Below are 113,535 nucleotides of genomic sequence, written 5' to 3'. Positions count from 1 at the left end.
ACGTTACGGTGCTGGGGGCGCGCGGGCGTGTCGGTCCGCTTACCGACCCTGCCATCAAGGCGTACACCAAGGAAACCTTCAGCAAGTCGTTTCGTTATGAAGCAGACGCCAGTATCGAAGCCGTCGTGCGTCAAGGCGACGCCGCACACATTCTGTTCCGGACCGGGACGGGTGAACTCGTGCAGGACACCTTCGACTATGTCCTCGTGACCGCTGGCCGCAAGCCGAACTTCGAGCGGCTTGGCCTCGAAAACACGTCGCTCGCGCTGGATAGCCACGGCTATCCGATCTACGACCCGCTGACTTTGCAGGCAGGCTCTCACCCTGTGTTCATTGCTGGCGATGCTAACGATGTGCTGCCGCTGCTGCACGAGGCCGCGGACGAAGGCCGCTCTGCCGGCGCCAACGCGGCACGCTTTCCCGACGTCCAACCCCTCGTACGCCGCGCGGCGATTTCGGTCCTGTTCTCGGACCCCGGCATCGCCATGGTGGGCGCGCGGCATGTCGATCTTGCGCCAGATACGTTCGTCGTCGGCGAAGTGAGTTTCGAGGACCAGGGCCGCAGCCGTGTCATGTTGAAGAACCGCGGTCTGATGCATGTCTATGTCGATAGGACCAGCCGGCAGTTTCTCGGCGCCGAATGGATCGGGCCGGATGCCGAGCATATCGCCCACCTGCTCGCATGGGCGTTGCAGATGAAGCTGACTGTCGACACCATGCTGGAAATGCCTTTCTATCATCCGGTGGTCGAGGAAGGGCTGCGCACCGCGTTGCGCAACGCAGCGGCAGCATTGCAAAGCGCCTAGTGGAGGTCGGCCGACATTCCCGTCGGCCGAACCACTGGATTCGATCGGGCGGTGCCCTCGCGCAATGCCGGCACCGCCGTCACAACACGTCACGGTTTAGCTCTTCAACAACGCCCATTTGGATGCCGACACTCACTGAGGGTAGTGAGCAGAACGTCACGGCAAATTTTGGCGGAAATCAAAACGCAACAGGGAGGCTCCGGGAGCCTCCCTGCATTTAAGCCGCCATCTTTCGATGGCGGCAGACCCACTCCACGAATTTACGCGACTGCTGGAAAATCCAGCGTCGTATCGTTCACGCGGTTCACGAGGTTCGTGAACGTGATGGACGCGACAGCCAGACACACTTCAATGACTTGCTGTTCCGTGTAGCCGGCTTCGCGCACAGCGGCAAGCTCTGAAGCGGCAACCGTGCCGCGCGTGTCCACCAGCACACGTACGAAACGCACCAGCGCATCGCGCTTCGCGTCACCGGTCGCGCTACCTGCGCGAACCCGCTTCATCACTTCCGGCGAAAGACCCGCGAACTTACCCATGAGGGTATGGGCGGCGACACAATAATCACAACCAGCGACTTCGCTGACAGCGAGCTTGATCACTTCAATATCGGCCTTCGCGAGGCTGCTGCTACCGACTACGCCATCAAGAGACAACAGCGCACCGAGCGCTGCAGGGCTGTGCGTTCCGACCGTAGCATACGCATTCGGCACCTTGCCGACTGCCTTTCTGATTTTCGCGTAGATGTCTGCGGCGGCGCCAGTGGCGACTTCCGGGCTGATCGTAGTGAGACGGGACATGATGGACTCCTTGACTCCGGGTTGAGTTGCTAGCCATGTCGTATGGCATGGAGGTCAGTTTAGAGAGCCCGGTCACTTTGCTTAATGCCCCAAACGTGCGGATTCATGCTCGAACGTATCAACAGGGGCTATCGAGCCGCGGTGTCGGCACAGACGCGGCTTGCACATCGTCAACTTACTTTTCGACCCGCCGCCAGTGCAGTTTGCTTTAGGTTGTCGAAGAACATTAGCAACGCCAGTGAGTGCGGCGCGCACACTCATCTAATTCTCCGCTCCTGGTTTAACTGATTTTCTGCCAGCCCTTTTCAGTTTTCCTGTATGTAAAGGTGACTTGGCGCGGAATTTTTGTACTAGCAGGAGTCCCCTGTCGGATATTGTAATCGCGCAATACATTGGTCGTTAAGTATGTCGCAGAAACCAGCAACTCGGAATCATCCTGAAAATCTTTATTCCCTCGAATGTAATCAACAATCGCCGGAAAGTTTTTATACGAGTCCAATTCTGCCTTGACATCAGGCGCATCCGACGACATGCCCGAAAGCATCGAAGTAAGACCAACCTGCACAACCAACGCAGAACGGTCCGCCTTTGGCATACCCTTGATTTCCACCACACTCTTTTTCAAAAGAGCGACGACCAGATTCGGGTAATCAACCGTTGTTACCAGATTATAGGTGAAGTGGATTTTGTACTCTCCGCCCTCATCCCATCCGTTTTCGCGCACCAGATCAGCAACGGAAAAAGCCGCCTCGCTTGGAATATCCGCCCTCGCAACCTCCTCGGCATCCTTTTTTGCATCACTGGAGCTTGGTTGATTTGAACATCCAACCAGCACGGCTAAAAAAGTGAGGAGGAAAAACACGGCCCTTATTCTTGAATTCATGTCTATTTGCTCGCCGAATTATTTATGAAATTCTGGAATTGATGAGATTTATATCAATTCGATATTTGCACCACGCACACTCCTCAAATCGCGCCCAGACCATCTCGAGCGGGATTTGAGGTTCTAATGCAGATTTTATTTCGACAGAACAGCCTCGCCAATTTTGCCCGGGTATTGGCCCTGCTTCTCGGCCTCAACAAATTCAGTCAAAAAGAATTTCATTTCGGTGTTGTCTTTTGCGAAGCTCAATGCAGTAGCGCCTTTGCTGTCCGGGGTCCCTGGATGGATGGCTGCAGCCGCCAGAAAAAGGCGAACCGTCAGGAAATCATTGCGGCGAGCGGCATCCACAAACTGGTCCTGGTCATAGAATTTGAAACCCATCGCTGTGAGTTCCTTGCGTGCACCCAGCAAAGAAAGGTCAACGCCGCCATCCATTTGCGCTTGTGCAGCCTGAGGTTGCGGCGCAGCAGCCACAGGAGCAGCACTACGTTGGGCTTGAGCCGCCAACTCCGCCTCGGTTAGAGGCGGAATCAATTTCGCCACGGCCTCCTTATCGGGTTCGTCGACCGGCAGACCGGGGGCGTCAATGCGCGCTACCAACGTGGTGGGAAGTTTCTTCTTGATTTCTCCAATATTTTCTTTGAGCTGACCAGCAATTCGTTCGCCGTCGCTACCACGAATTGCTTTCGTAATGCCATTAAACAAGCCACCAGTCAAAGACTCCGTCTTGCGTATGACGTCAAAAATCATTTCCACTTTCACGCCGCCCTGGAAGGCATACAAGCAGACGCGCAGCGTCTCGCGGTTGAAGTAAAAAGCGTTCTGCACCGGAGGGGGCGTTTTTGTGATTTCCGCGTAAGAGCCTTCGCACGAATAGTCGGTTGCAGGGGTTCCCTGAACAACAACCTGTTTCTCGACCGGGGAGCCCGGCCTGACTGGCAACGGCGACGGAATCGGGTGGTAATTCAAGCTCGTCGGAATGGCGAACTGGCTAATGGCGTCTTTTACCTGCTCCGCGGCCTGCTGCGGCGTCACGTCAGTGATGACCAGTTGCGCCTTGCCTGTCTGAATATTGAGTTCGTCTCGAATATCCTTTGCTTGTGCTTGAGAAAGCGACGCTGCCAAGCCAAGAAGAAGTACGAAGGTTTTTTTCATAATCACCATAAAGTCGACCAGGTTGAGATACGTGGCACTCTTCGAACAACGACCGCCGTCCGGTGCCGAAAACTCCGGCACACAGCGGCCCATGTTTTCAACGGGCCAACGTTTATATTACGGATCAAAGGAGAGAAACTTTAGGTGTGTACGACGAGACTGGCGACATACATCTTTCCCTGGGGCGGGGAGGCTTTGTGCGGTGTCGAAAAAAGTAAGCCGATCGCATTGCAGCCGTGACCTGCTTGCATTTGGTCACGGCTCTTTGCAACTCGCCACTGAAGTGCACCTCTGCTCGTTCGCCGCTTCGCATTGGTAGCCATGTGAGGCTTACGCAGATGCTTCCGACGACGGCTATTGACGCAGTGGCCTTAACCCCGCGCGAACCTCCTCGGCAAACAACTGCGGCTGCTCCCAAGCTGCGAAGTGGCCGCCTTTATCGAGTCTGTTGTAGTAAACGAGGTTGTGATACGCGCGCTCCGTCCAACTTCGCGGGGCTTGATAATTCTCGCGGGGAAAGACACTCACTGCTGCGGGAACGGACACATCGGCGGCAGCGAGGAAGTTGAAGTGAGACTCCCAATAGAAGCGCGCTGCGGAAATCCCCGTGTTCGTTAGCCAATACAAAGTGATGTCGTCGAGAACATCGTTTCGTGTCAATTCGCCCGCGGTTTCACCATTGACGGTGTGCCCGAACACAGCGGAGGTTAGCGCCGCCGCGGGCTGCACATATCCGTCACCGTGATCGAGGAGCCAGCCCGCCAGCGCAATGGGCGAGTCCGACAGTCCGTATAGCGTTTGCGGACGTGTGCCCATCTCGAGAGCATAGGCGCGTCGCTTCATCGCAGCGCTGGCTAGCTGCTCGTAAGCGTGCTTTTCGTCACTGGAAAGATCGGCGGGAGGCGGATCGCCGGCTTGAAGCGCCTTGCCGATATCCGGTGGAATGGTCGCAGGGAAGTTGACATGAATGCCCAATAGTTCCGGCGGCGCCTGCTTGGCCATTACGTTACAGACCACGCCGCCTAGATCGCCACCTTGAGCAGCAAATTTTTCGTACCCAAGCCGCTTCATCAGTATCACCCACGCGCGCGCCGTGCGTTCGGGGCCCCAACCGGTCGACGTCGGTTTGCCTGAAAATCCGTAGCCTGGCAAAGACGGAATGACCAGATGAAACGCGTCGGCCGCATTGCCGCCGTAGGCCGTGGGATTGGTCAACGGCTCGATGATTTTGAACTGTTCGATCACCGAGCCTGGCCAGCCGTGCGTAACGATGAGCGGCATGGCATTTCCGTGCTTCGAACGGACGTGAATGAAATGAATGTCAAGCCCGTCGATCTCCGTCAGATACTGCGGTAGCGAATTAAGCCTGGCTTCGCATTTGCGCCAGTCATAATCCGTCGACCAGTGGCGCGCCAATTCCTGGACCATGGCGAGCGGCACGCCTTGCGAATCGTCGGTGACCGTCTCGCGTTCAGGCCACCGCGTCGCCTTGATGCGCCGCCGTAATTCGACGAGTTTCGATTCCGGCACATGCACGCGAAGCGGACGAATAGCTGCGTTATCGCCGTCGGCCGATCGGGCGACTTGGGTAAGCGTCGAATTTGTTTCTGCGAACGCGAACTGGCTCAGTGAGCCCGAAGCAATGGCGGCAGCCGCTACACCGACGAAATGGCGGCGAGATGACGATTGGGGAGAGCGGTTGTCTGACATAAAACCTCCGATTGATTACAAATACAGCTTCATAGTCAAGGGCGACATGGCCTCACGAGTCGTCGAAGCATTGCGACAGGAGTTCAACGCCCGGTGACCGTATTGGAGCGCGCGGATATATCTCGCATGTGTCGAGAATGACGGCTTTTTGTGTGCATGTGTGTCAACTCCCGCTTCGGATAAATTGCGGTACAAAGGAGTGCTGTGTTCGCACGCAATGGTTTTGTCCTGGCGCTGCGCGCACATGCGCTCCGGTCAAAGACAGGGGTCAGGTCAACGTGCGGAAGGAATCGCGGACGTCCGCGATGATGGGCTATGGGTCTTCCCACGCCACATCCAGCACCACTACTTGCCTGCCTGGTTGACCAGCAGATAGAGCCCGCCACCATCAACGAGTTTGCGGGGTTTGTCGGAAGGTTTTGCTTTACGGATTTACAGTCCGGTCAGCGGCACGCGGGGGTATCTTGTGTTTGGGCAGGTGAGCGTACCGCCCAAAATATCCCTCGGCGTTCTGGATTGCAATGAACCACCTCGGACTCTATGGGCGAAAAAAAACCCGTTGAACCTTGAGTTCAACGGGCTTTTTTCTCCGAATCTTATCCAACTAGCTCGGAATATGTTCTGGCGGAGAGACGGGGATTCGAACCCCGGATAGGTTATTAACCTATACACGCTTTCCAGGCGTGCGACTTAAACCGCTCATCCATCTCTCCGGCGGGGAGCCGAATTATAGCAAACTTCGCGCCCTGCGCCACTCCCGTGCGTAAAGCCGCCTACGGATGCCGAATATAGTCCACCAGCGCCCGCGTATACGCGTCAGGTTTACGGTCGATCAGGCTCACGCCGATCGCCACCAGAAACCCCGCCGGCACGCCGAACACGCCTGAGCTGATGGGTTCGATGCCAAACCACCGCGCGCCCGCGAAGCCCGTCATCTGCGTAAAGAACGGATACGTCGATACGATGTAATAGATGCACACCACGAGCCCCGCCACCATGCCCGCCACGGCGCCAAGCCGCGTGGTGCGTTTCCAGAACACGCCGAGCACCAGCACCGGAAACAGGCTCGAGGCCGCCAGCGAAAACGCCGCGCCCACCAGAAACAGGATATTCCCGGTATTGAGCGACGCCACATACGAGGCGAACAACGCCACCCCCAACAGCAGAATCTTCGAGATCGTCACGCGTCGCTGGCTCGATGCCGACGGGTCGACCATGTGATAGTAGACGTCGTGCGACAACGCATTGGCGATCGTCAGCAGCAAGCCGTCCGCGGTGGAGAGCGCGGCCGCCAGTGCGCCCGCTGCGATCAGCCCGGACATCACGTACGGCAGGCCCGCGATCTCGGGTGCGGCGAGCACAACCATATCCGGCTGCATCTGGATCTCGCTCCAGCGCACGATGCCGTCGCCATTCGTATCAGCCAGGCTGATCAGACTCGGTTCGACCCGGCGCCATTGCGTGAGCCACTGCGGCAAATCGGCAAAGTGATGCCCCACCAGATTGCTCAGGATCTCGTACTTGATCAGCACCGCGAGCACCGGCACCGTCAGATAAAAGACTGCGACGAAGAATAGCGTCCAGCCGACCGAGCGCCGCGCGGACGCCACGGAGGTTGTCGTGTTGTAGCGCGTCAGGATATGCGGCAAGCTCGCCGTGCCAAGCGAAAGGCACAGCAGGAGCGACAGAAAATTGCGCTCATGAGTGCGTCGGTCTTCCTCGCCATTGGCAGGAAACGGTTCGTGCATCGGCACGGGCGGAGCGGCACGCATTAACATCTCGTCGCGGCGCTGGGTCCAGACGATCTGCGCGGCGGCAGCGTCGCGTGGAAACTGTTCGAGCGCCCGCTCGCGCTCCTTGATCTCGCGCAGCGGGCCGTTGTGGCGCCGCAAGTCCGCCACCTCCTGCGCCAAACGTTGCTTCTCATCGACGAACGATTGCGGCAACGTGTCGAGCCGTATCTGCATCAGCTCGGCGCGCCGCCGATAGTCGTCGCGCACGGTCTGCTCCGACGGCGCATCGCGCACCTGCTTCTCCAACGCTTCGACGCGCTCCATCAGACGGCCGTAGTTGAATTGCGGCACCCAGCCAAGACCGTCCTTATGCGCGATCATCGACACGGGAATCAGGATCGCCGCGATCAGGATGATGTATTGCGCCACCTGCGTCCACGTGACAGCACGCATGCCACCCAGAAACGAACAGACCAGAATGCCCGCGAGTCCACAGAAAATGCCGACTGCGAAGTCGACGCCGATAAAACGCGTCGCGATCAGTCCGACGCCCTGGATCTGCGCGACCAGATAGACGAACGAGCACAGAATCGCCGCCAGCGCCGCCAGCCCACGCACGGCGTTGCTCGAAAAGCGCGTGCCGAGGAAGTCGGGAATCGTGTAACGCGCGAGCTTGCGCACGTATGGCGCGAGCAGAAACGCCACAAGGCAATAGCCACCGGTCCAGCCCATCAGATACGCAAGGCCGTCATAGCCGGTTGCATAGATCGACCCGGCCAGACCGATGAACGACGCAGCGGAGAGCCAGTCCGCGGCGGTCGCCATGCCATTGAAGGCGGACGGCACGCGCCGCCCCGCCACGTAGTATTCGACCAGATCGGATGTGCGCGACAGCAGGCCGATCACCGCATACACCGCAATCGGCACGAACAGGAAGACATACCCGATCCATACGCCGGGGCCCGTGGTGCGCTCGATGCGCCACATCACATAGATGAAGAGCAGGAAGCCAAGCGTATAGAGGGCGTATGAACGGATCAGCCGATGCGTAAGCTTCATCGGCTCAGTATCCCCGCTCGCTGGACGCAGCGCTGGCGTCGGAATCGAAGGCGCGTTGCAGGCGACGATCCGCGAACTGCATCAGCACGATATAGACGACGATCAAGCCGACGTACAGCAGAATCGCGCCCTGCGCGCCGAGGTAGAACGGCAGCCGGAAGCCGCCGAAGCGCACCTGCGCCAGCGCGGGCGCGGCCAATGGCAAGACGAACGAGACCACGAAGCCCACGGTCATCAAGGTGGCGATCAACGCGAGGTTGAAACGCCAGTACTTCTGATGCGCACGCGCCATCGCTGCCGAGACCGCAGGCGGTTCGGGCACGGGATTCAGCGTAGCGTGAGAGGGTGGGTGCGGCGCGGCCATGCGCCTATGTATCAAAAAGCCACCGGACAGGCAATCGGGATTGACCGCCCGGTGGCTTCGAACCTCGGCGTCAGAGCGACTCGCCGAGCTGATCGAGAATGGCCGGGTTCTCCAGCGTGGAGACGTCCTGGGTAATTTCCTCACCCTTCGCGAGGGAGCGCAACAGACGCCGCATGATCTTGCCCGAACGCGTTTTCGGCAGGTTCTCGCCGAAGCGGATGTCCTTCGGCTTGGCGATCGGACCGATCTCCTTGCCCACCCATGTCCGCAACTCGTTGGCGATCTTCGCGGCTTCCTCGCCTTCCGGACGCGCACGCTTGAGCACGACGAAGGCGCATACGGCTTCACCGGTCGTATCGTCGGGACGGCCGACCACCGCGGCTTCCGCGACGAGCGGGTTCGACACCAGCGCCGATTCGATCTCCATCGTGCCGAGCCGGTGACCCGAGACGTTGAGCACGTCGTCGATACGGCCCATGATCGTGAAGTAGCCGGTTTCCTTGTCGCGCACCGCGCCGTCGCCGGCGAGGTACAGCTTGCCGCCGAGCTCGTCGGGGAAGTAGCTCTTCTTGTAACGGTCCGGATCGCCCCATACGTTACGCAGCATCGACGGCCACGGGCGCTTCATCACCAGAATGCCGCCCTGCCCGTTCGGCACGTCCTGACCGGTTTCATCGACCACCGCAGCCATGATGCCCGGCAACGGCAGCGTGCACGAACCCGGCACCAGCGGCGTGGCGCCCGGCAGCGGCGTGATCATGTGACCACCGGTTTCCGTTTGCCACCACGTATCGACGATCGGGCAGCGGCCGCCGCCGACGTTCTCGTGATACCAGACCCATGCTTCCGGATTGATCGGCTCGCCCACCGTGCCGATGATGCGCAGCGTGGATAGGTCGTAGCTTTTCGGATGCACCTTCTCGTCCGCTTCGGCGTATTTGATCAACGAGCGGATCGCGGTAGGCGCCGTATAGAACAGCGAGACCTTGTGCCTGGCGATCATGTCCCAGAAGCGGCCGGCGTCCGGGTACGTCGGCACGCCTTCGAACACGACCTGGGTGCCGCCCAGTGTCAACGGGCCGTACGTGATGTAGCTATGGCCGGTGATCCAGCCAATGTCGGCGGTACACCAGAAGACATCGGTGGGCTTCCAGTCGAAGGTCCACTTCATGGTCTGCGCGGCCCACAGCAGATAGCCGCCGGTGCTGTGCTGCACACCCTTTGGCTTGCCGGTGGAACCAGACGTATAGAGAATGAAGAGCGGATGCTCGGCGCCAACCCACTCGGGCGCGCACTGATCCGATTCGGCCTGCGTGAGTTCGTGCATCCACAGGTCGCGGCCTTCGTTCCATGCGACCTTGCCGCCGGTGCGCTGATAGACGATCACGCTCTTCACCGCGTCGCAGCCGCCCATGGCGATGGCTTCGTCGGCGATATTCTTTAGCGGCAGAGCCTTGCCGCCGCGCATCTGTTCGTCGGAGGTCACGAGCGCGACCGCGCCCACGTCGACCAGCCGCTCGTTGAGCGACTTCGACGAGAAGCCGCCGAACACCACCGAATGCGTGGCGCCGATCCGCGCGCAAGCCTGCATCGCGACGATGCCTTCAATCGACATCGGCATATAGATCACGACGCGATCGCCCTTCTTCACGCCGCGCGACTTCAGCGCGTTCGCAAAGCGCGACACCCGTTGCAGCAGATCCTGATAGGTGACGTTGGTCACGGTGCCGTCGTCAGCTTCGAAGATCACCGCGACACGCTCGCCGTTACCGGCTTCCACGTGACGATCGATGCTGTTGTACGAAGCGTTCAGTTGCCCGTCTTCGAACCACGTGTAGAACGGCGCGTTCGATTCGTCGAGTACCTTGGTGAAGGGCTTGTTCCAGCTGAGCGTTTCGCGGGCAAGGCGCCCCCAGAAACCTTCGTAATCGCGTTCCGCCTCAGCGGTCAGCGCACGGTATGCGTCCATGCCGGAGATCGTGGCACCGGCCGCAGCTTCAGCGGAGGGCGGGAAAACACGGCGTTCCTGAAGAACCGATTCAATCGCAGACATCGACAACCCCTTGGTGAAGATGAAACGTAAAACCTGTGCCGGCGCCCCGGGGGTGCGCCATGTGATGCCGCGCGCAATGATCTGGCGCGTGTCTCCTGAGCCACGGACAACGGGGGCGCGCGCACAGCGCCGCTTCGTCTGCGCAATCCGTTACTTGTTCGCACTCACGATACTGGCAGGAACTTACCCGGCACTTACACAGGCCGCCCAGTCCCGGCATCGCCTCGCGTCCGCGAAGTCTCCCATGTTAGCTGAAGCTCTCCCGCCCTGTCATGGACTTCACCCAGCCATGACATGCAAAGCGCACGGTCATACAGGATCGACACCCAGGGTTGCACCTGAGGTGTTTCCATATTCAGGCATCACAAGTGGCTTCATCCGCGAGTCCGGATCGAGCGGGCTCTCTACTGTGCATGGAAAAGGAGGATTCATATGACGACGACGTCCAGCAGCAGCGCAGCCGGCGCTACGTTGACAGCGCTGCATCGCGAACCGACCAGCGACACCGACCCACCGCGCGCGGCACCGGCACCAGCACCAGCGCGGCAGCAACCCGCTATCCGCGACACTTCGCCTGTTCCGCCGGATGCCCGCCAGGCGTCCGTTAGCAACCGGTACAAGCCGAGCGGCGACGAACGGTTGCCACTTGCGTCGCCGCAATCATACGTACGCGGCACAGACGTCGCAGTACATCGGTACGTGCGCGCGGCCGACAACCCTGCTGCGGCCTCGACACAGGCTTCACCGCAACCTGCCAATTCGCCGGAATTGGCGAAGCCTGCCACGGCGGCATCTTCCGCGCCGGGCTCCGGCGTCCCTTCGGGCGCCCGCTCGCAAGCGTCCTCCACGCCGCCTCTGCTGGCCGGCGCCACACGCGCCGAATTGGTACGCCTGCTTGACGCGCACGACCTGCAGACGCTTCCCAATGGGACCCGCCTGTCGCGCAACAACAATCAGGACCAGGAGAATATGGCGCGGCTCGGCACAGCCCTGGAGCGGAGCCTCACGGGCCAGCCGCCCGAAATCCAGCAGTTCGAGCAAAAAACCAACGACATGCAGGCACAGCTCTATGCGCTGCCGCGCGGCGAACAGGAGGCCTACGCGGGGGCTCTCGCGACCATCGATGTCGCGTTCCGCGACGGCAGGAACGCCGACGGACGTCAACGTGCCGATGAACAACTGTCGCTACTGGGCGAGGCGCTGCGCGCACGCTTCACCACGGCAGTCAACGATCCGGTCGAACAGGCGCTGGGCATGTTCAACCATCCGGTCGGCGCAGGCTACCTGACCCAGCCGGCCGACCAGCAGCAACTCGACCAGTTGACGCGGCTGCGCGACCAGTTCACCACTGCCGCGACGCCTGAAGCCCGCCAGCGCTACTTCGCCGAGGCCGCCGGGCTAAAGAACGATCTGCAGCACAAGGTCGCAACAGCGATCGAGCAGCATACCGCACAGGAAGCCGGCAAATGGCAGGAAGCAAATGCGGAAGTTGACCGGATCATCCACGAAGCCGAATCAGTCACTGGCAATCCTGGCAAGCGCTATGAGCTGATTGGCCGGCAGTTGTACAGCGCCAATCCGGGCTCCGGCCGCGACGACCTGGCAGACCGCCGGCTGCTGGCATTCACGCAGCGCATGCGGGACGATCCTGCGGTGCACGACAAGCTGGCCGCCTGGTCATTCGAGGCCGGTCGGAAGCTGAACGACTACGGTGTCGACGCTGCGAAAGACTATCTGGACATTCTGAATAATCTGCCGCCGGCCGGTCCTGACTATGTCCGCGATCTGGCGGACCAGTACAACGCCGTGCTGCATGACGCGTCCTACAAGGACTATACGATCACACCACGCGCCCGCGGGGAAAAGCTGGCTACGCAGATTCTCGAAGGCACCGCCCGTTTTCTGCTGGGCATGACACCGTTCGCGCCGCTCTCAGCGGTATTGGACGCACACTCGTCGCTGTCGGAAAACGCCCGGCTCGGCATCGACCTGGCTTCCGGCGCGCTCGGACTCGTGGTGGGTGAAGGCGCGACTGCGTTCGCCGAGCGACTGGCCGCAAAGGGTGCTTCCACCATCGCCAAAGTGGCTTCTGAAGGGCGCGCACCCAAGCCCCCGGTCCCCACGATCGACGACCCTATCGCCATCCCCTCAGCTTCATCCGCGCCGGCGGGCACGGCAGGCACGGACAGCGTGCAAACCATGCGGCCGCAGCGCCATGCGCATGGCCTGAATATGGACGCGGCCGTCGCCGAGACGTCGCAGCGCATCAACCGCGAAACACCGCACTTGCCCGAAGACTATGTCGTGAAGCTCGCGCCAGATACGCTGAAACCGGCCCCTGGCAAGAAAGGCATCCTGACGGACAACAAGGGACGGTTCTACATCACCAGCGAAGGGAAAACGTACTCCGCACGCTTTGACAATGAAAACGGCACCTGGCGCGTGTATCAACCTGATAACGCGTACCGGCCTCAATGTCCGGTCAGGCTGGATGCCCAGGGCAACTGGCAGGTCCACAACGATGTCGGGCTCAAGGGCGGCATGATGAATCCCGACGGTGCGCCGCCTCCCGGACCGGAACAGGCACCGCCGTTCGCGGAGGCTTTCCAGGTCTCCACGCCGGGCGGCGCACAAGCTTCCCCCGAAATGCAGCAAACGCTCAATCCGTCGTCGTGGCACTCCGAGGCGGATCGCTGGCCCCACGACCCCGGGTTCGTCAATCGATACAAAGCGGCATTCGACAACCTTTCCGGCGAGCAGCAACGAGCCATTAGAAACTGGACGTATCTTGACGTCAGCGAGACCTACTCGACGGACAGCTCCGGCTACGAGGACGTCAATTTTGACCTCAATCAGCAGTTGTACAGCCGCACCCATGAAAGTGACACGGCCAGACGCGCCCGAGCGTTGCAGACCGGTCTGAGCGGTCTGCCAAGGCCCGAGGGCGAGAGTCGCCTGATTCGCATCTCGGAGGTCCCGTCGGACTATACGGGCAGGTTTGCACCGGGCGACTACGTGACCAATTCGCCGGCTTTCATGTCCGCGGCCAGCAACAGCGAATACATAGAAGCAACGCTGGCGGACAGGGATTTTGTAGCGAGCCCTGGGCATGCGTTCGCCCTTTACGACATCCGGTCGCAGTCCGGGACTCCCTTTGTGCCACACATCAGCACGTTGGCCACGGGGGAACATGAATGGCTATTCCGGCCAAACACCGTATTCAGAGTCGATGAAATCGCCACGGCGGCTTCCCGGGACGGCTCGTCGACACCCCGCATCGGCATTCGTCTGACCGAGGTACCGATCAACACACCCACCTACGCGAAGAACATCCACACAGGCATGCAGGAACTGGTCTATCCGTCAGGAACAACACGGGCCTATACGGTGCTCCAACCGACCCGGACACCACCGGTCCGCCCGACCCCGCCCGACCCCCACCAGCCACCGCACCCGACGCACGGCGATCCCAACCAGCCAGGACCCTCGACGGCGTGACAGGCGCGCGGTCACGACGGGCGCCTCTCACGATAAGGCCGCCCGTCGCATCATGTGCAACACGTCAATCCGCGGGGCGGCGTGCAACCCCATATATAAGTAAGGCCCGCGGCCGCGGCACCGCCCCTACTATTCATGTGCGGAACCCACCTCATACCGTCGGCAACGCGGTTCCGACTGCACAGCCAGGCCGGCTCCATTACTTCAGGAATATCGACATGCAAGCAGCAACACAGATCAACTATCCACAAATCAACAGTCCTTATCTTTCGCTTCAGGGCAACATGAACGCCCTGTTTGGCGGCGGCGCACAGCCGCAGCTGTCGCGTGGCGCCGGATCCAATGGCAGCCGCAACCCGTCCGGGCAGATGTCGAATATGCTGAGCGGCTTCTCCACAGCCTCGTTCTCCGTCTTCAGCCAAAGCACGGGGAATGGCCAAAGCAGCACATTCTTCGCACAGGGAACCATCAGCAATCGCGGTCAATCCGCAAACCAGCAGCCGGCAAGCTGGGGGCGCAATGACAATCATGGCGACCGCAGCGGTTCAACCAGCGGCAACCGCTGCAACGACAACTCGCGCGGCGGCGACCGCACGCCGCCGCGCAACGACTGCGGCTGCAAGGGCTCGGGCGGGAGCGATCAGACGCAGTGGAGCAACACCACGGTTTCCAACAACAAGGCGAGTATCGATCTGGGCAACTACAAGCTCGACTTCAACAAGGCCGATTCGTCGATTGTCATGACCAACACGAAATCCGGCGATACAACGAAGATCTGGGGTGATCCACATCTCACCCAGCACGCCAACGGCGCCAACTCGTCGACTGCGATGTTCAACGGCCCGATGACGTTCATGCTGCCTGACAACACCAAGGTCACGGTCGGCACCCAGCCGGCCGCGAACAACAAGTCGGTCTCGTTCGCGGATCAGGTGACGATCACCCACGGCAATCAGGCCTACCAGGTCGCGGGTCTGAGCGAGCAGAACAAGGCGGGCCTCGACATACAGAAGAGCAGCAACGGCCGCGCGCTCGACGCCGCCACGCCGGACGGCTACACCGTCCAGGCCGCCCGCGATGGCAGCGGCTGGATCAATCCGGCCACCGGCAAGGAGTTGACGGCTGACGATATCAGGAAGGCCAACACGTAAGCGAACCGCGCGAGCGAACAAGCGCACTGCCCCATAGCGGGGGACAGCCACTGTAGCGAATGTCCCCGATAGATGCCGCACACACGATCGACAAACGTGTGCGGCATCAAGCCCGGAACAGGAGGGCAGAGGACTTCCTGTGCCCCGTCGTCGACGCTAGCCGTCGTCCCGGTCGCCGCTCGCCACGCGCGTGGCGGCCGCGCGCCAGCGGCGCTTTGCCTCGTCATGCCGGACCCGCTCGACGTTCCAGTCCCGCAACGCCTTTCCCGCTTCGTGGCGCGCCGCCGCATGGGCGTGCTGCGCGTCGCCCAGTTGTCGATGCAGTGCGGGTGTCTGTGCGTCGTGCGCGCGCAATGTCGCGTGCCACTGCCGGCCGGCGCCCTGGTCAGGTCTGCAGAACGCAAGCACGCGCTGCCGTTGCGCCGTGTGCCGTTCCAGCGCCGCAGCCTGTTCGGCCACCGCAGCCGCCGCCCGCCGCTCACCTCGGCGCGCATCAACCAGCCGACGAAGCCGGCGGCGCACCCGCAAACCGCGCACCCTCACGAGTAGCCGCCAGAAATCCACCTCCCGCAGCGCGCTGCGCATCACGCCAGGCGCCCGTCGGTGCACACGTCGTGCAACTGCGCACGGGTTTCGGCCCAGCGGCTGCTGCGGTCATACGGTTGCCGCAAAAAATGCTGGATCGCGGGGCGCTGGTCGATTGCCCGGTCCGTCTCGACGTCGTGACCCCGCTCGTATTCGCCGATCTGCAACAGCATCTCGACCTCCTCGTAACGCGCCAGCCAGTCGCGCACGCAGTTCGCGTCGGCGCGTTGCGCGGCATCCGTGACGCGGTTCATCAGGCGGCTGCGGCTCTTCAGAATGTCGATCGCCGGATAGTGCCCGGCCGCGCCCAGTTTCGACGAAAGCTGGATATGCCCGTCCAGCAGAGAGCGTGCCTCTTCCGCGACCGGATCGGACAGATCGGCCTCATCGGCGAGCACGGTATAGAAAGCGGTAATGCTGCCTTGCGCGGTCACGCCGGCCGCTTCGATCAGCCGCGGCAGCTGCGCGAACACGCTCGGCGGAAAACCGCCGCGCAACGGCGGCTCGCCGACCGCCAGCCCGAGTTCGCGCAAGGCGCGCGCATAGCGTGTCAGCGAGTCGAACAACAGCAGCACATTGCGTCCGGTCTCGCGCAACCCTACCGCAACCTGCGACGCAAGTTCCGCCGCCTTGATCCGTTCCGCTGCGGGACGATCGGACGTCGCGGCGATCACGATGGTCGATGCACGCCGGCGGTCGAGATGATCGTGAATGAACTCGGCCACCTCGCGGCCCCGCTCGCCGATCAGCCCAACGACGACCGCGTCGGCCGACGCGCCGTTCGCGATCATGCCCATGATCGTGCTCTTGCCGCCGCCGGCCGGCGCGAAGATCCCCGTGCGCTGACCGATGCCGCACGTCAGCAGGCCGTCGATCGCTCGCACGCCAGTGGCGAATGGCGTGCTGATGACCGGCCGTTCGAGCGGATTCAGCGTCGCCGCGAGGTTGCCCTGCGGGTCTTTCCCAGTCATCGCCGGCGACGGCATCGGGCCGCCGTCGAGCGGATGGCCGAGACCGTCCACCACGCGCCCGAGCAATCCCGCCGCGTCGACGCTGCCCCACGCCGACCCGCAACCCTGCACCTCGGTGATGTCCGACAGGCCGGCCAGACCGGCGAGCGGCATCACCAGCGCCCCGTCCTGCGCAAAGCCGACCACTTCGCCGTATTGCGCCTCGAACGTATCCGGGCGCACCAGCCGCACCTTCTCGCCAATGCGCAACGACACGCCCACCACCCGCGCAATCACACCGCGCGCTTCGACCACCCGGCCGCGCAGCGTTGGCGCGGAGGTCAACACCGGTACGCTGTTTCCGGACGATTCCATGATGTTCCCGCTCATGGCGCACCGAGCGTTGCGACAGTCTTGATGCGGTAGACATCGAGCGGAATCTCTTCGATCGCCAGCACCTCGATGCGCCAGCCGAAGTCGCGCAACAATCGCGCAAGGTGCGGACGCAGTACAGCATTCGTGACGAGCAGAGGGATCCCTGACAGGTCCGCGGCAAAGATCTGCTGCGCGTGGGTCAGTTGTTCGGCGGACAGTACACACTGCGGCTCGCCGTCGACACCGCTTCTGACCTGCGCTTCGAGACTGGCCTCCCATGCCGGGTCCAGCACGGCCGTCGCGATCGTCCACGTCTCGAGGTCGGCGTATCCGCGCACGAGTTGCCGCCCCAGCTGGATGCGCGCCTCCCGCACCATCCGGTCGAGCGTGCGCTCACCCGCCGGCACGCGCACGACAGCTTCGAGAATCGCGCGCAGGTTGCGAACCGGCACACGCTGTTGCAGCAGTTGGCGCAACACGCCGGCGAGTTGCACCGTGCTCGCGGCCTGCCCCGCCTGCGCGACCAGTTCGCGAAATTCGATCGCCAGTTGATCGAGCAGAAAGCGTGTTTCCTGCGTGCCGAGAAAGTCGGCTGCCGAACGTTCACAGATTTCGGTGAGGTGAGCGCACAGCGCTTCGTCGACAGTCGCCTTGTGGATCCCCGGATCGCTGATCGACGCCGCGGTCGCGGCCGGCACCCAGACCGATTTCGCCGCGCCCGGCCGGTAGCCCTCGACACCTTCGAACGCAACCAGGCTCTCAGCGCCGCTCACCAGCGTATGCGTGGCAACCAGCGTGCCACTCGCAAACGGTACGTCCTCGATATCGACGATATAGCGCTCAGGCGCGAGCCGTGCGTCGCGCAGCAACGCGAGGCCGGGAAACGGCACGCCCAGTTCGACCATCAGGGTCCGGCGCAACTGGCCGAGCTGCCGGTTCAGCGCCTCGGGCCGGAGCGCGTCGAAAGCCTGCAGGCCGAGCCGTAGCCGCAAAGCCGCACTCGTGCCGAGTTCGACGTCATCGAGGATGCGCGGCACATAGTTGCCGCCGTCGCGCGTCATTTCAGGCATCAGCGCACGCTGCGAATTCGTCGCGAGCGCGGCATTACGCATCAGCGTGATCGCCAGCGCGAGCAGCAGACCACCGGCTACCAGAAACTGGATGTGCGGAAAACCAGGAATCGCCGCCAGCGAGAGACAGGCGACGCCGGCCATGCCGATAGCCTTTGGATGCAGCGCCAGTTGCCGGTAGATGTCGCCGCCCAGATGCGCATCCTCGCTATCGCCCGAGGCCACGCGTGTGACAAGAATGCCCGCCGCCACCGACACGATCAGCGACGGAATCTGCGCTACCAGGCCGTCGCCGACCGTGAGAATCGTGTAGGCGTGCAGCGCGTCGCCAAATGACATGCCGCGCTGCGCGATGCCGACCGCGAGCCCGCCGACGATATTCACCAGCGCGACGACGAGGCCCGCGACCGCATCACCCTTGACGAACTTCATCGCGCCATCGAGCGAGCCATAGAAGTACGTCTCACGTTCGAGCGCCGCGCGCATACGGCTGGCCTGCGCGGCCGTGACGACCCCGTTGCGCATGTCGGCATCGATGCTCATCTGGCGGCCCGGAATGCTATCCAGCGTGAAGCGCGCGGCCACTTCGGCCACCCGGTCGGCGCCCTTCGCGACCACGATGAACTGGATCGCCGCGAGCACGATGAACACCACCAGTCCGACCGCGACGTTGCCGCCCACCACCATTTCGCCGAATGCGCCGATGATCTGCCCTGCATGCGCGTGCAGCAGGATCATCTTGGTCGACGCGATCGCCAGCGCAAGGCGCAGCAGCGTGGTGATCAGCAGCAGCGACGGAAAACTCGCGAGTTCAGCGGCCTTCGACACATACAGCGTGGTGCTCAACATCGTCAGGCTGGCGGCAAAACTGACGCAAATGAACAGATCGAGTACGAACGGCGGCACGGGCACGATCAGCAGCGCAAGCACCGCAAGAATGCCGATGCCGACGGCGAGGTCGGCGTGACGCGCGAAAAAGGCCGAGAGATCGTAACGGCTGAGAATGGAACGGTTCGACATGTTATTGACCAAGCTCCCGATGAAGCGCGCGGCGACGGCTCTTGACGTAGGGGTCGCCTTCGTCGTCGCGGAATTCCCGTTTGATTTCGCTCTTGTCCATGCGCAAACCGCGCAGCCACAGAAAGCGCTGGATGAAATAGTCAGCGGCGCCGGGCACGATCTGCGATGCCGCCATCCACGCCAGCAGATGCGAGTGCGACGTCGCCGTGTAGCCGAGATGAACCGGCAGCGAAAACGCCCAGATGGGCGCGAGCTGCCGCAACCATGCGGCGAGCGCCTGCCCGAACAGAAATAGCAGGACCGCGAACTGCAGCAGCGTGAGCAGCGTGTCCCACAGCAGGCGCAGACTGAACATCTGCTTGAGGCCGTTGACCGGGTTCAGACGCTTCATGTCGGGAGTGACGCGTTTCCACGCGAGCAGTCCGCGGGTCTGTGTCATTTCCGGCACCAGAACGGCAAGCGCACCGACGCCGAGCGCGCTCAGTATTGCCGGCATGAACGCGCTCAGCACGGCGAACGTCGACGCAAGCCGGTCGCCGAACGGCAGTGCCGCGTCGAGCGTCGTCACATGCAGGATCAGCCTCGTGCCCAACGCATACAGCCGCGGGGCCTCGATGAACAGATACAGCCACCAGCAGAGGCCGCTGAACGCTATCGTCAGATGCGTGCTCTTCGCAATCTCGCCGTCCTCGCGCGCGCGGCGGATCCGCCTGGGGGTTGGCGCTTCGGTCTTGTTGCTCATCGCAGATGGATCACGTGATCGAATGCGATGCGCAACTGGGCGAACAGCGCCGGCACGCTGAGCATCGCGGCAAACGACAGGATCAACGCCTTGACGGTGCGTGCGGTGGCAAACGGATTGAGCCGCTTCGCGTGCCGTGACATGAGCCCGAAGGCGACATCGACCAGCAGCGCGAGACCGAGCAACGGACTGGCGAGCCGCACGCCTTCGCCCAGCGAGCCGGCCAGGTCGCGCAACGCAACGTTCCGGAACACGTCGCTCAGATCGACGTGCCAACGGCCCGGTGGCCACAGCACCCATGCATCCATGAAAAAGCCGAACAGGAGCGGCAGGCCCGGTCCCGTGAAGAGCGTCAGCGCGGCAAACTGCGAAAACAGGGTTTCGAATAGCGCCGCTTCCTGCTGGAAGTGCGGATCATAGATCGCCGCACTGGTGTAGCCGCCCTGCTGGTCGAGTATCGCGCCCGCCGCCGCCGCGGCATGAAAGATCGTGCCGAGCAGCAGGCCGAGCGCAACACCGGTCGCCGCTTCGATGCAGATCGCCGGCAGCAGTGGCGCCGGCCAGCCGCTCTGTTGAGGCAGCATGGCGAGCGCGAGCAGCACCGGCAGCCGCAGCAGGATGCCGAGCGAGCCGCTCTGACCAAACGGCACCAGGAACAGCGCCACTGCGGGCCTGATCGCACAGAATGCGAAACCCTCGAGATAGCCGGTGTAGTTCATATTCAATGCAAACGCCCCGCAGCGACAAAGGTAAACACATGGGCAAGAAAGCGCCCGAGCTCGCGGCTCCCCCAAGGCGCGGTCACGATCAGCACTGCACCGACGCAGATGATCTTGGCCCCGTAAGGCAGGCTCTGATCCTGTATCTGCGTGACCGACTGCAACAGCCCAATCAGCAAACCGACGACGGTCGCCACGGCGAGAGCCGGCAGCGACAACCAGAACACCAGCATGAGCGCGTCGCTGGACAACGTGGCAAGAGACGGGACACTGTTCATTTGGCATACCCGACGATAAGGCCGTGCATCAGCTTCGAGATACCTGACACCGACACGAAGATGAAAAGCTTCAACGGGATCGATACCGTGCTGGGCGAGAGCATCATCATGCCCATGGCGGTCAGCACGTTGGCGACGACCAGATCCACCACCAGAAAAGCGATGTAGAGCAGAAAGCCCGCCTCGAACCCGCTCGATATCTCGCTGATCAGAAACGCGGGAATCAGCAGCTGGAGATCGGTCTCGCGGGCGTCGTGCTCTGGATCGATCCGTTTTGCGGCGCCGACGAGAAACTGCCGCTCGCTGGATCGGGAATGCTTCAGCATGAATTCGCCGAGCGGACCGCGCACCGCCTGCCACAGTTCGGTGGGACGCGGCAGCGCAACTTCGCCGCTGTCGCCGGCCGGCAGCGCGGCTTCAATCTTCGTGATGGTCGGCGACATCACGACCAGCGTCGCCGCTAGCGCGATCCCCGAGATCACCAGGTTGCTCGGCGCCTGCTGCACGCCGAGTGCCGAGCGAAGCAGCGTCAGCACGATGCTGAACTTCGTGAACGACGTCGTCATCACGACGGCGAGCGGTAGCAGACCGAGCATGAAGAACATGCTGACGATCTGCAGCTGATCGAGTTGCGCAGTCATGCCGGCAGATCCTCATGGGTGAGCCGGATCACGCGCACGCCCATCGAACCCTCGATGTCGATCAGCTCGCCGCGCGCAAACGGAATGCCCTGACACAGCAACGTAACTGTTCGCTCACGCGCGGGCAGCCGGAACGCGACGATCGATCCTTGCCGCAGATGGGCCAGTTCGGAAACCGACAACGACAGCGTGCCGAGCATGGCGTCGAACGCGAACGTCAGGGAGTCGATCGGTAACAATTCGCTGGTGACTTCAGCGGGCGGGGTTTCTTCATTCAGGACATGGTCTATCAAGGTGTGCTCCTCAGTAAATTTCAACAAAATCCGGCACGCGCCCAACCGCAACGGCACGCGCAGATAACACGAATGACGGTCGAACAGCAGCGCGTCGCCCACCGCGATCTTGCGCAAACGCGGCAGCGACATGGACGGCCCAGGCATGCAGATCGGCATGCGCACGTACAGACGGCGCAGCAGCGCCTCGCTGGACGGCGGCGTCGGCATACGTCGTTGCAGCCACGCATCGACAGCGGGGGTGCAAAACGAGAAGTGAGCAGTGCGGCCGCTCGCTGCGTGCGTGACGGCGATGCCGTACGCGCCCGGCTGCGGGACGGCGTCGAAAGCAACGACGCTGACGTCGATCGTGAAGCCGAACAGTCCTTCGAGCGCACACAGCCAGTCGCTCAGCGCGTCAACGACGTGCGTCACAGCTTCGTTACCGCGCTCGCCGATCACCGACGGCGTCAGTTCGGGCAACAGCGCGCCGGCATCACAGGCGGCGCTAAACGGCGCCTGCGCCGCCGTGCCGGACACCAGCAGCGGATAACGCGCGCGGCACGGCTCGAACTCCAGCGTGAAGCGGCGCGTGCCGACGCGCACTGCGTGCGGCCGCCCGAAGTGCCGGATCGCCAGGTTGTGACGCGCGGCGTCCGCCCGCGAGAGCGTTTCCATATCCGGCCAAAAGTTCATGCTGCCTCCCGCACGATCCGGCGTTGCACGACGCGAACCGGAATCGGCGACGTGGGCCGCGGCGGCGGGGGCGCTTGCGGTGCGGTCAGTGCGGCCAGTGTCTGCCGCACGCCACGCTCGATCGTGTCGAGCGCCGTACACCCCGAACCGTCAGCCAGATCGTAGGCGCGCAACATCCCCGCCACGCCGTCGCGGATGCCGCGCTCCAACGCCCGCAGTTGCACCTTCAGGCCGCCATCGATCACGCCGGCCTCGGTTTCGATGACGCACGAATGCGCAGGCAAGCCCGCATCGGCCAGAACGGTGCAAAGCGGCGTGCCGAGTTCCTGTTCGATCGTTGCGATCAGTTGCGTGGCTTCCCTGAACACCGCCGGGGCAACGCGCACGGACACGAGTCGTTGTGACTGCGACACGGCAACCGCGCGGCGCAACTGATTGGTCAACGCGGCCGACGGCGGCAGTCCGCCGACAATGTCGCTCACCGCGCTCAGCACGATCTGCGTCAACCGGTCCTGTAAGCGATGCGCGGCAAAGGCCGCGGCTGCCGCGCGCCCGACGTGTATTCGCAACGCGGCGGCCTTGCCGGCTGAGTGACCGTGGCGCCACGCGCGGCGTTTGAGTTCACGCACCTGCATGGCGAGGTGAGCACGTTGTCGTGCGGCTTCGGTTGCGTGCTCCGCTTCGACTACGCGAAGGCCTTCGAGCGACGCCAGTTCGAGCGCGCTCAAATGCCCGTCGGATTCGATTCGCCACGCGCCCATTCGACAGATCAGCATGAATGCGCCTCCATCAACCGCCGCGCGTCCGCAACCAGTTCCCGCGCCTCGGGTGCCGACAGTCCGGGCGTGCGATAGCGCGTCGCGGCCGCCGATATCTCGCGCGGCAGGCGCAGGCTCCACCAGAACGCGTAGCGCGAGTCCGCAGCGGCCTGAGTCGCCAGCGCCAGTCCGAGCGCCGTCATGTCGCGCCGGCTGGACAGCGTCGGCGGCGGCTCGATTTTCAGGTCTGCCGCGTCGGCACGCGGGTGCCGTTGAATCGCGCCCAGCAGGCGCGGCGCGACGCTTGCCGCCACGGCAGCACGGGCCTGGGCGGCGACTACGCGGCGCAACGAACGGGCGAACGCGAGCGCGGCCACGATCCGGCACAAACGCGCACACGCTGGCCGTGGCCAGAGCGGCAGTACTGGCGGCACGTCGGCAAGCGCCACCTGAAGGAGTTGCGGGTAACGGCCGAACAGAAATGCATGGGCCGCACGCGCAGCACGCTCGTCACGAATCGGATGCCCGGCTTCGAGCCAGCTGTGATGCGCCCAGTGGGCGGGTGCGCAGGTATAGGCGTGCTTCATGCGTCGCTTCCGGTGAGGGTCGTGGATTTCGACGCCCGGTTGCCCGCGCCTGCAGTATCGACGGTGTTCGCGTCAGACGCGTCGCGTTGTCCTTTCCGCACAGGCTGCCCGGAAGGACCGGACGGTAGTCCGGCACCGCGACCGCGCGACTTCCGGTTGAACCACGTATGCGTTTCCGAGTGCCACAACCACATGAAGCCGGCCACCAGCAGCACGAGCACGGCCAGCACGCACAGCATCGCCGTGGTGCGCGTCGGCGCTTTGCCGCCGTCATGCCCGCAGGCCGTCGCCTCGACCGCGCCCGCAGCGCTGGCGACGTCGGCGCCGTCCGCGCAGTTGCCCGGAAAGGTCAGGACCGGCGTCACCGCCAGCAACGTCAGCGAGACACGCGCGGGCGTCAGCCCTTCCACACTGCCGGCCACCAGTGCGCGTATCCTGTCGCGCATCAGTTCGAGGTTGTAGTCGCTGCGGTAGCGCATCATGACGGACGCCGACGGCAGCGTGTCCTGCGCGGGATCCATCGGATCTTTTTCGGGCAGCACGATGTGCACGCGGGCGAGCAGTACGCCGTCCATCTTTTCGAGCGTTTCGGACAGTTCCTGAGACAGCCCGTACACGTAGCGGACGCGATCCTCCTCGGGGCTCGAGATCAACCCCTGCCGGCTAAACAGGTCGCCGAGATTCGCGTGGCCGCCGCGCGGCAATGCATACGCGCTGGCCAACTCGGTGGCGACCACTGCGTCGGCGTCATCGACCGAGATGTTCCAGGTCCGGTCCGCGTTGGGTTCCTTGTAGCCGTTGATGCCGTGATGGCTCAGCGCGGCGATGATCCGGTTCGCCTGGTCCTCGTCCAGGCCTTCAAAAAGCGAGGTTCTGCAGCCGACGAGGAGAAGCAGGACCGGCAGCAGGATCAGAGCGCGGCGCATCAGCTTCGTTGCGTCAGCGTCTGGATTGCGCGGCCGGTCTCGTCGGCCACGCGCACCGTCATCTGCACCTGCACCGCGAAGGCGCCCATATCGGCCTGCAGACGCAGCATGTCGGACGTCGAGATGCGCCCGGAGTCGAGCTGGTCGAGATGCTGCGACAGTTGCCGCGTCGACGTATCCTGCGCGTCCTGCGCGTGCGCCAGCAGACGCTCGACCAGCGAAACGCCGTCGCCCGCACCGTCAGCGGACAGGACTGCGGCCGGAGCCGCAGGGGACCATGGGCCGGCTTGCGTCGGCATAGTGGTGACCGGGAGTTGCAACATATCAATGCCCGCCTAGATTAATCAGTCGTTCTATGGTTGAAAGGGGAGCCGCAGCATGCGCAACCTGCGCGGCGCGAGCGGCGCGGGTATAAGGCGCGCATTCGGGCAGGTTCAGAAACGCCGCCGCCATCGAACTCGCACCCGGTTCGTCGCTGTCCGCCACCGTCATCAGCGTGCGTGCGCCGAGCGCGTAATGGCCTTCGAACACCTGACACACGCCGAGCCAGGCGCGTGCCAGCGCGCTGTCCGGCGCGACCTTGAGCGCTCGGCCGAACAGTAGCGACGCGCCGCGGTAATTCGCACGATCGAGCTCGACGAGACCCTGTCCGAGGTGCGGAAAGGCCCGCTGCGGATACACCAATGCCAGCCGGTCGAACAGGTAGTGTGCTTCGTCGAAGCGTCGATGCACGCGCGCGTAGTGACCGATCGAAATCAGCAACTCGAGTGTGTCGTCCTGCATTTGCGATGGCTCCCGAAGACGCCGCGAGGGCGTCTTCGTCCTTGTAAAAAAAGACGTTAGTGGGCGGCGCGCGCGGTTTCCTTCTGCGCGTCGGTCAGGCCCTGCACACAAGCCGTCGCAGCGCTTTGGGTCGTATTGACCGAGCCCATCGCCTGCTGGACCTTCATCATTGCGACGTTCTGCTGCTTGTCGTCGGTGCCTTCGGCCTGCTGCAATTTATTGTCGAAGTCCTTGTTCTGCTTTTCGAGAATCTTCGCCAGCACTTCGACAACCTTCTGGGCCGACACACCGCCTGTATTGCCGACCACTGAGCCGCCACCACCGCCGGTGAGATCGTTGCTGCCCAGATTCGGAGACATCGTCGTATTAACTTGAGTCATTTCTGGATTTCCTAAATTTAATCCCGAGCGTTTATGAAGCTCGCGCTTCGTTCCACCACCTGTCGAGCCGCTCGCAAACACTCGACAAGCAGAATCAGTTCATTTTTCACAGCCGGCGCTGCTGCCGCCAGCGCAGCGTTAATGTTGTCGATCTCAGCAGTCAGCCGTGCCGCGACCATCTCGCGCCCGGCGCCGCTGGCTTCGGCGAGTTGAGCCTCCAGCGGTAAATCGGCGCATGCACCGAGCGTGCTTTTACCGGCATTTTTTGGGGGCATGGGCGGCATCCATAAAAAATTCGTAGATCGAACCATCGTCATCGCGCGTGACATCGGCTGAGCAAGCCGAGACTCGCGTGATCCGTCCGATGGGCAGTCGTGCGCCGGGGAAATAGCGCACGCCCTGCGCATCCGTGAGCCAGACGGCGTGACGGCTGGCAAGCAGATTCAGACCGAGCGCTTCGAGCGGCACGCGCACCCGCTCGCCTTGCGTATGGCCGGGAAAGGTGAGACCACGAAGCCCGCTGATCTCGGCACGCGCCAGGCGCGCGATGCGTGCGTAATCCCACGATTCGGGCGACAGAAACCCCTGAACGGCCGGCAGCGTCGCAGTGAACGCCCCCGGCTCGGCGGGGCGCACCTCGGCGCCGCGGTAGTAGCGCGCGAGAAACTCGCCGACCTGCTCCTGCAACTGCGCGAGCACGATCACGTGCATCACGAGCGCCCGTTTCTGCGACCACGCACGGGCAGTCAGCGTGGCCAGATCGGCGGGCGACTGCACGTAACCCTCATAGACGAGCGCACCGGACTTCGGGTCGACATGCGTTGTCACCAGACTGAACGCATCGCTGGGACGCGTCGCGCGCGGTATGTCGGACCACGGGTTCGACGCGACCCACGTCAGCAGCACAAAGGCGAACGGCGCCCCGAAGACCATTGCTTTCGTCACGGGCGACGCATCCGACCAGCGCCTGGCGAGATACGCAAGCGGCGCATGTCGCAGCAGATAGGCACGCTCGGCGTCACGCACCGTCGTCGCGGCCGGCGCATCGCGGCCACTGAACTCAAAGGTAACGGCACCCGCCGAAAACCACGCGCCGCGCTCCAGCCTCACGCGTCGCCCTGGCGGCACGGGCCGGCCGAACACCACGACCTCCGCATGGTGGGCGACCAGTGCGAGCGCCGCACCGTGCAACTCGACGGTGACGTGCAGCGGTTCGACGCCTTCGTCTATCACCATCAGGTCGGCATCGCTGCCGCTGCCGATCCGCAGCGGCCTGTCGGCCGGCAGCACCACGCTCGCGCCGGTGTGCACGCCGTCCGTCACGACGATCAGCGCATCAGCGGTCATGGCGGTTCTCCCACGGCAGCTTGCGCACCGGCGGCAAAACGGGCGATGACAAAGGCGATGAAGACGGTGACTGCGGCGCGCCTCCCGCAGCGGGCTGCGCCAGCGTCCGCAACGCAGCGTCGACGTTTGGCGCAACGGCGGCCGTCGGCTGGACCGGTTCCGCGGAACCTGCAGCGGCGCTGCCCGATGACGGCACTGGCGCGGGCAACGAAGTCGCTATAACAGCCCTCTGCGCGAGGATGGCATCCGGACTCGAACTCGCGGCGCCTGTCGTCGTTCCGGCGACGGCCAGCGCCTCGTTCGGCTCTGCGTCACCCGACAGGCGTTTGAGGCGCGGCGTGATCAGAATCAACCGTTCGAGGCGCTCGTGCGTGGTCTGGGTATCGCGGAACAGCGCGCCGAGGTACGGCATGTCGCCGAGCACGGGCACCTTCGAGGTGGTGCTCTCGCTGCGTTCGTATTGATAGCCGCCTATCAGCAGACTCTCGCCGTCGCGCACGATCGCCTGAGTGACGACCGAATGGTTGTCGACCTTCGGAATGCCGTCCACCGCCATCGATGAATTGAATGAGCCGTCTTCGATCTGGATGTTGAGCCGGATATTGCGGCGCGGCTCGCCGCTCGATTCGACGCTCGGCGTCACCTTCAACGTCATCCCGGTCTCGATGTTGAAGAGGTCGACGGCCTGGTTGCCCGCCACGCGCACATACACCGAACTGCGCGAAGTCAGGGCCGCTTCCGTGTTGTTCAGCGTGAGCACCTGTGGGCGCGACAGCACGCGCGCCTTACCGGCGTCTTCCAATGCATGGATCTGTGCAAACAGGTATTGCGCCGAGTTGCCGACCAGCGTCGCGAGGTTGAGTCCGGTCATTGCGCTAGCCGGCGCCGCTAACGCCGCAGCGCCGAACGCCAGCGGCGCGCTCGCGGTCCCGGAAGCGCCGTTGATGCGTCCGTTTGCACCACCCCAACGCACGCCGAGCGAGCGCGCGGCATTCGACGACACGTCGATCACTACCGCGTCAATCTCGACCAGTTCCTGCGGCTGGTCGAGCATCGCGATGGCGCGCTCGTAGTTCGGCATCATCGACACGAGGTCACTAATGACCACCGCGTTGGTCCGCTGGTCGGCGACGATGTTGCGCCGCGCGGGAGTCGCGGCTGGCTGCGCGGTGTCGGTGTCGGTGTCGGGCAATGGCGCCCGCTCGCCGCCTCCGGTCGATCCGCCGCCAGGACCGAGGCCGAGCAGGCTCGGCAGCGGCGGCGGCCCGCCCCGCGCGCTGCGCTCGTCGGCGCGAGCATCGGTACGCGCACGCGTTGCGCGCGGCTCAGTAGCCTGCCAGGTGTCCGTCATCAACCGGCGCAGCAACGAAGCGACGCCCGGCACGACCTGGTCCTGCGAACCGACGGCGTAACGGACGTCCTGCGCCTGCGCGTACCGCAGTGGGAAAACGCGGATAACGGTCTCATCGAAGGACGGCTCGACCGTAGTCTGCCGCTGTGCCTTGTCGATCGCCTCCGTCACCGCCTCGACGAACTTCGACGGACCCGCAACCTTGACCGTGGTCGCCGAGTATCGGATCGGCAGACGGGCGTCGTCGAGATCGAGGTTGCGAAGCAACGACGCGACCGCTTCGCGGGTCATCGGCGCAAACGGGATGACCCGGCTGCGCACGTCCGAAGCCGTCGTGACATGCATCGCCTTGCCGTCGAAATACCAGACGAGGCCGTAAGCCTCTACCAGTTGGGTGAATACGTTGCCCGGCGTGTCGTCGAAGCGACCGTTGACCGCACCTTTCACGTCGCGACCGATGTCGGCGCTCAGGCCCTCGACGGCGAGCACGTCGCGCAACACATCGGGCAGCGGCGCACCGTTCACCGCGTAGTGAATTGGCGCACCATGCCAAACGGGGGTCGCGGCGTCGGCCGCGTGCATCAGCAGCACCGGACACGTCACGCCGAGCAGCCTCGCAATGCGACGCACGGCGGCCCGGATCGCGCACGGCGGCAAGGACGGTTCTCTGCCGCCGCTCTTCCTGATGATCGAATTGCGCCACATCATTAGCATTAAAAGTCCCTGACTGCGTTTATTGACTACGTTAGCGACAAATTTAATGGTGTTTCAACACCCCCTGGTCGTACACATATACGACATCCGCGAACGGTCAAATCCACTGTCCCCGGCTCTTATCCAATAGAATTCCAATATGAAAAAGCCATCTGCGCTTCAAATTCATTCAGATGAATTCTCATATCCCGAAAATAGGACGAATACCCACATTGCCGGGATTATTTATCGGCAAGTCGTATATCTGTATGACCCGCCGCGTTAGCAGAGAGAGAGGATTGACGAACCGCAAATTTGATTAATCCGATCATGAAAGACGAACCATTCAGCCCACGCCGCAACTCCGCGGCTTTCCTGAACTTGCTCAGCGCGTTGGTAGGCTTCGCGGCTTTAATAGAGGTGTTGCATCTACCGATTCCTACAGACGCACTGACATGCGGATGACACAGTATTGCAACTTCACGCCGTTACTTGCAAAACCAAGACTACGCTCCGTCAGAATTAACGGATTTGCAACATGTCTGCGACTCGAGGAGATTTACTGGCGAATCATCGAAGAAATTGCGCGTCAGGAATCCCTGACAGTAGGGAAGCTGATTTCCAAATGGGCACTCGATATTGATATGACACAAGAGACCGTTTGCAATTTCACTGGACTCATCAGAATTATCTGCGTCACTCAAATAATCGAACAAAAGCACCTGATCGATATGAAGACGATCGACCCAGATGCACCAGTCAACGCGCTTCAATAATTTTCAAGGAGGTCCATCGAACCAACACCTTCATTTTTCCGATACGTAGCGGCGCGACGACCGCCGAGCACGACACGCAAAAACAACTGACCGGTTTAATTTTGATCCCAAGGATTTGATAATGACGAATGCGATCAGCAGCATGGGCAACAGCACGCCGTTCGACATGGGCAACATGCCCGCGCCGGCGCAAGGCGGCACGCAAACCGACGCCCAATTCGCCTCCGTGCGTATGTTCTCTCCCGACAACACCGGCGACGCCGGCAATGCGCAACCGGCTTTCACTGCCGCGGCACCGCATGCCCACGCCAGTCACGCCCACCATGCAGCCGCGGACGGCGACGGTAGCGGCGCGGCCGCACAGGATGCTGGAGCAGCGGCACAGGGGGGCGGCGGCAACGGCATGTCGGGAGCGATGAGCCAGATCATGGACATCATCAAAACTGTCATTTCCGCTGCGATGCAGCTGGCTCCGCCGCTTCTCGGCATGTTCACGTCGATGATGGGCAAAGCGGGGACGTCGGGAGCGGGCACCGCCTGACGGGAGCCCTGAACAGCCGGCCGTCGCGCGACCCCGGCCGGCCTCGGGGCGGCATCCGCTATGCCGCCCCGCTTTAAATCCAGCTCTTCCCCCTCAGAACGCAATGAATAATTCCCTCGGGCCCGGGTCCGTCGATCGCCGGCGAATCGACGAACTCGTACGACGCTCCAATGCAGCGCGGCACACGGCCATTACAAGTTTTGTCGACGGCGGCCATCGCCATATCGGCGAAACGCTGCGCAGCGCCGTGCCGCCAGACGCGCTCGTGCAGCGCTTCCTCGACGCACTGCAGTTAATGCAGGACTACGTAGGCACCTCGTACCGGGTGTCGCAGATTTCTCGCGTCGGAGTGGCCGCGCTACAACGCGGCAAAGGCCGGTATTTTGCCGACCCCGGCGTACAGTGCGCCTTTGTACTGCCATGCAATGCAGCCGCATGGGCGATCAATGCGGCTGAGGCTCAACCGCGCGACGGCGCGCACCGGCTGTTCTCGATCTTCGACGAATCAGTCCCACAAAAGAATCTGTCGACCGCCCTGCTCGCGGATCATGTCGTCGTGCTACCCGGCGTGCCGCTGCGCCTGACGGGCCTGCGCATCATTGGCGACCCCGATGCACTGGATCCCGGCCGCGCTCGCGTCGTCGCGCATTTCGCCCGGGCCGACCCCGCCTGCGGCACGCCCTATAACCTCTACAACGGCACCGGGGCTGCCTGACGCGAGTAGCTGGCGAGTGCGATGCACCGGCCGCTCCGGTAAACTGCCGCCCTGACGCGCGCTCTTACCCGGATCTACAGCTTGAATCGTTACGCCCTGCTTCTCATTACCTCGATGCTGCTGGTCGGCAGCAATGTCGGAATCGGTAAATCAATCGTCGAGTTCGTCCCCGTTCCGTTGTTCGCGCTGCTGCGTTTCGTGATCGCCATGGCCGTGCTGTGGCCGCTCCTGCGGTTGACCAGGCTGCGTCGCGTGAAGCGCGACGAATGGCTCAATCTCTTTCTGCAGGCGCTGTTCGGCACCTTCGGGTTTACGCTGCTGATGCTGGGCGGCGTGCAGCGCACCAGCGCGGTGGCGGCCGGCGTCATCACCAGCACGATCCCGGCGGTGGTGGCGCTGCTCTCGTGGCTGATCCTCAAAGAGCGTCCGAACGGTCGGGCACTCGCCTCGATCGCGCTGGCGATTGTCGGCGTGGTCGTCATCAATCTTGCGCATGCCGGTCAGGACGCGAGCGGCGAGACATCGTTCGCCGGCAATCTGATGGTGCTCGGCGCAGTGTGCTGCGAATCGCTTTACATCATCCTGTCGCGCCGTCTCACGCAAACGCTCGCGCCGATCGACATCTGCGCCTACACACATCTGTTCGGGCTGCTGCTGATGCTGCCGCTCGGCGCCGGCGCGCTGGTCGGCTTCGACTACCACGCGGTGCCGCTCAGCGTCTGGACACTCGTGCTGTGGTATGGGCTGTCGGCGAGCATCTTCTCGTTCTGGTTATGGATGAAAGGAATCCGCCACGTGCCCGGCAGTCTGGCCGGCGTGTTCAGCGCCGTGCTGCCGGTCGCGGCGGCGATCTACGGCATCGTTTTTCTCGGCGAGCGGCCCACGCTTGCGCACGGCATCGCACTTGCGTGCGTGGTGGCGGGGATCGGCCTTGCCAGCCTGAAGGTCAGACGGCCGCCGCCGGTGGCCTCCTGAGCGCGGTTGCTCGCGAAGGACTGGCCTGCCCGCGCCGCTGCGGCAAATTCGGGCGGCGCTGTACAATAGCGCGCCTGACGCGAGCTTTTCCTGCCTGCCTGGGCCATGCACCGCGCCGTCGGCGCTGGATTTGCGTGCGTGATTTGCGTGCCTGATTTGCATGACCCGCGCGGTTATTCTGCGCATTTCGCCCTTGTTCCGTCACCTGCGTTTCGTCTGACTCATCTAACTCTTGCCTATGTCCGCCCCGCGACTCGACATGACCCGTCAGCGCCGCCCGATGCGTCCGCTGCCCGCCATCATCTTCATGAGCCGCTGGCTGCAGGTGCCGCTCTACCTTGGCCTGATCGTCGCGCAAGGCGTGTACGTCGTCCTGTTCCTGAAGGAAGTCTGGCACCTGGTCACGGCGTCGATGACGCTCGACGAAACCAGCATCATGCTGGTCGTGCTCGGCCTGATCGACGTGGTGATGATCTCCAACCTGCTGATCATGGTGATCGTCGGCGGGTATGAAACCTTTGTGTCGCGTCTTGGCGTAGAAGGTCATCCAGACGAACCGGAATGGCTCGATCACGTGAACGCCGGCGTGCTCAAGGTGAAGCTCTCCATGGCGCTGATCAGCATTTCGTCGATCCATCTGCTGAAGACCTTCATCAGCCCCGACCAGAATTCGACTCACACGATCATGTGGCAGGTGATCATCCACGTGGCGTTCCTCGTCTCGGCGCTGGTAATGGCGCTCGTCGACCGCCTCACCACGCATACGCACCCGAAACACTCTCAGGAGCCCGCGGCGCTGCACGTCGTGAGTTCCAGCAGTTCGCACGATTCCACTCCCCTGAAGGCGCACGACTGACCGCACAGCCAATTGCGATCGGATAACAAGCGCCACTGTCCCCACTGAGCTAGCCATGACCGTCATCAAACAGGAAGATCTGATTCAGAGCATTGCTGATTCGCTTCAGTACATCAGCTACTACCACCCGCTCGATTACATTCAGGCCTTGGGCCGTGCTTACGAGCTCGAAGAGAGCCCGGCCGCGAAGGATGCAATCGCGCAGATCCTCACCAACAGCCGCATGTGCGCCGAAGGCAAGCGCCCGATCTGCCAGGACACCGGCATCGTCACGGTGTTCGTGAAGGTCGGCATGGACGTGCGTTGGGACGGTGCGACGATGGGCGTCACCGACATGATCAACGAAGGCGTGCGCCGCGGTTATCTGAACCCGGACAATGTGCTGCGCGCGTCGATCGTGAGCCCGCCCGAAGGCGGCCGCAAGAACACGAAAGACAACACGCCGGCCGTGATCCACTACGAGATCGTGCCGGGCGACAAGGTCGACGTGCAGGTCGCGGCCAAGGGCGGCGGCTCGGAAAACAAATCGAAGTTCGCGATGCTGAACCCGTCGGATTCGATCGTCGACTGGATCCTGAAGACCGTGCCCACCATGGGTGCCGGCTGGTGTCCGCCGGGCATGCTCGGCATCGGTATCGGCGGCACCGCTGAGAAAGCGATGGTGATGGCCAAGGAATCGCTGATGGACCCGATCGACATTCAGGACGTGATCGCCCGCGGCCCGCAGGACTGGATCGAAGAACTGCGCGTCGAACTCCATGAGAAGGTCAACGCGCTTGGCATCGGCGCGCAAGGCCTGGGCGGCCTCGCCACCGTGCTCGACGTGAAGATCATGGCAGCCCCGACACACGCTGCCAGCAAGCCGATCGCGATCATCCCGAACTGCGCGGCCACGCGTCACGCACACTTCACGCTCGACGGCTCGGGCGTGGCGAAGCTCGAAGCGCCGTCGCTTGACGCATGGCCGAAAGTGCAGTGGGAACCGAATACGGAAACCAGCAAGCGCGTCGATCTGAACACGCTGACGCCGGAAGAAGTCGCAGGCTGGAAGCCGGGCCAGACGCTGCTGCTGTCGGGCAAGATGTTGACGGGCCGCGACGCCGCGCACAAGCGTATCGCCGACATGCTGGCGAAGGGCGAAAAGCTGCCGGTGGACTTCACGAACCGCGTAATTTACTACGTCGGTCCGGTCGATCCGGTGCGCGACGAAGCAGTCGGACCCGCAGGCCCGACCACCGCCACGCGCATGGACAAATTCACCGAGACGATGTTGTCGCAAACGGGTCTCATTTCGATGATCGGCAAAGCCGAGCGTGGCCCGGTTGCCATTGAAGCAATCAAGAAGCACAAGGCCGCGTACCTGATGGCCGTGGGCGGCGCTGCTTATCTCGTGTCGAAGGCGATTCGCAGCGCGAAGGTGCTCGCGTTCGAAGACCTCGGCATGGAAGCGATCTACGAGTTCGACGTGCAGGATATGCCGGTGACCGTTGCTGTCGATTCGAACGGCACGTCCGTGCACCAGACCGGCCCGAAGGAATGGCAAGCCAGAATCGGCAAGATTCCGGTCGCGACGGTTTGATTCGCCGCTAACGCCTGTCACGCATGTCGAAAAGCCGGGACCCAGGTCCCGGCTTTTTCATTGCCGCGCGAGACGCGGCGCGTGATGCCAGGAACAATGTCAAAAGATGCTTCCGTTTCCTTGGCTTTTTCAGGTCTGGCGTTTATTGTTGTTGACAATTCAAAACCACTAAAAGGGATCCCCATGCAAGGCGACAAGAAAGTTATCGAGTATCTGAACGATCAGCTAAAGAACGAACTCACCGCCATCAACCAGTACTTCCTGCACGCGCGGATGTATAAACACTGGGGCCTCGAGAAACTCGGCAAGCATGAATACGATGAATCCATCGGTGAAATGAAGCACGCCGACTGGCTGATCGAACGCATTTTCATGCTTGACGGCCTGCCGAATCTGCAAGACCTGCACAAGCTGCTGATCGGCGAGGAAACCAAAGAAATCCTTGAATGCGATCTGAAGCTCGAACAGATTTCACAAAGCACGTGTAAAGAAGCGATTGCGTATTGCGAATCAGTCCGCGATTTTATCTCGCGTGAAATCTTCACGAAGATTCTCGACGACACCGAAGAACATATCGACTGGCTTGAAACCCAGATCGACCTGATCGGCAAACTCGGTATCCAGAACTACCACCAGTCCGCAATGGGTTCGGTCGAGTCCTGATCGACTCAGGCTGGAACAGCTCGCGCATCGGCTCATGGATCTGCTCTCAAGCAAGGCTCCGTGCCGCGCGGGCGATATACTTGCGCACCGCCCTGTTTCCGTGAGCTTCCCTTGACCGCTGTGCCACGCGAGTCCACTTCGCCTATGCCTGCAGAAATGCCGTCTTCGAGCGCCCCGATTGCTACGGCTGTCACCGCCTCCGCCAATTCGAGCGCGCCGGTCGGCATTTTCGACTCCGGCTTGGGCGGTTTGTCCGTGTTGCGCGCCGTGCGTGCCCAATTGCCTGACGAGGCCATCCTGTATGTCGCCGACTCGCTCTACGCGCCCTACGGCGAACGTGACGACGACTTCATCGCCGACCGCACTCTCGCGATCGGCGAATGGCTGGTCAGGCAAGGGGCGAAGGCGTTGGTGGTCGCATGCAATACGGCCACTGCGCAATCGATCGCGCTGGTCCGCGAAAAGCTGGCGATTCCATTGATCGGCGTCGAGCCAGGCGTCAAACCGGCTGCGTTGCAGTCGAAAACCCGCGTCGCCGGCGTCCTCGCCACGCAAGTCACCTTGCGCAGCGCCCGCTTTCAGGCGCTGCTCGAACGCTACGCCGCCGATTGCCGTTTTCTCTGCCAACCGGGCCATGGCCTCGTACAAGCGGTGGAACGGTGCGACGTAGACTCAGCCGAGCTGCGCGCGCTGCTGCGCGGCTATCTCGAACCCATGCTCGAGGCCGGCGCCGATACGCTCGTGCTCGGCTGCACCCACTACCCGTTTCTTGATGCAGCGATCCGCGATATTGTCGGCGACCGCCTGACACTGATCGATACGAGTGTGGCTATCGCGCGCCAACTGGAACGGGTGCTCGAGCAGAACGGACTGCGTGCCGCCCACGATGACGCAACCCGTGCTCTGCCCCGCTTTTATTCAACCGGCGACGGCACTCACCAGCAACAACTCGTCGCCACGCTGCTGGAGATCGACGCGGTCGTAGAACCTGTCGTCATCCGGTCGCGCCGCGCCGCGACGCCGGACTCCCAAGCCGCATAACTGCGGGTTCGAGCGCGTTTTAGGGCCGCCGCGCGGCCTTTCTGCGCGCTTTTTAGGCATATTCACGCCGATCCGGCCCCGCGCGCGCCGCTCCTCCCCATAGACGAAACCCTTCTAACAGTCTGGTTTTGTTACAAAAAACCACGCAGGACGCTTGCCAAACGGCCGAAACAAAATGATAATAATTCGCATTAACGTTAGCTATGACGCCCTACCATGATTGTCTGTGTCTGCAAGTCTGTTTCTGACCGAAAGATCCGTGCCTCGATCGCGGAAGGCGTCGATTCGTTTGACGAGCTTCAGTTCGAGCTGGGCGTCGCTTCCTGCTGTGGCAAGTGCGCGGACTCCGTGCGCGACGTCATGATGGAAAGCGGCGTGTGCGCGAGCCGCTGCGGCTTCGAGCATCAAACGCAAGCCGTGCCGCTGACGTTTTACGAACGCAAAGCTGCCTAAGACCTGGTTTTCCGGCGCGGCACACGCCGCGCCCTGAGCGTTCGCCGCCGTTTTCTGCTTCACGCTCTATCCCACTGCCGTCAGCAAGCCAGTATCCGTACCAGCCAGCTACCCGCCTCGCCTGTCAAAAGGAGTTTGAGATGGAATTGCTGATTGGTTTCGTGACTACTTTATGCATTTCGCTGCTGATCTTCCGAACATGACGATGTCCAGTCTGACGCGCTGTATCGACGGCGCGCCGCCACGCTAACATGCAGGCTTCGCATACCGTTTCCGCCGGCGCCCCGCCGGCCTCCTCCATCCGAACGAATTCCCGTACCCTGACCGCGACTGCCGCGGTGGCGGCAATTCACATCGCGTTGCTCGCCGTGATCATGACGCTGCGTCATGAGCCCGTGCAGCCGCAACTCGAATCGCGCGTCATGACCGCCCAATTGCTGGCGCCGGAACCCGTTGCCGCACCGGTCGCGATGCAATCGATCGCGCCGCCGCCGCCAAAACCGACGCCGCCGGTTCACACCAAGCCCGAGGTCCAGCCAAAGCCGACGCCAACGCCCAAGCCAACGCCGACTCCGTTGCCGCAGGCCGCCGCGCCGTCGCCTACGCCCGTTGCGGCGCCCGACCCGACGCCGCCCGCGGCCGCCGCACCGGCTGCACCCGCGGCTCAGGCCGCGCCGGCAATCGGCCGTCAGACGATGGAAATTACCGCGCCGAAGAACGTCTCGCATCTCGACTGCAACATCGCCAAACCGGACTACCCGACGCTCTCCAAACGGCGTGGTGAGACCGGAACCGCGTATGTGAAGTTTGTCGTGGGCCTGACCGGCAAGCTTGAGAACATCGAACTCAAGAAGAGCAGTGGCTTCAGCCGCCTCGACGACGCCGCGCTCGCCGCGGTGCATGCGAGCGCCTGCAAACCTTATCTCGAGAACGGCGAGCCGATTCGGGCCGCGTATACCCAGCCTTACGACTTCAATCTGAACGATTGAGGCAGATTTTAAAAAAAGGAATTGCAATGCAAAACTACGGACTAGCGCACGTGTGGGCGCAAGGGGATTTCGTGACGCGCGGTATCGCGCTCGCGCTGTTGATCATGTCGGTGATGTCGTGGACCGTGATCGTCATCAAAGGCTGGAACGTGATGCGACTGAACCGCCTCACCAAGAATGCCGAGCAGTCGTTCTGGCATTCGGACGACCTCGCCGACGGCGTGAAAAAACTCGGCGCCGGATCGTCGACGCCGCAGGACAACCCGTTCCTCGCCTTGGCGCTGTCGGGTCAGGAAGCCGCCGATCACCACCATCAGACGCAGCCGCATTTGCACGATCGCATGGATGTGTCGGACTGGGTCACGCGCTGTCTGAAAGACACGATGGATGACAGCGTGTCGCGTATGCAGAGCGGCCTTGCGATTCTCGCGTCGATCGGCAGCACGGCGCCGTTCGTCGGCCTGTTCGGCACGGTGTGGGGCATCTATCACGCGCTGCTGTCGATCGGTGCAAGCGGTCAATCGTCGATCGATCAGGTTGCCGGCCCGGTGGGCGAAGCGCTGATCATGACCGCATTCGGCCTGTTCGTCGCGATTCCGGCAGTGCTCGGCTACAACGCTCTGACGCGCGCCAACAAGGCCATCGTCGCCAAGCTGAGCCGCTTCGCGCATGGTCTGCACGCATTCTTCGTGACGGGCGCCCGTCTGTCGTCGTCCAAGCGCGGCGACGGTCTGCGCCTCGCCACGCGCGTCAACTGATCAGCGAGGCACTCCGATGGCAATGAGCCCCTTCGCCGGCGACGATGACGACGGCCTGATGAACGAAATCAACATGACGCCGCTCGTTGACGTGATGTTGGTTCTCCTGATCGTCTTCATGGTGACGATTCCGGTGATTCGTCATGCAGTCAAGATCGATCTGCCGCATGCAAGCAGTCAGAAGGAAGACACCAAGCCCGCGCAGGTGACGGTCTCCGTCGATGCCGACGGCAACGTGTTGTGGGACGACAAAAAGGTCGACGAAGCGGCGCTGCAGGCAAAGATCGCCGAGGCTGCGCAAGCAAACCCGCAACCGGAATTGCATCTGGATGCGGACCGTAAGGTGCCGTATGAGAAAGTGGCTGAAGTGATGTCGGCGGCCCAGGCCGGCGGCCTCACGAAGATCGGCTTCGTCACGCAGCCTAAAGGCAAGTGACCGGCAATTAAATCGGCAACTGCGCGGCAACTGCGCGGCGCCGTGCAACGCTCTTAAGCAGCGGCTGCCGAAATGCACAAAAGCCCCTGAAACAGGGGCTAAAAGTAAAAGGCCTTCATCGCCAGATGAAGGCCTTTTTTTGTGCGCACTCGGCGCCTTCGGGCGGCGGGATCATTTGCCATCGGTCGAAGACTGATAGCTCGCGTCACCGCATGCGACAGCCGTGATCGACACGGACAGCGCGGTCAGCCCTATCAGGCTCGCTATGATAGCGGCCATGAGTTTTCGCATAAGAGACTCCTTAGCGAAGGGATTTCACTATAGGCCCGTAAGCGCGCGCATTCAAGGAAACCGCCATTGAAAGTACTCATGACAGACGGCGCTTAAATGCTAAAAGCGATGTTGTCATGCGTGGAAAGTGCTATGACATGACCGCGAACGACTGCGGTACGCCAGCCTGTTCTTTGCGCGTGGGGCACTCGCCCATGATGTGTTTTCCTTCGTCGGGATCCAGCATCTCAACCAGATAATCGACGAACGCGCGCACCGCCGGCACCATTCCCTGGCGCGACACGAATACGGCGTACAACTGCGGCGTCGGAAGGGTCCAGCCAGGCATCACCGGCGACAATTGCCCCGCGCGCAAGGCCGAGCCGTACATCATTTCCGGCAGCGCCGCGATACCGACGCCGGCGAGCACCGCTTCACGAATCGTCATCAGATCGGCGGTCACCAGACGCGGCTCGTGTTCATGCGCGTGACGCGTGCCGTCCGGAGCGATCAGGTTGAATACGTGGCGGCCATCGCCGGTCGACACGTCGAGCGTTTCGAAGCGGCCCAGATCGGCAGGCAATAGAGGGGGCGCATTCTGCTGCAACAGGCTCGGTGCGCCGACCAGCATCTGCTGCGTGCGCCACAGCGGACGCACGACGATGTTGGCGTTTTCCGGTGGATCGGAACGCACGCGCAACGCGACGTCGATCGAGTCTTCAAATAGATCGACCACACGGTTGGTCACGCGCATCACCACGCGCACTTCCGGATAGCGATGCATGAACTCCGGCAGGATCTGCGACAGGATGGTCTGCGAAATCGTCACAGGAACACTTACACGCACCGTGCCGCGCGGCGACGAACGCAACTGCTGCACCACGTTGACCGCCGCCTGCGCCTCGTTGAGCATCGCCTGACAGTGCTGGTAAAACAGTTGCCCCGCTTCTGTCAGCGCCAGCTTGCGGGTGGAGCGTTGCAGCAAACGCACGCCCAGCGACGCCTCGAGTTCGGTCAGCCGGCGCGACAGGCGCGACTTCGAGATGCCCAGTACCCGCTCGGCCGCGGAAAAACCACCGTGTTCGACGACCTGCGAGAAATACATCAGGTCATTCAGATTGTGTGAATCGATCTTCATCTCATCGTTCCAGTAATAGAACAATCCATTGCGTGGCGGCGGCTGGCACCGCGAAAAACGGTCCTTATAATAGCTCCATGTTTCAAAAATAATGCTATTCCCCATTTTTCGAGGTGACATTTGATGAGCACGACCCGCACGATCGAACGCATCTATCCCGCCGTTCGCACGACCGAGGGCGGCGGCTTTATCGTCCACCGTCCGTTTCCGACCCGCATGCTGATGGATTTCGATCCGTTTCTGCTACTCGACGAAATGGGGCCAATCGACTACGCGCCCGGCGAGGCCATCGGTGCGCCGGACCATCCGCATCGCGGCTTCGAGACGGTCACCTACGCGCTCGAAGGCCAGTTCGGCCACAAGGATTCCGCGGGTCATTCGGGCACGCTGCATGCCGGCGACGTGCAATGGATGACCGCGGGTGCGGGCGTCGTGCACAGCGAGATGCCAGACCCCTCTTTCGTGCGCACCGGTGGGCGCGTGCACGGCTTGCAATTGTGGGTGAACCTGCCGCGCCGCGACAAGATGATCGAGCCGCGTTATCAGGAGATACCGTCGGCCAGTATTCCCGTCGCGACTTCCGCGGACGGCAAGGTGCGCGTCAAGGTGATCGCCGGCGAAGCGCTCGGCGTCAAAGCGGCCATCGAAACGCGTACGCCGATCCTGTATCAGCACTTCTCGCTGCAACCAGGCGCGGCGATTCAACAGCCGGTGCCGGCTGACTATCGTGTGTTTGCTTACAGTCTGTCGGGCAAAGGTTTTTATGGCGAAGGCGAAGCGCGCCAGGAAATCGACGCGCAGAAAATGGTGGTGTTTCAGAACGACGGCGACACAGTCACGCTCACAGCGGGCTCCGAGCCGCTGGAAGTCCTGCTGCTCGGCGGCGTGCCGCTGAAGGAACCGGTGGTGCGCTATGGCCCGTTCGTCATGAACACGGAAGAGGAAATCCGCCAGGCCGTCACCGATTATCAGGCTGGCCGCATGGGTGCGATCACGCACTGATTGGCGTCCACGCTGCACGCGCCGCCGACTCTCGGGTCGGTCGGCGTGGTAAGGAAAGCGCCGCCGTGCCGCAGCACGGGGCGAAGGCCGCTAAATTCGTTCACAATAGCAATTCATGCCGCGCGCCGCGCCGTTTAACCATAACGGATCGTGGCGCGCGGCGATTTCCGTTTCCGTACAGGAGTGCGCATGGCAGAGTCCACCGTCACCGCCCACATTGGTTCGACGAATTTCCAGGTCCTTTTCGACGACGGCAAGCACACGTGGCTCGCCGATGAACCCGAGTCGCTTGGCGGCGGTGATCGCGGACCCACGCCCGTCTCGCTGCTGCTGTCGAGCCTTGGCGCCTGTACCTCGATCACGCTGAAAATGTACGCTCAGCGCAAGGACTGGCCGCTTGCCGATGTGCGCGTGACGCTGTCGCTCGAAACCGGCGACGAAGGCACAACCATCGATCGCAAGATTGTGCTGGAAGGTGATCTGTCCGACGAGCAGCGGGAACGGCTCTTGCAAATTGCCAATGCGTGCCCGGTTCACAAGATCCTCACGCATTCGATCACGATCCGTTCGGGCCTCGCCGTCGCCTGATGCCAATGGCCGACATGGCATGCATCGGCTAACGAAGCCTCACGTATTGCAACGCTTTCATAGGAAGCTGTCGTCTTGAATTTCGAACACCTTATCCAGATCAACGACCCGTTGAATCCGCTTGTTGACTCGATGACCCGCGAACAGTTGTGGGAGGGCCTCGTGCTGCGCGCCGAACAGCCGCAACTGTTCGTAATCGGTCTCGACAGTTGCACCATCCTTTCGCGCAAAGGCAACACGCTCGAACGCGAGTTGCACTACGGTCAGGCCACCGTACGCGATCGCGTCACGCTGCAGGAAAGCCAGAGCGTGCGTTATGACATTCTGCCCACGGCAGACTACGTAGGCGGCTCGCTGACCATGACCATCGAGCAACCGGACGAGCTGCAACTGTTCCTGCGCTTCGAATACGCGACCACCCTGCCCGTCTCCGACGACCAGGACGCTGTGCAGACGCAGGAAATCGTCAAATCGGCGTACCGCGAAAACGACATCGATACGGTTCGGTTGATTCGCCAGTACGTGCAAGCCCGCCAGGAACCCGGTTCCCTGCATTGATTTCCGCGCGCGGGCGCTCTGCTCGCGCGTGCGCGTCCTGGCCGCCAGGTTGATCGGCGGCCCGTCTTCGGACCACTCGCAGCCTCCCTGATCATTCCAGCTATCGAAAATCGAATTCGATTAATTTCTCTTTCTTGTAAATGGGAATAGTTATCATTTAGAATTAATCCATCGAATCGACCAACAGCTAAAACGAATGACCGATCTCACGCGCCCTTCTACACTCAGCCTGCGCCGCCCGGCGGCCGCACTGACCAGCCGTCCGAAGCCATCGACGGCAACGGCAACCGCCACGAAGCCTGCTGCGGATCGCGCCAAGAGTTCTGGCGAGACGTCGGATCGGGTCGTACGCAGCGACGCACTGCTGCAAGGACATAGCCACGTCAGCATCGTGCATAACGGCGAGACCTACCAGTTGCGCGCAACGCGTCTGGGCAAGCTGATTCTGACGAAGTAACAGGCGGAACGAACAAAGGTAACGAATAGAGGTAGCGCAGAGTATTGTGGGGACCACCTCCTCGAGAGGTGTTGGGCATTAGCCAGCCACGACGGCTTGCACGTGAGAACTAGACCCCTTCGTGCAGACACCAAGCCAGCCGTCGCAGCAAGCCAGGCCGCTTTTTTGGTTCTCACCCAATGCGGACACGCGAAACGTCGTGTGTCGCAGCGAACAAGATGACAAAGCCGTGGGATGTTGCCATCTCCACGGCTTTTTCTTTGGATGGCGTCGACCTGAGCGTCGAAGCGTCCGGGCTTACTTCGAGGCCCAGCCCCAGAACATCAGCCACCATGCGCTATCGACCACCGCGAGCGCGGCGAAGAACCAGACCATCGCGAGGCCGCGCTGCACGATGCGCTCGCTGTACCGACGGGTCACGAGCCAGGCGAGCCATGCGCTCCACACGTTGGCGATCGCCAGAATGCCGATGCGCAGATCCGACGCCCACCACAGCGACACATGCTCCGCGCGCAGCAGCGATAACGTGGTTGCCGACAAGCCGAGGAACACGCCGGCACCGGCGAGCGGAATCAGCCCTTGCGTCAGATGATGCAGACGCACGGTGTTAAAACGCCCCAGCATGCGCGTTGCGCCCATCAGCAGCACCAGCAGCGTGGTGCCGTACACCAGCGCGGTGGCGAGGATGTAGCCGATCACCATCGTGCCGTCGAGCCAGGAAAACACGTCGTTCTGCTCGGGGTAGTGCGTGAACAGGAACCAGGGCGCGTTGGTGTCGAGCGGCCATGTGATGTCGTGATCGACCAGCCAGTTGGCGAAGAACATCTTCAGATCGACGAACCAGCGCGACGCGGTCCAGTGGAATGCGCCGATCGCAATGCCGAGCAGGCCGTACAGGATCAACGCGGTGTCCCATGCACTCGCCTGCTTGTCGCCGAGTTGCACCACTTCTGACGACGGCGCGCGCCACGTCAACGCGATCGCGTCGCGGTGGCCACTGCAGCGGCCGCACATGTGGCAGTCGGATGCGCCTTTCATATTGCGCAGCGGAACCAGCGGCGCGCAATTGATCGGAATCACGCGATGCCCGTGCTCGCCGTTCTTGTATGAACGGCGCCACGCGTCTTCATCGACTTTGTAGTGGAACGGCGCGAGGCGCGCCAGAAGCGAAAACACCCCGTTGACGGGGCACAGGTATTTGCACCAGACGCGCTTCTCTCGTCCGTACAGCAGGCCAATGATCATCGCCGCGAAGGTCGAGCCGCCAAGTACCAGCAGCACCGCCTTTGGGTACTGGTAGACGCTCACCATCTGCCCGTAGATCGTGGTGATACCGAACGCGACGAATGGCCAGCCGCCCCAGCGCATCCAGCGTGGGATCGCCCAGCCGCGGCCGTATTTGCTGGCGAATTCGGCGAGCGCGCCTTCCGGACACAGCACGCCACACCAGACCCGGCCGAGCATCACCATCGAGAGCAGCACGAAAGGCCACCAGATGCCCCAGAACACGAACTGCGCGGCAAGTGTCAGGTTGTTCCACAGATGCGCAGTGTCGTCCGGCAGCGGCATCACCGCCGGCACCAGGATCAGAAACGCGTACACCGCCACCACGACCCACTGAATGCCGCGGATCAGCGCGCCGTGCCGCTGCATCCACTGGCCGGCCGCTGCAAGGCGGCCCGGGCGGGTCATCACGGTACTCATGCCGCGCGCCCTACGGCCTGCTGCGCCGGCTTGCGATTCGCGCGACGCACCAGCAGATAGACCACCGCCCAGTACGCCGCATAGGCGATCAGATTCATCAGCGCCGGATGTGCGCGATAACCCGTGAGCGTGGACACCAGCGAACCGAAGGTGCTCGAGTCATCAAGGATCGCCGACGAGTTCCACATCTGATCGACGAGCGTCGGCAGGATTTCCTTGTCGATCAGCTTGTCGACGCCGGTCTGGAACAGGCCCGCGCCAAGGAACAGCAGCATGATTTCGGTGACGCGGAAAAAGAGCCGCCACGAGAAGAACTTGCCGCCCAGTTGCAACACATAGAAAGTCAGGAATGCGAGACCCAGCCCGATCAGCACCGCGAGCATCTGGCTGCCGTCCACGTGACCGGATTGGCCAAAGCCGAGGCCGTACAGGAAGATGACCGTTTCGCTGCCTTCGCGCGCGATTGCCAGCGCCACCAGCAGCGCGACGCCCCACCAGTTCGAATCGCGTGTGCTCTTTTGCAGCGACTGTTCCATGTCGCGCTTGAGCGTGCGGCCGTGCTGCTTCATCCAGAGCACCATCTGCACGATCAGCACACACGCGATCAGCACCATCGCGGTCTGGAAGTAGTCCTGCGCGTCACCGGAGAGCACTTCGGTGAAACCGACCAGCGCCGCGCCGAGCGCCACCGCAGCAATCACGCCGGCCGCCACGCCGCCCCATAGATACGGCAAACCGCGGCGCGCGTCGGCGTCGCCATTTTTCAACCACGCATACAGGATGCCGACAACCAGCAAGGCTTCGACGCTTTCCCGCCATACGATGAATAAGACCTGACCCATCTAGCTCTCCTTCTACTGCTCTGGCGGGCGCATACGCCCGCTTCCCAAGCCACTACTTGGCGACGATCACGCCCTGCGCCTGCTGGTGGAAATCGTCAAAAAACTTGTACTCGCCTGGCTCCAGCGGCGCGATCACGACAAACGAATCCGCGCCGGGCGCCAACACTTTTTCTTTGCGCAGCTGGACACTTTCGAACTCGGCCGCGCCCTTGCCGGTATTGCGTATTGCGATCTTGATGCGCTGCCCCGCCGGCACCTGAATGCGTGCCGGGTTGAGCTTGCCGTCGTTCATTTCCAGGTTGAATGTGGGCAGATCGGCGGCATGTACCACGCCGGCCAGCGACGCCAGCATGGCGAACATCGCGATCTTTCGGTTAATTCTCATTAGCCTTTCCGGAAAACGCGGCGCCGCGGCTTTGACACCGGGCGCCGCCTGCTGCATTCGTTTGCGCGGCCTCGCGCACGTCAATACGCTGCGAGCCTCGACGATCCGTCTCGATCAGTAACCGCCCTTCTTGCCGATACCCGCGTACGTGAAGTCGTATTCGAGCGTGATCGGCTTGAACCACGGACCCACGCCGGTTTCCTTGTCGACGTGACGGCCGAAAGCCATGTGACCCGTTTGCATCGGCGCTTCGACGACCAGCTTCAGGTGGTACTTGCCGGGGCCTTGCAGCTTGACGTTGTCGCCGTAGTGGGGACCGTCGTTGGCGACCATTGCCATCATGTCGCCCTTCTGCGTCTGATTCGAGCCGGCCTTGGTCAGCTCATAACGCACTTGCAGATAGGGCATCCAGTCGCCCTCGGCAAAACCGGTGGGGTTGTTCTTGACCGCGTGGATGTCGGCTTCGAGGTGAACGTCTGAATCCGACGCCTTGCGCATCATGCCTTCGGGTTCCATCGTGATCGGCTGCAGATAGACCGCGCCGATTTCCATGCCGCCCTGAATCTGGTGCTTGCCAATCGGGTATTCCGCCGCCGTTGCCGAAAGCGCCGCTACCGCGGCCACTGCTGCTGCGCCACCACGCACAAATGAAGAAATCCGCATTGAAACTCCTTGTTTTTATCAGACTGAAACCGGACCCATTGGAACAGTGCGTCGCGCGCGTGCGCTGTGAGCAATGTGAGCGGTCGCAAACATCTGGCCACAGCGTTGCAACCGCTTTACAGCGTACATACGAACGTTAATGCGAACCATTCTCAATATTGGTTGAGTTTATCATCGATCGACAAGGAGAACAAATTTGAAGACGGGCAAAGCCTTATCCCAGCAGGGTCTTAAGGCTGAGTTAAGGAGCGCGTGTGACGGCTTCGGGGGAGAGGCGAATTCAGGGCAGGCGGGAGCGCGGCGCGTTGCCGCGCTCCCGGGAACAAAAGAGACGACTTAGTTGACGCCGGGCACGTGATCGCCGACGTTGGCGCCGAACACACGCTGGCGCAGCAACGCGATCTGGTCGCGGGTTTGCGCGGCCTTTTCGAACTCGAGATTCTTCGCGTGCTCCATCATCTGCTTTTCGAGACGCTTGAGTTCCTTGGCGAGCTGTTTCTCGGACATGTCCTCGAATTTCGCGCGGGCTTGCTGCTCTTTCAACTCGGCGCGGGCGTCGTCGACGTTGTACACGCCGTCGATGATGTCGCGAATACGCTTGACCACCCCGCGCGGCGTAATGCCGTTTTCGAGGTTGAAGGCAACCTGCTTGGCGCGCCGCCGCTCGGTTTCGTCGATGGCGCGGCGCATCGAATCGGTTACCTTGTCCCCGTACAGAATCGCCTTGCCGTTCACGTTACGCGCCGCCCGCCCGATGGTCTGGATCAGCGAACGCTCAGCGCGCAGGAAGCCTTCCTTGTCGGCGTCGAGAATCGCGACCAGCGATACTTCCGGAATATCGAGCCCCTCGCGCAGCAGGTTGATCCCGACCAGCACGTCGAATGTGCCCAGACGCAGATCGCGGATAATTTCGACCCGCTCCACTGTATCGATGTCGCTGTGCAGATAGCGCACCTTGACGCCGTGATCGGCCAGAAATTCGGTGAGCTGTTCGGCCATCCGCTTGGTCAGCACCGTGACCAGCACGCGATCGCCCACTTTCACGCGCTCGTTGATCTCGCCGAGCACGTCGTCCACCTGGCTACGCGCCGGGCGCACCTCGATTTCCGGATCCACCAGCCCGGTAGGACGCACTAGTTGCTCGGCCACCTGCCCGGCCGTCTTCTTTTCGTAATCGGCCGGCGTGGCCGAGACGAAAATCACCTGGCGCATCTTGCGCTCGAACTCGTTGAATTTGAGCGGCCGGTTATCGAGCGCCGACGGCAAACGGAAACCGTAGTCCACCAGGTTCTCTTTACGCGCGCGGTCGCCGTTGTACATGCCGTTCAACTGGCCGATCAGGACGTGCGATTCGTCGAGCAGCATTAGCGCGTCCGGCGGCAGGTAATCGACCAGCGTGGGCGGCGGCTCGCCGGGCGCGGCGCCCGAGAAGTGCCGCGAGTAATTCTCGATGCCCTTGCAGAAACCGAGCTCCTGGAGCATTTCGAGGTCGAAACGGGTACGTTGTTCGAGCCGCTGCGCTTCGACCAGCTTGCCGCCACTATAGAAAAATTCGAGCCGATCGCGCAGTTCGGTCTTGATTGTTTCGACCGCGCGCACCACGGTATCGCGCGGCGTCACATAGTGCGACGACGGGTAAACCGTAAAGCGCGGAATCTTCTGACGCACCCGGCCGGTAAGCGGATCGAACAGTTGCAGCGTCTCGACTTCGTCGTCGAATAGCTCGATGCGCACCGCCATTTCGGCGTGTTCAGCCGGGAAAATATCGATGGTGTCGCCGCGCACGCGGAACGAGCCGCGCTGGAAGTCGGCCTCGTTGCGGTTGTACTGCATCGCGATCAGGCGCGCGATGATATCGCGCTGGCCGAGCTTGTCGCCGATGCGCAGCGTCAGAATCATCTTGTGATATTCGGACGGGTTGCCGATCCCGTAGATCGCCGACACCGTGCCGACGATCACCACGTCGCGCCGCTCCATCAGGCTCTTGGTGGCCGACAGCCGCATCTGCTCGATATGCTCGTTGATCGAGGAATCCTTCTCGATGAACAGGTCGCGCTGCGGCACGTACGCTTCCGGCTGGTAATAGTCGTAGTACGAGACGAAGTACTCGACCGCATTGCGCGGGAAGAACTCGCGGAACTCCGAATAGAGCTGCGCGGCGAGCGTCTTGTTCGGCGCGAACACGATAGCCGGGCGGCCGAGCCGCGCGATCGTGTTGGCCATCGTAAAGGTCTTGCCGGAGCCGGTCACGCCGAGCAACGTCTGGAACGACAGGCCGTCCTCGACGCCTTCGACGAGCGTGTCGATCGCCGTGGGTTGGTCGCCGGCAGGCGGATAAGGCTGGTACAGCTGGAACGGCGAGCCCTCGAACGTGACGAATTTAGATTCGTCGAGCGTGTCTTCGGCTTCAGTCAGATGGTGTTCGGACATGTGGGCGGCACCAGGCCTTGGGCAAAGGACTATTCTAACGGGTTCGGGAAACGCGGGCTGAGCGGCCCCGCGTAGGGTTTCCGGGCTTTATCCGCGTACCGCAGAGCGAGTTTACGGGCGCTCGGACGACAGGGGTGATAAGACGTCTGCGGTGCGGCCCGAGGGCGTGCCTTCGAGCCCGCTTTTGACTATCTGGCAGAGGTTTCAGGGCCAGTTCGGGGCCGATCGGCACCGGCCACGAGCAGATTCGTGATAGCCATATGACGCCCGAATGCCTGTTTTTCAAGCAAATAATTCGACCTCACAGCCGTCGCGGGCCGAAAAAATGCCGACGGATTCGCTACAATGGCAAGTTGCGCTCGCCTGCCGCCGTCCGCCGCGTGTCTGTACCTCCCGTCAGACGCCGCAGGCTGGGCCGCCCGCACCAAGCCGCCCTTCTTCTTCACTACTGCTGCCGACCCATCATGTCTCTGTTCTCCGCCGTCGAACTTGCTCCCCGCGACCCGATTCTGGGCCTGAACGAAGCCTTTAACGCCGATGCACGCACCACCAAAGTCAACCTTGGCGTGGGTGTGTACTTCAATGAAGAAGGCAAGATTCCGCTGTTGCGCGCCGTGCGCGACGCGGAAAAGGCTCGCGTCGAAGCGGCGCTGCCGCGCGGCTATCTGCCGATCGAAGGCATCGCCGCATACGACGCCGCAGTGCAGAAGCTTCTTCTCGGCAACGACTCGGCGCTGATCGCCGCAGGCCGCGTTGTCACGGCGCAGGCACTGGGCGGCACCGGCGCACTGAAAATCGGCGCCGACTTCCTCAAGCGCCTGAACCCGAACGCCAAGGTCGCAATCAGCGACCCGAGCTGGGAAAACCACCGCGCACTGTTCGAAGGCGCCGGCTTCGAGGTCGCGTCATACCCGTACTACGACGCGCACACGCATGGCGTGAACTTCGAAGGCATGCTGAGCGCGCTGAACAGCTACGCCGCGGGCACGGTTGTCGTGCTGCACGCGTGCTGCCACAACCCGACCGGCGTCGACCTGAGCGTCGAACAATGGAAGCAGGTGGTCGAAGTCGTCAAGGCGCGCAATCTGGTGCCGTTCCTCGACATCGCTTACCAGGGTTTCGGCGACAACATCGAATCGGACGCCGCAGCCGTGCGTCTGTTCGCTGCGTCGGAACTGAACGTGTTCGTGTCGTCGTCGTTCTCGAAGTCGTTCTCGCTGTACGGCGAACGCGTCGGCGCACTGTCGATCATTACGGCCAGCAAGGAAGAATCCGCCCGCGTGCTGTCGCAACTGAAGCGCGTGATCCGCACGAACTACTCGAACCCGCCGACGCACGGTGGTTCGGTGGTCGCAGCGGTGCTCGCTTCGACTGAACTGCGCGCCACGTGGGAAACGGAACTGGCCGAAATGCGCGACCGCATCCGCGCCATGCGCAACGGCCTGGTGGAACGGCTGAAGGCAAGCGGCGTGGATCGCGATTTCAGCTTCGTGAACGCGCAACGCGGCATGTTCTCGTACTCGGGTCTGACCTCGCCACAAGTGGACCGTCTGCGTGAAGAGTTCGGCATTTATGCCGTGGGCACCGGCCGGATCTGCGTGGCTGCGCTCAATACCCGCAACCTCGACGTGGTGGCGAACGCCATCGCTCACGTGCTGAAGTAAGAGCTTTCAAAGCGTGGGCGATTTTTGCACACGCCTTGCTGACCGCTCGTAGCAACGGCGCCCTTTCGGGCGCCGTTTTCATTGGTTGCTAACGGGTGTTGCTCGCGGCTATGTCAACGTGAATCCCGGTGGATATCGTGCGTGACAAAGCCCGCGTCGTTATCGGGCAGGTCGAGCCAATCAGGTTGCGCGAGTGAGCGGCGGATATCTTCCAGCCCGCTCTCCCAATGTTCACGCATCGTGGAAAGGCCGAACTGGAAGTCTTTGAAGTGCCCTTCGTACTCCTTCTGCCGGTAGATGAGATGGATGACGTTGTAGCGTTTCGAACACGATAATTCTTCCGCCAGCTTGCACCACGGATCCTCATGCTGATCCGCCGGCACCCGATCCAGCACCTCGCGCAGCACATGCCGGAAACGCTGCGACCGTTGCAGCATGTCGGTCACAAGCCGGGTCCGGCTCGAATACTGAATATCCTTCATGCGCCCCTGCACATCGGTGATGTTATCGGGCACCGGCCCGATCGCACTCCACAGATCGACCTGGAAGGCGAGCGTGTCGCGACGCGGAGTGGACTGAATCACCTCGTAAAGCGGTGTATTCGACATCAAGCCGCCATCCCAGTAAAACTGCCCGTCGATTTCAACCGCGGCGAAGCCAGGCGGCAACGCCCCCGATGCCATGAAATGCTCGGGTTTCAACGTGGTGTGCGTGTTATCGAAGTACGCAAAATTCCCCGTGCCGCAATTGACTGCGCCGACCGACACCCGCATTTCACGTGAATTGATCCGGTCGAAATCGCATAAGGCTTCCAGCGTCGCTTTCAGTGGCGCGGTATCGTAATAGCTCGCCATCTGCGGCGGTCCGGACACAGTGGGCAATGGCGGCGGGAAACGCGGCACAAAGAATCCCTTCTGCCCCTCCAGGATCGCACCCATAGCCTGCGTTGCAGTAAAGGCTTTACGCACGGCTTCACTGGAATTAAAAAACGCGTGCTCGATGAAGGCGGGCAGCGGCGGCCCGAAAGCCGGCTGGCAGATCGTCTCCCAGAATTGCAGCAGCCGTTCGACACGCTTCTCTGGGGGATTGCCAGCAATGATGGCTGTATTCAACGCCCCGATCGAAATGCCGGCGAGCCAGTTCGGTTCGATACCCGCTTCGTAAAGGCCCTGAAAGACGCCGGCCTGATACGCCCCGAGAGCGCCGCCGCCCTGCAGCATCAGCGCAACGGTTTCGTAGTTGGGCAGATGCTTCAGCCGGCCGGCATGGGCAGCGGGCACCGGACCGGCGCCTTCGCCCTCCCCATCGCCGGGCGCACCGGCGCGCGCCCGTTTAAGATTGCGTTGCGCCATGGGCGCCTCCTTATTGCATGTACCAGCCGTGGCTCACAATAAAGGACTGACCGGTCAGCGCCGCAGTCGGGAAGGTGGACAGGAACAATACCGTTTGCGCGACGTCTTCCACCGTGGTGAAGATGCCATCCACCGTGCCACCCAACATTACGCGCTTGACCACGTCGTCCTCGCTGATGCCGAGTTCTTTCGCCTGCTCGGGAATCTGCTTGTCGACCAGCGGCGTGCGCACAAATCCCGGACAAACCACATGCGAGCGCACGTTGTGCTTCGCGCCTTCCTTGGCGAGGACTCGCGAGAGCCCGAGCAGCGCGTGCTTGGCCGTCACATAGGCGGACTTGAGCGGCGACGCTTCGTGCGAATGGACCGAACCCATGTAGATCACGATGCCGCCGCGATCGTCTTTGTACATGTGCTTGAGCGCAGCCTTGGTGGTGAGGAATGCGCCGTCCACGTGGATGGCCTGCATCTTCTTCCAGTCGGAAAACGAATAATTTTCGATCGGGTTAACGATCTGGATGCCGGCATTGGAAATCAGGATATCGATCGAGCCAAACTCGGCAGCGACTTTGTCGATCCCCTGATTGACCGCGTCTTCGTTCGTGACGTCCATGGCGACGCCAATTGCCTTGCCGCCGCCCTTTTTGATTTCTTCAGCGACCGCGTTCGCCCCATCCTGGTTCAGGTCGGCGATCGCGACTGCAGCGCCCGCCGCGGAAAGTGTCAGTGCGATTTGTTTGCCAATACCGCTCGCCGCGCCGGTAACCACCGCGACCTTGCCATTCAGATTCGTGTTCAGTGACGACATCCAGAACCTCCATGCAGTTAATGAGCAATGAGACCACGGACCGCAGGCGGCGTGAAGTCAGCCACACGGCATAGGCCGTCTGGCCGAATGCTGCACTGCGGCCTACCTTGCTATTGTGCATGAACCGCGTGAACCGTAGCCGGAAAACGCACATCGGCCTTTATCTTTAAACTAGACGTTTCGGCGGGATTCCGGCTGCATCACTACCAAGGAGGAGTGCATGAATTATCGACGTCTGGGCCGTTCTGGCCTGCAGGTCAGCGAACTGTCCATCGGCTCGTGGGTCACCTACGGCAATCAGGTGGATCATCGTGCGGCGCGTGAATCGCTCGCGGCTGCCCGTGATGCGGGAGTCAACTTCTTTGACAACGCCGAGGTGTATGCCAGCGGGCAATCCGAAGACATCATGGGTCAGGCACTCAAGGAACTGGCATGGCCGCGCGTGAGCTATGTGGTGTCGACGAAATTCTTCTGGGGTCTCGAGGAAGCGCCGAACCAGTACCACACGCTGAATCGTAAATATTTGCTGAACGCGGTCGATGCATCGCTCAAACGCCTGCAACTCGATTATGTCGATCTGGTGTTCTGTCATCGTCCTGACCCGAACACGCCGGTCGAAGAAACCGTCTGGGCGATGAGCGACATGATCACGCGCGGTAAAGCACTTTACTGGGGCACGTCCGAATGGAGCGCCGACGAGATCCGCGCCGCTTACGACATTGCAGAGCGGCATCATCTGCACAAGCCTGTCATGGAACAGCCACAATACAACCTGTTTCATCGCAAGCGCGTCGAGCAGGAATACAAGCGGCTCTATGAGGATATCGGTCTCGGGCTGACGACCTGGAGCCCGCTGGCTTCCGGCCTGCTCACCGGCAAGTACCGCGACGGCGTACCCGCAGACAGCCGCGCGCAGTTGCAGGGCTACGAGTGGCTGCGCAAACAGGTGACCGACGCCGGCAAGAATAACGTGGTCGGCAGGCTCGGCGAAGTGGCCGATGGGCTGGGTTGCACCGTCGGTCAACTGGCCATCGCGTGGATTCTGAAGAACCCGCATGTGAGCACGGTGATCACGGGTGCGTCGCGGGTCGAACAGATCGGCGAGAACATGAAGTCGATCGATGTGGCCGAGCGCATTACCCCGGAGATCAAACAGCAGATCGAGGAGATCATCGGCGACGCCTACAACTGACCGGCCGCTCATCGGATCACGAGGCACGGCCCGTGCGTGCGGCATTGGGTCGTGCCGCCCGGAACGCACTGCGGGATGCAACGCGGTGTCGCGTACAATACGCGACCGCGCTGCACAGCAGTTGTGCTGCCGCATTGCATCCGCATCGCCGAATCCGAACTGGACCGGCGCGCCCTCTTTCAGCGTCACCTCATCATGCTCAGCTACCGCCACGCCTTTCACGCAGGCAATCACGCCGACGTTCTGAAACACGCCGTCGTGTTGCAGCTACTGCGCTACCTCGGCCAGAAGGACAAGTCCTACTGGTATATCGACACGCATGCGGGCGCCGGCGTCTATTCGCTGAAGGAGGGCTACGCGACCAAAACCGGCGAGTTCCAGAGCGGCATCGGCAAACTTTGGGGCCGCGATGACCTGCCGCCGATCTTCGCAGAGTACGTCGACGAAGTGGGCGCGCTGAACCCGGACGGCCAGTTGCGCTTCTATCCGGGCTCGCCGTATATCGCGTGGCGGCAGATGCGCGAACAGGACCGCATGCGTCTGTTCGAGCTGCATACCACCGAAATCGACGTGCTGCGCCACAATTTCCGCGACGCGGGCCGGCGCGCCATGCTCTACGCGGGCGACGGCTTTGACGGCGTCCTCGCGCTGCTGCCGCCGGCGCCGCGCCGCGCGCTGGTGCTGCTCGATCCTTCCTATGAGGACAAGCGCGACTACACCCGCACGCTACGCAGCATCGAGGAGAGCCTGAAACGCTTCCCGACGGGCATGTACGCGGTCTGGTATCCGCAGGTGAAGCGCCTTGAATCGCAGCGCTTTCCCGATCAGTTGAAGCGGCTGCAGGAGCGTAACTGGCTGCATGTGAGCCTGACCGTCAGCAATCCGCCGGCCGACGGTTTCGGTCTGTTCGGCAGCGGCATGTTCATTCTGAATCCGCCGTACACGCTGGCAAAAACGCTGAAAGAGCAAATGCCATGGCTGGTCAAGACGCTCGGCGAGGACAAGGCCGCGCAATTCAAGGTCGAATATCGCGGCGATTGAGTTGTCTTGCGGGTTGCACGCACGCGCCTCCGAAGAGGCAGACGTGCGCGCTACGGGACAATGCGCGGCCAGGCCGCTTACTTGAGTTGCGCCGCGGCCTTGCGGGCGAAGTCGTTGGTATAGGTCGCGTTCAGGTCGATCTTCTTCGGATCGAGCCGGCTGTCGAACGACGACAGCGCTCGCAATGAGGTCGCGGGACCGTCTGCGGGCATCAGGCCATCCGGCGAATATGCATCGCGTACGTTGTGGAAGGCTTCCACGTAGAGCGCCGAGTCGTTGAGCAGGTATGCCGGCGGCACCATCTTCAGCAAGTCGGCATCGCTCGCGGTTTGCAACCAGTGGTCCGCGCGCACGATGGCGTTGGCGAGAGCCTGCGTTGTCTTCGGATTCTTCTGGATGAAGGCCTCCGACGCATACAGCGTCGCCGCCGGCATCGTTCCGCCGAACACCTCCTGTGTGCCTTTCACCGTGCGGGTATCGACCAGCACCTTGATCGCGCCGCTACGCGCCAGTTTCGTCATCATCGGATCCACGTTCGACAGCGCGTCGATCTGACCACCGCTCACGGCGGCCAGTACCGTCGCCCCACTGCCCACGCCGATCGCCGAAATCTCATTGCGCTGCACGCCGGCCTTGCGCAAAGCGACGGTGAGCACCAGATCCGTCGACGACCCCGGCGCGCTCACGCCGACCTTCGCCCCCTTGAAGTCCGCCAGCGTCCTGATCGCGTCGACCTTCGACTTGGTGACCGCGACAACGATCTGCGGCGCCCGGCCCATCAGCGCAAACGCGCGATAGTGCTGTCCCTTCGCCTGCATGAACAGCGTGTGCTCGAACGCGCCGGCGCCTACATCCGCGCTGCCCCCTACTACCGCTTCCAGCGCTTTGGATCCGCCCGCGAAATCTTCGAGCGTGACGTCGAGCCCCTCGTCCTTGAAGTAGCCCAACTGTTGCGCGGCAAGTACCGGCAAATAATAGAGGCCCGGCAAACCGCCGACAGCCATCGTCAAGGTGGGCTTTTCCGGGGTGTCCCTGGCGAGTGCGAGGCCGGGCAGTGCGACTAGCGCGATCAGCGTGGCGCAAGTGCTGGCCGCACGCCGCATCCAGTGGTTAGGCATTTTCATGTCTCCTTGTTCTGTTTTCTGTTTTCGTTCGATGCGTTGGCGCAGCGCAATGCACCTGGCCCACGTCGCTGGTGAGAGATCGCGCCACGATTGTCGTCGGACGTTTCCGGCCACGCCATGCGCCGAAACCCGAATGACGCGTCGGCATGCGCAGCATCCAAAGGCGCGCGTCGGCGCGCGACTCAGGGCTCGAAGTGCTATCGGATCAGAAAGGAACTACGAGGATAGTCGCGCGCAAAAAACACTTATTGCGGATGCGCCACAGGGCGAGGTTGCGGCGGCGGTTGCGGCGGCACGCGGCCGCCGGCCGGCAACTGGAGGTACGGCGCGACAACGATCGGTATTGAGGAATTCGGCGCCAGTTCGGTCGGCGCCGCAATGGGCTGCGCCCCTACGATCCGCTCCCGCGAGAGCGGCGCGGTTTGCAGAACGGTGCCGGTTTGCCCGTCGCTAATGCCGCTCTGCGTATCGAGGACCAATGGCTTGCCGGTGTTGCTCGACGCGGCGAAGCTCACCGGTACTGCGAAAACCATTGTCAGCGAGGCCGCGACGGCGGTGGCCAGCATGGATTGAAGCGAGCGGGCAGGAAGCATAGGCGGACCGGTTAGGTTTGAGAATGCCGGATTGCGCAGAAAACGCTTTACCTTACCGTGGTGGCAACCTTCAGGCTAGTCGATATTGTTCGTGATCGGCCTTCGGGCAACACCGGCCGAGTAATTTTCGCGGTCCAGATATGACAAAGCCCCGTCTATACGGGGCTCAACGCGGTACTGCCTTGGCCGCGCGATACGCGCTGCCGGGTCAAACTCGATGCTCGATGCTTACAGCGAATAACCGTTGGTTTCGAGCGAGCGGATGCGTTGCTCAAGCTGAACGATGTCCGACGACGAGGCCAGATAGGCTTCACGACGGCTACGTTCTGCGGTTTCAAACCAGGTGCTCAGCTTTTCAAGAAGGTATGCAAACATGATGTTCTCCAAGGATCAGTATTGAATCCCCGGTGGATTGTGCATCAGGGATTTCCCGTAAAAGGGTTAACCCGGATTATAGCCCTCTGGTGCAACCTTGCTAGTGAAATGCCCGCATGACGTGCATTCCGTTTTGGAATGGTGCACGCTTGCGGTGCACTCAAGTCATTGATTTTTTTGAGACAAAGATAGACTTCTTCGATAAAAATGATGCCGCCCCTTATTTTAAGCACATTAATGGTGCAAATACGCCATGGGTTGCGACGAATGCGACGGTCGGGTTGCAATCTGCCAGCTTAAAGCGGATGACAGCCCCTCCCCGACACTATGTCGGTATCGGCGAGTCGCTCGATAATCGGGCAATCCGGGCGCCCGTCGCCATGGCAATGATCGGCCAGATGCGCCAACGTGTCGCGCATGTCGCTCAATTCGGCGATGCGGCGGTCGAGATCCGCGACGTGTTCCAGCGCGATCGACTTCACTTCGCCGCTGGCGCGCGACCGGTCGTGCCACAGCGCCAGCAACCGGCGAATGTCCTCAACCAGGAAGCCCAGCCGACGCGCCTGCCGGATGAAGCGCAGTGAGTGCACCTCTTGTGGTCCGTAGACGCGATAGCCGGCGCTTGTGCGCGACTTCGCCGCCAGCAGGCCAACGCTTTCGTAGTAGCGAATCATCTTCGCCGTGACGCCCGACGCGCGGGCCGCTTCTCCGATATTCATAACTGTTGCTCCAGTGCATGCGTCGATCGTACACCTTCCCATCATGGGAAGGTCAGTCTCGCAAGTACGTTTCGGCAGGCATAATTCAACCATCGCAACATTCCATTTCCAGAGGCAATCCTGATGACGATCGAATTCCAGGTAGAAGGCATGAGCTGCCAGCATTGCGTGGCGTCAGTCACAAAAGCGATCCGTGAACACGACGGCGCCGCGCAGGTACAGATCGATCTGGCATCGGGCCGCGTAGCGGTCGAATCGGCGCAACCGGTTGAAACGCTCAAGGCCGCCATCGACGAGGCCGGTTACACGGTCACAGCTGTCACCCGCGGCGCAGCCAGTTAAGCGAGTTCCGCCATGTTCAAAGTTGCCGTCATGGGTGCATCCGGCCTGCTCGGGCGTGCTGTTGTCGACGAATTGGCGCAGCAGGCTGGCTGGCAGGTTGTCGCCACGACATTCAGCCGGCCGGGTCCGAACACGGTCGCGCTGGATATTCGCGACGCGCAGGCGGTCGAGCAATTTGTCGAGCGCGAAGCACCAGACGCGCTCGTGATTGCCGCGGCGGAGCGTCGGCCGGATGTGTGCGAGCACAATCCGGCATTGGCCCACGCACTGAATGTGGATGCGGTGCGCATCCTGGCCGCCGCGGCAGAGCGTCGCGGCGCATGGACGCTATCGATTTCCACGGATTACGTGTTCGACGGCAGCCATCCGCCCTACCAGCATGACTCGGCCCCTGCGCCGCTGAATGCCTACGGGCGCAGCAAACTCGAAGGCGAGCGCGCGTTGATGGAAGCCACCGAGCTCGGCTGTGTACTGCGCCTGCCGTTACTGTATGGACCAATCGTCAGCTGGACGGAATCGGCGGTGACGAGCCTCGTGCCGGCGATCGCCGCATCGGCTTCGCGCGACGGCAAGGCCGCCGTCATGGATGCATGGGCAATCCGATACCCAACCTGTACGCCAGACGTCGCGTTCGTGATCCGGCAGATGCTCGAGCAGCATGCGCGTGGGCAAGCGCTGCGCGGCATTGTGCAATGGTCGGGCGATGAGCCGATGACCAAATACGAAATCGCTGTGCGTCTTGCCGAAGCGCTGCGACTCGACGCGCGATTGACGCCTCAGCATACGCCCACCGACGCGACGCCGCGCCCACACAACTGCCACCTGGCGTCGAGCCGGCTCGAGGCGCTCGGCATTGGCCGCCGTACGCCGTTCGATACCGCGATCCGGCAAGTGCTGGCCGGGTTCCCATGGCGAGGTGCCACGCCGGCATAGCATCGGGTGACGATTTCAACCGCGGCGAGCCGGCCTCAATGAAAATCGCGGCTCGCCGTGGCCAGTTCGCCGAGCCATTCGCTGTGATCTTCGAGCCGATGCGCGACGAGATGGATCACCTCGCCTTTGTTTTTCTGCCGGCCTTTACCTTTACCTTGACCCACCTGATTGACGTCACCCGCATTTCCCGCGTTGTCACCACCGGTAGCGACGCCGTCGTCGCGCTGCAGGACACCATATACCGCCAGCAGCGATGAACCCAGCAACACCTTGCGCTGCTTTTCCACCAGCGACGGCCACACGATCACATTGATCGAACCGGTCTCGTCTTCGATGGAAACGAACACGGTGCCGTTCGCCGTGCCCGGCCGCTGCCGCACGGTAACAATGCCGCATGCCCGCGCCAGCGTACCGTGCTGACACGCGGCGAGTTCGGCCGCGGTGCGAAAACGCTGTTTGGCAAGACGCGCACGCAATACCGCGAGCGGATGACGATTGAGCGTGAGGCCGAGGCTCGCATAATCGTCGACGATCTCACGGCTTTCGGCTGCCTGCGGCAACGCGAGCGGCGCTTCCGCGATCGGCGCATCGCGCAGCAACCTGGGTACGATGTGCTGGGCAGTCACCGCCCACCACGCTTCGCGTCGATGCCCGGCGATGCTGACCAGCGCGTTCGCAGCAGCGAGTGCCTCGAGATCGCGCCGCGTCAACGCCGCACGGCGCGCGAGGTCGTCGACATCGCTGAACGGTGCGTCGTGACGGGCCGCCATGATGCGCTCGGCGGCCACCTGCGCAAGGCCTTTGATCAGATGCATGCCGAGGCGCACGGCGGGACCGCCCGCACCATAGGTGTTCGACGACTGAAACACGCGCGCGGACAGCCGCTTTGCAGCGCGCCGGATGGTCCGGCTCACGGCGTAGCGCCGCAGCGACAGATCGCGCAATTGCTGCGCTGATAGTACGGCCTGCTGACGATGCAAACAGGTCTCGGCCGCCGAAATGCGCTGCCCCTGTTGCGCACCGCGTTTTTCGAAGACGGATTCCCAGTCGCTCAACGTCACGTCAGGCGGCAGTACCGTTACGCCGTGACGCTTCGCATCCTGCACGAGTTGTGAAGGCGAATAAAAACCCAATGGCTGACTGTTCAGCAAGCCTGCGAGGAAAGCAGCCGGCTCGTAGCGCTTCAGCCACGCGCTGAGGTAGACCAGCAATGCGAAGCTCGCCGCATGGCTCTCCGGAAAGCCGTATTCGCCGAAGCCTTCGATCTGTTTGCAGATGCGGTCGATAAACTCCGGCTCATAACCTCGCTTGAGCATGCGCTCGCTCAGATCCTTCTGGTACTTCGCGAGGTTGCCGCTGCGTCGCCACGCGGCCATCGCGCGCCGCAGCTGGTCGGCTTGCTCGCCGGTATATTCCGCCGCGACCATCGCGAGGTGCATCACCTGTTCCTGGAAGATCGGCACGCCGAGCGTGCGTTCAAGCACCGGGCGCAATTCATCCTTCGCGTAATCGACCACCTCGAGTCCCTGCTTGCGGCGCAGATACGGATGCACCATGCCGCCCTGGATCGGCCCGGGCCGCACGATCGCGACTTCGATCACGAGGTCGTAGTATTTGGAAGGCTTTAGCCGCGGCAGCATGCTTTGCTGCGCGCGCGATTCGATCTGGAACACGCCGATCGTATCGGCATGGCCGCACATCTCGTAGACGGCCCGATCTTCGCGCGGAATATCCTGCACTCTGAATGCAGGAAAACCGCGCCGCAATGCGACGAATTCCAGCGCGCGCCGGATCGCCGACAACATGCCGAGCGCCAGCACGTCGACTTTCAGCAACTTGAGCGCATCGATATCGTCCTTGTCCCATTCGATCACGCTACGGTCTTTCATGGTCGCGTTCTCGATCGGCACGAGCCGCGACAGTTTGTCTTTCGCAATCACAAAGCCGCCGACGTGCTGCGACAGATGACGCGGAAAATTGCGCAACTCTTTGGTGAGGCGAATCAGATTCTGCGTGATGTGCGAGTTGGCATCGAAGCCGGCCTCGGCCAGATATTTGGCGACCGCATCCGTGCCGTCCCACCATTGTTGTGATTTGCTGATGCGCTCGATCAACGACGCTTCGAGCCCCAACGCCTTGCCGACATCTTTCAGCGCACTGCGCGCGTGATACGTAATCAGCGATGCGGTCAGCGCCGCGCGATGACGGCCGTACTTCCCGTAAATGTACTGAATCACCTCTTCACGGCGCTGATGCTCGAAATCGACGTCGATATCAGGTGGTTCGTTACGCGCGCGCGAGATGAATCGTTCGATCAGCATGTTCATATGCACCGGATCGATCTCCGTCACATGCAGGCAATAGCAGATGATCGAATTCGCCGCCGAACCTCGGCCCTGACACAGAATGTTTCTTGAGCGCGCGAAACTCACGATATCGTGCACCGTCAGGAAATACTTTTCGTATTTTAGTTCGGCAACCAGCAGCAACTCTTTTTCGATCTGGCCGATTCGCTTCAGATCCATACCCTTCGGCCAGCGCTCCATCGCGCCGGCCATGACCAGTTTGCGCAGATAGCTCGATGGCGATTCGCCGGCGGGAACCAGTTCTTCCGGATATTCGTATCTGAGTTCGTCGAGCGAAAAACGGCACAGCGCTGCGACACGCAGCGTTTCTTCAAGCGTATCGCGTGGATACAGTTTGCCGAGCCGCACACGTGTACGCATATGCCGCTCGGCATTCGCTTCGAGCGCGTGGCCGCACGCAGACAGTGGCGTGACGAGGCCGATCGCGGTCATGGTGTCCTGCAAGGGTTTGCGTGATCGCACATGCATCAGGACGCCTCCCGCGGCAACCAGCGGCAAACCGCTCGCTTTTGAAATCATTCGCAAGGCGTCGATCTGAAGTTCGTCACTGCCGGTTTGCCAGAGTTCGAGTCCGATCCACGAACGTTGCGGGGCGAATGACGCGAGCCAATGCGCACAACGCAGCGTGTGCGAGAGCGTGGCCGTGCGTTGCGGCACGAGGATCAGGAGGCAATCGGGCAAGGTCCTGAGATGCTCGAGGTGCGGCAACGCATCGGCGAAGTCGGACGGACCGAGGCGATAGCTACCTTTGTCCGCACGCGAGCGGCCTAGCGTGATCAATTCGGATAGATTGCCGTAGCCGTTGCGATTGGTTGCGAGTGCAACCAGTGTGCAGAACGGTTCGCCGTTGTCATCGGTCAGATTGAGTTCGCTGCCGATTATCAGATGAGGGATCGGCTTGAGCTCCGTGTCTTCATCTTCTTCTGGCTCCGCGAGTTCTCCCGAAGACGCGCCCGCTTGTGCGGCTTTAGCTTTCGCCTTGTCTTCTCTCTCCTGTTTGATTTCTTTCAATGCCGTGTGCGCGCGCACTACGCCCGCCAACGAGCATTCGTCGGTGATGGCAAGCGCACTATAACCACGTGACATCGCCTGTTCGACCAGTTCATGCGGGTGCGAGGCGCCGCGCAGAAAGGAGAAATTAGTCAGGCAATGCAATTCGGCATAGGCCGGCAAGTGAGCCGTGAGCGCCTGCTCTGGCAGAAATGAGGAGCGGGAAATTGCCATGGTGCTCAGCCGAACAAACCCTGCAGATACCACTCGCCGCTCAGGCGCTCGCGGTACACCCAGAACATATGGCCGCGATCGTCGGCCGCGACGTAGTAATCCCGCTCGACGCGGTTGCCGTCCCACCACCCGGCTTCAATCCGTTCGGTACGTGTGAGCATTTTTAGCGGCCGACGATAGATCGGCCGCTGGTCGCGCATCATCAGACGCAGCGGCTTGTCGAGCATCCAGACAGGTCTTGGCTGCGACGGCAACACGCTGTCGGGCAGATCGAGATCGAGCGGAGCCTGCGCGGCGTCCGGCTGCGTGGTAAGCGGGCGGCTGTTCTGATCGTCAACCGCTTCGTCTGGCCCGCACGTTATGAGTGCAGTTTGTGCCACCGCGTCGCCGTCTGCGTGAGCCTCGTCTTCCGATGCCGCATGCTGCAACTCATCGGTCAGCCAGGTTTTATCCGCTTTGATTTTTGCCCTGGCTTTCGCCGGCGAACGCTTCTTGCGTGAAAACGCCTGCGCCTGATAAGCCTCGACACGCATTGCCCGCTCCGGCCGATGATCGTCCTGCACCGACATCTGCAGCACATTCTCCGCCCCCAAACGCGCGCTCAATCGTTCGAGCAGGCGTGCAATCGAGTCGCCATCCGACTCAGGCATCGGAAACAAGGTGTCCGACTGCCCAGCATGTTCGCTAATCTGGTCCGCGACCAGTTTCAACTCGATCACCGGCGCCACCAGGACGGTCTGGTTCAGCTTTTCGCGCAACAACCAGATCAGATGCTCGGCATCGCGCGACGGTATGGCCCACGCGACCTTCAAATTCGATGTCTTCGGTGCATGACGGGACGCCAGTTCATGCTCGAGCAGCAACGTATAACCACTGAGCGCCGCATGATGCGCGCTCAGCCAGCCGGCCAGTTGCACGATCAGCCGACGCGCGGCAAATAGCAGTGCGTCGGCGTTGTCGACTCGCGACGGCAACTCCAGTTGTGCATGAAACGACGCCGGCGCACGAAACGATTCGCGCGGGTCTGCGCGTGAACCGTATGCTTGCGCCAGCAGATCCAGGATGCCACTGCCGAAACGCCGCACAATGCCCGCTCGTGGCAACTGGCGCAACTCGGCCAGCGTCGCGCAGCCGACATGCGTGAATGCATCACGATGCGCCTGTGCAACCGGTAGCAGCGAGACGGATAAGCCGTCGAGAACGCGTGCGAGCGAAGTGTCCTTCACGACGTGCCAACGACGCCCCTGCCGATCGGCGCGCGCTTGTGCCAGCAACCACGCGCCCCACGCGGTCGGCGCACAGGCGATCCGCGTCGTATAACCGAATTCGGACAGCGTGTCGGACACGCGCGACAACAACGCACGCAAGCCGCCGAACAACCTCAGACCGGAACCGACTTCCAGCAGCAAAGTGTGCGCATGAGCGAGCGACACCTTGGGTGTGTACGTCAGCAGAGCGAGGGCCATTGCTTCAAATGCCTGCGTTTCGCGGGCAGCATCGGCGGTAAGCAGTTTAAGACCCGGCGCCAACGCCAACGCATACGAGCGCGAATGACCCGCGTGTACACCGGCAGCTAAAGCGTCGAAGTCCGGCATCAGGATATGCGCATGATCGGCCAGCGCATAACAACGCCCTCCGTCAGCACCTTCGGCACCCGGAGCGCGGCTTGACTCTTCGCCCAACTCACGCCGATTCGGCTTCGCGGGCGAGCCATCCAGGAGCGGCACGAGAGGCTTCACCGCTTCCAGCGACAAGAGTGGCAATGTGACTGCGATCCACAACATGTTTGATCTCTCGTCCCTGATTGCTGCCGATTCTCTGTTCCGGCAACAAGACGCTTTGTAACGGCAAAATGAGGCGCAAAGGTTCAGCCAGTGGCGGGCCGCGGCGCTTGAAGATGTCGATCGACATACCGATCTCCTGCAGCCATTGACGGCGATTGATCGTCTGCGCGTTGGGCGGCAAGAGTGGCTCGCAGGTCATTCGCAATGGTGCTGGCGAAGATTGCGCGACGGCCTCGACAGGCCGGATCAAAAATGCCAGCGATGCCGACTCCTGAGCCGCCACCTGCAGACGCCGGACCTTATCGGCACGTGCTTTCGGCAGCCATACCAGCACCGCGCCGATACCATCCTGCTTCAATGCCTGAGTAGCCGCCCATAGCGCCTGATCTTCGCTCGAACGCACCCATAAGACTCGCTCGACATCGACACCCCAGGCACGCAGCGCTGCAGCACAGGGTTGATAAGGGGGCGCTACGAGCATGACGTGCTGTTCGGCTTGTACCGTCAGATGCCTAAGCGCTTGGGCCAGCAGGCGTACTTCGCCAACCCCACCATGCTCGATCAATAACTCCGTCAGGCCGCCGGCCGACCAGCCTTGCCCCGGCAAAAGCTGATCCAGCGCCGCATAGCCGCTGGAAATGACTCGCGAGTCAGCCTCGGCAAGCTCATTGCCCTGCCACACCTGCCGCCGCAATTGCGACGACAACGCGTTCGTCGCGAACTGAATTGCTGCTGCCATAGAGACGCTCTTTCAATAGGGAATGCTCCGCCCTGCCCAGCATCGGGCAAGCATAAGGGACGGGTTTCACTGTATATTTATACAGTATTCTGAGATGAAAGTTAAGGCAGGGAGATGCGGCAGGATGCGCGCAGAGAGACTAATGGATGGTGATGCGGTGATGCAGTGCGTGTTCGAAGTTTTATGCCGCGTGGAAATTCTGGCTTTCCGGCGCGGTGCCTAGAAGAAGGGTAAGGGTCCGGTGAAGTCATATTGAAATCTGTCGTCTGTGCATAGGAGCATCGTGTCCATCAAAAACGTGATGGAGACGTGTACACGATGGCGGACAATGATCGGATTGATGATGGAGTGGTACCGGCAATAGAGCGCCGCAAACACAGCAGGGAATTCAAGGAGATGGTGGTGCGGGCGGCGATGCAACCGCACGTGTCCATCGCCGCGGTGGCGCTGCATTACCGCCTGAACGCGAATCTGCTGCGCCGGTGGGTGGTGGCCGCGCGACAGCGTACGAGTGGCCAGCCGGCTGCGGACGAAGCGCAGCCGCCACCGGCGGCGGCATTCGTGCCGCTACAACTGCAAACGCCAGCCGTCGCGACTGATCGGGGTGAGATCAGGATCGAGGTGCGCCGCGGCGGGGCCATGATGACGCTCTACTGGCCGCTGTCGGCGGCCGGCGATTGCGCGGCATGGTTACAGGGATGGCTGCGATGATCCGCATCGACGCTATCTGGCTGGCGACCGAACCCGTGGACATGCGCGTGGGCGCCGATACACTGCTCGCGCGCGTGGTCAAGGTGTTCGGCGCGGTGCGCCCACACCATGCCTATCTGTTTGCCAACCGGCATTCAACACGAATGAAGGTGCTGGTCTACGATGGCCTGGGGATCTGGCTGGCCACCCGGCGCCTGAATCGCGGGCGCTTCGTCTGGAGCAACGGCGAGCAGTGCGTTTCACTGCCGCTGAATGAGGAACAGTTACGGGCACTGGTCACGGGACTGCCGTGGCGCACACTGGCAAGCGATCACGCCATTACCGTGGTGTGAGGCCAACGCGGACGTTAACAGTTCCGCTTTCTGATGCGTGGCGTGTCTGGCAGACTCGGTGTCATGGACCTGCCCGATCTCACCACGCTCAGCCCCGACCAGCTTCGCACATTGGCCGCGCAGCTGGCCGTCCAGCTCGCGCACAGGGAACGCGAAGTCGGTGAGAAGGAACGGGAGCTGCAGTATCGGCAAACCCGCATCGACCAGCTCACGCATGAGCTCTCGATCATCAAACGGCAACAGTTTGGCAAACGCAGCGAGCAGCTCAATACGGAGCAGATGAGCCTGCTCGACGAGGCGATCGATACGGATCTGGCGGCCATCGAAGCCGAGCTTGAGCAGCTTCGGCCTGAGACGCCCGGGCGCAAATCACGTCAACGTCCCCGACGCGCCGCGTTGCCGGCGCACCTGCCACGCACCGACATTCATCATGATCCCGATACCACGACGTGCAACTGCGGCTGCGCGCTTGAGCGTATAGGCGAAGACATCAGCGAGAAGCTTGACTACACGCCGGGCGTGTTCACAGTCGAGCGGCATATCCGCGGCAAGTGGGTGTGCCGTCAATGCGAGACGCTGACGCAGGCACCCGTGCCTGCACACGTTATCGACAAGGGCATTCCCACGGCCGCGCTGTTGGCCTGGGTGCTGGTGTCGAAATTCTCCGATCATCTGCCGCTGTACCGGGTTGAGCGCATTTGCGCCCGCGCGGGGCTGGCGATCCCGCAGTCGACGCTGGGTGACTGGGTGGGCGTGTGCGGCGTGCGACTGCAGCCGCTGGTTGACGCTTTGCGCGAACACCTTCTGCGTGAGCTTGTGCTGCATGCTGATGAAACACCTGTGCAGATGCTCAGTCCGGGCAAAGGCAAGACGCACCGCGCGTATCTCTGGGCGTATGCCACGACGCAATACTGCTCGCTCAAGGCGGTGATATACGACTTCGCTGACAGCCGCGCTGGCGAGCATGCGCGCGCATTCCTGGGCGACTGGCAGGGCAAGCTGGTGTGCGACGACTATAGCGGCTACAAGAAAAGCTTCACCCGGGGCGTCACGGAAATCGGCTGTGCCGCGCACGCGCGGCGCGCGTTCTTCGACCTGGATGTGAACCATCAGAGCGAAATCGCCGGGCAGGCGCTGAAGTACTTCGGCACGCTGTACGAGATCGAAGATGAAGCGGCCGCACTTGATCCCGATGCACGGCGTGCGCTGCGGCAGGCCCGTTCGAGACCGGTGATGGATGCCCTGCATGCTTGGATGAGTGCGCAGCGGCGCCTGGTTCCAGAAGGCTCGGCGATCGCGAAAGCCCTCGACTACAGCCTCAATCGCTGGGAGGCGCTCACGCGCTATCTAGACGATGGACATGTGCCGATGTGCAACAACTGGATTGAGAACCAGATCCGTCCCTGGGCGACAGGGAGAAAAAACTGGTTGTTTGCCGGCTCACTTCGCGCCGGCAAACGTGCCGCTGCCATCATGAGCCTGATCCGTTCGGCACAACTGAACGGGCATGACCCGCACGCCTATTTGAAGGACGTGCTCATGCGCCTGCCAACACATCGCGCCGCTGACATCGACGAGTTGCTGCCTCATCGATGGAAACCTTCCGCACGCGCTCTATAGATTCCGCGCGCGCCAGGCAAGGTGCCTTCACCGGCTGCTTACGAAGAAGGCAAGAGGTGGAGTGCTAGAGGGTAGGAATAGAGTACGCGCGTGCATGCTGCGGCGATGGGGGTGCTTGTGCTGCAGTGTTTTCACGCGCCGTAAACGCAGAAACCCCACCGTTCTGGTGGGGTTTCTGTTGCTGCTAGGGAGCCTGACGATTACCTACTTTCACACGGGAATCCGCACTATCATCGGCGTGGAGTCGTTTCACGGTCCTGTTCGGGATGGGAAGGGGTGGTACCGACACGCTATGGTCATCAGGCATGACTTGTTGTCGTGTCGCCCTTGAGGGCGGCACAACCAATCTGGAAGAAGTAGCTGAGAGGATGCCTCTCGCAACACGTTCAATACGTGCGGGTTGTGTTGTTTCTGGCACAACACTGATCACTCAACCGTGCGTGGTGTCCGTCCCCCCTTCGGGGGTGGGGTCCGCGTAAGTGCTGAAGCACTAACGCTAACCGGACACGAAACACACCTGTTATAGGATCAAGCCTTACGGGCAATTAGTATCAGTTAGCTTAACGCATTACTGCGCTTCCACACCTGACCTATCAACGTCCTGGTCTTGAACGACCCTTCAAGGGGCTCGAAGCCCCGGGGATATCTCATCTTAAGGCGAGTTTCCCGCTTAGATGCTTTCAGCGGTTATCTCTTCCGAACATAGCTACCCGGCGATGCCACTGGCGTGACAACCGGTACACCAGAGGTTCGTCCACTCCGGTCCTCTCGTACTAGGAGCAGCCCCCTTCAAATATCCAGCGCCCACGGCAGATAGGGACCAAACTGTCTCACGACGTTTTAAACCCAGCTCACGTACCTCTTTAAATGGCGAACAGCCATACCCTTGGGACCGGCTACAGCCCCAGGATGAGATGAGCCGACATCGAGGTGCCAAACACCGCCGTCGATATGAACTCTTGGGCGGTATCAGCCTGTTATCCCCAGAGTACCTTTTATCCGTTGAGCGATGGCCCTTCCATACAGAACCACCGGATCACTATGACCTGCTTTCGCACCTGCTCGACTTGTCGGTCTCGCAGTTAAGCACGCTTATGCCATTGCACTATCAGCACGATTTCCGACCGTACCTAGCGTACCTTCGTACTCCTCCGTTACACTTTGGGAGGAGACCGCCCCAGTCAAACTGCCTACCATGCACTGTCCCCGACCCGGATCACGGGCCAAGGTTAGAACCTCAAACAAACCAGGGTGGTATTTCAAGGACGGCTCCACGCAAACTGGCGTTCACGCTTCATAGCCTCCCACCTATCCTACACAGATCGGTTCAAAGTCCAATGCAAAGCTACAGTAAAGGTTCATGGGGTCTTTCCGTCTAGCCGCGGGGAGATTGCATCATCACAAACACTTCAACTTCGCTGAGTCTCGGGAGGAGACAGTGTGGCCATCGTTACGCCATTCGTGCAGGTCGGAACTTACCCGACAAGGAATTTCGCTACCTTAGGACCGTTATAGTTACGGCCGCCGTTTACCGGGACTTCAATCAAGAGCTTGCACCCCATCATTTAATCTTCCGGCACCGGGCAGGCGTCACACCCTATACGTCCACTTTCGTGTTTGCAGAGTGCTGTGTTTTTATTAAACAGTCGCAGCCACCAGTTTATTGCAACCCCTTCACCCTTCTGGCGCAGGCCAGTCAAGCTACAGGGGCGTACCTTATCCCGAAGTTACGGTACCAATTTGCCGAGTTCCTTCTCCCGAGTTCTCTCAAGCGCCTTAGAATACTCATCTCGCCCACCTGTGTCGGTTTGCGGTACGGTCTTGTTAAACTGAAGCTTAGAGGCTTTTCTTGGAACCACTTCCAGTTGCTTCTTCACCGAAGTGAATGGCGCCACGCCCTTGAATTGCGCACCCGGATTTGCCTGAGTGCCTTCTCCAACGCAGCGACCGGGACTTCCAACACCCGGACAACCTTCCGCGATCCGTCCCCCCATCGCATTTAACAATGGTGCAGGAATATTAACCTGCTTCCCATCAGCTACGCATTTCTGCCTCGCCTTAGGGGCCGACTCACCCTACGCCGATGAACGTTGCGTAGGAAACCTTGGGCTTACGGCGAGGGGGCCTTTCACCCCCTTTATCGCTACTCATGTCAGCATTCGCACTTCCGATACCTCCAGCGCACTTTTCAATGCACCTTCGCAGGCTTACGGAACGCTCTCCTACCATGCACATAAATGTGCATCCGCAGCTTCGGTATATTGCTTAGCCCCGTTACATCTTCCGCGCAGGACGACTCGATCAGTGAGCTATTACGCTTTCTTTAAAGGATGGCTGCTTCTAAGCCAACCTCCTGACTGTTTTAGCCTTCCCACTTCGTTTCCCACTTAGCAATATTTGGGGACCTTAGCTGGCGGTCTGGGTTGTTTCCCTCTTGACACCGGACGTTAGCACCCGATGTCTGTCTCCCGTGATTGCACTCTTCGGTATTCGGAGTTTGCTATGGCGTAGTAATCCGCAATGGACCCCACAACCATGACAGTGCTCTACCCCCGAAGGTGATACACGAGGCACTACCTAAATAGTTTTCGGAGAGAACCAGCTATTTCCAGGTTTGTTTAGCCTTTCACCCCTATCCACAGCTCATCCCCTAACTTTTCAACGTTAGTGGGTTCGGACCTCCAGTACGTGTTACCGCACCTTCATCCTGGCCATGGATAGATCACCTGGTTTCGGGTCTACACCCAGCGACTGAACGCCCTGTTCGGACTCGCTTTCGCTACGCCTGCCCTAATCGGTTAAGCTTGCCACTGAATGTAAGTCGCTGACCCATTATACAAAAGGTACGCCGTCACCCCTTGCGAGGCTCCGACTGTTTGTATGCATGCGGTTTCAGGATCTATTTCACTCCCCTCCCGGGGTTCTTTTCGCCTTTCCCTCACGGTACTGGTTCACTATCGGTCGATCACGAGTATTTAGCCTTGGAGGATGGTCCCCCCATCTTCAGACAGGATTTCACGTGTCCCGCCCTACTTCTCGTACACCCAGTTCTTCCTCGCTGTTTTCGTCTACAGGGCTATCACCTGCTATGGCCGCACTTTCCAGAGCGTTCGACTAACAATGAAGATAAAGAGTACAGGCTGGTCCCATTTCGCTCGCCACTACTCTGGGAATCTCGGTTGATTTCTTTTCCTGCGGTTACTTAGATGTTTCAGTTCACCGCGTTCGCTTCGCATGACCTATGTATTCAGTCATGGATACTCCATAAGGAGTGGGTTTCCCCATTCGGATATCGGTGGATCAAAGCTCGTTTGCCAGCTCCCCACCGCTTTTCGCAGGCTACCGCGTCCTTCATCGCCTGTGATCGCCAAGGCATCCACCACATGCACTTGTTCGCTTGACCCTATAACGGGTGTGTCTCATGCCGCATCCACTGGGGATGCAGCGCTCCTCACATCGTTACAGGTTGAGTATTCGTGTTGCGCCGTATTCCAAAGCAATCTTTCGATCACCTTTTCATACATTGATACAATCACAACCCTGATTCACCTACTCGCACACCCATCTCTAAGTATGCTTTCGTGAATCTCTTTACTACTTCTTCCTGATTGTTAAAGAACGACAGCCGATATCGCAGTTGCTATAACCGCGTATCACTCTGACTGGCTCAATCGCCAATGCGAAACGCTCTGTGCCTTTAAACACAGAACCCTGCGCATTGAAGATTGGTGGAGGATGACGGGATCGAACCGACGACCCCCTGCTTGCAAAGCAGGTGCTCTCCCAGCTGAGCTAATCCCCCAGTCATGCAGATAACGCAATCTGATAGTCCCGGAGTCTTCACCGGTTAGCTGCAGCCACCGCAGAAACAGTGGTGGGTCTGGATGGATTCGAACCATCGACCCCCGCCTTATCAAGACGGTGCTCTAACCAACTGAGCTACAGACCCCTGAGTCTGTCTGCGTATCTGTCTTAATTTCACAGCCGATAAGCGTGAGCGCTCAACGTTTGACACGTTAGCTCGAGAAAGGAGGTGATCCAGCCGCACCTTCCGATACGGCTACCTTGTTACGACTTCACCCCAGTCATGAATCCTACCGTGGTGACCGTCCTCCTTGCGGTTAGACTAGCCACTTCTGGTAAAACCCACTCCCATGGTGTGACGGGCGGTGTGTACAAGACCCGGGAACGTATTCACCGCGGCATGCTGATCCGCGATTACTAGCGATTCCAGCTTCACGCACTCGAGTTGCAGAGTGCGATCCGGACTACGATCGGTTTTCTGGGATTGGCTCCCCCTCGCGGGTTGGCGACCCTCTGTTCCGACCATTGTATGACGTGTGAAGCCCTACCCATAAGGGCCATGAGGACTTGACGTCATCCCCACCTTCCTCCGGTTTGTCACCGGCAGTCTCCCTAGAGTGCTCTTGCGTAGCAACTAGGGACAAGGGTTGCGCTCGTTGCGGGACTTAACCCAACATCTCACGACACGAGCTGACGACAGCCATGCAGCACCTGTGTTATGGCTCCCTTTCGGGCACCCCCACCTCTCAGCAGGGTTCCATACATGTCAAGGGTAGGTAAGGTTTTTCGCGTTGCATCGAATTAATCCACATCATCCACCGCTTGTGCGGGTCCCCGTCAATTCCTTTGAGTTTTAATCTTGCGACCGTACTCCCCAGGCGGTCAACTTCACGCGTTAGCTACGTTACCAAGTCAATGAAGACCCGACAACTAGTTGACATCGTTTAGGGCGTGGACTACCAGGGTATCTAATCCTGTTTGCTCCCCACGCTTTCGTGCATGAGCGTCAGTATTGGCCCAGGGGGCTGCCTTCGCCATCGGTATTCCTCCACATCTCTACGCATTTCACTGCTACACGTGGAATTCTACCCCCCTCTGCCATACTCTAGCCCGCCAGTCACAAATGCAGTTCCCAGGTTAAGCCCGGGGATTTCACATCTGTCTTAGCGGACCGCCTGCGCACGCTTTACGCCCAGTAATTCCGATTAACGCTTGCACCCTACGTATTACCGCGGCTGCTGGCACGTAGTTAGCCGGTGCTTATTCTTCCGGTACCGTCATCCCCCCAGGGTATTAACCCAGAGGTTTTCTTTCCGGACAAAAGTGCTTTACAACCCGAAGGCCTTCTTCACACACGCGGCATTGCTGGATCAGGGTTTCCCCCATTGTCCAAAATTCCCCACTGCTGCCTCCCGTAGGAGTCTGGGCCGTGTCTCAGTCCCAGTGTGGCTGGTCGTCCTCTCAGACCAGCTACAGATCGTCGCCTTGGTAGGCCTTTACCCCACCAACTAGCTAATCTGCCATCGGCCGCCCCTGTAGCGGGAGGTCCTAAGATCCCCCCCTTTCCTCCGTAGAGCGTATGCGGTATTAATCCGGCTTTCGCCGGGCTATCCCCCACTACAGGACACGTTCCGATGTATTACTCACCCGTTCGCCACTCGCCACCAGGATTGCTCCCGTGCTGCCGTTCGACTTGCATGTGTAAGGCATGCCGCCAGCGTTCAATCTGAGCCAGGATCAAACTCTTCAGTTCAAACCTGTTACTGTTTTTCGGTCTCTTTCGAAACCGGTCGCTCACTCAACGTACTGACGAATGATCATCCCATCCGAAGATGGGAAAACCTTCCTTTAATACTAGTGTGAGACTTGATACTTTCGCTTGTCGGCAGAATCCGTAGATTCCACCGCGCGTCGCGCATCAAGCGCCCACACTTATCGGCTGTTAATTTTTAAAGATCGAGTCCGCATTCACTACCAAACCAGCACCGGACACCTCAACTTCAACCACCCGGCACCGCTTCGTTCTGCGTCGCTGCATCAGCAGCAGAGAAACGAGATTATGAAGAACTTTCGCTACGTCGTCAACAGGTTTTTTTAACTTACCGAACCTGCCCGACACACCGCAAACCCCCGCCATTGCTGGCTCTCCCGCCTCCCCGTGCGCCGGTATCCGAAGCACGAAAGAGCGAGATTCTAGCGACCCAAACCGGGGCTTGCAAGCCTTTATCTGAAATTTATTTAAGGCGTCTTTTCTATGCGGCCCGGCTCATCGACGACGGGTGCTTTCGTGTCGGGAGCCAGGGCTCGCGCGCCCTGTGCGCCGATCGTCCAATCGTGCAGCACGGTATAAGCAACCGCCAGCAAAGTCGGGCCAATGAAAACGCCGAGGAACCCAAAAGCAAACGCGCCGCCCAAGATGCCCAACATCACCAGGATTAGCGGCATGTCACTATTCTTGCCGATCAGGATTGGCTTGATGACATTGTCAGACATGCCGACGACCAGCACACCCCAAATGACCAGGAAGATCGCCCACCCCGTCGCGCCGCCGTGATATAGCCAGATTGCAGCAGGTAGCCAAACGACAACCGGGCCGCCCGGCACCACCGACAGGAAGAAGGTCGCAAGCCCAAGCAGCGCCGGCGCCGGCACACCAGCGATCCAGCATCCAAAGCCCGCCAGAACGCCTTGCACAAGCGCCGTACCGAGAATTCCGTAGACGACGCCCTTAACCGTGCTGCCCGCGAGCGCCAGCAGATAGTCGGCCCGTTCGCCGGCAATACGCCGCATACCTGCATTCAACCACGCAGCCGCACCCTCGCCTCCGGTATAAAAGAAAAACGCCAGCACGATACTCAGCGCCAACAGCCCCAGCCCATGCGTAACAGCAATCGCCGCCGCCAATATCCATTTACCAGCAGGCGCCGCCAGCGCACGCGTCTGCGCAATCAGTTCGGAATTGCTGCTGGTCAAGCGCTCCCAGAACGCCTCGATACTTGAACCAACCAGCGGAATCCGCCCGACCCACGGCGGCAAATCAGGCAAGCCGGCGTCGAAAAGTCTTTGGACCAGCGCGACGATGTCATGAACGTGCGCGCCAAACGCGAAGCCCGCATAGACGAACGGACCAAGCAGCACGATCAGAATGATGATCACGATCAGCATCGCCGCCCACTTGCGCCGACCGCCAACTGCTGCAGTCAACCGCCGATACAAGCCCCACGAGCTATAGCTGAGAATCGCGCCCCATAGCAGCGCGGTCGTAAACGGCGCCAGCACCAGCAGGGAACCGCCCACCAGTACGATCAATGCAAACACAGCCGCGAGACGCTCAATCAGTTGGTCCGATTTCACAATGAATCTCCTCATGTGCCAGACCACGGCGACGAATAAAGATGCGCTTGCCAGGCGCGCACTGAAAGCTGTCAGTATAGAAGCGAGCCGCTGCAGCGGAAGGTCTTATATCATCCGGCCAACCCAGCCCGCAACGCGTCCAGCAGCGTGCGCAGCGAGCTGATTTTGCATGCGGAAACGTCCTAATTCATCCCGCATTGCCGGCCAAATAATATGGCGGCACAGAAAAGACTAGAATATAAGGTTCTGTGCACCCCAATTATCGGATTTATGCGCTCGCGAATCGCCAAACGTCTCCCCCCCGATGCCGACAAGCTTGTCGGTCTTTCGCTCGCGCTTTTCGCGTCGGGCAGCCGCACTGAAGACCGCTTCTGGGAAGCGAAACTCGATGTGCTGCTGGCCAAAATCGTCCGCAACGCCAACCAGACTACGCTGGACGCCGCGCTCGACCATCTGCAGCAGAATCATCCCGATGCTTACGGCGCACTCGCCGACATGGCGGAAACGCACAGCGAGTCGTTCATCGTCGACCACGAAGGCGTGCCTTACGAAGCCCTGCTGATCGCCGCGCCCGTGCTGGCCTGGACTCGATACATGATTCCTTCCGGTCCGCTAAAAACCGACGCGGCCGATGCATTGCGCGCGCACCTGCAGGCGCACGTCCTTGCGGCCAATACGCGCGTCGCCATGACACCGTTCCTGTACAGCATCGACCAGCTGCCGCGTCACCACGTCGAAACCTGGCGCATTGCCCAGCAACTCGCTCAGGCAGCACTGGGCGGTGGCAACCTCAAGCTCAATTTCGGCGAACTGCCGGAAACCTCGCCCATTCTGGCCGACCCGCGCTTCCTGTTGGCCGTGGTCGCGGCGCCAGTTGGCGAGCCGGCCTTCCGTTGGCAGGAAGAAGAGAATGGCAGCCGGATCGAGCGCGGGCAATGCCTCGAACAATGGGCCACGCAAGGGGGCGCCAATTTGTCGCTGGTATTGCCCGGATGCGAGTTCGAGTGCCTGCTGCCGGACGCCTATTATTCGGCCTGCCGCGACGCCGACGAACGCGTGCGCCCTCACACCGTGCGTACCGCCGTGCGCTATCTGTTCGACACGATTGGCGCGGCGCCACAAGAACTGCGCGCAGTTGTCGCAGGCTTCGGCGAGCGCCGCATCGACGAATACCGCGTCGGCTTCACGCGCCGCGGCAGCAATGAAGTGATCTACGGCGTCGTCTGGCCGCTGTATGGCCGCGAGAACGGCGAGCCCGGCATTGATGAGGAGCCGCAGGAGGCCGCTGCGTCAGACGATCCGCTCGAAGAAATTGTCGCGCTGCTCAAAGAGACCGGCGTGACCGATGTGCGCCGCCACGCCGGCCGCTTCGAGCCGGAATACTGTGACGACTGCGGCGTCCCGCTCTATGCAGACCCTCTCGGCGAAATAGTTCACGCCGAAATGCCGGAGGACGCGGAACCCGCGCAACCTCATTTCCATTGATACACTGGCGCCGGAGTCGCGGCACGCGACCGTCGAAACCAGAAAGCCCCGCCGAGCGCGAGGCTTTTTTTATGGCATTCCTCTTATGACATTTGGACAGGCCGTCAAACAGAAGGGAATTTGTCATCATAGGGACGGTGGTGCATCGCAGAGTGCCCGGCGCCCTCGCCGACGTACATGCATCGCGCCACTTTGTCCGATCCATCTGGAGACATGGCATGCGATTCTCGATACTCAACTCAGACGCGGAACGACGCGATGGGCTCAAAGCGCTACTGCGGCAAATCGACCGGTTGGCGCGTTTTAACGAAGCACAAGATTGGCGGCAGGTCGAACGCACGCTCAAGCGTCAGCGGCCCGACCTGCTCGTGATCGACTGGCAGGACTGGATGTCGGTTGCGGACGTCCGCCATCTGCTCAGCTATTACCCGGACTTGCGCATCGCCGTATTGACCGACGCAGTCTCGCCCGTCGTCGTGCGGAACCTGATGGACGAAGGCGTGCTCGGCGTAGTACCGCGCGAAACCGACCCGTGTCTCATCGTGCGCGCGTTCGAGATGGTGCTGCTGGGCGGTCATTACGTGCCGGCCGGCGCATTGGCGCTGAATCCTCCGCTTCCACCGGATGCCCTCATCCGGCCGTTCGACCCGAAGACCCCGCCGCCGCGCCGCGCCAAACTGTCTAGCGGCCTGTCGCCCCGCCAGGAGCAGATCATGCGCTGCGTGCACATGGGCAGCACCAACAAGATGATTGCACGCACGCTCGGCATCAGCGAAGGCACTGTGAAGATTCATTTAACCAGCATATTCCAGCAACTCGGGGCTCCCAATCGCGCCGCCGCTGTCGCGCTCTACAACGGCTGGCTGGCAGCCCATCTGGAAGTGCTGCGCAATGATGGCGAAGACCCGTCTCGTCCCGTGATGGGACAAGCCGGCGTCGTGCCGCTGCGTCGCCGCACACGACGACGCTTCCAGTATCCGTTGCCGGCTAACGACACGACCGACGCGTTGCCGATAGCAGCAGAACCGAGCACGCCGTATGGCGATTCCCCCGCCGCCGGCCCGGCGCAGGACCCGGCAGCGAAGCGCCTGGCATGACGTGCGCCGGCGCTTGCGCTATCTCCGTGCAGGCATTTTTCGGAAGCGTCGGCGCCGGCTGGCATGGAATCCGCTCACACCTTTTGTCGTCCAACGAGTAATATGAGACACATGGGTTTCCTCTACACACCGCTTCCGTTTTGGGTCGCTGTCGGTGGCTGGATCGCCACTGCGATAGTGGTCGCGCTCGCGCTGTGGAAAAATCCTTTCAAACGACTTCAGGACGGCACCCTGCAGCACGTCTGGCTCGCAATCATCGTTGCGATCTCGGTGCTGTGGGCCAGCAACGCGTGGCTTGACGACGGCACCGTCATGCACCTGCTTGGCGCTACGCTGGTCGTCACGCTATTCGACTGGGCGCTGGCGCTCATCGCCATGGCAGTGGTCACCGGTCTTGCCGCGCTCGTTTTCGATGCTCCCTGGCAGGGCATCGCGCTGACTTTCCTCGTATTCGGTGCATTGCCTGTCGGCATCTCGACCTTGGTTCAACGCGCCAGCATCGCCTGGCTGCCGCGCAACCTTTTCATGTTTATCTTCGGCCAGGGTTTCGTCTCGCCCGCGATTGCCGTGTCGCTCACCGCAGCCGCAGCGCTCGGCATTCACATCGCCCTCGCCGACGGATCGACAACGGTGATACCAGCCGGCTACGCCTTCAGCGTGCTTTTGCTGGCCACCGGCGAAGCCTGGTTCACAGGCATGTCCACTGCATTGATCGCGGTCTACCGGCCGGCGTGGGTCACCACGTATGATGTGCGCCGTTATCGACTGGGCGGTCCACGCACCTGAACGCCACGCAGCTATAGAACGCTTCATGGGTGCGGCAATCGATCACTCGACACGCCGGGATACCGAGCCTGTACATCACGACAGGACAAAATATTTGCGTCAGGATTGAACTCCTGCCTCTCGCCCGGCATCTTACGTGCCTGATGTCTCACTAGCGTCTAATAAACTAGATGGATCGCACCAACGTACCGCGCCGATTGCTGCGGTTGGTCGGCCGGTTAGCGTCATGTGCAGCGAGTCTCTCGCTCATGTGCACTGCTCCCGCGTTCGCCGATCAACTCGAACAGCACAACGATCTCGTCAACAAATTTGTCAATGACATGCATGCGGACCCGCTCGTCGCGGACTGCGCAGCTCATGGCAATTTTGTCGCCAGCACGTCGACCGCTTTTGATCGCGTCGAATTCCCACCCAGCTCATTCGATAGCGCGCATGCGTCTGTCACCCCCTGGAACGACTCGTTCGACCAGGGCAAGCAGCGCGTCAAGGTGGATAACATCGTCACCGTCGAAGGGCTTGGCATCCGCCAGAATGGCGACGGCGACCCCACCGATCTCAAATTCCGCTGCGGTTATGTCGGCGCGCAGATGCTGGCGTTCAGCTGGAACGACCCGGTGCCACCTACCCGGGCGCGTAGCGCCGCGTCTACAGAATCAGGCGCGTCCCCAGGCAAGCATAAGAGTGCGAAGGGTAAGCACTCGACGAGCGGCAACACAGCAAAGAAAGCGACTGGCAAGTCTTCGAAGTCGACCTCGGGTAAATCCTCAAGAGCGACATCCGGCAAATCGTCAAGCAAATCGTCGGCGAAGAAAACGCCAGCAAAAAAGTCTCACTAGGCGCGCAAACCAGGGGCCGCCCCCGCGCGCTGCACCAGCACAAAAAAAGAGGCACGTACTTCCAGAGCGCGAGCCTCTTTTCCTTTATCAGCGTCCGATTAGCTGAACCTCAGGCGAACGTCTCCACGTGCCGCAAAATCGCCTGCAACATCGCGGCGCCGAGCGACGCGCTACGCTCCCCGTTCCAGCCCACCCGCTCGTCAGGCAGATTGGCGTTGTCCTTGAACGGCATTTCCAGCGTCAACGACAGACAACCGAATTCATTGCCGATGTACTTCGAAGCCAGCTTGAGCGCGTCTTCCCGATACTTGCTCGCGGCATAGCCGTACTTGTCCTGGAAGTCCGGGCTCGCATGCTTGAACGCCTCGATAAACGCCTTCTGCTCCTGTCCCTGCCGTTCGGTGAAACCCGGCAGCATTTCGGAGCCGGCTACGAATACGTACGGCAACGCCTCGTCACCGTGGATATCGAAAAAGAGGTCGCAACCGGTCGCATGGATCGCGTCGCGCACTACCAGCACTTCCGGGCTGCGTGCGGCATCCGGCTCCATCCACTCGCGATTCAGATTCGCGCCGGCCGCATTGGTGCGCAGATTGCCGTGCACGCTGCCATCCGGATTCATGTTCGGCACGATGTAAAACACCGCATGATCGTAGAGCTTGCGCGCGACCGGATCGCCCGCCCAATCACCCCAGCCCGCCAGGCGCTTGACGAGGCCCTCGATAAACCATTCGGCCATCGTTTCGCCCGGATGCTGACGTGCGATCAGCCAGATCTTCTTCTTGGCCGCCTCGCCGGTTTGCGGCGTGCCGAGCGTCAACAGCGACATTGGCCGGCCTTCGACGGTCCTGCCCAACTCCGTCAGCGTTGCCTGCGGCATCTGCTGGACCGCGCCGAGAAATTCCGAGTGGCGTTCTTCGCTATACGGTTCGAAATAAGCGTAGTAAATGCGGTCGAAATCCGGCGTGTGATCGATTGTTAGCACGCGCCCGTCGTACGAAGTCGGCACCCGGAACCAGTTCACCCGATCGTAGCTCGCCACCGCCTGATAGTCGCGCCAACCTTCAGCGAAGGCGCACGCGGCAGCATTTTCGAAGGTCATCACGCAGCGCTCGCCCGCCGCGCCGGACAAGCGGAAATAAAACCACTGCGCAAATTCGGCGCGACTGTCGGGCCGCACGCGCAAGCGGATATTGCCTGCCTCTTCGCAGGACAGCACTTCGATCGCACCCGCGTCGAAGTTGCTCGTAATCGATAGCGTCATAATGTTTTTCTTCCTGCTGGTATGCGCGGCGATCGCCTAGTCGGCGATGCGGCGGCGAAATACGTAGGTGGAATCGTTCGAGGCTTCGGTGTCGAACACATAACCCTCGGCGTCGAAGTCCTTCAGTTGCTCCGGCGCGTTGAGGCGGTTTTCGACCGCGTAGCGCGCCATCAATCCGCGCGCACGCTTCGCATGGAAGCTGATGATCTTGTAACGGCCGCCCTTCCAGTCTTCGAATACCGGCGTGACGACCGGTGCGTCGAGCAGCTTGGGTTTGACCGACCTGAAGTACTCGCCCGACGCGCAATTCACCAGCACGCGCGAGCCTGTGGCGCGCTTGTTCAATTGCACATTCAGTGCCTGCGTGATGCGCTCGCCCCAGAACGCGTACAGGTCCTTGCCACGCGTGTTGGCGAAGCGCGTGCCCATTTCGAGCCGGTACGGTTGCAACAGATCGAGCGGGCGCAACAGTCCGTACAGACCCGAAAGCACCCGCACGTGGTTTTGCGCGTAATCCAGATCCGCCGATGACAAGGTCTTCGCATTGAAGCCCTCGTACACGTCGCCATTGAACGCGAGCACCGCCTGCTTGGCGTTGTGCGTGCCGAACTCAGGTGACCATTCGGCGTACCGCTGGAGATTGAGGTGCGCCAGCTGATCGGAAATGCTCATCAACGAGGCTATCTGCTGCGGCGACAAAAGGCGCAATCCGTCAATCAATTCGGCCGCGTCATCGACGAAATCGGGGATCGTGTGTTTTTTGACATGCGCAGGGGTTTCGTAGTCGAGCGATTTCGCCGGCGACAGAACGATTATCATAGAGGCTTGCAGGCACGCCGTGCCTGGCGGTCAAAGACGAAAGCCAGATTGTAACGAATGCCCGGTTCCCATGCCTCACGCGGCGCCTTGCGCGTCGTCCTCGATTCCAACGTATGGATCGATATTCTCGTGTTCGACGACCCGCACACGCGACCCATCCGCGCCGCGCTCGAAAGCGGCGCGCTGGCCGCGCTGATCGACGCGCGCTGTCTTGCCGAACTGGCCTACGTGCTCGACTATCCGCAGTTCGTACATCGGAATGTCGACAAAGCGGCGGCGCTTGCGGTGCTCGCACGCCTTTCGCAGCTGGTCGAGCCGACCGCGCCGGCGGAAGACGCGAAGCCGCTGCCCAAATGCAAAGACCGCGACGACCAGAAGTTCCTCGAACTCGCGCAGGCCGTGCAGGCCGACTGGCTGGTGTCGAAAGATCGCGCGGTACTGAAGCTTGCGAAGCGCGTTGCGCGCGACTTCGGCTTCCAGATCGCGCAGCCTGCGCCATTTGTCAGTGCCACCTTGACGGCCGCCGACGAACCCGCGCCAGCCTGACCCCTGGCCGAATGGCCAACGAGGGCGCCGCTGTACGCACGCAACGCCGCGATTCCCTACAATCAGGCTTCGTACTTTTGAATTGACGCCTTTCGCCCACTCACCCGCTCATGCTCCGGACAGCGCCATGAATGCACCGCACGACACGCCCACGAGTCCCTCGTTCCCGTCTCGCCTGCCAGATGTCGGCACAACGATTTTCACTGTGATGAGCGCGCTCGCCGCTGAAAAGGGCGCGGTGAATCTCGGCCAGGGCTTTCCCGACTTCGGTTGCGATCCGCGCATTGTCGACGCGGTCGCAAACGCGATGCGCGACGGCCACAATCAATATCCGCCAATGGCTGGTGCCGCGCCGCTGCGTCAGGCGATCGCCGACAAGATCGAGAACCTGTACGGCCGCCGCTACGACGCCACCACCGAAATCACCGTCACAGCAGGCGCCACGCAGGCGTTACTGACCGCGATTCTCTGCACCGTGCATCCCGGCGACGAAGTGATTGTGGTCGAGCCAACCTACGATAGTTACCTGCCGTCAATTGAACTGGCCGGCGGCAAGCCGGTATTCGTCACACTCGAGGCGCCCGATTACCAGATCCCGTTCGACAAGCTCGCCGCCGCCATTACGCCGAAAACCCGGCTCCTGCTGATCAACACGCCGCACAATCCGACCGGCACGGTCTGGCGCGCGGAAGACATGCGCAAGCTCGAAGAAATCGTGCGCGGCACCAACGTGCTGATTCTGTCCGACGAAGTGTATGAGCACATGGTGTACGACGGCGCGCCGCACGAAAGCGTCGCGCGTTATCCGGAGCTGGCGCAGCGCAGCTTCGTGGTCTCCAGCTTCGGCAAGACCTATCACGTTACCGGCTGGAAGGTCGGCTATGTGGCCGCGCCCGCCGCGCTCACTGCCGAATTCCGCAAAGTGCACCAGTTCAACGTGTTCACGGTCAACACGCCCATGCAGATCGGCCTTGCGCAATATATGCAGGACCCGGCGCCGTATCTGGACCTGCCTGCGTTTTATCAGAAGAAACGCGACTTCTTCCGCGCCGGCCTCGCGAATTCCCGCTTCAGGCTGCTGCCTTGCACGGGCACATACTTTCAGTGCGTCGATTATTCGGCGATCAGCGATTTAACCGAAGCCGAATTCGCGCAATGGCTGACCGGCGAGATCGGGGTCGCGGCAATTCCGGTCTCGGCGTTCTATCACGAGTCGCATGAATCGGGCGTAGTGCGCTTCTGCTTTGCCAAGCAGGAAGGCACACTCGCTACCGCGCTCGAGCGACTGGCGCGGCTCTAGGACACCCGGCGCGATGCTGCGAACGAACCCACGTTCCTCGCCATCGTGCGCAACGGCCAAGGCGCGGGCTGCATGCCCGAACCCCTGTCACGGCCGATATCATTGCCTGTCAGGCCGGACGCGACGCCGCGATATATGCCTTGCGGTCTTCGGTCACGCGCTGCGCGGCCGGCCGCTCGCTGATTTTCTTCACGTAGCTTTTCCAGTCGACGCCGGCGTCGAGCAGAAAATCGCGCCCGTAGATCGTCTGCGTCGCCATGCCCACCAGCGGCAAACTCACATAACCCGCCGTATCGGCGACGCTAAAACGCTCGCCACGCAAATAAGGCCCGAACTTCGCGATCCGTTTGAAGCCGGCAATGTGATGCACGAGCAGCTTCTCGACCCGCCCTTTGGTCGCCTCGGTCACGGTGCCGCCGAAGAACGCTTCCTTGTAGAGATTGCGCGCGGTCAGTTCAAGATGCACGTCGACGAACATGATCAGTTCGCGTTCCTTGGCCGCCTCCCACGGGTCGGCCGAGAAAATCTCCTTGTCGGGAAAGCGCGCGGCCAGATAGTCGACAATGCATTGCGACTCACACAAATCGCCCTGTTCGGTCCGGATATACGGCACCTTGCCGAGCGGCGAATGCTCGAGCATCGTTTCTTCCTGGCTGGGCAGCACGGAGACTTCTTCAAACAGAATGCCGTGTTCGAGGAGCACGAACTTCACTTTGTTGTAATAGTTGGACAGCGCGAAACCGCACAGCTTGATCATCGGGTGTCTCCTTCATTCGGTTTATGTGGGACCACTCGCCAGATCAAAGCGACGGTCTTCGAGCAATCATCCAGTAATTTGCACGATCGTGCTATTCTAAAATAACCATGGAGTCGAGCATCACAATGACCTCTCGCAATCACAGCATCGAGATTATCGGCATTGTCGGCACCGGTGCAATGGGTCGCGGTATCGCCCAGATCGCCGCGCTAGCAGGTCTCACCGTGCGTCTGTATGACACCAATCCTGCCGCGGTCGGCGCCGCGCGCGACTACCTCGCCGAGACTTTCGCCAAGTTGACCGCCAAAGGCAAGCTCGATCAGGCCCGCTCGCTTGCCGCGTTAGCGAATGTGAGCGGCGCGCAAACCGTCAGCGACCTGGTTGATTGCGACCTGGTGATCGAGGCGATCGTCGAAAAACTCGACGTGAAACAAGCCCTCTTTCGCGAACTCGAGGCTGTAGTGAGCGGCCGCTGCGTGCTGGCGTCGAACACATCGTCGCTGTCGATCACGGCGATTGCGGCGGGCTGCACGAATCCGTCGCGCGTGGTCGGCTATCACTTCTTCAATCCGGTGCCGCTGATGAAGGTTGTCGAAGTGATCGACGGCTTGCGCAGCGATCCCGCGGCCGGCGACGCGCTGATGGATCTCGCACGCCGCATGGGCCACACGCCGGTGCGCGCGAAAGACATGCCCGGCTTCATCGTCAATCACGCGGGTCGCGGCATGAACACGGAAGGCCTGCGCGTGGCCGGCGAAGGCGTGGCGAGTTTCGCTGACATCGACCGCATTATGCGCGAGCAGGCGGGCTTCCGCCTCGGCCCGTTTGAACTGCTGGATCTGACCGCGCTCGATGTGTCGCATCCGGTGATGGAATCGATCTATCACCAGTTCTATGAAGAACCGCGCTTCACGCCCTCGCCGATCACCGGCACGCGGCTCGCGGGGGGACTGATCGGCCGCAAAACCGGCGAAGGCTTTTACCGGTACGAAGACGGCAAACAGCAAGTGCCCGCTGAAGCGCCCGCGCCGACAGAACTGCCCGCAAGCGTATGGGTCAGCAAGCGGCATCCGCAAGCTCGCGAAGCCGTGGTGCAACTGATTGCCCAGGCCGGCGTGAAACTCGACGAGGGCGCCACGCCCGCCGCGGACTCGCTGATCGTCGTTACGCCGTTCGGCCATGACGCGACCACCGTCGCCGTCGACGAAGCACTCGACGCCACCCGCGTGATCGCGGTCGATGCACTGTTCCCCCTGCTCGGCGCGCGTCGCCGCACGCTGATGACGACACCGGCCACCACCCGCGTCGCACGCGACACCGCGCACGCGCTGTTTGCCGCCGACGGCATTCCCGTGACGGTGATCCGCGACTCGACCGGCTTCGTGGCACAGCGAATCGTGGCGACAATCGTCAACATCGGCTGCGATATCGCGCAACAACAGATTGCCACGCCTGACGATATCGATCTCGCCGTGACGCTAGGCCTCGGCTATCCGCGCGGACCACTCGCGCTCGGCGATGCACTCGGCTCGAAAGCCATTCTCACGATCCTGCGCAATATCTTCAGCGTGCTCGGCGATCCACGCTACCGTCCGTCGCCGTGGCTTACGCGGCGGGCACAACTTGGTCTGTCGCTGACACAGCGCGACGCGGCCGACACCCAAACGGAGACACAACAATGAGCGCCGAACTGCTGACCTCGCGCCCGACAGAGAGCGAATCGACGCTCGTCCTCACGCTGTCGAACCCTGGCGCACGCAATGCACTGCATCCGGATATGTACGCCGCCGGTATCGAAGCGCTCGATTCGGCCGAACGTGATCCATCGATTCGCGCTGTGGTGATTACCGGTGCGGACAATTTCTTCTGCGCCGGCGGCAACCTGAATCGCTTGCTCGAGAACCGCGCGAAGGATCCGTCGGTGCAGGCACAAAGCATCGATCTGCTCGGCGAATGGATTTCGGCGCTGCGCCTGTCGTCGAAACCCGTGATCGCGGCCGTCGAAGGCGCCGCGGCCGGCGCAGGCTTCTCGCTGGCGCTCGCGTGCGATCTGATTGTTGCCGCTGAAGATGCCAGATTCGTGATGTCGTATGCGCGCGTCGGCCTGACGCCCGATGGCGGCGGATCCTGGTTTCTGGCGCAGGCCTTGCCCCGCCAGTTAGCCACCGAAGTACTGATCGAAGGCAAGCCGATCGGCGCGGGGCGGCTGCACGATCTCGGTGTCGTCAACAAGCTGGCGAAAGCCGGCGCCGTGCGTGACACCGCTGTGGCGTGGGCCGACGAACTCGGCAAGATTTCGCCGAATTCGGTTGCCCGTATCAAGGAACTCGTCGGCGCGGCCGGCGCGCAGCCGCTTGCCGATCATCTGGTTGCCGAACGCGACAACTTTGTCGCGTCGCTGCATCATCGTGAAGGGCTTGAAGGGATTTCCGCGTTCCTCGAAAAACGCGCTCCGGTCTATAAGTGAACCCAGGAACGATGGCTGAATTTCAACTCCCCAAGCGCCGCCGTATCTTCCTGATGCGTCACGGCGACGTGACCTACTTCGACGACTCCGGCCGTGCGATTGATCCCGAAACCGTGCCGTTGAACGCCAACGGTCGCGAGCAGGCGAGCGCGGCGGGCCGTGTATTCGCCGAGCAGCAGATCCGCTTCGATCGGGTGATCGTCAGCGGTTTGCCGCGCACGGTCGAGACCGCGCAGCGCGTGCTGGCCGAGACGGGTCAAGCGATCGAACTCGAAATCGAACCGGCATGGCAGGAGATTCGCGGCGGCAAGCTCAGCAACATTGCGCCGCAAGATATCGAAGCGGCCTTTCTCAGCGTGTTCGACGGCATCGTGCCGGAACATACGCGCTTTCTCGACGGCGAAACCATCGGCGCGTTGTTCGATCGCGTATTGCCGGCAGTGGCTGCGCTGCGCGAAGACACGTCGTGGGATACGGCGCTGCTCGTGCTTCACGGTGGAGTGAATCGCGCGATTCTGTCGCATGCGCTGACCGCTGGCGGCCGTACTTTCTTCGGTCATCTGGCCCAGGCCACCGGTTGTATCAATGCGCTCGATATCGGCGCCGAGCCACGTGACTGGGTGCTTCGCATGATCAATTATTCACCGCCGTCGCCGCTGCATCGCGATGTTCGCAATACCACGATGGAAATGCTCTACGCACAATTCGTTCAATACAAGCGTAGCTGAACCCGAACTGGAGGAGACATATGGCGCAAGCCACACAGACCGGCGAACCAGAACACAACCCGGATTATTCGGCCTTCGAAGGCACGCGTCCTGTCAACGAGCGGCAACGCTTCGACAGCGACGCGCTCGCCGCGTGGCTCACCCAGCATGTCGACGGATTTTCCGGGCCACTTACGCTCGAACAATTCGCCGGCGGCCAGTCCAATCCCACCTTCAAGCTCGTCACGCCATCCCGTTCGTATGTGATGCGGGCGAAGCCTGGGCCGGCCGCGAAACTCCTGCCTTCCGCGCACGCCGTCGAACGCGAATACCGCGTGATGCATGCTTTAGCCGATACCGACGTGCCGGTTGCGAAGATGCTCGCCTTGTGCGAGGACGAAAGCGTGATCGGCCGGGCGTTCTACGTGATGGAGTTCGTGGAAGGCCGCGTGCTATGGGACCAGTCTTTGCCCGGCATGACGCCTGCTGAACGCAGCGCGATTTACGACGAAATGAATCGGGTGATCGCCGCGTTGCATCGTGTTGATGTCGCTACCGCCGGCCTCGCCGATTACGGCAAACCCGGCAACTACTTCGCGCGTCAGATCGGCCGCTGGAGCAAACAATACGTCGCGTCGGAAACCGAGCGGATCGACGCAATGCATCGTCTGATCGAATGGCTGCCGCAGCATATGCCGGCCGAAACGGGCGAGCGCGCCTCGGTCGTGCATGGCGACTACCGGCTCGATAACCTGATCTTTCATCCCGACGAACCACGCGTGCTCGCCGTACTCGACTGGGAATTGTCGACGCTCGGCGACCCGCTCGCCGATTTCGCCTATCACTGCATGGCGTGGCATGTCGACCCGGCGCAATTCCGCGGTATTGCGGGCCTCGATTGGGCGGCGCTCGGCATTCCCGACGAGGCAACGTATGTCGAGCGCTATTGCCAGCGCACCGGCTTTGAAATCCACGGCGACTGGAATTTCTATCTCGCGTACAACATGTTTCGCATCGCCGCGATCCTGCAAGGGATCATGAAACGCGTCGTCGACGGCACCGCGGCCAGCGCTCAGGCGCTCGATGCCGGGCGCCGCGCCAAGCCGATGGCGGAACTCGCCTGGCGCTACGCACAGAAGGTTCGCTAACCGGGTCGGCGCATTACATTGCGCTCCGAATAGACGTCATTGCTCATCCGCGAGGTCATACATGAATTTCGATTACACCCCGAAGGTTCAGGCGCTGCGCGAAAAACTGCTCGCCTTCTTCGACGAGCATATTTATCCGAACGAACAGGCGTTCTACGCCGAGATTGATCGCAATCGCCGCAACGGCAATGCATGGCTGCCGACCGAGCTCATCGAACAACTCAAACACAAGGCGCGCGACGCGGGCTTATGGAATCTGTTCCTGCCGGAATCCGTGCGCGGCGCCGGCCTGACGAATCTCGAATACGCGCCGTTGTGCGAGATCATGGGCCGCGTGCCCTGGGCGCCGGAAGTCTTCAATTGCAATGCGCCCGACACCGGCAATATGGAAACGATCGAGCGTTACGGCAGTGACGACAATAAACGCGAATGGCTTGAACCGCTGCTGCAAGGACAGATCCGTTCGGCATTTCTGATGACCGAGCCGGAAGTGGCGTCGTCGGATGCGACCAATATCCAGACGAGCATCGTGCGCGACGGCGATTTTTACGTCATCAACGGCCACAAGTGGTGGTCGTCCGGTGCGGGCGATCCGCGCTGCAAGGTGTATATCGTGATGGGCAAAACCGACCCCGAGGCGCCGCGTCATCAGCAGCAGTCGATGATTCTGGTGCCCGCCGAAGCCACCGGCATCACCGTGCACCGCCCTCTCACCGTATTCGGCTATGACGACGCGCCGCACGGCCACATGGAAATCACGCTCGATAGCGTACGCGTGCCGGCAAGTAATATGCTGCTCGGCGAAGGACGCGGCTTCGAGATTGCACAAGGCCGTCTCGGACCAGGACGCATCCACCACTGCATGCGTTTGATCGGTCTCGCCGAGCGCGCGCTCGAGCTGATGTCGAAACGTTCGCTGCAACGCGTCGCGTTCGGCAAACCAGTCGCCGCGCAAGGCGTCACGCAGGAGCGCATCGCCGAAGCGCGCTGCATGATCGAACAGGCGCGCCTGCTGACACTGAAAACGGCGTACATGATGGATACGGTCGGCAACAAGGGCGCACGCGGTGAGATCGCGATGATCAAGGTCGTCGCGCCGAACATGGCGTGTCAGGTGATCGACTGGGCGATCCAGGTGCACGGCGGCGGCGGTGTCAGCGACGATTTTCCGCTCGCGTACGCCTACGCTTCTGCACGCACGCTGCGCTTCGCGGATGGCCCCGACGAAGTGCACCGCAATGCCATCGCCAAACTTGAACTGGCGCGCTACATGGATGCGGGCGCGGCAGCTCGTGTTGAAACGCCAATTACGCGAGTTTGAGGTTAGGGACAAAGCGGTTGGGCAGTTGCCGATGTCTTGAAGTTGAGCCTCGCGCGCTGCGCCGTCGCCAGCAACTTTGTTCGATCTGTGCTCTAATTTTCGCCAAGTGCGGCGCCCTTCGAGGCGCCGCTTTCACGAATGAAAGGAGCCAGGATGATCGACGTTTACAGCTGGGCGACCCCGAACGGCCATAAGGTCCACATCATGCTCGAGGAAACGGGCCTTGCATACACCGCCCATGGCGTCGATATCGGCGCCGGCGACCAGTTCAAGCCCGAATTCCTTGCCGTCAGTCCGAACAACAAGATTCCGGCAATTGTCGATTCCGAAGGCCCCAAAGGTCCTGACGGCAAACCGTTCGCGCTGTTCGAATCGGGCGCGATTCTGATCTATCTGGCCGAGAAAGCCGGCAAGTTTCTGCCTACCGACCCGGCCGCGCGCTATGCAACGCTGCAATGGCTGATGTTCCAGATGGGCGGCCTAGGTCCGATGCTTGGCCAGACTCATCACTTCCGCATCTATGCGCCGGAGCCGATTGAATACGCAATCAATCGCTACACGAACGAGACCCGGCGCCTGTATGGCGTGATGGAAACACAACTCGGCAAGACGCGATACCTGGCCGGCAACGAGTACACGATCGCGGACATCGCCGCGTTTCCGTGGACACGCTCGTGGCAAAACCAGGGCATCGAACTCGATGCGTTTCCGAATGTGAAACGCTGGCAGGAAGAAATCGCCGCACGGCCAGCGGTGATGCGCGGCGTCGAAGTGCTGGCGTCGGCCCGCAAACCGCTTATGGACGACAAAGCCAAAGAGATGTTATTCGGCGCGACGCAATACGCGAAGCATTGAGCTGTTCGCATGTATCTACATGCACAGAGATAAAAAAGCGCGAGCGGCATGCATGCCGCTCGCGCTTTTCTATAGTGCGCGGACTTGAAGACTAAAAGTAGTGGCGCGTAATGAACTCGGCGACGCACACCGGCCGTTCACTGCCCTGCCGCTCCAGCGTCACATTCCATACGACCTGCACACCCGCATTTTCGACCTCAGTGACGGACTCCACCGCAAACCGGGCACGCAATTGCGAGCCGACCAATACCGGCGAAGTAAACCGCACGCGATTCAATCCGTAGTTGACGCCCATGCGCTGCTTGAGCGTCACCGTCTCTCCCAGCAGCGCCGGAATCAATGAAAGCGTCATGAACCCATGTGCGACCGGACCGCCGAACGGCGATTCACGTCGCGCCCGCTCCGGGTCCACGTGAATCCATTGATGATCGCCCGTTGCCTCGGCAAAACGATCGACGCTCGCCTGATCGACCGTCAGCCACTCGCTCACGAGTGGTTCGGCACCGACCAGCGCGCGCAGCGCCGCTGCATTGTCGAACATCGCGGCGGGCGCCGCGTTGCCCGTCATGACGCGGCACCCGGATTGCGCAAGCCGAACAATCCTTTTGAGCGCACGATCACCACCGTTTCGCCATGCTGATTGATGCCTTCCCATTGCGTCGACACCATGCCGCGATCCGGCTTGCTGGCCGACACGCGCTTGTCGAGCACCGAGTTCATCATCGTAAGCGTGTCGCCGACGCGCACCGGTTTTAGCCAGCGGATTTCGTCAATCCCTGGCGAGCCCATCGACGTCGAGCCAGCAATCGTATTGCGCACCAGCATACCCATCATGACCGAACAGGTGTGCCAGCCGCTCGCAATCAATCCACCAAAAGGCGATTCGGCGGCTGCATCATCGTCCACGTGAAACGGCTGCGGGTCGAACTTCTCCGCAAACTCGATAATCTCGTCTCGCGTGAACGTATGCTTGCCGACCTCGGTAGTCGTGCCGACCGTCATGTCTTCGAAACTCAAACCCATCGTCACACCTCCTGCCTATCCGATTCGACCGGTTGTGATCAGGCTTCGGCCGTGAGAAAGCCGGGCAGCGCGGCAAATCGCGCGAGATGGTGATCGACATCGCCCAGTGTGGTCTCGATGATAGCGAGACGTTTAAACAGATGCGCGGCCGCCACTTCATTTGTCACGCCCATGCCGCCGTGCAATTGCACCGCCTGCTGCCCCACGAAACGCGCGGCCTGACCGACCCGCACTTTCGCCGCCGAAACCGCACGGCGACGCTCGTCCGCATCTTCACTGGCGTAGCGCATGGCTGCCAGATACGTGACCGAACGTGCCTGTTCAGCGTGAATCAGCATCTCGACCATCCGATGCTGCAACGCCTGAAAACGCGCGATCGGCTGGCCGAACTGCTGGCGCGTTTTCGTGTATTCGGCTGTGGCGTGATTCAGTGCGTCGAGCGCGCCGACCGCTTCTGCACATAGCAACACCGTGGCGTAATCCGCGATGTGTTCGAGCGCGGCTGCACCGGCATGATCGCCAGCGAGCCTGCGTGCGGGCGTGCCGTTGAACTCCAGCGTCGCGGCGCGCTGACCGTCAATCGTGCGGTATTCGGTGACCTTGACACCGGCCGCATCGCTCGCGACGACAAAAAGCGCGATCTCGCCGCTCAATCGAGCCGGCACGATCCAGTAGTCGGCTTGCGCGCCGTGCAGCACGACTGACTTCGTACCGTTCACTGTCTGGTGCTCGCCTTGCCCATTCGCAACCGTCTCGACCTCGAACAGATCGTAACGTGCGTGAGGCTCGTGAAATGCCACTGCCAGCTTGATCTCGCCCTGGGCCGCCTGTTCGAGCAGCGAAGCGTCTTCGCCCTCTGCCGTGCCTGCCAGCCGCAGCGCCTCGATACCCACGGCGGTCGCCCAGTATGGCTCGACCACCAAGGCACGACCCAACTCCTGCATCACCACCAGCATGTCGATCGGGCTGCCGTTGAAGCCACCTTGCGCTTCCGGCACGGGCAGGGCCGTCAGACCCAGTTCGGTGAAAGCTGCCCAGTGCGCATCCGATACGCCGGATTCCGATTGCACGATCGCCTGGCGCGCCTCGAAACCGTAGCTCTTGTCCAGATAGCGGCGCAATGCGTCGGCGAATTGCTGTTGTTCGTCGTTGAATGTGAAGTCCATGCGCCGCCCCTCAAAGTCCGAGAATCATCTGCGCGATGATGTTCTTTTGAATTTCGTTCGAGCCGCCGTAAATCGACGTCTTGCGGAAGTTGAAGTAGTACGCGGCAAGCGGCGCGGCGTCGTCATCGCGGGCGAGGCTGTGTTCGCGTTCGCCTTCAAGGAATGGCACGTCGAACGGTGCGGCAAGCGGCCCGATTGCTTCGACCATCAACTCGGTCAGACCTTGCTGCACTTCGGTGCCCTTGATTTTGAGCATCGACGCCTCCGGCCCCGGTCCGCGTCCGCCCGTCTCATTGGCGACCACGCGTTGCACGGTAACTTCAAGCGCCATCAACTCGATCTCGAGGCTCGCGACCTTAGCGGCGAACACCGGATCTTGCAGCAACGGCTTGCCGTTCTTCTTCTGATCCAGCGCGAGGCGTTTCAGGAATACGAGTTCACGCTTGGACTGGCCAACCCGGGCAATCCCCGTACGCTCGTGGCCCAGCAGATATTTGGCGTAAGTCCAGCCGCGATTTTCTTCGCCGACCAGATTTTCGACCGGCACTTTCACGTCTTCGAAGAAGACCTCGTTGACTTCGTGATCTTCGTCGAGCGTAATGATCGGGCGCACGGTGATGCCCGGCGTTTTCATGTCGATAAGCAGGAACGAGATGCCCTCCTGCTTTTTTGCGCCGCTATCAGTGCGCACGAGGCAGAACATCATGTCGGCGTACTGGCCGAGCGTAGTCCAGGTTTTCTGGCCGTTGACCACGTAGTGATCGCCAGACCGCTCGGCGCGCGTGCGCAGCGAGGCGAGATCGGAACCGGAGCCCGGTTCGGAATAGCCTTGGCACCACCAGTCAGTCCCGTCCAGAATGCGTGGCAGATAGTGACGCTTCTGCGCCTCGTTGCCGTACTTCATCAGCACGGGCGCCACCATCGAGACGCCGAACGGCAGCACGGAGGGTGCGCCGATACGTGCGCATTCCTCATCCCAGATGTGCCGTTGCGTTGCGTCCCAGCCGGGGCCGCCGTATTCCTTCGGCCACGCGATGACCGACCAGCCGCGCGTGCCGAGCAGCTTGTGCCAGTTCGCGAAGTCGTCGCGATTCAGACGTTTATGGTTGAGTACCTTGCTGCCCAGTTCGCGAGGCAGATTCGCTTCGAGCCAGGCACGGATATCGGCGCGGAATGCGTCGTCAGCGGGGGAATAGTCCAGATTCATGCGTCGTGTCTCCTGGCCGCAACCGCCCGCCGCCAGTGAGCCACTGCGCTATTGCAGCGGTTCCTTCAAGGCAGCCGGGACCGGCAGCGGCATCACTTCGATGCCTTCTTCGACCAAAGCTTTTGCGTCTTCCGGTGTCGTAACACCACGAATATTGCGTGCGGGCGCCTCGTTGTAGTGAATGCGCCGCGCTTCTTCGGCGAAGCGGTCGCCCACGTTCTCAGTCTTTTCCAGTACCTCGCGTAATGCGCGCATCATACGCGCCTGCATGTCCACCGCACCTGCGGGCACTTTCGCGTCAGTCGCGCCCGACAGATTCAGCCGGGGTGCCGACGGCAAGCGGCTCACTTCGTTCGCACCGCAGATCGGACATTCGACGAGCTTGCGGGACTGCTGCGACTCGAAATCATCAGCCGAAGCAAACCAGCCTTCGAACCGATGGCCATGCGGACACTGTAAATCGAGGACCTTCATGTGGAATCAGGGCTTGCGTGCCAGTTTAGCGCAAAATGGAAATTTGTGAACGGTCGTTCGTAAATTTTTACGGACGGCGCGTTGACGCCAGGCGTCGCCGACAAATCGAACGCGGTGGGCGATTTTAACGCTTTGCGCCGCCGCCTGCCGAAGGCCGCGCGGCCGGTGAATGGCAAATGAACTTAGCGGCTAATCGCGTGGGGGTGTGCTATCGGACCGCAGCCCTACGCCGAGTCTACGCCACCAGGTATTCGAGTTGGCTATTGAGTCGTGGCTCGCGTTCACGCGCTTCCTTGGCCAGGTTGATCTGCTTTGCCGATTTCGCGACATCGAACACATCCGGCCTGATGTCATAACCGCCGCGTGCGGTCAGCCACGCGAGGACATCCGACAGATGCCACACCGATGCGCTGCCCTCGTGAACCGGCGACGGAAAGTCGACTGCGTGACTCAACATCAGCTTGCGCATGTTCTGCCGCGAAACGCCAGCAACCTCGGCGACATCAGTCAGGCCGACGAAATCGGGGCCTGCTTCAACAAGCCGCGCGGACGGCACCGCCTGCTTGATATCTTTCAGCGCGCTAACCAGTGCCTCCAGTGCGGACGCGCCCTCGCGCGAGAAAACCAGCGCAATGCGGCCTGGTTGCCCCACGCCAATGGTTGCGTCGTCACAGCCTGCTTCGGCCAACCGTTCGACGATTGCATCGAGGTCGCAATCTTCCGCTGCGAGCCGGTACTTCAACGTGAACACGTATTCCATGAGTTACTCCTGCCTCTATTACCTTTCAGACCTTAGGCCGCACACGTTCCTACGATCGACGAGTCGGGCAGTTGTCGACGATACGCCTGAGGTGCTTTGCGTGATTCCCGGGATTCCTCGGGGTACTCCAAACGCTTGATATGCAGAACTCCCCGGACCGACATTCCGCGTCGTTGTATGGACAGTACATTTTTCCCCACGCATGGCCTCTGCCGCCGGACTGGATGCGCCAGCCGTTTCTTTCGGCATAGGCCAACGCATCTTCAATTTCTTTCTTGGAGTGGGTTCCGCGGACCATCTATGCCCTCCAATTTAGCGCCTCCTCATTTGGTTGTCAAGTGACAACCAAATGAGGAGGCAACCGGTATCCATCGCACTTTATATTCCGTTATCCGAAATAAAAGATTAGCGTTTCCGGTTTCCAGCTATCGATACTAGAGCCGCAGCAGTCCCGGCGCGAGACTGTCAAAGGGCATAGGACAAAATCCGCATTTCGGACACGGCGCCAACTCACCGATCCAGCCCTCCCTCCGAAATAACAAAGCCCCTGTCGATCAGAGACCGAACAGGGGCTTGTGCAAGACATTCTACCTGGCGCGCGAACACGCCACCGGGTGCTACTGAGGCGCCGCCGTCGGCCACGCGCCCGACAAAATCTTCTCGAGCCAGAAAGTGCCGATGACGGTTTTCACGTCCGTGATCTTACCGGTACGCACCCATTCGGACACATCGGCAACATTCGCGGTGAACAGTTCGAGAAACTCGCCATCATCGAGCTTACGTTCGCCAGCGGTCAGGCCACGCGCGAGATAAATATCGATGAATTCGGTCGAGTAGGAAATGATCGGGTGAATCCGCGTCACGTAAATGTATTCACGCGCGGTATAGCCAGTTTCTTCTCGCAATTCGCGTTTCGCGCAAGCCAGAGCGCCTTCATCGGGATCGAGCTTGCCGGCCGGATACTCGACCATGACCTTGCCCATCGGATAGCGGTACTGGCTTTCCAGCAGCACACGGCCGTCGTCGAATAGCGGAATCACCATCACGGCGCCGGGATGCTGAACGTATTCACGGGTTGCATGCTTGCCGTCCGGTAGGCGAACGGTATCGCATTTGAGCGTGAGGAACGGTCCCTGGTGGATCGTTTTGCTCTCGAGACAGGTCTCGGTGAGCGCGGCGTCGTGATCGGGAAGTTCAGCCATGTGCGACCTCAGGACAGCGTGGTGCGCGACGGCGAGACGCCGTCAGCGGCGTTTGACGAGATACTGGAAGGTGAAACCTGGAAACGCGAACACGACGAACAGAGCAAACGTGATCGCATAGAACTGCCAACCCTGTTCGAAGCGATTGCCCGCGCGCGCCTCGAGCAGGAACCCGAGTGCGCCGACTACGAAGTACAACACGATCAGCTCGGCAATCCGGATCCAGGCGCTCTTCTTCACCGCTTTCAACGGCACGGCGGCGAAGAGACGCTGATTCAGGAACGGCAGGTTGGCGCCGACCAGCGCCAACAACACGATAAACCAACCCGCAGCCGACATCAGAGCAGCAGCGTGTGCTGGATGGCCTGCAAGCAGGCCTTCAGCAGCGGATCCGGGATGATACCGAGCACCAGCACGGCCACACCATTGAGCGCGAGCAGGGCACGCGTGCTGGTGTCGGCGAGGATCGGCGACTTGTCTTGCGGCTCGTCGAAGTACATCAGCTTGACGATGCGCAGGTAATAGAACGCACCGAACAGCGACGTGATCACAGCCAGCACCGTCAGCCAGGTCAAACCGGCATTCATGGTTGCCTGCAACACGGCGAGCTTGGCATAGAAGCCGACCGCAGGCGGAATGCCCGCGAGCGAGAACATCATCACCATCATCACGAAGGCAAACACCGGGCTGCGCTGATTCAGGCCCTTGAAGTCTTCGAGGGTGTCCGCTTCGAAATCGCGGCGCGCCAGCAGCATGATGATGCCGAAGGTACCCATCGTCGTAATCAGGTAGACGATGCTGTAGAACATCGCCGAGCCGTACGCGTTGGCCGCGCCCGTGGTCTTGTGATCGACCACGCCGGCCAGCAGGCCGAGCAGCACGAAGCCCATGTTCGAGATCGCCGAGTACGCCAGCATCCGCTTGACGTTGCGTTGCACGATACCGGTGATATTGCCGACGATCAGCGACAGGGCCGCCAGAATCACCAGCATTTCCTGCCATTCAACGGCCAGCGGCAGCAGGCCCATCACGAGGAAGCGCAGACCCCACGCGAAGGCCGCGACCTTCGGACCGCCACCGACCATCAGCGTCATCGCAGTCGGTGCGCCTTGATACACATCGGGCACCCACATGTGGAACGGCACCGCGCCCATCTTGAACGCCACGCCGGCGACAATGAAGATCACGCCGAACAGCAGCACAGTCGGATCGTAGTGGCTCGTACCGATCGCCTTGAACACTTCGTTCAGGTCGAGCGAGCCGGTCGCACCGTACAGCATCGAAATGCCGTACAGCAGGAAACCGGAAGCCAGCGCGCCGAGCACGTAGTACTTCATCGCTGCTTCGTTCGACGGCGCAGCGTCACGACGCAGTGCAATCGCGCCGTACAGTGACAGCGACATCAGTTCCAGACCGAGGTACAGCGTCAGGAAGTTGTTGCCGGAGATCATCACGAGCTGGCCGAGCAACGAGAACATGCCCAACAGGAAAAACTCGCCGCGGAACAGGTCGCGATCTTCGAGGTACTTGCGCGAATAAACGATCGACACGGCATAGCCGAGCGTCACCACTGCCTTCATCACATTGGCGAACGCATCCACCACGTACATGTGACCGAAGTAGTAATGCACTTGCGGGTCGAACGCGTTCATCGCAAACCAGACGCCCGCGACCAGCGTCGAGAAGAACGCGATGAAATACGTGGTACGGCGACCGGCCTGGCCGATAAACGTGTCGTTGAGCCACGCGAGCACAACGGCGAGCATCACCAGTGCGTCGGGCAGCAAAGCAGTCATAGGGGCGTTTTGCATGATCTTTAGATTCCTCCGCTCTGCATTACTGTGGCAACGGCAGCTTGGACTGCGCGACGTGGGAGAGGAGGTTTTCCACGGATACGTGCATCACATCGGTAAAGGGCTTCGGATACAGGCCCATGAACAGCGTCAGTGCAGCGAGCACTGCCAGCATGAAGAACTCACGGCGATTGATGTCGACGAGGCCCTTGACGTGATCGTTGGCGATCGCGCCGAAGTACACGCGCTTGTACATCCACAGCGTGTAGGCCGCGCCGAGAATCAGCGTGACTGCCGCGCCGCCTGCGATCCAGAAGTTGTACTGGACTGCCGCCAGAATCACCATGAACTCGCCAACGAAGCCCGAGGTACCCGGCAAGCCGCAATTGGCCATTGAGAACAGCATCACGAATGTCGCGAATTTCGGCATCACGTTCACGACGCCGCCGTAATCGGCGATCTGACGCGAGTGCATACGGTCGTAGAGCACACCGATGCTCAGGAACATCGCGCCCGACACGAAACCGTGCGAGATCATCTGCACGATCGCGCCTTCCACGCCGAGCTGATTGAAAATGAAGAAACCGAGCGTCACGAAACCCATGTGCGCGATCGACGAATAGGCGACCAGCTTCTTCATATCGGCCTGCACCATCGCAACCAGACCGATGTAGATCACCGCGATCAACGACAGCGTGACGACGACCGGTGCGAGGAAGTGACTTGCGTCCGGTGCGATCGGCAGCGAGAAGCGCACGAAACCGTAGGCACCCAGCTTCAGCATGATCGCGGCCAGCACGACCGAGCCGCCGGTCGGCGCTTCCACGTGGGCGTCAGGCAACCACGTGTGCACCGGCCACATTGGCACCTTCACCGCGAAGGCCATGAAGAACGCTATGAATATCAATATCTGCGGGGTCATGCCGATCTGCGCGTTCTGCCACGTAGCCAGATCGAACGTGCCGGTCTGAATGTACAGATAAAGCAGCGCAACCAGCATCAGCAGCGAGCCCATCAGCGTGTACAGGAAGAACTTGAACGCGGCATACACGCGGTTCGCCCCACCCCACACGCCGATGATGATGTACATCGGGATCAGCGTCGCTTCGAAGAACACATAGAACAGCATGCCGTCCGCTGCGCTGAACACGCCGACCATGATGCCGGACAGGATCAGGAACGCAGCGAGGTACTGCGCTACGTTCTTCGTGATGACTTCCCACGCGGCAATCACGACGATCACCGTGATCAAGGCAGTCAACACGACAAACCACATCGAGATGCCGTCGACACCCAGGTGGTACGTGATGTTAAAGCGCTCGATCCAGTTCGCCTTTTCGACGAACTGCAGATCGGCCGTGCTCGAATCAAAGCCCGTAATCAGCGGGATCGTCACGATAAAGCTGACGATTGAGCCGATCAGCGCGATCCAGCGCGCCGGAGCCGGGTTCCGGTCGGAACCGATAGCCAGGATCAGGAGGCCGACGAGGATCGGCAACCAGATCGCAATACTGAGAATCGGATAAGCGTGCATTAGTGTCCCTCGCCTTATTTGCCGCCGAGCGTTACAAACAGGGTCAGGAGCCCCAACATGCCGATAATCATGGCGAACGCGTAGTGATAGATGTAGCCGGATTGGAGGAAGCGGATCACGCCGGCAAACCAGCCGATAAAGCGCGCGCTGCCGTTGACGATACCGTCGATAACCACGACATCGCCTTCCTTCCAGAGACCACGGCCAATGGCCACGGCGCCCCGCGCGAAGACGACTTCGTTGATCTTGTCCATGTAGTACTTGTTGTCGAGCAGCGTGTAGATCGGCCCGAACGCACGCTTGATGACAGCCGGCAGATCCGGACGAACCAGATACAGGAACCACGCGACCACCACACCCGCGAGCGCCAGCCACACCGGCAGACCCGAGACCGAATGCAGGCCCATCGACGCCCAGCCATGGAATTCTTCTGCCATTTCATGCAGCGCCGGATGGTTTTCGCCGATGAAGATCACCTTGTCGAACACCACGCCGTGCTGGAAGAAATCGCCGAACAGCATCGGACCGATACCGATCGCGCCGATCACCACCGACGGAATCGCCAGCAGTACCAGCGGAACCCACACCACCCAAGGCGTCTCATGCGGCTCGTGCGCGTGGTCGTCGTGACCGTGGCCATGGCCGTGTGCGTCATGACCGTGACCGTCATGCGCACGCGCGGCCGCTTCGATGCCCATCGGCGATTCCGGATGCTTCGGATCGCGGAAGCGCTCCTTGCCGTGGAACACCAGGAAGTACATACGGAACGAGTACAGCGCAGTAACGAACACGCTCGCCACCACCGCGAAGTAGGCGAAGCCCGACCCCGGCAGATGCGACAGCTTCACTGCGTCGATGATCGAGTCTTTCGAGTAGAAGCCGGAGAAGAACGGCGTGCCGATCAGCGCCAGCGAACCGACCAGCGATGTGATCCACGTGATCGGCATGTACTTGCGCAGGCCGCCCATGTTGCGGATGTCCTGATCGTGGTGCATGCCGATGATCACCGAACCCGCGCCGAGGAACAGCAGCGCCTTGAAGAACGCGTGCGTCATCAGGTGGAACACGGCGACCGAGTAAGCCGATGCGCCGAGCGCGACCGTCATGTAACCGAGTTGCGACAGCGTAGAGTAAGCCACCACGCGCTTGATGTCGTTCTGGATGATCCCGAGGAAGCCCATGAACAGCGCCGTGATCGCGCCGATCACCATCACGAACGACAGCGCCGTATCCGACAGTTCGAACAGCGGCGACATGCGCGTGACCATGAAGATACCGGCCGTCACCATGGTTGCCGCGTGAATCAGTGCGGAGATCGGCGTCGGACCTTCCATCGAATCCGGCAGCCACACGTGCAGCGGGAACTGCGCCGACTTACCCATCGCGCCGATGAACAGGCAAATACAGGCCACCGTCAACAGACCCCAGTCCGTGCCCGGGAAGCTCAATGCCGCGAGTTCGGTGCGCTTTGCGAACACGTCGCCGTAGTTCATCGAGCCGGCGAACGCGAACAGCAGGCCGATACCGAGCAGGAACCCGAAGTCGCCAATGCGGTTCACGATAAACGCCTTCATGTTGGCGTAGATCGCCGTCGGGCGCGTGAAGTAGAAACCGATAAGCAGGTACGACACCAGACCCACCGCTTCCCAGCCAAAGAACAGCTGCAGGAAGTTGTTGCTCATCACGAGCATCAACATCGAGAACGTGAACAGCGAGATATACGAGAAGAAGCGCTGGTAACCGTCGTCGTCGGCCATGTAGCCGATCGTGTAGATGTGCACCATCAGCGACACGAAGGTCACCACGCATATCATCATCGCCGTCAGCGAGTCGACCAGGAAGCCTACCTCGAACGTCGTCTTGCCGATCGCCATCCATTGATAGATGGTGGCGTTGAAGCTCGCGCCGTCCATGACCTGGAAGAACACGATCGCCGAGAGGATGAACGAGATCGCGACGCCGAGGATCGTGACCGAGTGAGCGCCGGCTCGCCCTACCGCCTTCCCGAACAGCCCCGCAATCAGGCAGCCGGCCAGCGGTGCCAGCGGGATCGCCAGCAGCAGGTTTTCATTGAGTGTCGTTGACATAACCGCTTTACCTGAAATTAACCTTTGAGCTGATCGAGGTCCTCGACATTGATCGTGTCGAGGCTACGGAACAGGGTCACCAGAATTGCGAGGCCAATCGCCGCTTCTGCCGCCGCAACGGTCAGCACAAAGAACACGAAAATCTGGCCGTGCACGTCGCCGAGGTAATGCGAGAAGGCGACGAAGTTGGTATTCACCGCCAGCAGCATCAGCTCGATCGCCATCAGGATGATGATGACGTTGCGGCGGTTCAGGAAAATACCAACGATGCTGATCGCAAACAGGATCGCACCGAGGACGAGGTAATGAGCAAGGGTCAACATGATTTCTATCTCCTGTCCGCTCAGCTGTTCTTGGCAGGTGCCGAGTCGGCGGCAGCGGCCGCAGCGGCGGCTTCTTCCGCCGCGACGGTGGCCGCGGTCTTTTCCGATGCCATCTTCACGACACGCACACGGTCCTGGGCGCGCACCTTGACCTGGTCGCTAATCTTCTGGCGCTTGCTGTCTTTCTTATGGCTCGTGGTCAACGCGATCGCAGCGATGATCGCGACCAGCAGCACGAGGCCGGCCACTTCGAATGCGAAGATGTAGTCGGTATAGATGACCTTGCCGATGAGGCGGGTGTTCGACCAGTCCGCCATGCCGTTCGCGGCGGCGGTCGTGTCGCGCAGCGCCGTGGCCGTTGCGCCGTAGCCGTGCCAAAGGATCACCGCGGTTTCGAGCACGATGATCGCGCCTACCAGCGTCGCCATGGGCACGAAGCGTTTGAAGTCGCGTCGCAGCACGTCGATATTGATGTCCAGCATCATGACGACGAACAGGAACAGCACCATCACCGCGCCGACATAGACCAGCACCAGCAGAATCGCGAGGAACTCCGCTTGCAACAGCATCCAGATCGCGGCTGCGTTAAAGAACGCCAGCACCAGAAACAGTGCGGACGACACCGGGTTGCGCGAGGTGATCACCTTCAGCCCTGAAACCACCAGGAGCAGCGCGAAGATGTAGAACAGTACGGTCGTGAATTCCATGATTACCGGTTCATCGTTAGGCCATCGTCAGGCATTGTTCTTTGGCACGTGCGTCTGGGAAAACAGTCACACAGGTGCGCCGTGCCGCGGCGATCCGGCCGCGGCGTTCGACCCGACAACAGGCCGTTTTACTGCGTCATTACTGCTTCAACGATACGGTGCGTCAGCTGCCTTGCTCGCAGCGATCTCTGTTTCGTAGCGATCGCCCACGGCCAGCAGCATGTCTTTCGTGAAGTACAGATCGCCGCGCTTCTCGCCGTGATATTCGAGAATGTGAGTCTCGACGATCGAGTCGACCGGGCAGCTTTCTTCGCAGAAACCGCAGAAGATGCACTTGGTCAGGTCGATGTCGTAACGCGTGGTGCGGCGCGTGTTGTCCGCACGCGTTTCCGATTCGATCGTGATGGCAAGCGCCGGGCACACCGCTTCGCACAATTTGCAGGCGATGCAACGCTCTTCGCCGTTCTCATAACGGCGCAGCGCGTGCAGGCCGCGGAAACGCGGCGAGATCGGGGTCTTCTCTTCCGGGAACTGCACGGTCACCTTGCGTTGGAACGTGTAACGTCCGGTCAACGCGAGGCCTTTGAGCAACTCCGTCAGGAAGAAGGTCTTGAAAAAGTTTTGGATTGCGGTCATGGGTTCATCCGCCCTTTATTTCCAGATATTCAACGGCGACATGATCCAGAAGCCGACCACGATGAGCCACACCACGCAAACCGGAATGAAAATCTTCCAGCCCAGACGCATGATCTGGTCATAGCGGTAGCGCGGGAACGTAGCACGCGCCCAGATGAATACCGACAGCAGCAAGAAAACCTTGGCGACGAGCCAGAAGACGCCCGGAATGAACGACAGAAAGCCGAACGGTGCACTCCAGCCGCCGAGGAACAGTGTTGCAGCCAATGCCGAGATCACGATCATATTGATGTACTCGGCGAGGAAGAACAGCGCGAACGCCATCCCCGAGTAATCGATCATGTGGCCCGCGACGATTTCCGACTCACCTTCCACCACGTCGAACGGGTGACGGTTCGTTTCGGCGATGCCCGAGATGAAGTACACGACGAACATCGGCAACAGCGGCAGCCAGTTCCACGACAGGAAATTCAAGCCGTAGCCAGCAAAGATGCCGCGTTCCTGCGAAGTGACGATGTCCGACAGATTCAGGCTGCCAGAAGTCATCAGCACCACGACCAGTGCGAAGCCCATCGAAATTTCGTACGAAACCATCTGAGCGGCGGCGCGCATCGCGCCTAGGAACGCGTACTTCGAGTTCGACGCCCAGCCGGCCAGGATCACGCCGTACACGCCGATCGACGAAATCGCGATCGCGTACAACAGACCTGCGTTGATGTCGCCGAGCACTGCGCCCGCCTGGAACGGAATCACCGCCCAGACCGCGAAGGCCGGCACCACCACCATGATTGGCGCGATCAGGTAGATCCAGCGGCTTGCCTGCGCCGGCTGAATCACTTCCTTCAGCAACAGCTTCAGCACGTCGGCGATCGGCTGCAGCAAGCCTGCGGGGCCGACGCGGTTCGGGCCGAGACGCACGTGCATCCAGCCGATCAGCTTACGCTCCCAGAGAATCAGGTAAGCCACGCACAGCAGGATCACGACGGCCACCACCAGGATGCGCACCAGTGCCCACACCGTGGGCCATGCCACACCGAGAAGCTGGGTGCCGCCCGAGTTGATCGTATCGAACAAGCTCATTTACGCCTTCTCCACCACCAGTTCACCGAACAGGCTGCCCAGCGCTGCACCGGCAGGCGTAGCCGCCGATACGCGGACGACCGTCTCCGCAAGATTCGCGTCGCGCACGGCCGGCAACTGCACCGATTGCTCGCCCTGGCGCACGCGCACCGCGTCGCCTTCCTTTAAACCCAGCTTGTCGAACAGCACCGCCGGCAGACCGACCGAATTCGCTGCGCGCGCCGCTGCCGTCAGATGCAGCGACTCGGCGCGACGCACGAGCGCGTCGGCGTGATAGATCGGCACGTCGGCGATACGCTCGAACTTGCCTTCTGCCGCCTTGACTGCCTTGCCGCGGCCAACCGTAACGCCCGTCCGGTTCGACAAGCGCGAGTTCAGCTCGCCGTCGCCCAGCGCTGCCGCGCGCACTTCTTCCGAAGTATCGAATTCGAAGCCCGGCACACCCAGCAGACTGCCCAGCACACGCAATACCTTCCATGCCGGACGCGTCTCGCCGAGCGGACGCACCACGCCGTTGAAGGTCTGCACCGTACCTTCGGCGTTGACGAACGTACCGGCCGTTTCCGTGAACGGCGCGATCGGCAGCAGCACATCGGCGTATTCTGCGCCCGTCTGGAACGGTGACAGCACGACGACCATTTCAGCCTGCTTCAGCGCGGCCAGCGCCTGCGCCGGATTGGCGGTGTCGAACTCCGGTTCGACGTTCAGCAACACATAACCCTTGCGCGGTTGCTCGAACACCTCACGTGCGTTCAGACCGCCCTCGCCCGGCAATGCATTGACGAGATGCGCGCCGACCGTATTGGCGCCTTCCGTGAGGAAGCCCAGCGTAGCGCCGGTTGCGTCTGCAATCCACTGCGCCGCGGCGTGAATGGCGGCGAAGTCCGGATGACGGACCGCGCTGTTGCCGATCAACACCACGCGGCGTTCGCCAATGGCGAGCGACTTTGCGACCTGCTTGTGAGCGTCCGTTGCTTGCACGCCCGCGAAGGCTTCCGGCAGCGCGACGCCGTTCGCTTCCGAAATCGCGCCGGCAATGCCAGCGAGCTCGTCGAGCCACGCCGACGGTGCTGCGACCACGCGCTTCGCTTGCGGAATCAACGCGTCGTCATTCGTGGCTTGCACGAGCGTGAGCTTCGCGCCGCCCTTGGCGGCCTGACGCAGACGCGCGGCAAACAGCGGATGATCGCGACGCAGATACGAACCGATCACCAGCGCGGAATCGACATTCGACAAATCGGCGATCGCCGTGCCAAGCCACGGCGTGCCGTTGACCGGCGCGGAGAAATCCGACTGACGCAGGCGGAAATCGACGTTCGGCGTGCCGACGGCTTGCGCGAGTTGCTTCAGCAGAAACAGTTCTTCAACGGTGCTGTGGGCGCTACCGAGCGCGGCCAGCGCAGTCGCGCCATGGTCGCCCTTGATGCCCTTCAGACCCTTGACCACGTATTCCAGCGCGGTCTGCCAGTCGGTCTCGACCCACTTGCCGCCTTGCTTGAGCATCGGCTGCGTGAGACGTTCCGGGCTGTTCAGGCCTTCGTACGAGAAGCGGTCCTTGTCCGAAATCCAGCATTCGTTGATGGATTCGTTTTCGAACGGCAGAACACGCATCACGCGGTTGTTCTTGACTTGCACCACGAGGTTCGCGCCGACGGAATCGTGCGGGCTCACCGACTTGCGGCGCGACAGTTCCCACGTACGGGCGCTATAGCGGAACGGCTTGCTGGTCAGCGCGCCGACCGGGCACAGATCGATCATGTTGCCCGACAGTTCGGAGTCGACCGTCTTGCCGACGAAGGACGTGATTTCCGAATGTTCGCCGCGGCCCAGCATGCCGAGTTCCATCACGCCGGCCACTTCCTGACCAAAACGGACACAACGCGTGCAGTGAATGCAACGCGACATTTCTTCCATCGAGATCAGCGGACCGACGTTCTTGTGGAACACCACGCGCTTTTCTTCGGTATAGCGCGACGACGACTTGCCGTAGCCCACTGCCAGATCCTGCAACTGGCACTCGCCGCCCTGGTCGCAGATCGGGCAATCGAGCGGATGGTTGATCAGCAGGAATTCCATCACGACTTGCTGGCCCTTCACCGCCTTCTCGGACTTCGTGCGCACGATCATGCCCGCCGACACCGGCGTGGCGCATGCGGGCACGGCCTTCGGCATCTTCTCGACATCGACCAGACACATCCGGCAATTGGCCGCAATCGACAGCTTCTTGTGATAGCAGAAGTGAGGGATGTACGTGTCGACCTTATGCGCAGCCTGGATCACCATGCTGCCCTCAGGCACCTCTACTTTCTTGCCGTCTATTTCAAGTTCAACCATGATGGTCAATCTTCCTTAACCTGTTACCGCTCAATCGTTCGCCCTGTTCATGGCCCGTTCAGGCGATGAATCCCCAGGTTGACGTGTTCTTCTGGTGCTAGATAGCCAACTCAGGCAGCCACTGTTTCTGATGCCGCCGCTGCGCTGGCGTGACCGCCAACGAGGCAATGCTTGTGGGCGACGTGATATTCGAATTCGTCCCAGTAGTGCTTGAGCATGCCGCGAACCGGCATGGCCGCTGCATCGCCGAGCGCGCAAATCGTGCGGCCCATGATGTTTTCAGCAACCGAGTTCAGCAGATCCAGATCTTCCGGACGGCCGAGCCCATGCTCGATGCGATGCACGACGCGGTACAGCCAGCCGGTGCCTTCACGGCACGGCGTGCATTGCCCGCACGACTCTTCATAATAGAAGTACGACAGGCGCAACAGCGAACGCACCATGCAACGCGTCTCGTCCATCACGATGACCGCGCCGGAACCGAGCATCGAGCCAGCCTTGGCGATCGAGTCATAGTCCAGGTCGGTCTGCATCATCATTTCGCCCGGGATCACCGGTGCCGACGAGCCGCCAGGAATCACCGCCTTGATCTTCTTGCCGCCGCGCATGCCGCCGGCCAGCTCCATCAGCGTGGCGAACGGTGTGCCGAGCGGAATCTCATAGTTGCCCGGACGCTCGACGTCGCCGGCGATCGAGAAGATCTTCGTGCCGCCGTTGTTCGGCTTGCCGATTTCGAGGTAATTCTGCGGACCGATCGCGAGCAGGAACGGCACCGCAGCAAACGTCTCGGTGTTATTGATCGTGGTCGGCTTGCCATAGACGCCGAAGCTCGCCGGGAACGGCGGCTTGAAGCGCGGCTGGCCTTTCTTGCCTTCGAGCGACTCGAGCAACGCGGTTTCTTCGCCGCAGATGTAGGCGCCGTAACCGTGATGCGCATGCAGTTCGAACGAAAAGCCCGAACCCATGATGTTGTCGCCGAGGAACCCGGCGCGACGGGCTTCGTCCAACGCTTCTTCGAAGCGCTTGTAGACTTCCCAGATTTCGCCGTGGATATAGTTGTAGCCAACCGTGATGCCCATCGCATACGCGCCGATGGCCATGCCTTCGATCAGCGAGTGCGGATTGAAGCGCAGGATGTCGCGGTCTTTGAACGTGCCCGGTTCGCCTTCGTCCGAATTGCAGACAAGGTACTTCTGGCCCGGGAACTGACGCGGCATGAAGCTCCACTTCAGACCGGTCGGGAAGCCCGCGCCGCCACGGCCGCGCAGACCCGACGCCTTGACGTCCGCGATCACCTGCTCGGGCGGAATCTTCTCTTCCAGAATACGGCGCAGCTGGGCATAACCGCCGCGCGCCACATAGTCTTCGAGATGCCAGTTATCGCCGTTCAGGCCGGCGAGAATTAGCGGTTTGATGTGACGATCGTGTAAAGACGTCATTTCGAAAGTTCCTCGAGCAGCTGGTCGATCTTCGCGCGGCTCATGAAGCTGCACATGCGATGGTTGTTCACCAGCATCACCGGCGCATCGCCGCACGAGCCCATGCACTCACCTTCTTTCAAGGTGAACTTGCCGTCAGCCGTGGTTTCGCCGAAGTCGATGCCGAGCTTCTGCTTCAGATATTCAGCGGCACTGTCGGAACCGCCGTCCGGGCCGAGCTGGCACGGCAGGTTCGTGCAGAGCGTGATCTTGTATTTACCGACCGGCGACGTCTCGTACATCGTGTAGAAGGTAGCCACCTCCTGCACGGCGACTGCCGGCATGCCGAGATAATCCGCGACGAACTGCATGAGTTCGGGCGACAGCCAGCCATGCTCTTCCTGAGCAGTGGCCAGCGCCGACATCACGGCGGACTGTTTTTGATCGGCGGGATACTTCGCGATCGCACGATCGATTTCTTTCAGGCCTTCAGCTGAGATCATTTTCAGACACGACTCTTTCAATTCCTACCGAACGAAAACCTGTCGCTCACACCATACTGCGACAGACCCGGCGTTCCTTTTGCTTGACGCGCGCTTCGGTGCAAGCTGAAGACACCCGCCGATGAATACGTCCTAGCGATCCACTTCGCCGAACACGATGTCTTGCGTGCCGATGATGGTCACGGCGTCGGCGATCATGTGACCGCGCGCCATTTCATCGAGAGCGGACAAGTGGGCGTAGCCCGGTGCACGAATCTTCAGGCGATACGGCTTGTTGGCGCCGTCCGAGATCAGATAGATGCCAAACTCGCCCTTCGGATGCTCGACGGCGGCGTACGCTTCGCCTTCCGGCACATGGAAGCCTTCCGTGAAGAGCTTGAAGTGGTGAATCAGCTCTTCCATGTTCGACTTCATGCCGACGCGCGACGGCGGCGCAACCTTGTGATTGTCGACCATCACCGGACCAGGATTCTTGCGCAGCCACTCAATGCACTGTTTCACAATCCGCGTGGACTGGCGCATTTCTTCGACGCGAACCAGATACCGGTCGTAACAGTCGCCATTCACGCCGACCGGAATGTCGAAATCCATCTTGTCATAGACTTCATACGGCTGCTTCTTGCGCAGATCCCACTCGATACCCGAGCCGCGCAGCATTGGGCCGGTCATACCGAGTTGCAACGCGCGTTCCGGGCTGACCACGCCGATACCGACCAGACGCTGCTTCCAGATCCGGTTGTCGGTCAGCAGCGTTTCGTATTCGTCGACGCACTTCGGGAAGCGTGTAAAGAAATCGTCGATGAAGTCGAGCAGCGAACCTTGGCGGTTCTCGTTCATCCTCGACAATGCTTTCGCATTGCGGATCTTCGACGCCTTGTATTGCGGCATTGCGTCAGGCAGATCGCGATAGACACCGCCAGGACGGTAGTAAGCCGCGTGCATCCGGGCGCCGGACACCGCTTCGTACACATCCATCAGGTCTTCGCGTTCGCGGAATGCATACAGAAATACAGCCATCGCGCCGACGTCCAGCGCGTGTGCGCCGATCCACATCAGGTGGTTCAGCACGCGCGTGATTTCGTCGAACATCACGCGGATGTATTGCGCACGCACCGGCACTTCGATGCCGAGCAGCTTTTCGATCGCCATCACGTAGCCGTGCTCGTTCACCATCATCGACACGTAGTCGAGACGGTCCATGTACGGCACGGACTGGATAAAAGTCTTGGTTTCAGCGAGCTTTTCGGTCGCGCGATGCAGCAGACCGATGTGCGGATCGGCGCGCTGGATGACTTCGCCATCCAGTTCCAGCACGAGGCGCAGCACACCGTGCGCGGCCGGATGCTGAGGGCCGAAGTTGAGCGTGTAGTTCTTGATCTCTGCCATGGCGTTCTCTTAGTGTTTCAGACCGCCATAGCGATCCTCGCGGATCACGCGCGGCGTGATTTCCCGCGGCTCGATCGTCACAGGCTGATAGACGACGCGCTTCTCTTCCGGGTCGTAACGCATTTCGACGTAACCGGAGACAGGGAAATCTTTACGGAACGGGTGACCAATGAAACCGTAGTCGGTCAGGATGCGGCGCAGGTCCGGGTGACCCTCGAAGACGATGCCGTACAGGTCAAACGCTTCACGCTCGTACCAGTTGGCCGAACTCCAGATATCGACGACTGAGGCGACGATAGGCACTTCGTCGTCCGGAGCAAACACGCGCAGGCGAAGACGCCAGTTGTTCTGGACCGACAACAGATGCAGCACAGCCGCGAAACGCGGACCGTCGTAAGCACCGTCGGCATAGGTCTGATAGTCCACACCGCACAGGTCGACCAGTTGCTCAAAACCGAGCGAACGGTCGTCGCGCAGACGCGTTGCCACGTTGAGGTAGTCGCTCGCCTTCACGACGATTGTCAACTCACCGATTGCCTCGGTGGTGCTCAGCAGGAGGCCGCCAAAGGCCGCCTCGAGGTTCGCTTTCAGGGTCTCGAGTTTGCTTGCCATATTGTGGGGAGAGGCGTTGGCCTTATTGACGGGCGATTGTGTTGGTGCGACGGATCTTGGCCTGCAACTGGATCACGCCGTACACCAGCGCTTCCGCCGTAGGCGGGCAACCCGGCACGTAGACGTCGACCGGCACAATCCGATCGCAGCCGCGCACGACTGAATAGGAATAGTGGTAGTAGCCGCCGCCGTTCGCGCACGAACCCATCGAGATCACCCAGCGCGGCTCAGCCATCTGGTCATAGACCTTGCGCAGCGCCGGCGCCATCTTGTTGCACAGCGTGCCGGCGACGATCATCACGTCCGACTGACGCGGACTCGGACGAAACACCACGCCGAAACGGTCAAGGTCATAACGGGCAGCGCCCGCATGCATCATCTCGACCGCGCAACACGCGAGACCGAACGTCATTGGCCACAACGAGCCAGTGCGCGTCCAGTTAATCAGTTTGTCCGCCGTGGTGGTGACAAACCCTTCCTTCAAGACCCCTTCGATACTCATTTGCTTTCCACTCCAGACGGGGCGGCAAGCCTTGGCCACCCACGCAAACCGGCGATTAATCCATCATTCCCAGTCGAGGCCGCCCTTCTTCCAGATATAGGCGAAGCCCAGCAGGAATTCGAGCAGGAAAATCATCATCGCCATGAAGCCGGGCCAGCCGATATCGCGCAGGGCCACGCCCCACGGGAACAGGAACGCGGTTTCAAGGTCAAAAATGATGAAGAGAATGGCGACGAGGTAGTAGCGCACATCGAATTTCATGCGCGCATCTTCGAATGCTTCGAAGCCGCACTCGTACGGTGCGTTCTTCTCAGTATCTGGCTTGTTGGGACCGAGGATCTTGCCAATACTGACCAGTGCTACGCCTAAACCGGTGCCCACAATGAGGAACAACAAGACGGGGAAGTAGGCTGCGAGGTTCAAGACTATCCTCAATCGGTTGGTTCTGAGTGCCGTCAGGAGCATAGCACTCCTGACGCGAAATCACTTCGGCAATGCACATGCCGCAAGCCCAACGCAAGTAGCGCGTCAGAAGTGAAAATGCCAGCCGAAGCGAAGCAAGCGGCTGGCATTAGATAACATTTGGTGCCGACGGCGAGACTCGAACTCGCACAGCTTTCGCCACTACCCCCTCAAGATAGCGTGTCTACCAATTTCACCACGTCGGCACTAACTGCAATCCGGGAAAACAACTTATAAAACCCGCGAATCGCTTCAAGACTTAGATTGTAACTGGTCTAAACAGTTTGTTCAACGCACAAAGGCACTTTGAACGAAAAATTTATTTCGGCACGTCCTGGCCAGGCACGGACGCCGCCGACGCCGGCAATACGGCCGAGCCACCTGCTGCCGCGGACGCAGCGGACGTCGCAGCCGGCGCCGTCACAGCCGCACCCAGCAGGCCTGCGGACGGTTTCGACCGATATGCGCCGAGGTAAGTGAGCGTCAACGTTGTTACAAAAAACACAGCCGCAAGCACGGCGGTTGTACGCGACAAAAAGTTCGCTGAACCGGTTGCGCCGAACAGGCTACCCGATGCGCCACTACCAAAAGCAGCGCCCATATCGGCGCCTTTGCCGTGCTGCAGCAAGACGAGTCCAATGACCCCGAGTGCCGACAACAACTGGACGACGATAATCAATGTTTTCAAATACAGCATCACACTCACCTGAGTCTTTATTTAACCGTGCCACACAAAGTGTGCCGCGCGGGCTGGGGCCATCCTCGCCGAGGCGCCCTGCTTAACTGGCGACGCTGGTCGCGCCTGCCGCCTTGCAGATCGCCAGGAAATCCTGGTCTTTCAACGACGCGCCGCCGATCAGGCCGCCGTCGATATCCGGCTGACGGAACAATTCTTCCGCGTTCTCCGGCTTCACACTCCCGCCATACAAAAGCGGCACATCCGCCACCACCGCACCCTTTGCCGCCAGACGCGAACGCAGGAATGCGTGGACCGCCTGTGCCTGCTCCGATGTAGCGCTCTTGCCCGTGCCAATTGCCCATACCGGCTCATACGCGACGACAATACGCGCCGCGTCTTCGGCCGACAGTTTCGCCAGCACTTCATCCAGCTGCGAGCCGACCACCTGCTCGGTCAAACCCGCCTCGCGCTCCTCGAGCGTTTCGCCGACGCAGACAATCGGCGTCAAACCTGCTTCCAGCACACGCTGCGCTTTCACCGCGACCAGTTCCGCGCTTTCGCGATGGTAGGCACGGCGTTCCGAGTGCCCGACAATCGCCAGCGACGCACCGAAATCCACCACCATTTGCGCAGCCACTTCACCGGTATAGGCGCCGTGCGTAAAGGCGGAAACGTCCTGCGCGCCCCACACGACCCGGCTGCCTTCCAGCAGCGCTTGCGCCTGGGCGAGATACGGGCCCGGCACACAGACACCGACCCGCACGTCAGCCGGCAATTGCCCCGCGCCTTGCGCTACCGCCTGCAACAGCGGGGCGTTTTCGGCGAGGCATCCGTGCATCTTCCAGTTACCGACTACCAGTTTGGCTCGTTGTTTCGACATCGTCTCGTCTTGTATTGGCGGCGGACTTTGTTTGCGCTAACAGCCCGCCTTTCGGATTCATGCGGCGTGCGCAAAACGCGCAATTTTACTGCGTGGGGTGG

At 61.1% G+C, this 113,535-nt stretch carries 107 protein-coding genes, 4 tRNA genes and 3 rRNA genes (1 of these 114 only partly in view); 39 read left to right on the top strand and 75 right to left on the bottom strand.

What is annotated here, in order from left to right:
- A protein-coding gene (locus tag PQR27_RS05470) for a dihydrolipoyl dehydrogenase (RefSeq protein ID WP_408522696.1) crosses the window boundary here: on the top strand, positions 1 to 806 show its 3' portion. It extends 589 nt beyond the left edge of the window; the window shows 806 of its 1,395 coding nt (coding positions 590-1,395); its start codon lies beyond the left edge, outside the window; the stop codon is at positions 804 to 806.
- A gap of 260 nt (positions 807 to 1,066) precedes the next feature.
- Here PQR27_RS05470 and PQR27_RS05465 read toward each other — a convergent pair whose 3' ends face one another.
- The 8 genes from PQR27_RS05465 to acs all read right to left on the bottom strand — a co-directional run bounded on the left by PQR27_RS05465 (position 1,067) and on the right by acs (position 10,560).
- Positions 1,067 to 1,603, bottom strand: coding sequence for a carboxymuconolactone decarboxylase family protein (locus tag PQR27_RS05465; protein WP_408522695.1), 537 nt, complete (start codon positions 1,601 to 1,603; stop codon positions 1,067 to 1,069).
- A gap of 280 nt (positions 1,604 to 1,883) precedes the next feature.
- A complete protein-coding gene (locus tag PQR27_RS05460) occupies positions 1,884 to 2,486 on the bottom strand; it encodes a hypothetical protein (RefSeq protein ID WP_408522694.1) in 603 nt (200 codons plus the stop codon).
- Between the two features lie 135 nt (positions 2,487 to 2,621).
- Entirely contained in the window at positions 2,622 to 3,734 is a 1,113-nt protein-coding gene (locus tag PQR27_RS05455) for a hypothetical protein (RefSeq protein ID WP_408522693.1), read from the bottom strand.
- 261 nt (positions 3,735 to 3,995) lie between these two features.
- Positions 3,996 to 5,351 carry an epoxide hydrolase family protein gene (locus PQR27_RS05450; protein WP_408522692.1) on the bottom strand — a complete coding sequence of 452 codons (1,356 nt, stop codon included), beginning with the start codon at positions 5,349 to 5,351 and terminating at the stop codon, positions 3,996 to 3,998.
- Between the two features lie 622 nt (positions 5,352 to 5,973).
- Positions 5,974 to 6,064: transfer RNA gene (locus PQR27_RS05445), tRNA-Ser, on the bottom strand.
- Between the two features lie 60 nt (positions 6,065 to 6,124).
- Positions 6,125 to 8,143, bottom strand: a complete 2,019-nt coding sequence (locus PQR27_RS05440) for a sodium:solute symporter family protein (protein ID WP_408522691.1) — start codon at positions 8,141 to 8,143, stop codon at positions 6,125 to 6,127.
- Positions 8,144 to 8,147: 4 nt separating this feature from the next.
- On the bottom strand, positions 8,148 to 8,507 hold the full coding sequence (locus PQR27_RS05435) for a DUF4212 domain-containing protein (RefSeq protein ID WP_408522690.1): 360 nt from the start codon (positions 8,505 to 8,507) through the stop codon (positions 8,148 to 8,150).
- Between the two features lie 70 nt (positions 8,508 to 8,577).
- Positions 8,578 to 10,560 (bottom strand): acetate--CoA ligase, encoded by a 1,983-nt coding sequence (gene acs, locus PQR27_RS05430; protein ID WP_408522689.1) that lies wholly within the window; start codon positions 10,558 to 10,560, stop codon positions 8,578 to 8,580.
- A 699-nt stretch (positions 10,561 to 11,259) separates the two neighbouring features.
- Here acs and PQR27_RS05425 point away from each other — a divergent pair.
- Both PQR27_RS05425 and PQR27_RS05420 read left to right on the top strand, forming a co-directional pair.
- Positions 11,260 to 14,058, top strand: coding sequence for a hypothetical protein (locus tag PQR27_RS05425; protein WP_408522688.1), 2,799 nt, complete (start codon positions 11,260 to 11,262; stop codon positions 14,056 to 14,058).
- Between the two features lie 218 nt (positions 14,059 to 14,276).
- A complete protein-coding gene (locus PQR27_RS05420; protein WP_408522687.1) occupies positions 14,277 to 15,209 on the top strand; it encodes a DUF1521 domain-containing protein in 933 nt (310 codons plus the stop codon).
- A gap of 156 nt (positions 15,210 to 15,365) precedes the next feature.
- On the opposite strand, the gene PQR27_RS05415 is transcribed toward PQR27_RS05420, so the two are convergent.
- From PQR27_RS05415 to sctC, 17 genes are read right to left on the bottom strand one after another with little or no spacing between them, the layout of a single operon-like run.
- Positions 15,366 to 15,794 carry a hypothetical protein gene (locus tag PQR27_RS05415; RefSeq protein WP_408522686.1) on the bottom strand — a complete coding sequence of 143 codons (429 nt, stop codon included), beginning with the start codon at positions 15,792 to 15,794 and terminating at the stop codon, positions 15,366 to 15,368.
- Positions 15,794 to 17,119, bottom strand: a complete 1,326-nt coding sequence (locus tag PQR27_RS05410) for a FliI/YscN family ATPase (RefSeq protein ID WP_408522685.1) — start codon at positions 17,117 to 17,119, stop codon at positions 15,794 to 15,796. Before PQR27_RS05410 ends, PQR27_RS05415 begins: the two co-directional genes overlap by 1 nt.
- An 11-nt stretch (positions 17,120 to 17,130) precedes the next feature.
- The gene (locus PQR27_RS05405; RefSeq protein WP_408522684.1) at positions 17,131 to 19,209 is read right to left on the bottom strand and encodes a flagellar biosynthesis protein FlhA; all 2,079 of its coding nucleotides are present in this window, start codon (positions 19,207 to 19,209) and stop codon (positions 17,131 to 17,133) included.
- A 1-nt stretch (position 19,210) separates the two neighbouring features.
- On the bottom strand, positions 19,211 to 19,951 hold the full coding sequence (locus PQR27_RS05400; RefSeq protein ID WP_408522683.1) for an EscU/YscU/HrcU family type III secretion system export apparatus switch protein: 741 nt from the start codon (positions 19,949 to 19,951) through the stop codon (positions 19,211 to 19,213).
- Positions 19,948 to 20,670 carry an EscT/YscT/HrcT family type III secretion system export apparatus protein gene (locus PQR27_RS05395; protein ID WP_408525413.1) on the bottom strand — a complete coding sequence of 241 codons (723 nt, stop codon included), beginning with the start codon at positions 20,668 to 20,670 and terminating at the stop codon, positions 19,948 to 19,950. Before PQR27_RS05395 ends, PQR27_RS05400 begins: the two co-directional genes overlap by 4 nt.
- 2 nt (positions 20,671 to 20,672) lie before the next feature.
- The gene (gene sctS, locus PQR27_RS05390; RefSeq protein WP_408522682.1) at positions 20,673 to 20,948 is read right to left on the bottom strand and encodes a type III secretion system export apparatus subunit SctS; all 276 of its coding nucleotides are present in this window, start codon (positions 20,946 to 20,948) and stop codon (positions 20,673 to 20,675) included.
- Positions 20,945 to 21,589, bottom strand: coding sequence for a type III secretion system export apparatus subunit SctR (gene sctR, locus PQR27_RS05385; RefSeq protein WP_408522681.1), 645 nt, complete (start codon positions 21,587 to 21,589; stop codon positions 20,945 to 20,947). Before sctR ends, sctS begins: the two co-directional genes overlap by 4 nt.
- On the bottom strand, positions 21,586 to 22,557 hold the full coding sequence (locus PQR27_RS05380) for a FliM/FliN family flagellar motor switch protein (protein WP_408522680.1): 972 nt from the start codon (positions 22,555 to 22,557) through the stop codon (positions 21,586 to 21,588). Before PQR27_RS05380 ends, sctR begins: the two co-directional genes overlap by 4 nt.
- On the bottom strand, positions 22,554 to 23,333 hold the full coding sequence (locus PQR27_RS05375) for a FliH/SctL family protein (RefSeq protein WP_408522679.1): 780 nt from the start codon (positions 23,331 to 23,333) through the stop codon (positions 22,554 to 22,556). The genes PQR27_RS05380 and PQR27_RS05375 overlap by 4 nt, the downstream gene beginning before the upstream one ends.
- A complete protein-coding gene (locus PQR27_RS05370; RefSeq protein ID WP_408522678.1) occupies positions 23,327 to 23,902 on the bottom strand; it encodes a hypothetical protein in 576 nt (191 codons plus the stop codon). The genes PQR27_RS05375 and PQR27_RS05370 overlap by 7 nt, the downstream gene beginning before the upstream one ends.
- Complete coding sequence (gene sctJ, locus PQR27_RS05365; protein ID WP_408522677.1) at positions 23,899 to 24,828, bottom strand: type III secretion system inner membrane ring lipoprotein SctJ; 930 nt, start codon at positions 24,826 to 24,828, stop codon at positions 23,899 to 23,901. The genes PQR27_RS05370 and sctJ overlap by 4 nt, the downstream gene beginning before the upstream one ends.
- Entirely contained in the window at positions 24,828 to 25,151 is a 324-nt protein-coding gene (locus PQR27_RS05360) for an acyl carrier protein (protein WP_408522676.1), read from the bottom strand. Before PQR27_RS05360 ends, sctJ begins: the two co-directional genes overlap by 1 nt.
- Before the next feature lies 1 nt (position 25,152).
- Entirely contained in the window at positions 25,153 to 25,611 is a 459-nt protein-coding gene (locus tag PQR27_RS05355) for a tetratricopeptide repeat protein (RefSeq protein WP_408522675.1), read from the bottom strand.
- A gap of 56 nt (positions 25,612 to 25,667) precedes the next feature.
- On the bottom strand, positions 25,668 to 25,991 hold the full coding sequence (locus PQR27_RS05350) for a hypothetical protein (protein ID WP_408522674.1): 324 nt from the start codon (positions 25,989 to 25,991) through the stop codon (positions 25,668 to 25,670).
- A 17-nt stretch (positions 25,992 to 26,008) separates the two neighbouring features.
- The gene (locus PQR27_RS05345; protein ID WP_408522673.1) at positions 26,009 to 26,266 is read right to left on the bottom strand and encodes a hypothetical protein; all 258 of its coding nucleotides are present in this window, start codon (positions 26,264 to 26,266) and stop codon (positions 26,009 to 26,011) included.
- Positions 26,244 to 27,338, bottom strand: a complete 1,095-nt coding sequence (locus PQR27_RS05340; protein WP_408522672.1) for an FHA domain-containing protein — start codon at positions 27,336 to 27,338, stop codon at positions 26,244 to 26,246. The genes PQR27_RS05345 and PQR27_RS05340 overlap by 23 nt, the downstream gene beginning before the upstream one ends.
- Positions 27,328 to 29,403, bottom strand: a complete 2,076-nt coding sequence (gene sctC, locus PQR27_RS05335; protein ID WP_408522671.1) for a type III secretion system outer membrane ring subunit SctC — start codon at positions 29,401 to 29,403, stop codon at positions 27,328 to 27,330. The genes PQR27_RS05340 and sctC overlap by 11 nt, the downstream gene beginning before the upstream one ends.
- 434 nt (positions 29,404 to 29,837) lie before the next feature.
- Between sctC and PQR27_RS05330 the strand changes: the two genes are divergently transcribed.
- The 12 genes from PQR27_RS05330 (at position 29,838) to PQR27_RS05275 (ending at position 39,164) form a co-directional block, all read left to right on the top strand.
- Positions 29,838 to 30,158, top strand: a complete 321-nt coding sequence (locus PQR27_RS05330; RefSeq protein WP_408522670.1) for a ribbon-helix-helix domain-containing protein — start codon at positions 29,838 to 29,840, stop codon at positions 30,156 to 30,158.
- 121 nt (positions 30,159 to 30,279) lie between these two features.
- Positions 30,280 to 30,699, top strand: a complete 420-nt coding sequence (locus PQR27_RS05325; RefSeq protein ID WP_408522669.1) for a hypothetical protein — start codon at positions 30,280 to 30,282, stop codon at positions 30,697 to 30,699.
- Between the two features lie 103 nt (positions 30,700 to 30,802).
- Positions 30,803 to 31,414: a hypothetical protein gene (locus PQR27_RS05320; RefSeq protein ID WP_408522668.1), complete on the top strand. Its 612-nt coding sequence runs from the start codon at positions 30,803 to 30,805 to the stop codon at positions 31,412 to 31,414.
- Positions 31,415 to 31,495: 81 nt separating this feature from the next.
- The gene (locus tag PQR27_RS05315; RefSeq protein ID WP_408522667.1) at positions 31,496 to 32,389 is read left to right on the top strand and encodes a DMT family transporter; all 894 of its coding nucleotides are present in this window, start codon (positions 31,496 to 31,498) and stop codon (positions 32,387 to 32,389) included.
- A gap of 280 nt (positions 32,390 to 32,669) precedes the next feature.
- Positions 32,670 to 33,245, top strand: coding sequence for a TIGR00645 family protein (locus PQR27_RS05310; RefSeq protein ID WP_408525412.1), 576 nt, complete (start codon positions 32,670 to 32,672; stop codon positions 33,243 to 33,245).
- Between the two features lie 55 nt (positions 33,246 to 33,300).
- Entirely contained in the window at positions 33,301 to 34,824 is a 1,524-nt protein-coding gene (locus tag PQR27_RS05305) for a fumarate hydratase (RefSeq protein WP_408522666.1), read from the top strand.
- Positions 34,825 to 35,007: 183 nt separating this feature from the next.
- Positions 35,008 to 35,487 (top strand): bacterioferritin, encoded by a 480-nt coding sequence (gene bfr, locus PQR27_RS05300; RefSeq protein ID WP_408525410.1) that lies wholly within the window; start codon positions 35,008 to 35,010, stop codon positions 35,485 to 35,487.
- 156 nt (positions 35,488 to 35,643) lie between these two features.
- Complete coding sequence (gene murI, locus PQR27_RS05295) at positions 35,644 to 36,528, top strand: glutamate racemase (RefSeq protein ID WP_408522665.1); 885 nt, start codon at positions 35,644 to 35,646, stop codon at positions 36,526 to 36,528.
- A gap of 216 nt (positions 36,529 to 36,744) precedes the next feature.
- On the top strand, positions 36,745 to 36,981 hold the full coding sequence (locus PQR27_RS05290; protein WP_408522664.1) for a (2Fe-2S)-binding protein: 237 nt from the start codon (positions 36,745 to 36,747) through the stop codon (positions 36,979 to 36,981).
- A 251-nt stretch (positions 36,982 to 37,232) separates the two neighbouring features.
- A complete protein-coding gene (locus PQR27_RS05285) occupies positions 37,233 to 37,970 on the top strand; it encodes an energy transducer TonB (protein WP_408522663.1) in 738 nt (245 codons plus the stop codon).
- 26 nt (positions 37,971 to 37,996) lie between these two features.
- The gene (locus PQR27_RS05280) at positions 37,997 to 38,728 is read left to right on the top strand and encodes a MotA/TolQ/ExbB proton channel family protein (RefSeq protein WP_408522662.1); all 732 of its coding nucleotides are present in this window, start codon (positions 37,997 to 37,999) and stop codon (positions 38,726 to 38,728) included.
- 16 nt (positions 38,729 to 38,744) lie between these two features.
- On the top strand, positions 38,745 to 39,164 hold the full coding sequence (locus PQR27_RS05275; protein ID WP_408522661.1) for an ExbD/TolR family protein: 420 nt from the start codon (positions 38,745 to 38,747) through the stop codon (positions 39,162 to 39,164).
- 421 nt (positions 39,165 to 39,585) lie between these two features.
- Here PQR27_RS05275 and PQR27_RS05270 read toward each other — a convergent pair whose 3' ends face one another.
- On the bottom strand, positions 39,586 to 40,572 hold the full coding sequence (locus PQR27_RS05270; RefSeq protein ID WP_408522660.1) for a LysR family transcriptional regulator: 987 nt from the start codon (positions 40,570 to 40,572) through the stop codon (positions 39,586 to 39,588).
- Between the two features lie 123 nt (positions 40,573 to 40,695).
- Between PQR27_RS05270 and PQR27_RS05265 the strand changes: the two genes are divergently transcribed.
- The 4 genes from PQR27_RS05265 (at position 40,696) to hemP (ending at position 43,177) form a co-directional block, all read left to right on the top strand.
- On the top strand, positions 40,696 to 41,574 hold the full coding sequence (locus PQR27_RS05265; RefSeq protein WP_408522659.1) for a pirin family protein: 879 nt from the start codon (positions 40,696 to 40,698) through the stop codon (positions 41,572 to 41,574).
- Positions 41,575 to 41,763: 189 nt separating this feature from the next.
- Positions 41,764 to 42,162, top strand: a complete 399-nt coding sequence (locus tag PQR27_RS05260) for an OsmC family protein (RefSeq protein ID WP_408522658.1) — start codon at positions 41,764 to 41,766, stop codon at positions 42,160 to 42,162.
- Positions 42,163 to 42,237: 75 nt separating this feature from the next.
- Positions 42,238 to 42,720, top strand: a complete 483-nt coding sequence (locus PQR27_RS05255; RefSeq protein WP_408522657.1) for an SRPBCC family protein — start codon at positions 42,238 to 42,240, stop codon at positions 42,718 to 42,720.
- 196 nt (positions 42,721 to 42,916) lie between these two features.
- Entirely contained in the window at positions 42,917 to 43,177 is a 261-nt protein-coding gene (gene hemP / locus PQR27_RS05250; RefSeq protein WP_408522656.1) for a hemin uptake protein HemP, read from the top strand.
- Between the two features lie 297 nt (positions 43,178 to 43,474).
- Here hemP and PQR27_RS05245 read toward each other — a convergent pair whose 3' ends face one another.
- The 5 genes from PQR27_RS05245 to uvrB form a co-directional block, all read right to left on the bottom strand.
- Positions 43,475 to 44,881, bottom strand: coding sequence for a 4Fe-4S binding protein (locus tag PQR27_RS05245; RefSeq protein WP_408522655.1), 1,407 nt, complete (start codon positions 44,879 to 44,881; stop codon positions 43,475 to 43,477).
- Positions 44,878 to 45,723, bottom strand: a complete 846-nt coding sequence (locus tag PQR27_RS05240; protein WP_408522654.1) for an FTR1 family iron permease — start codon at positions 45,721 to 45,723, stop codon at positions 44,878 to 44,880. The genes PQR27_RS05245 and PQR27_RS05240 overlap by 4 nt, the downstream gene beginning before the upstream one ends.
- Before the next feature lie 52 nt (positions 45,724 to 45,775).
- Complete coding sequence (locus tag PQR27_RS05235) at positions 45,776 to 46,108, bottom strand: cupredoxin domain-containing protein (RefSeq protein WP_408525409.1); 333 nt, start codon at positions 46,106 to 46,108, stop codon at positions 45,776 to 45,778.
- A 114-nt stretch (positions 46,109 to 46,222) separates the two neighbouring features.
- A complete protein-coding gene (locus PQR27_RS05230; protein WP_054042141.1) occupies positions 46,223 to 46,771 on the bottom strand; it encodes an iron transporter in 549 nt (182 codons plus the stop codon).
- Between the two features lie 336 nt (positions 46,772 to 47,107).
- A complete protein-coding gene (uvrB, locus tag PQR27_RS05225) occupies positions 47,108 to 49,201 on the bottom strand; it encodes an excinuclease ABC subunit UvrB (RefSeq protein WP_408522653.1) in 2,094 nt (697 codons plus the stop codon).
- A gap of 464 nt (positions 49,202 to 49,665) precedes the next feature.
- Between uvrB and PQR27_RS05220 the strand changes: the two genes are divergently transcribed.
- On the top strand, positions 49,666 to 50,865 hold the full coding sequence (locus PQR27_RS05220) for an amino acid aminotransferase (protein WP_408522652.1): 1,200 nt from the start codon (positions 49,666 to 49,668) through the stop codon (positions 50,863 to 50,865).
- 113 nt (positions 50,866 to 50,978) lie between these two features.
- On the opposite strand, the gene PQR27_RS05215 is transcribed toward PQR27_RS05220, so the two are convergent.
- A complete protein-coding gene (locus tag PQR27_RS05215) occupies positions 50,979 to 52,217 on the bottom strand; it encodes a DUF3734 domain-containing protein (protein ID WP_408522651.1) in 1,239 nt (412 codons plus the stop codon).
- Positions 52,218 to 52,227: 10 nt separating this feature from the next.
- Entirely contained in the window at positions 52,228 to 53,025 is a 798-nt protein-coding gene (locus PQR27_RS05210) for a 3-hydroxybutyrate dehydrogenase (RefSeq protein WP_408522650.1), read from the bottom strand.
- Positions 53,026 to 53,245: 220 nt separating this feature from the next.
- Here PQR27_RS05210 and PQR27_RS05205 point away from each other — a divergent pair, with 220 nt between their 5' ends.
- Positions 53,246 to 54,217 (top strand): potassium channel beta subunit family protein, encoded by a 972-nt coding sequence (locus tag PQR27_RS05205; protein ID WP_408522649.1) that lies wholly within the window; start codon positions 53,246 to 53,248, stop codon positions 54,215 to 54,217.
- Positions 54,218 to 54,412: 195 nt separating this feature from the next.
- Positions 54,413 to 55,258, top strand: coding sequence for a 23S rRNA (adenine(2030)-N(6))-methyltransferase RlmJ (locus PQR27_RS05200; RefSeq protein ID WP_408525408.1), 846 nt, complete (start codon positions 54,413 to 54,415; stop codon positions 55,256 to 55,258).
- A 77-nt stretch (positions 55,259 to 55,335) separates the two neighbouring features.
- Here PQR27_RS05200 and PQR27_RS05195 read toward each other — a convergent pair whose 3' ends face one another.
- The 4 genes from PQR27_RS05195 to cueR form a co-directional block, all read right to left on the bottom strand.
- Positions 55,336 to 56,376, bottom strand: a complete 1,041-nt coding sequence (locus PQR27_RS05195) for an ABC transporter substrate-binding protein (protein ID WP_408525407.1) — start codon at positions 56,374 to 56,376, stop codon at positions 55,336 to 55,338.
- 251 nt (positions 56,377 to 56,627) lie between these two features.
- A complete protein-coding gene (locus PQR27_RS05190; protein ID WP_408522648.1) occupies positions 56,628 to 56,975 on the bottom strand; it encodes a hypothetical protein in 348 nt (115 codons plus the stop codon).
- Between the two features lie 228 nt (positions 56,976 to 57,203).
- Positions 57,204 to 57,350: a DUF3563 family protein gene (locus PQR27_RS05185; protein ID WP_074265275.1), complete on the bottom strand. Its 147-nt coding sequence runs from the start codon at positions 57,348 to 57,350 to the stop codon at positions 57,204 to 57,206.
- 296 nt (positions 57,351 to 57,646) lie between these two features.
- Entirely contained in the window at positions 57,647 to 58,069 is a 423-nt protein-coding gene (gene cueR / locus PQR27_RS05180) for a Cu(I)-responsive transcriptional regulator (protein ID WP_408522647.1), read from the bottom strand.
- Between the two features lie 123 nt (positions 58,070 to 58,192).
- Between cueR and PQR27_RS05175 the strand changes: the two genes are divergently transcribed.
- Both PQR27_RS05175 and PQR27_RS05170 read left to right on the top strand, forming a co-directional pair.
- A complete protein-coding gene (locus PQR27_RS05175) occupies positions 58,193 to 58,411 on the top strand; it encodes a heavy-metal-associated domain-containing protein (RefSeq protein ID WP_408522645.1) in 219 nt (72 codons plus the stop codon).
- 12 nt (positions 58,412 to 58,423) lie between these two features.
- On the top strand, positions 58,424 to 59,344 hold the full coding sequence (locus tag PQR27_RS05170; protein ID WP_408522644.1) for a dTDP-4-dehydrorhamnose reductase family protein: 921 nt from the start codon (positions 58,424 to 58,426) through the stop codon (positions 59,342 to 59,344).
- Between the two features lie 35 nt (positions 59,345 to 59,379).
- Here the strand turns inward: PQR27_RS05170 and PQR27_RS05165 are convergent, their stop codons facing one another.
- The 3 genes from PQR27_RS05165 to imuA are packed head-to-tail and all read right to left on the bottom strand — an operon-like array spanning position 59,380 to position 65,457.
- Positions 59,380 to 62,934 (bottom strand): error-prone DNA polymerase, encoded by a 3,555-nt coding sequence (locus PQR27_RS05165; RefSeq protein ID WP_408522642.1) that lies wholly within the window; start codon positions 62,932 to 62,934, stop codon positions 59,380 to 59,382.
- Positions 62,935 to 62,939: 5 nt separating this feature from the next.
- Positions 62,940 to 64,718, bottom strand: a complete 1,779-nt coding sequence (locus tag PQR27_RS05160) for a Y-family DNA polymerase (protein WP_408522641.1) — start codon at positions 64,716 to 64,718, stop codon at positions 62,940 to 62,942.
- On the bottom strand, positions 64,618 to 65,457 hold the full coding sequence (gene imuA / locus PQR27_RS05155) for a translesion DNA synthesis-associated protein ImuA (protein WP_408522640.1): 840 nt from the start codon (positions 65,455 to 65,457) through the stop codon (positions 64,618 to 64,620). Before imuA ends, PQR27_RS05160 begins: the two co-directional genes overlap by 101 nt.
- Before the next feature lie 318 nt (positions 65,458 to 65,775).
- Here imuA and tnpA point away from each other — a divergent pair, with 318 nt between their 5' ends.
- From tnpA to tnpC, 3 genes are all read left to right on the top strand, one after another.
- On the top strand, positions 65,776 to 66,168 hold the full coding sequence (gene tnpA / locus PQR27_RS05150) for an IS66-like element accessory protein TnpA (RefSeq protein ID WP_408522639.1): 393 nt from the start codon (positions 65,776 to 65,778) through the stop codon (positions 66,166 to 66,168).
- Positions 66,165 to 66,500, top strand: coding sequence for an IS66 family insertion sequence element accessory protein TnpB (tnpB, locus tag PQR27_RS05145; protein WP_408522638.1), 336 nt, complete (start codon positions 66,165 to 66,167; stop codon positions 66,498 to 66,500). The genes tnpA and tnpB overlap by 4 nt, the downstream gene beginning before the upstream one ends.
- A gap of 63 nt (positions 66,501 to 66,563) precedes the next feature.
- A complete protein-coding gene (gene tnpC, locus PQR27_RS05140) occupies positions 66,564 to 68,120 on the top strand; it encodes an IS66 family transposase (RefSeq protein ID WP_408522637.1) in 1,557 nt (518 codons plus the stop codon).
- Between the two features lie 191 nt (positions 68,121 to 68,311).
- On the opposite strand, the gene rrf is transcribed toward tnpC, so the two are convergent.
- The 6 genes from rrf to PQR27_RS05110 all read right to left on the bottom strand — a co-directional run bounded on the left by rrf (position 68,312) and on the right by PQR27_RS05110 (position 75,278).
- Positions 68,312 to 68,424, bottom strand: a 5S ribosomal RNA gene (gene rrf, locus PQR27_RS05135).
- Positions 68,425 to 68,644: 220 nt separating this feature from the next.
- Positions 68,645 to 71,523: ribosomal RNA gene (locus PQR27_RS05130) — 23S ribosomal RNA — on the bottom strand.
- A gap of 323 nt (positions 71,524 to 71,846) precedes the next feature.
- Positions 71,847 to 71,922: transfer RNA gene (locus PQR27_RS05125), tRNA-Ala, on the bottom strand.
- Positions 71,923 to 71,992: 70 nt separating this feature from the next.
- Positions 71,993 to 72,069 (bottom strand) — tRNA-Ile (locus PQR27_RS05120).
- A 77-nt stretch (positions 72,070 to 72,146) separates the two neighbouring features.
- Positions 72,147 to 73,677, bottom strand: a 16S ribosomal RNA gene (locus PQR27_RS05115).
- The 16S, 23S and 5S rRNA genes sit together here with 2 tRNA genes alongside, the layout of an rRNA operon.
- A gap of 485 nt (positions 73,678 to 74,162) precedes the next feature.
- Positions 74,163 to 75,278 (bottom strand): AI-2E family transporter, encoded by a 1,116-nt coding sequence (locus PQR27_RS05110; protein WP_408522636.1) that lies wholly within the window; start codon positions 75,276 to 75,278, stop codon positions 74,163 to 74,165.
- A gap of 270 nt (positions 75,279 to 75,548) precedes the next feature.
- Here PQR27_RS05110 and PQR27_RS05105 point away from each other — a divergent pair, with 270 nt between their 5' ends.
- From PQR27_RS05105 to PQR27_RS05090, 4 genes are all read left to right on the top strand, one after another.
- Complete coding sequence (locus PQR27_RS05105) at positions 75,549 to 76,763, top strand: DUF2863 family protein (protein WP_408522635.1); 1,215 nt, start codon at positions 75,549 to 75,551, stop codon at positions 76,761 to 76,763.
- A gap of 218 nt (positions 76,764 to 76,981) precedes the next feature.
- Positions 76,982 to 77,860, top strand: a complete 879-nt coding sequence (locus tag PQR27_RS05100; RefSeq protein ID WP_408522633.1) for a response regulator transcription factor — start codon at positions 76,982 to 76,984, stop codon at positions 77,858 to 77,860.
- Positions 77,861 to 77,971: 111 nt separating this feature from the next.
- A complete protein-coding gene (locus tag PQR27_RS05095; RefSeq protein WP_408522632.1) occupies positions 77,972 to 78,646 on the top strand; it encodes an energy-coupling factor ABC transporter permease in 675 nt (224 codons plus the stop codon).
- Positions 78,647 to 78,816: 170 nt separating this feature from the next.
- A complete protein-coding gene (locus tag PQR27_RS05090) occupies positions 78,817 to 79,482 on the top strand; it encodes a BspC domain-containing protein (protein ID WP_408522631.1) in 666 nt (221 codons plus the stop codon).
- 109 nt (positions 79,483 to 79,591) lie between these two features.
- On the opposite strand, the gene PQR27_RS05085 is transcribed toward PQR27_RS05090, so the two are convergent.
- Together PQR27_RS05085 and yaaA are read right to left on the bottom strand one after the other, a co-directional pair.
- Positions 79,592 to 80,746, bottom strand: a complete 1,155-nt coding sequence (locus PQR27_RS05085; RefSeq protein WP_408522629.1) for a M14 family metallopeptidase — start codon at positions 80,744 to 80,746, stop codon at positions 79,592 to 79,594.
- A 36-nt stretch (positions 80,747 to 80,782) separates the two neighbouring features.
- Positions 80,783 to 81,565: a peroxide stress protein YaaA gene (gene yaaA, locus PQR27_RS05080; RefSeq protein ID WP_408522628.1), complete on the bottom strand. Its 783-nt coding sequence runs from the start codon at positions 81,563 to 81,565 to the stop codon at positions 80,783 to 80,785.
- Between the two features lie 57 nt (positions 81,566 to 81,622).
- Between yaaA and PQR27_RS05075 the strand changes: the two genes are divergently transcribed.
- Together PQR27_RS05075 and PQR27_RS05070 are read left to right on the top strand one after the other, a co-directional pair.
- Positions 81,623 to 82,111, top strand: coding sequence for a putative toxin-antitoxin system toxin component, PIN family (locus PQR27_RS05075; protein ID WP_408522627.1), 489 nt, complete (start codon positions 81,623 to 81,625; stop codon positions 82,109 to 82,111).
- A 127-nt stretch (positions 82,112 to 82,238) separates the two neighbouring features.
- Entirely contained in the window at positions 82,239 to 83,411 is a 1,173-nt protein-coding gene (locus tag PQR27_RS05070) for a pyridoxal phosphate-dependent aminotransferase (protein ID WP_408522626.1), read from the top strand.
- Positions 83,412 to 83,520: 109 nt separating this feature from the next.
- Here PQR27_RS05070 and PQR27_RS05065 read toward each other — a convergent pair whose 3' ends face one another.
- Complete coding sequence (locus tag PQR27_RS05065; protein WP_408522624.1) at positions 83,521 to 84,168, bottom strand: glutathione S-transferase family protein; 648 nt, start codon at positions 84,166 to 84,168, stop codon at positions 83,521 to 83,523.
- A 125-nt stretch (positions 84,169 to 84,293) separates the two neighbouring features.
- Between PQR27_RS05065 and PQR27_RS05060 the strand changes: the two genes are divergently transcribed.
- From PQR27_RS05060 to PQR27_RS05035, 6 genes are all read left to right on the top strand, one after another.
- Complete coding sequence (locus PQR27_RS05060; protein ID WP_408522623.1) at positions 84,294 to 85,850, top strand: 3-hydroxyacyl-CoA dehydrogenase; 1,557 nt, start codon at positions 84,294 to 84,296, stop codon at positions 85,848 to 85,850.
- Positions 85,847 to 86,635, top strand: coding sequence for an oxepin-CoA hydrolase, alternative type (locus tag PQR27_RS05055; RefSeq protein ID WP_408522622.1), 789 nt, complete (start codon positions 85,847 to 85,849; stop codon positions 86,633 to 86,635). The genes PQR27_RS05060 and PQR27_RS05055 overlap by 4 nt, the downstream gene beginning before the upstream one ends.
- A gap of 11 nt (positions 86,636 to 86,646) precedes the next feature.
- Complete coding sequence (locus tag PQR27_RS05050) at positions 86,647 to 87,363, top strand: histidine phosphatase family protein (protein ID WP_408522621.1); 717 nt, start codon at positions 86,647 to 86,649, stop codon at positions 87,361 to 87,363.
- A 20-nt stretch (positions 87,364 to 87,383) separates the two neighbouring features.
- On the top strand, positions 87,384 to 88,490 hold the full coding sequence (locus PQR27_RS05045; protein WP_408522620.1) for a phosphotransferase: 1,107 nt from the start codon (positions 87,384 to 87,386) through the stop codon (positions 88,488 to 88,490).
- A gap of 61 nt (positions 88,491 to 88,551) precedes the next feature.
- On the top strand, positions 88,552 to 89,811 hold the full coding sequence (locus PQR27_RS05040) for an acyl-CoA dehydrogenase family protein (protein ID WP_408522619.1): 1,260 nt from the start codon (positions 88,552 to 88,554) through the stop codon (positions 89,809 to 89,811).
- A 153-nt stretch (positions 89,812 to 89,964) separates the two neighbouring features.
- Positions 89,965 to 90,666: a glutathione binding-like protein gene (locus tag PQR27_RS05035; protein ID WP_408522618.1), complete on the top strand. Its 702-nt coding sequence runs from the start codon at positions 89,965 to 89,967 to the stop codon at positions 90,664 to 90,666.
- Between the two features lie 91 nt (positions 90,667 to 90,757).
- On the opposite strand, the gene PQR27_RS05030 is transcribed toward PQR27_RS05035, so the two are convergent.
- From PQR27_RS05030 to tpiA, 26 genes are all read right to left on the bottom strand, one after another.
- Positions 90,758 to 91,234, bottom strand: a complete 477-nt coding sequence (locus PQR27_RS05030; protein WP_408522617.1) for a MaoC family dehydratase — start codon at positions 91,232 to 91,234, stop codon at positions 90,758 to 90,760.
- Entirely contained in the window at positions 91,231 to 91,689 is a 459-nt protein-coding gene (locus tag PQR27_RS05025) for a MaoC family dehydratase (protein WP_408522616.1), read from the bottom strand. Before PQR27_RS05025 ends, PQR27_RS05030 begins: the two co-directional genes overlap by 4 nt.
- A 38-nt stretch (positions 91,690 to 91,727) precedes the next feature.
- Complete coding sequence (locus tag PQR27_RS05020) at positions 91,728 to 92,855, bottom strand: acyl-CoA dehydrogenase family protein (RefSeq protein WP_408522615.1); 1,128 nt, start codon at positions 92,853 to 92,855, stop codon at positions 91,728 to 91,730.
- Between the two features lie 10 nt (positions 92,856 to 92,865).
- Positions 92,866 to 94,062: an acyl-CoA dehydrogenase family protein gene (locus PQR27_RS05015; protein WP_408522614.1), complete on the bottom strand. Its 1,197-nt coding sequence runs from the start codon at positions 94,060 to 94,062 to the stop codon at positions 92,866 to 92,868.
- A gap of 48 nt (positions 94,063 to 94,110) precedes the next feature.
- The gene (locus PQR27_RS05010; protein WP_408522613.1) at positions 94,111 to 94,536 is read right to left on the bottom strand and encodes a DUF1178 family protein; all 426 of its coding nucleotides are present in this window, start codon (positions 94,534 to 94,536) and stop codon (positions 94,111 to 94,113) included.
- A 235-nt stretch (positions 94,537 to 94,771) separates the two neighbouring features.
- Positions 94,772 to 95,296 (bottom strand): helix-turn-helix transcriptional regulator, encoded by a 525-nt coding sequence (locus PQR27_RS05005; RefSeq protein ID WP_408522612.1) that lies wholly within the window; start codon positions 95,294 to 95,296, stop codon positions 94,772 to 94,774.
- A gap of 49 nt (positions 95,297 to 95,345) precedes the next feature.
- Positions 95,346 to 95,594: a hypothetical protein gene (locus tag PQR27_RS05000; protein ID WP_408522611.1), complete on the bottom strand. Its 249-nt coding sequence runs from the start codon at positions 95,592 to 95,594 to the stop codon at positions 95,346 to 95,348.
- A 319-nt stretch (positions 95,595 to 95,913) separates the two neighbouring features.
- Positions 95,914 to 96,498: an NUDIX domain-containing protein gene (locus PQR27_RS04995; protein WP_408522610.1), complete on the bottom strand. Its 585-nt coding sequence runs from the start codon at positions 96,496 to 96,498 to the stop codon at positions 95,914 to 95,916.
- A 42-nt stretch (positions 96,499 to 96,540) separates the two neighbouring features.
- Positions 96,541 to 96,837, bottom strand: a complete 297-nt coding sequence (locus PQR27_RS04990; RefSeq protein ID WP_054034952.1) for a DUF2818 family protein — start codon at positions 96,835 to 96,837, stop codon at positions 96,541 to 96,543.
- Positions 96,837 to 98,309, bottom strand: a complete 1,473-nt coding sequence (gene nuoN / locus PQR27_RS04985) for an NADH-quinone oxidoreductase subunit NuoN (RefSeq protein WP_408522609.1) — start codon at positions 98,307 to 98,309, stop codon at positions 96,837 to 96,839. The genes PQR27_RS04990 and nuoN overlap by 1 nt, the downstream gene beginning before the upstream one ends.
- Before the next feature lie 25 nt (positions 98,310 to 98,334).
- Positions 98,335 to 99,825: an NADH-quinone oxidoreductase subunit M gene (locus tag PQR27_RS04980; RefSeq protein WP_408522608.1), complete on the bottom strand. Its 1,491-nt coding sequence runs from the start codon at positions 99,823 to 99,825 to the stop codon at positions 98,335 to 98,337.
- Positions 99,826 to 99,839: 14 nt separating this feature from the next.
- A complete protein-coding gene (gene nuoL / locus PQR27_RS04975) occupies positions 99,840 to 101,912 on the bottom strand; it encodes an NADH-quinone oxidoreductase subunit L (RefSeq protein WP_408522607.1) in 2,073 nt (690 codons plus the stop codon).
- 17 nt (positions 101,913 to 101,929) lie between these two features.
- Positions 101,930 to 102,235 carry an NADH-quinone oxidoreductase subunit NuoK gene (gene nuoK, locus PQR27_RS04970; RefSeq protein ID WP_006052894.1) on the bottom strand — a complete coding sequence of 102 codons (306 nt, stop codon included), beginning with the start codon at positions 102,233 to 102,235 and terminating at the stop codon, positions 101,930 to 101,932.
- A 20-nt stretch (positions 102,236 to 102,255) separates the two neighbouring features.
- Entirely contained in the window at positions 102,256 to 102,942 is a 687-nt protein-coding gene (locus PQR27_RS04965) for an NADH-quinone oxidoreductase subunit J (RefSeq protein WP_408522606.1), read from the bottom strand.
- 147 nt (positions 102,943 to 103,089) lie between these two features.
- A complete protein-coding gene (gene nuoI, locus PQR27_RS04960) occupies positions 103,090 to 103,578 on the bottom strand; it encodes an NADH-quinone oxidoreductase subunit NuoI (protein ID WP_408522605.1) in 489 nt (162 codons plus the stop codon).
- A gap of 15 nt (positions 103,579 to 103,593) precedes the next feature.
- Positions 103,594 to 104,658, bottom strand: a complete 1,065-nt coding sequence (gene nuoH / locus PQR27_RS04955) for an NADH-quinone oxidoreductase subunit NuoH (RefSeq protein WP_408522604.1) — start codon at positions 104,656 to 104,658, stop codon at positions 103,594 to 103,596.
- Positions 104,659 to 106,992 (bottom strand): NADH-quinone oxidoreductase subunit NuoG, encoded by a 2,334-nt coding sequence (gene nuoG, locus PQR27_RS04950; protein WP_408522603.1) that lies wholly within the window; start codon positions 106,990 to 106,992, stop codon positions 104,659 to 104,661.
- A 110-nt stretch (positions 106,993 to 107,102) separates the two neighbouring features.
- On the bottom strand, positions 107,103 to 108,431 hold the full coding sequence (gene nuoF / locus PQR27_RS04945) for an NADH-quinone oxidoreductase subunit NuoF (protein ID WP_408522602.1): 1,329 nt from the start codon (positions 108,429 to 108,431) through the stop codon (positions 107,103 to 107,105).
- Complete coding sequence (gene nuoE, locus PQR27_RS04940; protein WP_054034960.1) at positions 108,428 to 108,913, bottom strand: NADH-quinone oxidoreductase subunit NuoE; 486 nt, start codon at positions 108,911 to 108,913, stop codon at positions 108,428 to 108,430. Before nuoE ends, nuoF begins: the two co-directional genes overlap by 4 nt.
- A gap of 132 nt (positions 108,914 to 109,045) precedes the next feature.
- Positions 109,046 to 110,299 (bottom strand): NADH-quinone oxidoreductase subunit D, encoded by a 1,254-nt coding sequence (locus PQR27_RS04935; RefSeq protein WP_408522601.1) that lies wholly within the window; start codon positions 110,297 to 110,299, stop codon positions 109,046 to 109,048.
- A 9-nt stretch (positions 110,300 to 110,308) separates the two neighbouring features.
- The gene (locus PQR27_RS04930; RefSeq protein WP_408522600.1) at positions 110,309 to 110,911 is read right to left on the bottom strand and encodes an NADH-quinone oxidoreductase subunit C; all 603 of its coding nucleotides are present in this window, start codon (positions 110,909 to 110,911) and stop codon (positions 110,309 to 110,311) included.
- A gap of 22 nt (positions 110,912 to 110,933) precedes the next feature.
- The gene (nuoB, locus tag PQR27_RS04925) at positions 110,934 to 111,413 is read right to left on the bottom strand and encodes a NuoB/complex I 20 kDa subunit family protein (protein ID WP_006052903.1); all 480 of its coding nucleotides are present in this window, start codon (positions 111,411 to 111,413) and stop codon (positions 110,934 to 110,936) included.
- Between the two features lie 63 nt (positions 111,414 to 111,476).
- Positions 111,477 to 111,836, bottom strand: a complete 360-nt coding sequence (locus PQR27_RS04920) for an NADH-quinone oxidoreductase subunit A (RefSeq protein ID WP_007175615.1) — start codon at positions 111,834 to 111,836, stop codon at positions 111,477 to 111,479.
- A gap of 160 nt (positions 111,837 to 111,996) precedes the next feature.
- Positions 111,997 to 112,081 (bottom strand) — tRNA-Leu (locus tag PQR27_RS04915).
- 113 nt (positions 112,082 to 112,194) lie between these two features.
- Positions 112,195 to 112,572, bottom strand: a complete 378-nt coding sequence (gene secG, locus PQR27_RS04910) for a preprotein translocase subunit SecG (RefSeq protein ID WP_408522599.1) — start codon at positions 112,570 to 112,572, stop codon at positions 112,195 to 112,197.
- A gap of 82 nt (positions 112,573 to 112,654) precedes the next feature.
- Positions 112,655 to 113,434 carry a triose-phosphate isomerase gene (gene tpiA / locus PQR27_RS04905; RefSeq protein WP_408522598.1) on the bottom strand — a complete coding sequence of 260 codons (780 nt, stop codon included), beginning with the start codon at positions 113,432 to 113,434 and terminating at the stop codon, positions 112,655 to 112,657.
- Between the last annotated feature and the right edge of the window lie 101 nt (positions 113,435 to 113,535).

It is taken from the genome of Paraburkholderia fungorum (assembly GCF_046027215.1).
GTDB lineage: Bacteria > Pseudomonadota > Gammaproteobacteria > Burkholderiales > Burkholderiaceae > Paraburkholderia > Paraburkholderia fungorum_D.
Note: the sequence above shows the minus strand (reverse complement) of the source record. Positions and strands in the feature narration are given on the sequence as shown.

What these genes read in the sequence shown, in the direction of transcription:
- murI (WP_408522665.1), top strand. Translation starts at nt 35,644, where the DNA reads ATGCCGTCTTCGAGCGCCCCGATTGCTACGGCTGTCACCGCCTCCGCC.
- PQR27_RS05450 (WP_408522692.1), bottom strand. Translation starts at nt 5,351, where the DNA reads ATGTCAGACAACCGCTCTCCCCAATCGTCATCTCGCCGCCATTTCGTC.
- PQR27_RS05410 (WP_408522685.1), bottom strand. Translation starts at nt 17,119, where the DNA reads ATGGAATCGTCCGGAAACAGCGTACCGGTGTTGACCTCCGCGCCAACG.
- nuoN (WP_408522609.1), bottom strand. Translation starts at nt 98,309, where the DNA reads ATGCAAAACGCCCCTATGACTGCTTTGCTGCCCGACGCACTGGTGATG.
- sctJ (WP_408522677.1), bottom strand. Translation starts at nt 24,828, where the DNA reads ATGCGCCGCGCTCTGATCCTGCTGCCGGTCCTGCTTCTCCTCGTCGGC.
- PQR27_RS05380 (WP_408522680.1), bottom strand. Translation starts at nt 22,557, where the DNA reads ATGAACTTTTGGCCGGATATGGAAACGCTCTCGCGGGCGGACGCCGCG.
- PQR27_RS05045 (WP_408522620.1), top strand. Translation starts at nt 87,384, where the DNA reads ATGGCGCAAGCCACACAGACCGGCGAACCAGAACACAACCCGGATTAT.
- PQR27_RS05265 (WP_408522659.1), top strand. Translation starts at nt 40,696, where the DNA reads ATGAGCACGACCCGCACGATCGAACGCATCTATCCCGCCGTTCGCACG.
- PQR27_RS05345 (WP_408522673.1), bottom strand. Translation starts at nt 26,266, where the DNA reads ATGCCCCCAAAAAATGCCGGTAAAAGCACGCTCGGTGCATGCGCCGAT.
- PQR27_RS05230 (WP_054042141.1), bottom strand. Translation starts at nt 46,771, where the DNA reads ATGCGGATTTCTTCATTTGTGCGTGGTGGCGCAGCAGCAGTGGCCGCG.
- PQR27_RS05350 (WP_408522674.1), bottom strand. Translation starts at nt 25,991, where the DNA reads ATGACTCAAGTTAATACGACGATGTCTCCGAATCTGGGCAGCAACGAT.
- PQR27_RS04965 (WP_408522606.1), bottom strand. Translation starts at nt 102,942, where the DNA reads ATGGAATTCACGACCGTACTGTTCTACATCTTCGCGCTGCTCCTGGTG.
- PQR27_RS05065 (WP_408522624.1), bottom strand. Translation starts at nt 84,168, where the DNA reads ATGATCAAGCTGTGCGGTTTCGCGCTGTCCAACTATTACAACAAAGTG.
- PQR27_RS05355 (WP_408522675.1), bottom strand. Translation starts at nt 25,611, where the DNA reads ATGCAGGACGACACACTCGAGTTGCTGATTTCGATCGGTCACTACGCG.
- sctS (WP_408522682.1), bottom strand. Translation starts at nt 20,948, where the DNA reads ATGAACAGTGTCCCGTCTCTTGCCACGTTGTCCAGCGACGCGCTCATG.
- nuoB (WP_006052903.1), bottom strand. Translation starts at nt 111,413, where the DNA reads ATGAGTATCGAAGGGGTCTTGAAGGAAGGGTTTGTCACCACCACGGCG.
- tnpA (WP_408522639.1), top strand. Translation starts at nt 65,776, where the DNA reads ATGGCGGACAATGATCGGATTGATGATGGAGTGGTACCGGCAATAGAG.
- PQR27_RS05000 (WP_408522611.1), bottom strand. Translation starts at nt 95,594, where the DNA reads ATGGTCCGCGGAACCCACTCCAAGAAAGAAATTGAAGATGCGTTGGCC.
- PQR27_RS05105 (WP_408522635.1), top strand. Translation starts at nt 75,549, where the DNA reads ATGCGCTCGCGAATCGCCAAACGTCTCCCCCCCGATGCCGACAAGCTT.
- PQR27_RS05285 (WP_408522663.1), top strand. Translation starts at nt 37,233, where the DNA reads ATGCAGGCTTCGCATACCGTTTCCGCCGGCGCCCCGCCGGCCTCCTCC.
- PQR27_RS04980 (WP_408522608.1), bottom strand. Translation starts at nt 99,825, where the DNA reads ATGCACGCTTATCCGATTCTCAGTATTGCGATCTGGTTGCCGATCCTC.
- PQR27_RS04995 (WP_408522610.1), bottom strand. Translation starts at nt 96,498, where the DNA reads ATGGCTGAACTTCCCGATCACGACGCCGCGCTCACCGAGACCTGTCTC.
- PQR27_RS05340 (WP_408522672.1), bottom strand. Translation starts at nt 27,338, where the DNA reads ATGACCGCTGATGCGCTGATCGTCGTGACGGACGGCGTGCACACCGGC.
- PQR27_RS05275 (WP_408522661.1), top strand. Translation starts at nt 38,745, where the DNA reads ATGGCAATGAGCCCCTTCGCCGGCGACGATGACGACGGCCTGATGAAC.
- PQR27_RS05215 (WP_408522651.1), bottom strand. Translation starts at nt 52,217, where the DNA reads ATGGCGCAACGCAATCTTAAACGGGCGCGCGCCGGTGCGCCCGGCGAT.
- PQR27_RS05440 (WP_408522691.1), bottom strand. Translation starts at nt 8,143, where the DNA reads ATGAAGCTTACGCATCGGCTGATCCGTTCATACGCCCTCTATACGCTT.
- PQR27_RS05205 (WP_408522649.1), top strand. Translation starts at nt 53,246, where the DNA reads ATGAATTATCGACGTCTGGGCCGTTCTGGCCTGCAGGTCAGCGAACTG.
- PQR27_RS05075 (WP_408522627.1), top strand. Translation starts at nt 81,623, where the DNA reads ATGCCCGGTTCCCATGCCTCACGCGGCGCCTTGCGCGTCGTCCTCGAT.
- PQR27_RS05320 (WP_408522668.1), top strand. Translation starts at nt 30,803, where the DNA reads ATGAATAATTCCCTCGGGCCCGGGTCCGTCGATCGCCGGCGAATCGAC.
- imuA (WP_408522640.1), bottom strand. Translation starts at nt 65,457, where the DNA reads ATGGCAGCAGCAATTCAGTTCGCGACGAACGCGTTGTCGTCGCAATTG.
- secG (WP_408522599.1), bottom strand. Translation starts at nt 112,572, where the DNA reads ATGCTGTATTTGAAAACATTGATTATCGTCGTCCAGTTGTTGTCGGCA.
- PQR27_RS05325 (WP_408522669.1), top strand. Translation starts at nt 30,280, where the DNA reads ATGACGAATGCGATCAGCAGCATGGGCAACAGCACGCCGTTCGACATG.
- PQR27_RS05160 (WP_408522641.1), bottom strand. Translation starts at nt 64,718, where the DNA reads ATGTTGTGGATCGCAGTCACATTGCCACTCTTGTCGCTGGAAGCGGTG.
- PQR27_RS05055 (WP_408522622.1), top strand. Translation starts at nt 85,847, where the DNA reads ATGAGCGCCGAACTGCTGACCTCGCGCCCGACAGAGAGCGAATCGACG.
- tpiA (WP_408522598.1), bottom strand. Translation starts at nt 113,434, where the DNA reads ATGTCGAAACAACGAGCCAAACTGGTAGTCGGTAACTGGAAGATGCAC.
- nuoK (WP_006052894.1), bottom strand. Translation starts at nt 102,235, where the DNA reads ATGTTGACCCTTGCTCATTACCTCGTCCTCGGTGCGATCCTGTTTGCG.
- PQR27_RS05010 (WP_408522613.1), bottom strand. Translation starts at nt 94,536, where the DNA reads ATGAAGGTCCTCGATTTACAGTGTCCGCATGGCCATCGGTTCGAAGGC.
- PQR27_RS05165 (WP_408522642.1), bottom strand. Translation starts at nt 62,934, where the DNA reads ATGGCAATTTCCCGCTCCTCATTTCTGCCAGAGCAGGCGCTCACGGCT.
- PQR27_RS05090 (WP_408522631.1), top strand. Translation starts at nt 78,817, where the DNA reads ATGGATCGCACCAACGTACCGCGCCGATTGCTGCGGTTGGTCGGCCGG.
- nuoE (WP_054034960.1), bottom strand. Translation starts at nt 108,913, where the DNA reads ATGATCTCAGCTGAAGGCCTGAAAGAAATCGATCGTGCGATCGCGAAG.
- PQR27_RS05015 (WP_408522614.1), bottom strand. Translation starts at nt 94,062, where the DNA reads ATGAATCTGGACTATTCCCCCGCTGACGACGCATTCCGCGCCGATATC.
- PQR27_RS05405 (WP_408522684.1), bottom strand. Translation starts at nt 19,209, where the DNA reads ATGTCGAACCGTTCCATTCTCAGCCGTTACGATCTCTCGGCCTTTTTC.
- PQR27_RS05100 (WP_408522633.1), top strand. Translation starts at nt 76,982, where the DNA reads ATGCGATTCTCGATACTCAACTCAGACGCGGAACGACGCGATGGGCTC.
- PQR27_RS05400 (WP_408522683.1), bottom strand. Translation starts at nt 19,951, where the DNA reads ATGAGCAACAAGACCGAAGCGCCAACCCCCAGGCGGATCCGCCGCGCG.
- sctC (WP_408522671.1), bottom strand. Translation starts at nt 29,403, where the DNA reads ATGCTAATGATGTGGCGCAATTCGATCATCAGGAAGAGCGGCGGCAGA.
- PQR27_RS05030 (WP_408522617.1), bottom strand. Translation starts at nt 91,234, where the DNA reads ATGACGGGCAACGCGGCGCCCGCCGCGATGTTCGACAATGCAGCGGCG.
- nuoG (WP_408522603.1), bottom strand. Translation starts at nt 106,992, where the DNA reads ATGGTTGAACTTGAAATAGACGGCAAGAAAGTAGAGGTGCCTGAGGGC.
- PQR27_RS05260 (WP_408522658.1), top strand. Translation starts at nt 41,764, where the DNA reads ATGGCAGAGTCCACCGTCACCGCCCACATTGGTTCGACGAATTTCCAG.
- bfr (WP_408525410.1), top strand. Translation starts at nt 35,008, where the DNA reads ATGCAAGGCGACAAGAAAGTTATCGAGTATCTGAACGATCAGCTAAAG.
- PQR27_RS05370 (WP_408522678.1), bottom strand. Translation starts at nt 23,902, where the DNA reads ATGAAGCACGCCTATACCTGCGCACCCGCCCACTGGGCGCATCACAGC.
- PQR27_RS05175 (WP_408522645.1), top strand. Translation starts at nt 58,193, where the DNA reads ATGACGATCGAATTCCAGGTAGAAGGCATGAGCTGCCAGCATTGCGTG.
- PQR27_RS05290 (WP_408522664.1), top strand. Translation starts at nt 36,745, where the DNA reads ATGATTGTCTGTGTCTGCAAGTCTGTTTCTGACCGAAAGATCCGTGCC.
- PQR27_RS05460 (WP_408522694.1), bottom strand. Translation starts at nt 2,486, where the DNA reads ATGAATTCAAGAATAAGGGCCGTGTTTTTCCTCCTCACTTTTTTAGCC.
- PQR27_RS05465 (WP_408522695.1), bottom strand. Translation starts at nt 1,603, where the DNA reads ATGTCCCGTCTCACTACGATCAGCCCGGAAGTCGCCACTGGCGCCGCC.
- PQR27_RS05420 (WP_408522687.1), top strand. Translation starts at nt 14,277, where the DNA reads ATGCAAGCAGCAACACAGATCAACTATCCACAAATCAACAGTCCTTAT.
- tnpB (WP_408522638.1), top strand. Translation starts at nt 66,165, where the DNA reads ATGATCCGCATCGACGCTATCTGGCTGGCGACCGAACCCGTGGACATG.
- acs (WP_408522689.1), bottom strand. Translation starts at nt 10,560, where the DNA reads ATGTCTGCGATTGAATCGGTTCTTCAGGAACGCCGTGTTTTCCCGCCC.
- PQR27_RS05220 (WP_408522652.1), top strand. Translation starts at nt 49,666, where the DNA reads ATGTCTCTGTTCTCCGCCGTCGAACTTGCTCCCCGCGACCCGATTCTG.
- PQR27_RS05375 (WP_408522679.1), bottom strand. Translation starts at nt 23,333, where the DNA reads ATGCTGATCTGTCGAATGGGCGCGTGGCGAATCGAATCCGACGGGCAT.
- PQR27_RS05310 (WP_408525412.1), top strand. Translation starts at nt 32,670, where the DNA reads ATGCGTCCGCTGCCCGCCATCATCTTCATGAGCCGCTGGCTGCAGGTG.
- PQR27_RS05330 (WP_408522670.1), top strand. Translation starts at nt 29,838, where the DNA reads ATGCGGATGACACAGTATTGCAACTTCACGCCGTTACTTGCAAAACCA.
- nuoH (WP_408522604.1), bottom strand. Translation starts at nt 104,658, where the DNA reads ATGAGCTTGTTCGATACGATCAACTCGGGCGGCACCCAGCTTCTCGGT.
- PQR27_RS05395 (WP_408525413.1), bottom strand. Translation starts at nt 20,670, where the DNA reads ATGAACTACACCGGCTATCTCGAGGGTTTCGCATTCTGTGCGATCAGG.
- PQR27_RS05270 (WP_408522660.1), bottom strand. Translation starts at nt 40,572, where the DNA reads ATGAAGATCGATTCACACAATCTGAATGACCTGATGTATTTCTCGCAG.
- hemP (WP_408522656.1), top strand. Translation starts at nt 42,917, where the DNA reads ATGACCGATCTCACGCGCCCTTCTACACTCAGCCTGCGCCGCCCGGCG.
- PQR27_RS05070 (WP_408522626.1), top strand. Translation starts at nt 82,239, where the DNA reads ATGAATGCACCGCACGACACGCCCACGAGTCCCTCGTTCCCGTCTCGC.
- PQR27_RS05185 (WP_074265275.1), bottom strand. Translation starts at nt 57,350, where the DNA reads ATGTTTGCATACCTTCTTGAAAAGCTGAGCACCTGGTTTGAAACCGCA.
- nuoL (WP_408522607.1), bottom strand. Translation starts at nt 101,912, where the DNA reads ATGTCAACGACACTCAATGAAAACCTGCTGCTGGCGATCCCGCTGGCA.
- cueR (WP_408522647.1), bottom strand. Translation starts at nt 58,069, where the DNA reads ATGAATATCGGAGAAGCGGCCCGCGCGTCGGGCGTCACGGCGAAGATG.
- PQR27_RS05085 (WP_408522629.1), bottom strand. Translation starts at nt 80,746, where the DNA reads ATGACGCTATCGATTACGAGCAACTTCGACGCGGGTGCGATCGAAGTG.
- PQR27_RS05020 (WP_408522615.1), bottom strand. Translation starts at nt 92,855, where the DNA reads ATGGACTTCACATTCAACGACGAACAACAGCAATTCGCCGACGCATTG.
- uvrB (WP_408522653.1), bottom strand. Translation starts at nt 49,201, where the DNA reads ATGTCCGAACACCATCTGACTGAAGCCGAAGACACGCTCGACGAATCT.
- PQR27_RS05190 (WP_408522648.1), bottom strand. Translation starts at nt 56,975, where the DNA reads ATGCTTCCTGCCCGCTCGCTTCAATCCATGCTGGCCACCGCCGTCGCG.
- nuoI (WP_408522605.1), bottom strand. Translation starts at nt 103,578, where the DNA reads ATGACCGCAATCCAAAACTTTTTCAAGACCTTCTTCCTGACGGAGTTG.
- PQR27_RS05240 (WP_408522654.1), bottom strand. Translation starts at nt 45,723, where the DNA reads ATGGGTCAGGTCTTATTCATCGTATGGCGGGAAAGCGTCGAAGCCTTG.
- PQR27_RS04935 (WP_408522601.1), bottom strand. Translation starts at nt 110,299, where the DNA reads ATGGCAGAGATCAAGAACTACACGCTCAACTTCGGCCCTCAGCATCCG.
- PQR27_RS05235 (WP_408525409.1), bottom strand. Translation starts at nt 46,108, where the DNA reads ATGAGAATTAACCGAAAGATCGCGATGTTCGCCATGCTGGCGTCGCTG.
- PQR27_RS05025 (WP_408522616.1), bottom strand. Translation starts at nt 91,689, where the DNA reads ATGGGTTTGAGTTTCGAAGACATGACGGTCGGCACGACTACCGAGGTC.
- PQR27_RS05200 (WP_408525408.1), top strand. Translation starts at nt 54,413, where the DNA reads ATGCTCAGCTACCGCCACGCCTTTCACGCAGGCAATCACGCCGACGTT.
- PQR27_RS04990 (WP_054034952.1), bottom strand. Translation starts at nt 96,837, where the DNA reads ATGTCGGCTGCGGGTTGGTTTATCGTGTTGTTGGCGCTGGTCGGCGCC.
- PQR27_RS05305 (WP_408522666.1), top strand. Translation starts at nt 33,301, where the DNA reads ATGACCGTCATCAAACAGGAAGATCTGATTCAGAGCATTGCTGATTCG.
- PQR27_RS05040 (WP_408522619.1), top strand. Translation starts at nt 88,552, where the DNA reads ATGAATTTCGATTACACCCCGAAGGTTCAGGCGCTGCGCGAAAAACTG.
- PQR27_RS05415 (WP_408522686.1), bottom strand. Translation starts at nt 15,794, where the DNA reads ATGCGCAGCGCGCTGCGGGAGGTGGATTTCTGGCGGCTACTCGTGAGG.
- PQR27_RS05435 (WP_408522690.1), bottom strand. Translation starts at nt 8,507, where the DNA reads ATGGCCGCGCCGCACCCACCCTCTCACGCTACGCTGAATCCCGTGCCC.
- PQR27_RS05280 (WP_408522662.1), top strand. Translation starts at nt 37,997, where the DNA reads ATGCAAAACTACGGACTAGCGCACGTGTGGGCGCAAGGGGATTTCGTG.
- PQR27_RS05095 (WP_408522632.1), top strand. Translation starts at nt 77,972, where the DNA reads ATGGGTTTCCTCTACACACCGCTTCCGTTTTGGGTCGCTGTCGGTGGC.
- PQR27_RS04930 (WP_408522600.1), bottom strand. Translation starts at nt 110,911, where the DNA reads ATGGCAAGCAAACTCGAGACCCTGAAAGCGAACCTCGAGGCGGCCTTT.
- PQR27_RS05210 (WP_408522650.1), bottom strand. Translation starts at nt 53,025, where the DNA reads ATGTCGTCACTGAACACGAATCTGAATGGCAAGGTCGCGGTGGTTACC.
- PQR27_RS05005 (WP_408522612.1), bottom strand. Translation starts at nt 95,296, where the DNA reads ATGGAATACGTGTTCACGTTGAAGTACCGGCTCGCAGCGGAAGATTGC.
- PQR27_RS05195 (WP_408525407.1), bottom strand. Translation starts at nt 56,376, where the DNA reads ATGCCTAACCACTGGATGCGGCGTGCGGCCAGCACTTGCGCCACGCTG.
- PQR27_RS05360 (WP_408522676.1), bottom strand. Translation starts at nt 25,151, where the DNA reads ATGTTGCAACTCCCGGTCACCACTATGCCGACGCAAGCCGGCCCATGG.
- PQR27_RS05050 (WP_408522621.1), top strand. Translation starts at nt 86,647, where the DNA reads ATGGCTGAATTTCAACTCCCCAAGCGCCGCCGTATCTTCCTGATGCGT.
- nuoF (WP_408522602.1), bottom strand. Translation starts at nt 108,431, where the DNA reads ATGACGTCTTTACACGATCGTCACATCAAACCGCTAATTCTCGCCGGC.
- PQR27_RS05170 (WP_408522644.1), top strand. Translation starts at nt 58,424, where the DNA reads ATGTTCAAAGTTGCCGTCATGGGTGCATCCGGCCTGCTCGGGCGTGCT.
- PQR27_RS05035 (WP_408522618.1), top strand. Translation starts at nt 89,965, where the DNA reads ATGATCGACGTTTACAGCTGGGCGACCCCGAACGGCCATAAGGTCCAC.
- sctR (WP_408522681.1), bottom strand. Translation starts at nt 21,589, where the DNA reads ATGACTGCGCAACTCGATCAGCTGCAGATCGTCAGCATGTTCTTCATG.
- PQR27_RS05060 (WP_408522623.1), top strand. Translation starts at nt 84,294, where the DNA reads ATGACCTCTCGCAATCACAGCATCGAGATTATCGGCATTGTCGGCACC.
- PQR27_RS05245 (WP_408522655.1), bottom strand. Translation starts at nt 44,881, where the DNA reads ATGAGTACCGTGATGACCCGCCCGGGCCGCCTTGCAGCGGCCGGCCAG.
- tnpC (WP_408522637.1), top strand. Translation starts at nt 66,564, where the DNA reads ATGGACCTGCCCGATCTCACCACGCTCAGCCCCGACCAGCTTCGCACA.
- PQR27_RS05455 (WP_408522693.1), bottom strand. Translation starts at nt 3,734, where the DNA reads ATGGGCCGCTGTGTGCCGGAGTTTTCGGCACCGGACGGCGGTCGTTGT.
- yaaA (WP_408522628.1), bottom strand. Translation starts at nt 81,565, where the DNA reads ATGATAATCGTTCTGTCGCCGGCGAAATCGCTCGACTACGAAACCCCT.